Source organism: Pseudomonas sp. 22526 (assembly GCF_052044735.1).
GTDB lineage: Bacteria > Pseudomonadota > Gammaproteobacteria > Pseudomonadales > Pseudomonadaceae > Aquipseudomonas > Aquipseudomonas piscium.
In genome coordinates this window covers 169,418-284,760 of the sequence record NZ_JBQENK010000001.1, presented here as the reverse complement: position 1 = coordinate 284,760, position 115,343 = coordinate 169,418, and the positions used below count along the sequence as shown (strand labels likewise).

Below are 115,343 nucleotides of genomic sequence, written 5' to 3'. Positions count from 1 at the left end.
ATGGCATTCAACGCCACCACCAAACAACTGGCAGGCCTGAAGGCTGGGGATCAAGTAGCGTTTGAGTTTCGTGCCGAGGGAATGGCGGCCACCATCGTGTCGATCAAGCCCCTGAAGTAACAATGGCATGGCTGGCTGGTACGACCTTCACCAGCTGATACCGGACCAGCTATCCACCATTCATAGGCGCACAGGTCAGCGAAAGGCTGGCAGCCCTACGGTGTAATGAAGAGTTGATTGCTCCACCATCCTCCTGTTTGGCTCCTTTGGTTTGGAGGATGGTTTCAGGCGCCTGAGTTAGGCGCCTTTTTTTCGGTCAACAAGTATTCTTGGGATCCGTTTGCGATGACGTGTTCGTCACGCAGGCTCAGAGGACACCAGGCTATTGCTGATAAGCAAAGAGCAGTGAATGGATGAACTCCCGCCAATTCCGCAAGCGTGGGAACAACATGGGCACCCGCTGCCGGTAGGTCTGATACTCCTCGCCAAAACGTTCGGTCAAGGCCGACTCCTCCCGCTTCGCTAGACGGACATAAGCCAAGACGATCAGGGGAAACAACAATAACGTGATCACCGTCGGCCAGTGAATGACCTGACCGAAGACCGCTAGCATGATCCCGGTGTATTGCGGGTGGCGGACCACACCGTAGACACCCTCTGTCGCCAGCTTCCCCTCCAGACTTGTGCGGTAAACCTGAACCCAGCCCCGGATCAACAGAGCCAGGCCGACCACGATAAACACGCCGCCCAACATCATTTCCAGCATGGCCCCGGTAGCACCGTAGCCCAGCATTGTTGCCCAAAGATGGCCCGAGAATCCGGTCAGCGGGAGATCTATTCCCAGGAAACCAGTCAGCAGGTAAATAGTCAGTGGGAAGCCGTACATCTCGGCGTACAACGCGATGATAAAAGCTTGCACTAAACCTGCACCCATCCAGTCACGCCAACTGCGTGGGGCGACGAAACGATAGAGGACCCAGGATGCAATGAGCACCATGATCAGCACCCACCCCCAGTGCCCATAGTGCATGGAAAAGTCATTCATGATTAGGCTCCATCTCGATCAACAGCGGATCGGCATTCAGCGCCGATACCTGGAAGAAACATCGGAGCATCCGAGTAGCGATACGGCTAGTGCGCGCGATACCCCTACTCAGAAGTAATTGCCCCGTGTCTCTCTGTTTAAGAGGACACGGGATCAGCGATTAAACGAACTGTTATTGCACCTTGGTGCCGCCTTGAGCGGGTTCACTGCCCATGTGCTTGTTCATGTTGTCCATCATTGCATTGCAGTTCTTCATCATGGCGGACATCTCCTGCATCATGTCCATCATTGGCATTTTACCGCCGTCCATCATCGGCATATCCTTTCCCTTCATCATGTCAGAACCGTCCTTAGTAGTGTCCTTGGGCTGTTCGGCAAAACTCGTGGAAATAGTTCCAAGAGTCAGTATGGCGGCGAGTACGGCTGTGTAGGCAGTAGCGTTACGCATGATGGTTCTCCTGATCAACAACTTGGGTTTTCGACAAGCGCTGGGTCAGCAATGGCTGATCCGGAGCCTTCTGCTCGCAGGCAGTTTTACCGCCCATGCTTTTCATGCAGAACCCGATCATCAACAGACAGGGCAGAATAGAAAGCAGAGCAGGTAGAGTGACTACTGCAAACAGAGCACTCAGGTTAAAAAGCAAGGTGAAAACAATTGCAACGACAAGTCCTGCAATCAGCGGGTGATGTTGCAACATATTTTTTGCATATCGCGCTATGTTCTTGGTCATGGTCATGGTCATGGTCTATTTCTCTAAATTTTCAGGTATTTATCTACATACCTCAGTCACAAAACTAACGCTCAGACGTTTCTACTGGGCATGTAGAGCCAGCGGATGATTTATTCACGGTAATCACCTGATCCTTTTTCATCGACGACAGAAATATTAGTTACAGCCCCGCGCGACGCGCCTTAATGCTTTTTTGGCGGTGTCGCTGAAAAACAAACGAGCTGGTCCAGTGGTTAGGACAGGCTGGAATACTTGGGAGGAAAAGGGTCTGGAGCAACTGGCATACGACCGAGTGAAGTTGTATAGCAGTCGTATTGGGAAGATTTTAAGGTGTGCCATATTGAAATAAGAAACGTGACCGCTCCCGTCGAGGGAATGGAGCAACTTATCGAGCAAGTGACTTGGTTCGACATGTCTGGGCAGATATTCATTCTGCTGGATTCAGCAAGCATACTCTGCGCTGCCGGACAGTTAAGAGGGACAGTTGACGGCTCGGATTGAAACATCAAAGCTTGACCATGTGCTGCCGCTACGACGAACAGCAGCACCATGAGCAGCTTGATCAGGGTTTTATCCATATTTTGAGCCATCACAGCACATAGCTCCCTCAACTTTGAAGAGTACGCCTTGAGACAAGCTCAGAAGCGCTCCCGTACCACGCAACGACTCATGCCTGATTCCATCCTATTGATGAACTACCACATCTTGTAGATTAGGCGTTGGTTTGCAATTTCGCAGCGTGCTGCTCCATGCTTTTGGCTTGAATCTGATGAGCGGCCGAGCGTTCAAACGTGCGGTCTCCACCGCCTTCAGCCCACACCAGGGAGGACAGAAGGACCGAGCCGACCAAAAGCGCAGTTTTAAAAAGTTTCATGAGACATTCTCCTTAAGCGGGTAAATGTTCAACGACAACCTAGAATAGGGTTTACGTTTGGCTGTCGACATGAGCCCTACACAGTGCTCATGGTTTCACCCTAGACGACCCTCCCTGATGGGAGGCTGAAGCGAAAATTACATTTCTGTAAGCGTCTGGTGGGTGAGCTCATCCCCCCGCAAACTCCAGGTGCCATCCATGTGAGAACACCCCTATGAAACTCCTGTTAGCCGAAGACGAGCCGAGAATTGGTACCTATGTGCAGCAGGGGCTGAATGAGGCCGGATTCAATGTCGATCTGGTGATTACCGGTACCAACGCCCTTCAGCACGCCCTATGCGACGCTTATGACCTGCTGATACTGGACGTTACGATGCCCGGTCTGGATGGCTGGGAAGTACTGCGGGTGGTTCGCGCGGCCGGCAAGAATGTTCCCGTGCTCTTCCTGACCGCTCGCGACCGGGTCGAGGATCGAGTGAAGGGCCTGGAGCTTGGTGCAGACGATTACCTGATCAAGCCCTTTGCCTTTTCTGAGCTGCTGGCCAGGGTCCGGAGTCTCTTGCGCCGAGGTAGCAGTGCTCCGTCACAATCCCATATCAAGATTGCTGACCTTGAAATCGACTTGATGAAACGTAGGGCCCTTCGGGGAGGCAAGCGCATCGACCTTACGGCCAAAGAGTTTGCTCTTCTTGAGTTGCTGCTTCGCCGACGGGGTGAGGTGCTGCCCAAGTCGCTGATTGCATCGCAAGTCTGGGATATCAATTTCGACAGCGACACAAACGTCATCGAGGTCGCAATCAGGCGGCTTAGAGTAAAAATTGATGATGACTTCGACCTCAAATTGATCAGTACCGTGCGGGGAATGGGCTACATGCTCGACGCACCGGAGTCGACATGAAAAGCCTCTCCCTGACGACGCGTCTGAGCGTGATGTTCATGTTCGTTGTCATTGCGGTGTTGACGGTCGCCGGGCTCAGCTTCAACTATCTCTGCCAACAGCACTTCAATTCACTCGATCAGAATACGCTGCTCGAAAAACTGCAAACCAGCCAGAGCATTTTGAGCACGCTGCCTGGTATTGATGCTTTCGATGAGTTGAAGCCACAACTACAGGCATTGTTGGGGACGAATCAAGATCTCATCGCAAGCATTTCCGACGACAATGGAAAGGTGCTCTTTGCCCATCCGGCAGTGATGGACATTCCTGAACGGTTTCGCGACCTTGCAAACCGACAAGCTTGGGAGTGGCAGGATCAGGAGCAGATGTTTCGCGGCATGACCACGCAGGTAGCCATTGCAGGGCAAGAGAAACCCATAACGGTGATCATCGCACTCGATGTCACAGACAATATGTTCCTCTTCGAAACGCTCAAGTGGTGGCTCTGGATAGGGTTGTTGATCTGCACCGTCGTGTGCGCCGGCCTGGGCTGGGTCGTCGCTCACAGAGGCTTGCGCCCGTTGGAGCAGGTGACCAGGGCCGCGGCTTCAATTTCTGCTACCTCACTCAAAGAACGTATCCCAATGGCGTCGATTCCATCGGAGCTACGGCTGCTGGTTTCCTCATTCAACGGCATGCTGGCGAGACTGGACGATGCCTTCGGAAGGCTCTCCAACTATTCGGCCGACATTGCCCATGAGCTGCGTACACCGGTCAGCAACCTGATGACCCACACAGAGGTCGTTCTTTCGAAAAAAAGAAACGTCGAAGATTACGAGGAAAATCTGTACTCGAATTTGGAGGACTTTAAGCGCATGTCTCGAATGATCGATGACATGCTGTTCCTGGCCAAGGCGGACAACGGCCTGGTTGTTCCTAAGCGCGAGTGGATCGCCCTTGAGGGAGTGGTGGATACACTTCTTGAGTACTATTACCTGCTGGCGGATGAGCGCGGCATTGAACTCAAGCTGTCCGGTTCTGGGAGTATTCAAGGCGATGTCCTCATGGTGCACCGCGCTATTTCTAACCTCCTTTCCAATGCGCTGCGATATACCCCGCCGGGTAAAACCATCAGTGTGCAGGTCCGACAGAACAACGCCTCCACGATACTGACAGTGGAAAACCCTGGCGAGACCATCCCACCGGAGCACCTGGAAAGGCTATTCGACAGGTTCTACCGTGTTCATCCAACTCGACGCGAAGGTAGTCCGAGTAACGCCGGTTTAGGCTTGGCCATCATCCGCTCGATCATTGAAGCTCATCAAGGCAGGGTCTGGTGCACCTCTGCCAACGGCTGGACCGCCTTCCACTTGGAGTTCCCCGCGCTATGAGGGCACTCGAGGCAATTCCTCTCCGATGAGGATAACGGGGTGATGCATCAAGACGATTCGAAATGGGTGTCGCTGATGATCGCGGCTCAGAACGGCGATCAAAACAGCTATGCGCGCTTGCTGTGCGACCTGACGCCACTGTTACGGCGATTGGCACGGCAAGGGTGGCTGCAGGGTAGCGACGCTGACATCGAGGACGTGGTCCAGGAAACCCTGCTGACGATTCATTTGGCGCGACACACCTATGATCCAAACCGACCGTTTTTCCCGTGGTTGCTGACCCTCCTGCGGCGCCGCATTGCTGACGGTGTGAGGCGTCGCTCACGCACCAACCGGCGCGAAATGGTGAACAACGCGCTCGATGTAACTTTTATCGACTGCCCGGCGAATATCGAGTGCGAGCCTTCGGTGGATAGCGAGGTCCTCAGAGCGGCGATCAACCGGCTGACCCCCGGGCAGAGACAGGCGATCGAACTACTCAAGCAGAAGGAGATCCCCTTGAAAGAGGCGTCAGCCATGACAGGGGTGAGCGTTGCGGCGCTCAAGGTGGCGACGCACCGCGCTCTCCAAAGGCTGCGTACCCTTCTGGCCGTGAAGAAGTGACATGAATACCGATGAACTGATTGCCGCGCTGATTGCCGACCTCAAGCCGGTCCGGCGCCTGCTGCCACCTGCCTGGCGCCTCGTCGGCTGGCTAGCAATGTCGATCCCGGCAACAGCTCTGCTGGTTGCCACGATGCGGATTCGCCCCGATCTCGCCGTAAAACTCTCGGACCCGGTTTTTATGACCGAGCAGCTGGCGTCGTTGGCCACGGTGCTGATCGCCGGCTGGTCAGCACTCGTGGCGGGCGTTCCGGGCGAGGCGCGCTGGAAGATGTGGGCGCCTGTAGCGCCGCTGGCGTTGTGGATCGCAAGCCTGGGACATCAGTGCTGGGACGAGTGGGTACGCCTAGGCATCAACGGGATGGTGTTTCACCCCGACTTTATGTGCGTGCCCGCTATCGCAATGATTAGCGCGGTTCCGTCATTGTCCATGGTCTTGGCGATCCGGCGCGGCGCCCGTGTGCGCACCTCAACGGCCGTTTTGTGGGGCAGCTTGGCGGCGGCGGCGCTTGCCAATGTCGGGCTGCGAATGTTCCATACGGAAGACGCGGCATTGATGGTCATCGTTTGGCAATTTGGCAGTGTACTGCTGCTTATGGCGCTGGCCATGCTGCTTCGGAACTATCTGGTGCCAAAAAAATGGGGCACGCCTGGCCGTGGCTAGTCAGAGCTGCAGTGTCGTGTGATCTATTTGCACCGCATCGAGCGTAACCTTTTGCGAGCTGCAACGAAATATTAGGTGTCGGTCTCATGTCGAGACCGTTCATTCTTGGAGACTTCGCAATGGACAATCGTCTACTGGCCAGCACCGCGCTCTCCGCTGCAATGGGGTTGGTACTCTTGATGCCAGCTGCAGCAACCAACGCCCAGAGCATGAACGACATGTCGAACGCACCGCCTGTCGTGAAGGAAAACATGATGAAAATGAAGCAGCAGCACCTCGAAAAATGCTATGGGATCAATGCGGTTGCGAAAAACGACTGTGCGGAAGGCGTTCACTCCTGTGCCGGGCAGGCGACCCAGGCGCGCGAGACGAAGTCATTCGTACTGCTGCCAGCCGGTGTGTGCGGCAAGATTGCAGGCGGCAACCTGAAACCGGCCTGATGATCGGCGCCGCCATGAGCCTACTTCGAGCCAACTTACCCGACCCTATGCCGGCCACGGCAGGGGTTGGGTTGCGCTTTGCGCATCATCAGGCATTCGTCGATACGCGGCCATCAGTCGGTTGGCTGGAAGTGCACGCTGAGAATTACATGGGCGGTGGCACGCCGATGCGCTGTCTGGACATACTGCGCTGCGACTATCCCATCTCGATCCACGGCGTCGGCCTGTCGCTCGGCAGTGCCGAGGGACTTGACCCGGCGCATCTCGACCGACTCGCGCGCGTCATTGAACGTCTCGAACCGGACCTGGTTTCCGAGCACCTGTCGTGGAGCGTGGTCGGGCAAACGTATCTCGCCGATCTCTTACCGCTGCCGTTGACGGAGGAGGCGCTCGACGTCGTTTGCCGACACGTTGACCAGACGCAATCGCGGCTCAACCGGCAAATCCTCGTCGAAAATCCGTCCACCTACCTGCAATTCCGCCATTCGACGATTCCCGAATGGGAGTTTCTGGCGTGTGTCGCGGCGCGTACCGGTTGCCGGATTCTCTGCGACGTCAATAACATCTACGTGAGCGCACACAACCATGGCTGGGATGCGTCGACCTATCTGCGTGCCTTACCGCCGGCGGCGATCGGCGAGATTCATCTGGCAGGTCACTCGGTCACGACACTCGACTCGGGCATCACACTGCGCATCGACGACCACGGCTCACGCGTCGATCCCGCCGTATGGCGACTCTATTGCGAAGCATTGGCCTGTTTCGGTCCGGTCCCGACGCTGATCGAGTGGGATAACAACATACCGCCGCTGGACGTGCTGCTCGACGAGGCCGCGCAAGCCAGCCGCATCCTGCAGTCGCTCGGAAGAACCGGTCATGCCGTCCTTACATGAGCTGCAGGATGCCGTGCGGCGCAGCATCATCGAGCGCGATGACGTCGAGGCCATTACCCATATCGCCGCCAACGGGATCGCACCGCCGGATCGCCTGTCCATCTATCGAAACACCTTTAGACAAACCCTGATTCGGGCATTGCGGCTGTCGTACCCCGCAGTCGACCGGTTGGTCGGCGCTGATTTCTTCGGAGCCGCTGCTGCCGACTTCGTCGTCCAGCACCCGCCGCGCAGCAGCTATCTCGACGAATTCGGCGGCGATTTTGCCGCCTTTCTCGAACAGTTTGCACCTGCCGCATCGGTGCCTTACCTGGCCGACGTGGCACGGCTCGAATGGGCTGTCAGCTGCGCCCTGCATGCGCCCGATGCGGAACCTCTGTCCGTTGCGTCGCTGGGTTCGGTCGATGCGGCCGATTACGCGCAGATCTGTTTCACACCGCATCCGTCCGTCAGCCTGATTCATACGATGTTCCCCGCCGATGTGATTTGGTGCGCCGTACTCGAAGACAACGATGCAGTGCTTGCCGCTATCGATCTATCGAAGGACCCAGCCTGGCTGATTGTTCAACGTGGACCATCAGCCGTCGACATCGCGCGCCTAGATGAAGCGCTCTGGCGCTTCGTCAGCGCTTTGTGCGCAGGGTGCCCGCTGGGGGCTGCACTTGGCGAACACTCTGGCATCGATGCCACGGCAGCACTGGCCGATCTGCTCACGCAGCAGCGCTTTACCGGGTTCAGACTGGCTCTGCGCTCCGATCCGCCTTAACCGTCAGTGAGATTGCTATGAATAAACAGACCGTTTTTCGAGCACAAGGGCAACTCGCCGCCACGCTCGCGTACATCTTGAGCTGGCTGGAGCGCATCCCTTATGCATTCCTCGCGATCCCGCTGCGCCTGGCGATGGCCACCGTATTCTGGAACTCGGCAATGACTAAGCTCGCCAGCTGGGAGACGGCCGTTGCATTGTTCACCGACGAATACCGCTTGCCGATCTTGCCGCCGGAACTCGCGGCCTATATCGCCGTATCGATCGAACTAACAACCCCTGTACTGCTGGTGCTCGGTCTGGCGACACGGCCTGCAGCTGCGGTCATGCTCGGTATGACAATGATCATCGAGGTGTTTGTCTATCCCCAGGCATGGCCGACTCATATTCAGTGGACGGCCATGCTGCTGGTGCTCTTGGCGCGCGGCCCGGGGAAACTGTCGATCGACTGGCTGATTCGCCGACGCATGCTCGGTGACGGTTGACGCAATTTCGCCCGTCCTTGCAAAGCTGACCGACAGCACTGATCTTGCTCTGACTAAACGGTGATTACTCTGAATCCAGAAGCCTCATCGCCGGGCAGGGCTTCAAGATGCAGAGGGCAGGTTCGGCTGTTTGGTCCTGAGCTCCGCAAGTTGACTGAATAACACTGCGTTGTCTTGCAGGAGAAGCTGCTTTGCTGTAGCCAACTCGGTCAATTGGGTTTCAGTTTGGGTTAAGCGTTCCGCCAGCAGGCTTCGCTCCCGCTCGCTCACGGCCAGGTTCGTCCGTGTCTCAGCCAAACGCTGCTCGCCTTGGGCATAGCGGTTTTCCATTGCCTGATGCGCCTGATTCAAGTCGGTGAATTGAAGTAGGACGTGCTCGTGCGCAATCTGACTCTGCGCGAGCGTTGCTTGCGTCGTGAGCAGGGTGCCCTGTAGGTGATCGTGGTCCTGCACCAGGCGTTGTTCCTGCCCCTGCAGTTCTCCCAGGCGGGTTTGCTGAGCGAGCAGACGCTGCTGGAGCTCAGCCAGTTCATGCTCCAGGCGATGGCGGTGGTGTTCCGCGGCCTGGCGTTCGTCGGTACGTTGTTGAGCGGCCGACACCTGGTAATGCTCGAACTGTACCCGCGCTTGCTGCAACTGTTGGGTCAGTGAGGCCACTTCGGCGGCGCGGTCAGCCAGTCGCTGTTCGAGCCCGAGCTTTTCACTGCCCAGACCGGCCAGGACGATCTCCTGACGCTGCACGGTGTCAGCCAGTCCTTGGCTGCGGGTAGTGGCGGCGGCCAGTGCTTGGGTCTGCTGCTCCTGAACACTGAGTAACGCGCGGTGCTCGACAAACGCTTGCTGCAACTGCTCCTGCAGCACGGTGATTTCTGCCTGGTGAGCCTGCGCAGCCTGCTCGCATTGCGCGGCCGATTCAGCCTGAACTTTTTCATACACGCCCTTCAGGGCCAGCACCAGTTCGGCCGGAAGACCGAGTTCGGCCTGGGCCAGCGTGCCGGGGTGCGCGGCTTTCCAGCGTTTTAACAACGGGGCAATCGTGCTTTTGCTGCCGGTCCCGCCCAGGGCGACGCGAATGTTGTCGATCGTCGGGTTGTGGCCCTCGGCCACGAGCCGGGCTGCCGCTTGGGCGACATGTACATAAAGGACGCCGGAACGGGCCATGAACACCTCGGATTTTTTCGTAGCGTATTATGGATAACGTAATACATCGATTTAAGTACAGAATAGTTAAGCCCGCTGAGACCGCCAGTTAACCCACGATAAGCGCGGTTATCGTGAGTTAAGTCGTTACGATCGGGGAACGTGTCTATAATCTGCGGTACACATGGCCTAAATAGGCGCTTCGTGATGACAATAAGCAATAACGACCAAAACCTCCCTCAGGTACGGCACGAAGAACCGGCGGGACTTGCGCGTACCCACGGTACGCTTGCCACGCCCAAACAGTTGGCCGAGCAACACCAACGATTTCTCGCGGCGGCGACCACCGACAACACCCGTCGCACCTACCGCTCGGCCATTCGCCACTTTCTCGCCTGGGGCGGCGTGCTGCCGTGCGATGAAGCCGCAGTGATTCGCTACCTATTGTCTTTTGCGGAAGTATTGAACCCGCGTACCCTGGCCCTGCGCCTCACGGCGCTGTCGCAATGGCATCGCTATCAGGGTTTTCCTGACCCAACCGCCAGCGCCACCGTACGCAAGACCTTGCGTGGGATTGAGCGGGTGCACGGGCGGCCACGGCAAAAAGCCAAGGCCCTGCTGTTGGAGGATCTCGAGCTCATCGTGGCGCACCTGAACACGCTTGAAGGACTCGCCGCGCTGCGTGACAGCGCTTTGCTGCAGGTGGGTTATTTTGGCGCGTTCCGCCGCAGCGAGCTGGTCACGCTTGAGGTTCAATACTTGCAGTGGGAGCGGGAAGGACTGCGGATCACGCTCCCGCGTTCCAAAACCGATCAGGAGGGCGAGGGACTCGACAAAGCGATCCCGTTCGGCGACAGCATTTGCTGCCCAGCGAAGGCACTACGGTGCTGGTTGGATACCGCTCAGATCGAGCAGGGGCCACTTTTCCGGCGCATCAGCCGCTGGGGCCGCGTCGGCGAGATGGCGCTGCACGAGGGTAGCGTCAATACCATCCTGGCAGCGCGAGCCCAAGCCGCGGGACTGTCGTATGTGCCCGAGATGAGCAGCCACAGCCTGCGCCGTGGACTGGCCACCAGCGCCCATCGGGCCGGGGCGGACTTTCTGGAGATCAAGCGTCAGGGTGGCTGGCGGCACGACAGCACCGTCCACGGCTATATCGAAGAGGCGAGAGCCTTCGAGGAGAATGCGGCTGGCTCGTTACTGCGGCGCAAGTCATAGCTAGATACGGGATGACAGCGCTTTAGGCATTGGCTTAAGCCGCAAATATAATAAACAAAAATAACGTAATTACAGTCACTTACAGAACGAATGTCCTAAATTTCCTTTATCTCGGCACAACCCCTACCTGGCGACCGGCCAGGGTCATCACATCACTCACCCGGCCAAACACCCGCAGGCAACGAGAACGGTTGCCGCAGCCGCATTCCTCGGCAGAGTGCAGGCGCGCCAGGTCGCCGGTGCGGTAACGGATCAGCGGCTTGGCCCCGGGCACGAGCATCGTCAGGCACAGTTCGCCGACATCGCCCTCCATGCCGGGAACCGGAAGAATCTCCGCCAGATAGTTGGTCTCGGAGAAGTGCAGGTTGCCGTTGGCGCAGCCAGTGGCCACCGCATGGGCTTCCTGGGAGCCATACAGGCCATGGGTGCAATGGGCATTCCAGACCCTGGCGATATTGCTCAGCATCTGCGGCGTGCACAGTTCGCCCAGCACCATGATCTGGCCCACCGCGGTCTCGCGCGGGTCGATCCCCTGGCTCACATAGAGCCGGGCCAGGGCCAGGGCCACGGCGGGGGAGCAGATCAGCGAGCGGACACCGAGGTCGTTGATCAACTGGGCGGCCTTGACCAGGCCGACCCGAGGGCTTTCCGGCCACAGCCGCACATAGGGAATGCCCAGGTTGCGGCAGACCTCGCCATAGGTATCGCCGAACGCATACAGCTCCGACGGCCCCATGATCGCGGTGAGGGCATCGGTGGTGCCGAATGTCGACTGGTACAGGTCGGCGACGGCCTTCTGCACATAGGCACCGCTGGTCTCCACATCGATCGCCGCCCGCGGGCAGGGGGTTGGCAACCCGGTGGTGCCGGTCGTCTCGTAGTACACCGCGATCTGGTCGAAAGGCAGGCTGCAGACCGAGCGGCCCACGGCGCGCAGGTCTTCCTTGGTAGTGAAAGGTATGCCGTCCAGCGCCGGCAGCGCGCTGGGACCGCCCAGTTGCGAGCGCAGGTGCCTGGCATAGAACGTCGAGCGTTCCTGGACATAGTGCAAGACTTCCCGGGCCCGCAGTTGCCCCTTGGCCTCCAGTTCCTCTGGCGTGGTGCGTCCATCCAGGTAGGCGTCCACATCCTCCAGCCATTGCTGGTGCAGGTTGTCCTTGCTCATGGCTGGTTCCCCGCGTCCAGGCTGCTGGCGAACTCGCTGATGGTCTCGGTGAGCATGAGGCTCTCCAGGGGCACGCTGATGGACAGCAGGGACTCGAGTTCGATCTTGATCTTCATCGCCGACAGCGAGTCGCCGCCGAGGTCGAAGAAGTTGTCCTCGGGAAGTACCACCGGCTCCTCGAGGTGACTGGAGATCACCCGGATAACGGTGCGCAGGATGGTTTGCGGAGTCTTGCTATTGGAGTCTTTCATGTCATTCCTCAGGGTTTCGCGCAGGGCCAGTACATCCACCTTGCCGTTCTTCGACAGGGGCAATTGGGGCAGCTGCTGGACAGTCTTGGGCACCATGTAGGCGGGCAGGCGCAGGGTCAGGGCCTGGGTGATTGCAGGAGCCAGTTCGGGCTCGCCGACATAGACCAGGGCGATCTGCTTGGGATGCCCATCGGGGCCGGGCAGGGCTACGGCACAGGCTCGCGAGACACCCGGGCAGGACTCGGCCACGCTCTCGATTTCACCCAGTTCGATGCGCAGGCCATTGAGCTTGATCTGGTTGTCGATGCGTCCCAGGATCTCGATTTCGCCGTTGGGCAGGTAGCGTCCGAGGTCGCCGGTGCGGTACATGCGCCGCCCGCTGCGCGGGTGCTGGACGAAGGCCTTGCGGGTCAGTTCCGGCTGGCCGATGTAGCCACAGGCCAGGGAAATATCGCTTTCCACCAGCATTTCCCCGGGTACCCAATCCGGGCAATCGGTCCAGTCGTCCGCCACGATGTGATAGGCCGAGTTGCGCATGGGCGCGCCATAGATCACCGAACGCACCACTTGGCCTTCTTGCTCGTCGATCTCGTGCAGCACCGACCAGTTGGTGGTCTCGGTGGGACCTCCGCAGGAGTACAGCCGCGCATTGGGGTACAGCGCCCTGGCTCGCGGCAGCAAGGGCAGGGGGATCCAGTCGCCCGCCATGACGATGTTGGCCAGCGACTCCACCGCAGAGAAGCTGCGCGCGGTTTCCGCCACGCTGCACAGGAGGTCCATGATGGCCGGCACGCAGGCCCAGAAGGTCACCCCGTGGCGACGCTGCAGTCGCAGCCAGGTGTCGGGGTCCGGTCCTGCCGCCTGGGCTGGCACCACCACCGAGCCGCCGTGCAGCAGGGGGCCGAAGATATCGAAGACCGACATGTCGAAGTGCAGGGCGGCAGTGGCCAGGTGGCGAGTGGAGGCATCCAGGCCAAAGCGCTCGACGACGTCATAGACGTGGTTGACCACCGCGGCCTCGGGAATCTCGACTCCCTTGGGGTTGCCGGTGGAGCCGGAGGTGAAGATCACGTAGGGCGAGTAGTCCGCCGCCAGTGGCGCCAGGGCCAGGTCCGTATGCTGCCCGGCCCAGGCCCGCAGGTCCTCATCCGTCAGCACCAGCCGCCGCACCTGCTCCGGCAACGGGGTATCGACACCGGCGATCACGGTGTTCACCCCGGCCTGGGACAGCACCGAGCGGATACGCTCGGACGGCAGGTCGATATCCACCGGCACATACCCGACACCGGCCAGCAGGCAGCCGTAGACAGCCGCATAGTGGCCACTGCCCTTGGGCAGTACTATCCCGACAAAACGTTCACCGGGGCTGCAGGCTTGCTGGATCATCTCGCCGATCCGCGCCGCGGCCCGGCCGATTTCGCCCCAGCTGTAGCTGCCCTGGGCATCGAGCACTGCGGTTTCCCCGGCGCGTTCGGCGATCCGTGCCAGCAGCAGGTCACGCAGGTGAACCTCAGGCACTGGCGCCTGGGTCGCGTTTACCCCGTGGCGTACTTCGATCTGTGCGGCAGGTCGCAGGTCAAGCCAAGTGCGTTGCCAGATCTCCCTGTCGTCGGCCAGTTGCTGCAGCAGGGTGCAGAAGGCGCCGAACATCGATTCCACGACCTCAGGGCGAATGACCCCGGTGAGGTAGTCCCATTTGAAGTACAAGACGCCCTCGGACTCACGCAATTGCACATCCAGGGTGACCTGGGGCGTTTGCGAGACGCCGTAGACCTCTTGCCCAAGACGCGCCGCATCATGGCGTCCCGGGTGCCCGAGCAGGCTGGTGAGGACGATCGGCATCAGTGGCGCACCGCCACTGCGACGGGCCCGGGCCAGCTCGCGCAGCACCTCGACACCGTTGAACAGCCGATGGTCCAGTGCCTGCCAGATGGCGCCCTGCAGCTGCTGGCCGCGAGCCTCGAGGGTATCGGCGGCCGCGGTTTCGTAAGGCACCAGCAAGGTATTGGTAAAGTCGCCGACGACCTGGTCGATATCGGCGCTGACCGGCATCCGATCCGAGACCGGGAAGTTCAGGGTGAAGCGGTCTTCTTCGCTCCAGCAGCGCAGCACTTCGCACAAGGCCAGCGCGACCACCCCGGATGGCGAGATATTGCGCGCCTGGGCCTGGGCCTGGAGTCGCTCCCAGGCAGCGACGGCGAGGGTGCCCTCGTGTCTCTCGAAGCGTGACTGGCCGCTGAACTCGCCAGGCTCTAGCTGCGGCAAGCGCGGCGCCGCCGGCAGATGGTTGATCTTGTCCAGCCAGTATTCGCGGTCGGCCTGGTACTGGGCGCTCTTGAGCACCTTTTGCCGATAGGCGACGTAGTCGTGGAAGCTGGTCTTAAGCTCCGGCAGCTGTGGCTCATCCTCCAGGTAGAGATCGATCAGATCGGGGATGATCACCTGGAAGATCGACCAGGCATCGGCGATCAGCATGTCGATGCACAGATGCACCCGGCTGGTGCTGGCGCTGATGCGGCTGATGCGGAACTGGAACAGGGGCCATTGCGTGGTGCCGATTTCTTCGTTGGCCATGCGTTCGCGGACCCGGTCGATCTCCTGGTCGATCTGCGCCGCATCCAGGGCACTGAGATCGACGTACTCCACCGCCTGGGTGCCGTCGACATCGCCGATGCTCTGGCGTCCGCTGGCATCGATGGTCATGCGCAGCATCGGATGGCGCTCGACCAGCAGGCCCACGGCACGGGTGAAGCGCTCGCGGTCCAGGGCCTGCACTTCCCATTCGAAATAGCCCTGGCAGCCGACGCCGCCGTAGTCGTAGAACGAACCGCGACCGATCCACAGCGCCTGTTGGCTTTCGTTGAGTTCGAACGGCAGCAATTGCTGCTGTGCCGGCAAGTGCTCGAACTTCGGCAACTGGGTATTACGCGAGGCATTGGCCAGGCGGACCAGGTTGGCCAGTACCGGCTCCTCGAGGAACGCGCCCATTTGCACATGGATGCCATGCTTGCAGGCCAGCTCGCCGACCATGCGCAAGGCGCGCAGGGAATCGCCGCCGGCGTCGAAGAAACTCGACTCCAGCGTCGCCTCTTCACAGAGCGTCCAGGCCAGCCAGCAATCGCGCACCGCGTGGTCTGCCTGGGTCTCTGGGGCAAAGACTGTCTGGCCCGCATCGCGCGCGATAGGGCCGACCTGCAGCGCGCTGTAGTCGACCTTGCCGTTGCGCCCCAGGGGCAGGGTGCCGGTCACGATCTGGCCAGGCTGGGCGGCCGGGTGCAGGCGCGCGGCCAGGTGCTTGCGAACCTGGGTCACCACTTCCACGGCGTCCGGAGCCAGCTCGAGGAACAATGCCAGGGTCGCGCCCAGGTCGTTGCTCGAGCAGTTGGCCGCCGCCTTCACCACGCCCGGTACTTGCAGCGCGGTGATCTCCAGTTCAGTCAGATCGACCCGATGTCCGCGGATCTTCACCACCGAGTCGGTCCGCCCGAAGATTTCCACGGTGCCATCGGCAGCCATGCGCGCCCGATCGCCGGTGCTGTATTGCAATGGCGAAGTGGCGTCCAGGCTGTTGCCACGAAATGCCTTCTTGGTGTCCTCGGGGTTCACGTAGCCCACCGACAGGGTTTCGCCGGTGATGATCAGCTCACCGACACAACGGGCCGCAAGCTGCTGGCCATGGCGGTCGACCACGTACATCTGGGCGCCGGGTATCGCCCGTCCCACCGAGGGCAGCAAGGTGCGGCGCGGTGCGCACAGGTCCTCGATGGAAACCACCGCAGCCTCCGCGGAACCATAGACATTGATCACCCGGTAGCCGAGATCGGCCGGCGGCCATTGCTTGCAGCGTTCGCCGGCGATCAGCATGGTGCGCAGGCCGGTCCGGATCCCGGTGGCCCACAGTGCTTCGGCAATCGAAGTCATGGCCAGCGTATGGTTCATGTCGCCTTCGAGCAGCCAGCGTGCCAGCAGGTTGACGTCCTGCAGCACCGGCGGGGCAGGGATGCACACCGTGCCGCCGGCGCACAGTACCGGCAGCGGATCGACCTCGACCATCCCGTAGCCTGGCGAGGATAGCCAGGAGCCGCGGCTATGCTCGCCCAGCCCGGCCTGATCGATAATGGCGTCCAGGGTAGCGGCCATCCCGCGATAGGACAGGCATACCGCCTTGGGCCGTCCGGTACTGCCGGAAGTGCCGGCGATAAAGCAGGCCTCGTTGGTGGTGTCGACCCACTTGCCGTGTTCCCAATCGACGTGGGTAGGGCGTAGCTGCACCTTGTCGATGTCCAGCAGCGGATAGGCCACCAGTTCTCGCGCTCGCTCGGTGGTGCTGCCTGCGGTCAACACCGCATGCGGACTGCACTCTTCGATAAAGGCCCGGATGCGTTCGTCAGGATGCGCCGGGTCGATCAGCACGCAGGTGCCGCCCATGCGTTGCACGGCGATGATCGAGGCCAGGTGTTGCCAGCCGCGCTCCAGGAACAGCGCCAGGCGCGGGCTCGAGCGACGGGAAGTGACGCGTTCGCGTATGTGCTGGACCAGTGCCTCGGAGGCGTCCCAGAGTTCGGCGTAGGTCAGGCTGCGGTCGCTGTTGTCATCCACTATCGCCACAGCCGATGGCTTGCTCTGTACATGCCGGTAGATGCGCTCCACCAGGAACTGGCGCGGGCCGGCTGCGGCCGGGGCAGGGCAGGCGGGCTGGATAGCGGGAGCCGGCAGGGCCTTGGGATCGAGTACTCGGGCGCAAGCGAAGGCCAGCAGTTCAAGCAACTCCAGGCGCACGGCCCGGGTCATGCGATCGCTGCGCACCGACAGTTGGCAACGGCCGTCCTGCAGCAGTAGCCAGACTGGCGATTGCGCCTCTGGCAAGCTCTTGCCATCGCTGATCTCGATATCGGCGCGCAATTGCGTCTCGCCATCGGGCGCTTCGGCATGCTCGCGCAACTGCGCGATATAGGCCCGGGCGTCTTCTGCAAGGTTCAACGCCGTGCAATCGACGCCGAGCTGCGACGGCTTGCCGTCGTCATGGATGCCCAGGGTCAGCCGGCCTTCCGGGCTGAGCAGGGAGCCCAGGACCGCAGCGAGCGTAATCAGGTCGTTCATGCTGGCCGTGAGGCCAGGGGGCAGGGCGATGTCTTCCTGGTCCCTTGTGCTATCGACTGTTTGTCCGGCCGCCGGGCACGCGAACGCGTCCCACAGGCTGCGCTCGTTGCCTGACAGCGATTGTGGTTCGGGGGGTACTGATGTCATGTCATCCCTCATTTTGTTCATGCCTTCCCTGTTGTCACGCTGTGGTTTTGTTCTCGATCTGGTGAATGGCCCCGATCTGCTCCGCCAGTACCGAGGCCGCCTGAAGCACGGCTTCACGCTCCTGGTCGGCAAGTGTCGAGGCATCGACTGCGATGAAGCGTTTGCTGCCCTTGGCCGCGGTGTTCCAGGTGGCGACAGCCCGGCCACCGATAAGCACCACCGGCCGTCCGTTACCGACCGCGTCGTAGCCGCCGACACGCTCCAGCTCAAGGCAGTTGCGCTGTCTCGAACCGGGCGCATAGCCCATTACCAGGGGATCCCAGGCCGGCAGGAAGCGGATCTGCGCCGTCGCGGGGGCCTTGGCGCGTTCGAGGAACTGCTCAAGGCGCGCCAGCCCGGCCTGGCTGTGCCACATCTGGTTTCCGACCTGGCAGGCTGCGCAGGCTTGAAGCAGCCCGCGCGCGGTTTCCTTTGAAACCCCGAGCCACCAGGCCAGGTCATCGACCGTGACCGGTCCGTAGTGTTCGAGGTAGCGCCCGGCGATATCGCGCTGTAGCTGGTCGCGGTCCAGCGGCACGCCGTCGCCGGGTAGCAGCCCGTCGGGTGCGGCCGAGTACAGCCAGCGGTTGGACCATTGGTTGGCCGCCGGTATACGCACCAATGCGCCGTCATAGGCGGCAACCGAGGTCACTGCACGCGCCTGGGGTGCCGGCAGGTCGAGGGCGCTGCCGATGTCTTGCAGGCGTACCGAGACGCCATTGCTGAAGGCGACCAGCGCCGGCAGCAGGCGCCGGTAATCGTCCAGGCCAAGCCCTACGTCCCGCAGGCGCCATTCGTGGTTGGCCAGCGGCAGGCGGGTGGCGGCAAAGACCTTGGCCGCCAGCTCGCCGGGCAGCAGGAACTTGGAGCGCCGCATGCCCGGGATACGCAGCAGGTCGCTGAGGTTTTCCATGGCCAGTACGCTCTTGCGATCGAGGTTGCGATTGCGCGCCATGACCGCCAGCCAACTGGTAGGCCGGGCCGAATAGACGCCGACATAGGCCTGTGCAATCTGTGCCACCGTTGCATCCGCCAGGCGCTCGAAGTGTTCCGACACTATCCATTCCCGCAGGTGGGTGTCGGTGAGGCCATTGCAGGCAGTTCTCATGCTCATAAGGTTCTCGATAGCAGTTGTGCTGCGCGGTTCAGTCGCCGACGACGTCGAAGTTGCAGCTGCGAGCGGCCTCGAGCTGGTACATGTCGGACTTGGCCGGGACGAAGAACTTGCCGTCGTTGCCCTCGCGATGGCGCTCCCCAGGCACCGAGACCTGCAGTACCGGCTGCCCTGTGAGTCGTTCGTGGTCGCGCATCAGGCGGGTCATGGAAACCATGCGATCGAGCATCCGGCGCAGCATCTCCATACCTTCCTTGTCGCCCAGGACCTCGCCTTTCTTGTCGCCCACGAGCATGGCCGGGAAGCCGTAGCCGACCATGATCATGCGGTTCAGCAAGGCGCACTGGAGCATCTGGTTGTAGACCTCCACATGGCCCATGCGCCGGCCGGTCACCATGACCCCGGCCACCTTGTTGGTGAGGGTGCGATCGTGGCGCAGGAACCCGGTCCCGACCCGCTCCAGGAATGCCGACATCAAGGGGGTTGCGCCAAAGCCATGGACGGCACAGGCGAAGATCACGCCATCGCTGGCTTCCATGAGTTGCACCGCACGCGCGGCGTCATCCTTCTGCGCGCAGGGTTCGTTGCGAAAATTGCAATCGCCGCAGGCCCCGCAGGGGTCGATCTTGGCGCTGGCCAGTGAAAAGACCTCGAGGATGACATCCTGCTTCTCCAGGTACTCGGCCGCCCACTCCAGCGCCCTGGCATTGTTGCCATCCACCCGTTCCGAGCCATTGATGGCGACATACTTGATCTTGTCCGTCATGGTGCTTCTCTCTCCTTAGAGTTTGCGTATTTGCGGGCACGACGATCGCCGGACCGTCGTGCCATGCCTCTAGCGGTGCCAGAGACTGCTTCAGCCTGCCAGGTAGTCAGCGATCGGATACTTCACGCACAGCGCCTCGGCCTCCGCGCAGAATTGCTGGCGCAGCGCCGGGTCCAGGGTGAACTCGCTCTCGCCGATCGGAGTCACCTCGTCGAGGATCCGGCACAGCAGGTCGACGATCTGCCGGCATCCCTGCGCGTCGACATGACGCTGGGCGAGGGCGCCGGTACCGATGCGCAGGCCGCTGGTGACGAAGGACGAACGCGTTTCGCCGGGCACACGGTTCTTGTTGACGACGATTCCGCAGTGCTCCAGCGCGGTCTCGGCGATAGCGCCGGTCATCGCGGCACGCAAGCGAATCAGGATGGTGTGGTTTTCGCTGCGACCGCCCACCACCTCATAGTCCCGGGCCTGGAATTCGCTGGCCATCACATCGGCCGCGTCGCGGATGCGCTGCATCTCGGCATCGAATTCCGGGGTCATGGCGTAACCCAGTGCCGCGGCCTTGGCGGCCATCATGTTGACGGCCGGCGCGCCTTGCATCCTGGGGAACACCGCCAGTTCGAGCACCCGGGCGAAGGTCGCATCGCGGCCAGGGACTTTTTCATTGGCGTCACGGCCCGAGAGAATCAGGCCGCCACGGGGGCCGGCGAGCTGTTTGTGGGTGCAGGTGGTGGTGACGTGCGCGGCGTCGATCGGGCTCGGATGGCGCCCGGTCGCCACCAGGCCGGCGATATGCGAGATGTCGGCCATCAGGATGGCGCCGGCTTCATCGGCGATCTGCCGGAAGCGCTCGAAGTCCACGACCCTGGAGTAGGCCGTGGCGCCGCAGATGATCAGGCGCGGCCGATGCTCCAGGGCCAGCCTGCGGACTTCGTCGTAGTCGATCAGGCCTTCCTTGGTGGTGCCATAGCCGATGGCCTTGTAGTAAGTGCCCGAGAAGGTCACGGGGCTGCCATGGGTCAGGTGGCCGCCGTTGTCCAGGGCCATGCCCAGCAGCGTGTCGCCAGGTTCGAGCAGGGCGGCGAGCACCTGGTAGTTGGCGCTGGAGGCCGAGTGCGACTGGACACCGGCATATTGCGCACCGAACAGCTCCCGGGCCCGCTGGATCGCCAGGGACTCGACCAGGTCCACGTTCTCGCAGCCGGCGTGATAGCGGCGTCCGGGAACACCTTCGGCGGTGACATTGACCAGCGCGGAGGACGAAGCCGCCAGGGTGAGGGGCTTGACCGCGCAGCAAGAGGCGACCAGCGAGAGGGTGCGTTGCTGGCGAGCGACCTCGGCGTCGAGGATCTGCGCCAGCTGGGCATCATGTTGCTGAAGATCGGCCAGGCCACGCTTGAGCAGATCGGCCTGGGTGAGAAGCGGTTGATGATTGACTGTCATTACTTGCTATCCCTTCCTTTGGTGTTGTGTGCTGCGAACGACAGCACGGTTTCCTCGACCTCGTGCGCATGGGTACGCACGAAGTAATGCCCGCCACCTGCCAGGGTTGCGGCTTGGGTGACGTCGATGAACTGGCTCCATTGCTCCAGTACGGCTTCGGGCTCGGCGGTAGCCGGATCCTCATCGCCCAGCAGTACCAAGGCCGGTACGCCATGGGCCGGGTGCTGCGCCAGGTAGCGATAGGCCTCGCAGGCGATCAGATGGTCTCTTCGGCCGCGAGCCAGCATGCTCTCGACCTGGGTGTCGAGCAGTCCGGTGAAGGCTCCCAGGGAGCGCAGGTAATCGGTCCAGGTCTGGTCCGAAGTGGTTTCGGCGGCGCTAATCGCGGCATCCGCATCCAGCACCGGGCGCGAGGCTGCAACCACCAGTGACAGGCTCTCGTGGCTATCGGCCAGGCTCGAGGCAATGCACGCTGCGGTAGCCGCGCCGGCGCAGTGGCCGTAGATCACCAGGTGGGCGGCGCCGATCCCCTCGATTTCGGTGGCGAGGATGTCGAGCAGGGCACGGAAGTCCAAGGCGTCCTCGACCTCGAAGTCAGCGAAATCCACGCCGAAGACCTGCACCTCCTGGTTGCCTTGAAACAGGCTGCGGTAGGCCGTGGCGTCCCCGCCGCCGAAAGGAACGGCAATCACCGCGGTCGAACCCGCCGCTGCTTGCGCATCGCCAAAACAGACCAGGCGGGCGGCTTGTCGAGTGGCTTCGCTGAGGATGCGCCGGGCCAGGTCGGCTGCCGTCGGGTGCTCGAAAAGCGTCACGATCGGCAGGTTGCAGGACAGGCGCGACATCACGCGAATCGCGTCGAAGGAGTCGCCGCCGAGGTTGAAGAAATTGTCTGCATGGCCCACATGCGGCAGCTTGAGCACCTCGGCAAACGTGGCAGAGACGCGAGCCACTTCATCGGCCAGGGCTTGTTCATCGAACTGGATGTTTTCAGTCATTCCATTCACTCCTATCCATAAGTACATCAGCGAGTTCATTGAGCAGGTTGGTGGCTGCACTGGCGTCGCAAAACGGCCCCTCGATCTCCAGGAACAGTTGCGAAGCAGCTGTGCGGCGTATTTCGATGCCCACCGGGAAAGCTGCACTCATCACCTGCGAGGCCGGGATGCCGCGCCGGCCCGCGCCGTTGATGAACAGCTCGGACGCCCGGCAGCAGGCCAGCGCCTGGCGCGCTGCCGGACAGCAACGAGCACGGGCCTCAAGGCTGGTTTGCCCGGGGAGCAGTTGTGCTCCAGGGGCGGCGAAGGAGAGCGGGACAAGGCCCGTCATCATGCCGATGGCATCCTGCTGGTGAGCCGGGCGCCAGTTGTGCGACGAACACAGGGTGTCGCCCTCGGCGATGACATCGGCCCGCTGCAGGCCGGCCAGGAGTGTCGCCATGGGGGGCTTGTCGGCATTGATCGTGGCGATGTCCAGGGTGCGTTGCAGACTCATTCGCGGCCCTTGGGCGTTGAAGGCCAGGCGCCCGGTTTGCAGCAGGCGCACAGGCGTCATCGGTTGCACAACAGCTGCGAGCAGCCCGCCGTCATCCTGCGCGTGCAGGGCTTGGGCCTGGACATAATCCTCATAGAACCCGCGCCCTCGACCCATGTGCGCCAGGGCTGAGTCAAGGTCAGCGGATTGCGCTGCTTGCAGCAGGCGCGCCAGGACCTCGAGGCTATGTTCGTCGGCCAACCCATGATGGATCGAGAGAAGGCAGTGCCATCCGCTGCCAATGGCCAGGCTGCCAGCGGCAAACAGCGCAGTGCCGGACCTGACAGCCAGCTGGACTTTGCGCAGGGCCTCGGCAGCGCTGCTCCCGCGAACATCGAGCACTTCAAGATAACGGCCCAGCTCCTCGCCCCATCCAGCTATCACCATCTGACGCAAGAGTCCGAGATCCGGGGCGGCCCCGTCCTTGAGAGATATGAGGGTGGAAACTTCCTGGGCGACCCCGGTGTAGAAGCCCTGGGCGACCATGGCCTTGGCCTCGACACTGAGCCTGGCGTCGGCAAGCGCCTGCATCATGCCCAGCCGTTCGATTGACTCAGAGGCCGGGCCTTGAGCTGTTGTTTTTGACATGTCCGATCCTCGGCGCGCAGGCATCATCCGGCGGCGATTCCGATCCATTGAAGAACGCATTTGCGGGTGCCCGCACCCCTCCCGTCCAGCAGGAAGGCCATAGGGCGCGCACAGTTTTTTGTACGACAGCCTTAGTCGGTCATATCGTAAAAATGCGTCGGTCTTTTACTTGTCTCGAGCGGGCCGATCAGTTTCTACGGCGCGCGCAAAGGAGGGAGCCTGATGGGATGTCGGGCAGGGTTGCGAGGGGACTGCTTGTAGCATGTCGCTCATGGGCTGAGGTGCTGGAGGCGGGGGTTACAAGGGGGCCTGGCAGGTTCCGGACAACAATATCGGCAAACAAAAACATTAAGCCATTCCTTAGCTTTGGTAGGAAAAATGCCGCCTTTTGGGCGGTCTAAATAAAGCATCCTTTGACACGACCCCAGGTTAATCCTGGTGGAGCTAGGGTAAACCCCTGCGCGTCATAGGGGAAAACCTTAGTAGGTAATGTCGTAAGCGCAAGTAAGTTTTTTCCGATTTTTAAAAAAAATTATCGGACCGCTCCTGGCTGCGGTTCAGCCGTGGAAAACACTGTGAGCCGCCCATCAGCGCGGGAGTCGTGGAAGGGTCAAGGCCGGAGGTGCGCTGCGACCGAGTAACAGGCCGCAGCGCCAGGGGAGGGGAGAGACAGAGGGAAGTGGGGAGCTCAGCAGTGAATGTGTTCAGCCGCATGCATGGCCAGGTAGGCATCGAGCTTCTTGTCGTTCAAACCCAAGGTATTGAGAATTTGCGCCATGAAGCTGACAGGAGCGCTACCAGGCGCGGTGACCACACCCTGGTCGGCCACGGCATAGGGCACATCCTGGTAATAATCCGCTCCGCGGTAATGCACCTGCTTCAGGTTCTCAGCGGAGTTGGACGTATGCTGCACGTGATCCAGTACTCCAGCCTGGGCCAGCACGCGGGTGCCGTCACAGATGCCGGCAACCACGATGTTCCTGGCGTGGGCCGCCCGCACCAGCGCCTCGATTGCCGGTGCCTTGTCTGTTTTCCAGACAGGGCCTCCGGTCACGATCAGCAAGTCGACATCCTCCAGCGCGATGGCTTCGATGGCCAGGTTCGGGATGATGGTCATTCCTCCGGACGAGGTCACTTGCTTGCCACCGGGGGCCGCGAAACGAGTGTCGAAGCCATAGTAGGCTCGCCCCGTGGAGTTGATGAGGGCGGGTTCCCAGTCGGAGAAATTCTCGGTGAGAATAGTAACGGCACGTACCATTTGAGTGTCCTTCTCAAGTATCCATGATGATCGGCGGCATTTATCCAAGGTGGTTGCCCTGGCGGGTATTGCCATCGAGTGTAGGCGCTGGCGGCGCCGGTAAATGATGGGCTGAGTATCGGCAGGATGCATCTGGTTCGACAATGACAGTGGTCAAAGGGTGGTCAGGTTGAGGATTGAAATCGGCGAATAGAAAGCCTGGATCGATCGCAAGAAGCACAGTGGGTTAGGTGGCTCATGAACATTTCTAACATGGCACCTGATTTAACTTATGCGCGATGTCAGATGTTTCCTTTGTTCGTAGGGACTACAGGGCTAGTCGAGTGGAAGATGTTCATCGATATATGTTCATGGGGAGATGGCCAATCCCCCGCGCTGCGAATTTCCGTAGATGCAATGTAGGAGCTGCTATTACGAGGCAAGCCGGCTGGCCGACTAGAACAAATACTGTAACAGCGCCTCGCGCAAATCGAGGAGTTGTGGTTCCGAAGCCGAAATGCCACCATTAGCGCCATCTAGTGAAGATGGCTGCTGGGCATAGCGCTCTATCAGGAACAGGGAAGAATGGAATTTCACATCATAGGCAGGGAAGAAAAATTCCCGAGCGGCAAGCCCAGTACTGCTTACCTGAAATATGACCGCTGGAACGATCACAGCTTTGTCACGATGTTCTATGTCATCGTATACGACGAATTTGGTGCAGCTCACGACCTTGAGAATGTCAAGATCGGGTTTAAAGGGCAGGACACTGCCACAACCACACGTTCCAAACTTCCAGATTCTTTCCAAAGCCTTCCAGAGGGCTTTTTCTCACTCGGCACCAGTGTCGAGTACTATCATAAAATTGCGACATCATCCTCCGGCGATCTGCAGTTCAATTTCCTCCGGGCGATGAATGACATAGTTGCCAACCCTGAAATCCTCGAATCGATAAAAGACGAGCCAGTATTCTCAATCTCGTTATTGCGCGACGTCAGCTTGGGCAGCGTTAAAAATCAATTCGCGCGAGTGCTTCTGGGTGGTGCTGTCCGAACAAACTTTTCCTTTGCCTACTCGAAGCAGGCTGATAGCTCTACCGCCGGCATTGAGTTGAGCTTCGACGTAAATGTTGACTCAACGCCACTGACCAATGTTCATGCGCTAATAGGCCGAAATGGGATCGGAAAAACCACCATTTTGAATGGCATCACCAAAGCCATTCATGAGGGCCATACCGGTGGGGATGCCATCCATCAGGTTCAATTTTGGGGCCAGCAGCGGACGATTATTGCCCCGGATTTTTTTAGCAGTGTAGTGCTCGTCTCCTTCAGCGCATTTGACCCCTTTGATCCGCCTCCGGAGCAGCCTGACCCGGCTAAAGGCACCTGTTTTTTCTATGTAGGGTTAAAGTCTAAAGGTGAAGACGAATGGCATGAGTTGAAGCGCCGGGACGTCCTGAAGTCTGACTTCATCGACGGTATGAGAGGGTGCCTACGGGAACCGTCAAAGCGTAATCGTTGGCGACAGGCTGTCAAAACTCTACAGTCCGATGAAAACTTTGCAGGAATGGGATTCGACAGGCTTCTGTCCTTGAGTGGCGAAGAGTGGGTTTCGACGGCTAATGAAATTTTTTTGAATCTCAGCTCTGGCCATTCGATCGTGTTGCTGACAATTACAAAACTTGTCGAACGGGTCGAAGAAAAAACTCTCGTCCTGATGGATGAGCCCGAAAGTCATTTGCATCCGCCACTGTTATCGGCATTAATTCGGGCATTGAGTGAATTGCTCCTGGATCGAAACGGCGTAGCAATCGTGGCCACGCATTCTCCCGTAGTGCTCCAGGAAATCCCCGCGTCGTGTGTGTGGAAGATTCATCGTTCTCATTTGATTGCCTCGGCCCAGCGGCCAACAGTCGAGACTTTTGGAGAAAACGTCGGAATACTGACCCGCGAAGTTTTTGGCTTAGAGGTGGCATCCTCGGGCTTCCATACATTGCTTGCGGCTGAAGCCGCCGAAGGGCATAGCTTTGAAGCCATTCTTCGTAAATTTGGTGGGCGATTAGGGTTTGAGGCTCAGGCAATCCTCAGGGCGTTAATTGCTGAGCGTGATTCGAAGGGGGAGGCATGAAGCAACTCGCAGCTCCCAACTGCACCCCGGAAGAGGCCTATATGGCCTGCACCTCCGCAATCATCAATGACCAGCAGCGAGAGAGAATGAGGGGCATTCTTCCAAGTATCTGTACCATCGCTGCCGAGTTCATTAATAGAGCGTCTGTCGGATCCACCTGGCAAATGCCTTCTCTGAGGGTAGGTCAGGGGGAAGACCCTTTTGTGATCGACGATATTCGAAAGAGCGAACTGGTTAACCTGTATGAATATTACATGGTGCAGAGAGAGCCTGGTCGCGCGCTTTACGACTCTATCTTGGTGGCAGCAGGTGACCATTGTCCGACATGTGGAGGAATAGGGCAGCCTCGAACCCTGGATCATTATTTGCCAAAAGCCAACTACCCGAAGCTAGCCATCGTACCCCAAAACCTGATCCCAGCCTGCCGTGATTGCAATACTGACAAGCGCAATCCCCTGATTGACCACCCACATCAGCAACTGCTTCATCCGTACCTAGACAAGCGAGAATTTTTCGAGGAACGGTGGATCAGTGTTTCCGTGTCTCATACCGTCCCATGCGCGATCATGTACTTTGCCACGCCACCGGAGCACTGGACTGATGAAGACAAGGCACGGGCAACTAACCATTTCAACCTGTTCGGGATCGCCAAGCGCTACAGCGTCCAGGCGGGATCAGAACTTGGCTTTCTGATGGACATGTATGCGAGATATTTCAGCAGGCAGTCCCCTGAGGCATTCTCAGACTTCCTCCAATCAGTCGCCAATGCGGCTGACCTCCTGGTGAATGGATGGAAGAAGGTGCTCTACGAATCCTTGGCGAATGACCCTTGGTTTTGCAACGGCGAATGGGGAGACTCACTTTAGCTGGGTTCAGCTTTACAGGACGCGTCCATTTGGCAATAAACCAGTTTTGGAACCAAATGACTCGCCATAAACACAATGGCATATTATTTAACATAATATACATTATGCGAATCTATACATACAAGACTGGGGGGCTCTTGTTGATCAGATTTGAAGCCTGGCACTAAAGCTCTCGGAAGTAATTTCTTTTCATTTTGAGAACTAAAGTCTTCCCTCAGGTGTTTTGCAGCCTCGAAAGGAATTTACTTCTAGTATGCAAATCTCGGTGCCCAATCCTGATAGGGGTCTTCTCCAGAGATCTCGCGTGTCCGCCTTCTGTTTCCTTCGTGCTATATCATTTTTGTACTCAACCCAAAATCAGTTGGTCAGCCAAGACTCGACAGTGTTCGAGCCGTATTCAGTCTTCCACTGCTTGAGCGTTCTATGGTTCCCGCCCTTGGTTTCCACAACCTCACCACTGTGTGGTTTTTTATAGGTCTTCACTTGGCGCGGCTTACGGCTGACAGTTTTCGGCTCGCTATGGATAACGCTTGACGTGGGGCAGTTAGTTTGTATTGAGATGTCCACATTCCATGGAATGTGGACATCTCCCTGTCGGACCTTTTGAAAATGTCAAGCCCTTTCTGCGCAGATGGTCATGCAGGAAAACAATATTCATTCCCTTCAACTGTCCAGCCATAAGCCCCCCCCGGCTCGAGATCCTGGCCTTTGGTGATGTTGTCCCTACTAAGCATTGCGCTGCAACATACGCAGGCAGCCTGCCTCCTGACACCCGGAGCAGGCACTGAGTCAGTAATCCATCACAGGTTAGGGGTTGCTAACGCCAACATGGCAAGTAGCTCCTCCTCCATCTCCAGGATGGTCTGTTCCAGCGCAGTGACCCGGTCCTGAATCACCTCGCCAGGCAGCATCTGCGAACATGCCTGTTCCAACTCATCACATCGCTCGATTAGCACTTGCGCATTGACGACTTTAGCGCCCCCCTTAATCTTGTGCGCCATCCCACTCAGAAGTGAAATGTCGGGATCCTTGGCCATCATGCGCAAACTTCCGAGATCATCCCTGTTGCTTTGCATCAGATCGTTGAGAAGGCGCACCACCAGCTCCGGGTCTCCGCCGGTCAGATGCCGCAATCTGTCAATACCGAATGGCGCATCCTTCATCTCGGTCATCGCTTGTGCCGGTAGCTTGTCGGGATGGCCCCATAGGCGCTGATTCAGTTCGGCCAGACTGATCGGTTTGAACAGGCAATCATCCATTCCTGCAGCCCTGCAACGCTCACGCTCTTCCGGTTGGGCGTTGGCGGTAAAACCAAAGATCAGGCAGGGAGCCAACTGGCGTTCCTGCTCCTGCTGCCGGATGATTTTCGTCAACTCGTAACCACTCATCAATGGCATATTGCAGTCGGTGATTAACACATCGAAGCGATGGGCCTGCCAGAGGCGCAACCCCATGACCCCGTCCTCGGCTTCCCGGACCTTATGCCCGAGGAAACTTAGTTGTTTACTCAATAACAGCAGGTTTGCCGGATAATCATCCACCACGAGCACCCTGAGCGAGCGCGATGCTGAGGGCGGGAGGGCCTCATTGATTTCTGCTGGATTCGCGATGTCATCCAGCTGTATCAGGTTCAGCGTGACATTAATCGTCGTACCCTGCCCCTTAGTACTGTGCATGTCGAGTTTGCCCCCCATCATTTCGCACAAGGTGCGACTGATCACCAAGCCCAGTCCGGCACCTTGCCGAGCCGACTGAACACTACCTGCGGCCTGGGCAAACGGCTTGAACAGACGTTGCAGATCCTCGAGGGAGATTCCGATCCCCGTGTCCTCGACCCGCAGCCTGACATTCAGCTCTGCCGGATTATCGGACGATTCGCAGTGCAGGCTGATCAACACTTGCCCCTGCTCGGTGAACTTGATGGCATTGCTCAGCAGGTTCGACAGAACCTGCTTAAAACGCAGGGGATCGATCAGCACATCGCCCTGGATGCGAGGATTGATCTCCACGTTGATACACAATCCCTTCTGCCTGGCAATACCATCGAATACCCGCACAACCGCCTCGATCAACTCACGCAGATTGGCCCGCTCTGGGCTCAAGCTCATCTTGCCAGTCTCGATTCGGGCGATGTCGAGGATATCGCCAATCAGGTCGAGCAGGCCGTTGGCCGAGTTGAACGCAACCTCCAGCGCAAAACGGTCAAGCTGCCCCTGGTCGGCCTTCTTGAGCGCCATCTCCAGCATGCCGATTACCGCATTCATCGGCGTGCGGATTTCATGGCTCATGGTTGCCAGGAAAGTCGTCTTAGCCCTGCTCGCTTCTTCCGCCTGCTCCTTGGCGCTACGCAGTTCCTCCAGCAAGTACTTGCGCTCACTGATATCGATCCAGCCGCCGATGATCCCCTTGATCTCCTGCCTGGCATCTCGATAAGGCAGGATCCAATGGTGGATGCTGTGCAATTGCCCATTGGCTCCAATGTGGAACTGATTGTCCTGAATCAAGGCTTCACCCGACGCCATCACCCACTGGCAGTCGGACTTATAGGTTTCGACTTCTTCCGCATAGGTCAGCAGGCTGGCCGTGACCTGCCGGCCCAATACTGTCTCGCGGCTGACGCCGAACGCCTCCAGGTAACTGTTATTGCAGATCAGCAAACTCCCCTGACGGTCTCTGACATAGATCGGATGTGGCGTACCGTCGATCAGCGTATGCATGAACGCCAACTGGTCTTCCAGAGCCTGCTCGGTGCGCAGGCGTTGCCTGATCTCCCGACGCTGGTAAGTGATCCAGAATAGAAACGCCAGTAGCAGCAACGCCGCACCACCAATGATCTGCATAATCAGCGAACGATAATCCTGCCAGTAGTTATCGCTGATCACTGCGTTGGTGCGCCAACGGTTGGTCAAGCTCATCATCTCCTCTGGAGGAATGCTGAGAAGGGCCTTGTCCAGAATTGAATGCAACTCCTGCGCACTCTGGTCCGTAGCAAACGCAGTCGTAGCGGGCACCTCACCTACTGTTGACACCGCCCTCAGTTGGCCGCTGAAGAGACGGTTGGTGAAATAGTTAGAGCTGATCAGTGAATTGACAGCCGCATCGGCACGCCCCTGCGCCACCAGTTCCATGGCGTTCAAAGCATTGTCAACCTCGACCAATGTGATCGTCGGGTAGCGACTTTTGAAGTAGTCGGTCAAAGGGTGTTCGTGAATCAGTGCCAAGCGCTTGCCTGACATTTCCTCAATACTGCTCGGGCTCCCCGGACGTGTACTGCTGACCAGCACAAAGGAGTTGGCCAAATACGGCCGTGTGAATGTCAGAAGTCGCTCCCTGGGCTCGCTACGGCTTAATGCGCCGATCAGATCCGCCCTGCCCTGTTGAACATCCTCGATCATTTCCTGAACCGAGTCGGCTACTCGCGTTTCGAACTTCAAGCCCGTGCGCAAGCTGATTTGTTCCAGCAAGTCAGCTGTCACCCCACGGAATCGCTTGTCCGAGTCGAAAAAAGTTAATGGCGCATAGCTATTATTGATCACCACACGCACCACCGGATGTTCTTTGATCCAACGTTGCTCTGCGGGGCTCAGTTTCAATCTGGTATGGCTGAACAGGGTGCTGGTGCTACCCCCACTCCAGCGCCGCAGAATATTCAGCCGGTCGTTCTCCGAAATAACCTTGAGCCCGGAGTCGACCAGCCGCTGCAACGTTTGGTTTTCCTTGAGCATGGAAAAGGAGAAATGCTTCAGGTCCATTCTGGAGAAGCGTGAGAGTTGAACCGTATTCAGATAGTTTTTACTGATCAGATAGTCCGCACTGATGATATCCCCCAGATAGGCATCCGACTGGCCAAACGCGACAGCGGCGATTGCAATCTGAATCGACGGGTAAAGACGCAGATCAGCATGGGGATACAACGCTCTGACATCCTGTTGCGGCAGATAGTGATAGACCATTGCCAGCTTTCTTCCAGATAGGTCTTCCTTCTCCGGACTTGCATCGTCAACCCGGGTGACGATCACCGGTTGATCATCGGCATAGGGCTGGCTCAATATGATTCCGGGGGTGGCTGCTTCATAATTGTTGGAGCTGCCCAGTAGATCTATTTGCCCTTGGAGCAACGCCTGAACAGCCCCCTCCCGAGTGGCATAACGATAAACTTCGACCTCAACCCCCAGTAGCTTGGCTAGTATCCCCATATAGTCGGCAGTGATACCTTCGTACTCACCCTCACTGGTACTGATATCGAAGGGTGGATAGTCTGGAGAGGAGGTCCCTAACCTAAGCACCTTATTGAACCGAAGCCATTGCTGATCATCCGTACTCAGTTGCAGGTTCTGGCTGCTCAGCTCAGAACGGCCGAGCAAATTTAGCCGCTGCGGCGTCACCTCAGCAGCCCAGGCCAGAGGTAACAATTGCAAGCACAACAACAGTAGACACGCACCCCAGCGACCCAGCATAGAACCTCGCAGCAGAATAGAGATTGGACAGCTTGCATCGCGTAAAAACAACATCACTTTCGCTCAACGAATAGCGCTGACTTCCTGCACCTGCGCTCTCTACGCCATGAGTGAGCACTGACCAACAATAAGATAGACATCCTAAGTCAGTCTTGTAGCAGAATCACAACTTTTCAACAAAGCCGCCCACCTTCTCGGTATTGGAGATTTGGCCGTCGTTTCTTCGTAGGGGAAAAATGCTTGAATGGCGTCAGTGAAAACGCTTGGCGGTAAGGAAACTCTTCCCCCAATATTTGTTGCTCAGCGAATCGATACGAATAGTTTTCCCTGTTCGAGGAGCATGAATAAAACGATCGCCACCAATGTAGAGACCAACATGTTTCATACGGCTGCCGCCGTTGTGCCTGAAGAATACCGCATCCCCAGACTTGAGATCGCGTCGGGCAATCGTTCGGGCGTTTGATTGCAGCATTGACGTAGTCGTTCTGGGGATATGCACCCCTGCCTCGGTACGAAACAGGTAAACCAGCAGACCACTGCAATCAAACCCCTGGCTGACGGAGGTGCCCCCCCAACGGTAGGGGATGCCAATCAATTGATGGGCACGACCTATCATTTTGCCTATTCGCTTGGATGAATGAGCGGCCTTGGATTTTTGCTTTATTTGTATCGACTTTTCAGGTGCCTCATATTTTGGGCTGGCAAACGAACAACTTTCGCACCAAAAACCAAATATAACGATAAATATAAACTTCAACACGGCGAATACCAAAGAGCTCAAAAAAATAAGGCTCAATGGTATTTAGAGAAAGAGTGCTATCGAATGAGACTTGTCTTATTCGATAGCAAAATATGCTTTTGATGCGACGAGCGGAACTAGGGTTAGCTATTGATTGATAGATTTTATGCCCGATCGCCAGTTCACAGGAGTAGCCACCGAGTGTTTGGCATTCAATTGAAGTGAATCGAGCAAGCGCAGTACCTCGTCGAAATTACGCCCAGCACTCGTCAGGTGCTCGTCATCAATTTAATGACAACATCTATACAAAAATTAGTAGCTCCGGCGACCATAAACCTTGGGACTTATCTCAAGTTCCACCAGGCAGTCATCTCTTTTTTTGACGCTTATGAATGGTCCCCTCCCTCGCCCACATCAAAGATGTCTATTTTAAGAGTTATTCTGAGTCGATGTTTTTCTTTTTTATATCAGGGAATGGCGCTTTGCCAACTCCGCAAGTTCGATCACACTCTGGAGATTCAGCTTGTCGAGGATATTGGTTTTATGAGTGCTGATGGTCTTGTTACTAAGCATCAGCATCTCGCCGATGTCCTTGTTGCTCAACCCTCGAGCCAACTGCTGCAGAACTGACAACTCTCGATCAGAAAGACGACTGAGCAAATCGGCTTCCGTGGCCTCGGTATCTGCTGCGCGCACCGAGTTGAAGCTCAGACTGGGAAAGTAGTTATAGCCCTTCATGATCGCCCGTACTGCACTCGATAACTCATTGAGATCCTCGGCCTTGTACATGTAACCGGCGGCACCAGCCTGCATACAGCGATGGGAGAAAAAGCTCGGCGACTGAGAGGTTAACACCAGGATTTTCAAGGACTGCCGCATGGCATGCAGACGGCCAATGACCTCAAGTCCGTCAAGCTTCGGCAGACCGATATCAAGGATCAGAAGATCGGGTTCGAGTTCTCGGGTCATCTGTACGGCATCCACTCCATTCCCGGCCTCTCCCACCACCTCATAACCTTCGCGCTCCAGTAACACTTTTACCGCTAAACGGATAACTGGGTGATCGTCGACAATCAATGCCTTGTACATAAAGACTCCTGATCCTGTTTCCCTATTGGTAATGGCAAGCGCAGGCTTCGGGCGAAGCACGGCATGTTGTATATCGCTATGCCTTGATGACAACCCGTTTGTCGAGAGCATGACCGCGGAGCATCGACGCTGCGACGAGCAGCACTCATCATATCGGCCCCACGGAGGAGAATCTGTGCGTCTGTCCATATTTTGCTAACTGCTGCGGCGATGCCATTCATTTTTTTCAAAGAACCACGCCACCAGCTCTGCCCCGCTCATGGGGCGGGCATACAGATAACCTTGCCCCTGCGTGCAGCCCATTTGCGCCAAACGACGGCATTGTTCGATGCTTTCGATGCCTTCGGCGACTACCCGGATATTCAAGGCCTTGGCCAACGCTAGGGTGCTATCGATGACCGCCTGGCAACGGGGCTTGTACAGCATGCCCTGAACGAACTCCGCATCCAGTTTGATCTCATTGAAGGGCAATTGGCAAAGCCGCTGCTGCGACGAAAACCCCGTACCGAAATCGTCGATGGCTAGCCCGCAGCCCATCATGCGCAGGCGAATCAAGGTCTCTAATGCGACCACCGAGGTTTCCAGCAAACCACATTCAGTCAATTCGAATACCAGTCTGGAAGCAGGTAAGCGATGCAGGTGCAATGATGCCTGGATTCGAGCGCACAGGTCGTGGCTGGCCAATTGCGAAACATCCAGGTTGAACGCAAGTTCGAGGGGCAGCCCAAAGTCCTGGAACAGGCGTTGCAGAGTCAATCCCTGCTCCAGTAACCCGTAGAACAACTCATTCCACAGACCGCAACGCGCGATCACGGGCAGGAAGGTTGCTGGCAACTGGATGCTCAGTTCTGGCCGAACCCAACGCACCAGGACCTCAGCCCCCTCGACCACACCACTGTGCAAATGAAACTTGGGTTGGTAATAGGCCCGAAACTCGTTACGTGCCAATCCCTGTCGGACCTCGGTTTCGGTGGGTATATCTGGCACTCGCATGGTCGATGCCCCCTCCTCGGAACTCAGCCGAACACACTTTGCCAGGAGCGGCTGCAATAGCTCTAAACGCAAGGGCTTGCCGATATCGCCAAGCATCTCCAGGCCAAGCAAGGTCACCATCTCTTGCACGCCTCGGCGCAAGTCCAGCGCTAGCTCACTACAGATAATCACCGAACATATCAATCCTGCCTGCCCGGCAAGACGTAGGAACTCAAGTCCGTCCATACCCTTCATACGCAAATCGCATAACACCAGATCCGCGGCGCCACCGTCCTTGAGCATCGACAGCGCCTGCGCGCCGTCGGCGGCGGCACGTACATCATGATGCCCCAGGTAATTGAGCGTCTTCACCGCGACCGAACGCTGGAAGGCATGATCTTCGAGTACCAGAATCCGTAAGGCTGACATCAGTGCCCCCTTACGGCGCGCAAGCTGAAACAGAGCACGGTCGCGTCTGCCAACCCAAAGCTGCTCATTGCTGAGAGCCTCGCAGCCAGCCAGTCAATGCCCCCGCCCCGGCATATTGCCGAAAGATCGCCTGATAGCCATCAAAACGATTGGTGATTTCGCTGACCTGGTTACCGTAGTGATCGTTCTCCGCGGTCAATACATCCAGCAGGGTACGCTTGCCCAAGTGGTACCACTGTTCGTAAAACGCCAGGCGGATACGTTCCGACTCGACGGTCAAGTCACGATAGAGCTCGGCCCGCTCCAGCAAGGTACGAGCATCATGATCGGCCGTACGGATCCGGTATTCCAGATCCAGGCGTTGCTGCTCGGTCTCCTGCCGGCTAGCTTCGGCACGCTGCAGCGCCGCGCGCTCCGAGGCCCGTGACGAGCCACCGCGAAAGGCACCCCAGGTCACCGACAATGAAGTCTGCCAGGGCTGTTCCCGACCCAGAGCGTCATCGGCTGTGGTTTTGCTAATCACCCAGTTCAACTGCGGCAGCGAAGAAGAACGCACCACCTGCGCCTGCAGTTCAGCCGACTCAGTCTGCGCCTTGGCCTGATGGATAGTCGGATGATCCTCAGTCCTTCCCAGCAAGGCATCGAGATTGGCCAGACGAATATTCCATTCCTTGGTTCGCGGGATCATGAGCGGTCGTTCACCCACCAGCTTGCGCAGATTGATTTCCGCATCCCGCGCTCGCGTCTGAGCCGTGTCGCGGGCCGCCTGCGCCTGCAACAAGCGCGCTTTGGCCTGGGTCAGTTCGCTGGCCCGCCCTTTATCCACCGCAACGATACCGGCAAGCATCTTGACCAGTTCATCCATACGGTTGACGAATTGCTGGCTGATATCGATGATGATGCGCTGCTTACCTAACTCGACCATAGTGGTCGTCACGTCATAGGCCGAACTCTCCAGTTCTGCTTCGATGCCCGAACTGGCGGCCTTGGACAGGTACTTGCGGCTGTCGATGGTTTTGCTGATCCTACCCCAGTCATAGATAGGCGTGATCACATTCAGGTTGACGCCGCCACTTCCCCCGGACTCGTTCTCCGAGCCTGAACCGAACTGCGCTGCCTTGGACTGGGTGCCGATATCCACTTGCGGCCAACGCTGTCCCTTGGCTTCGTCAACATCGGCTTCGGCAGCCTCGTATTCGGCCTGTGCCCGTTGCACCTGTGGGCTGCGTTCAGCAGCAGCTTGTATCGCGCGAAAGAACATCTCTCTCAACTCCACTTCCGATGGTCCAGGAGCCAAGCCTTTTCTTGCCGCCAGACGTGGTGGCAGCGCTGCCGTGGCCAGGGCCGACACCCCCGGAACCTCTTCCCTGGAATCCACTACAAGCGGCGCAGCCTGCACCCGCTCCGGCTGAACACGCGGCGTCGCAACTGCCTGCGTTCGTCCGGCTTGAGCGTTACCGGCTTGCACCCTGGCAGGCACCGACGATGGCTGCGCCCTAGTGAATTGCAATTGTTCGTCATTCGCTGTCATAGGCTTACCGGCCTTTCTCGGCGTTCTTTTTGCCGCGACTGCGGTTGACGTGGCTGGAGCAAGGTTTTGCGCCGGCGCAACGTTGGGCGCGACCGAGGTAAAGACCAGAAGATCGGCCTGAGTAGGCATGGAATACAGATGAATCGAAAACAAAGCCGTTGCAGACCAGACGGCAGGCATCCGGAAAAAACGCGTAAAAGGTCCTGCTGCCAAGCGGCTTGACCGCGTGCAGTGCTGATGAATCTGAGTCATGGTTATCGTTCCCGGAAGGCCTCACGCGCCTTGAGCACGGGCTTGAGCAAGTAATCAAGAATGGTCTTTTCGCCGGTACGGATCTCCACCGAGGCGACCATTCCCGGAATGATCGGCAAGGCCTTTCCTGCGGCATTCAGTTCACTGCTGTCAGTCAATACCAGCACCCGGTAGTAAGTATCGTCGGGGCGACCGGCCGCAGCCTTCTGATCGTCTTTAAGGGTGTCCGGGCTGATGTGCTCGACAGTACCTTTTAGACCACCATAAATGGCGTAGTCATAGGCGGTGATCTTTACCGTCGCCGGCAAGCCCGGATGCAGAAACGCGACATCCGAGGGTCTGATCTTGCCCTCCACCAGCAGTTGCTCTTCGAGCGGCACGATTTCCAAAATGTGCTCGCCAGGCTGGATTACCCCACCGATGGTATTAACCCGCACGTTCTTCACCGTACCGCGCACCGGCGCGGTAATGGTGGTGCGATCCACCACGTCGGCACGTCCCACCAGATTTTCGCTGATCTGCGACAACTCCAGTTCCAGCTTGGTCAGTTCCGAGTTGGCATCGGCCTGGAACTTGTTGATGCGCTCAACGATCTGCGACTTGATCTCGTTAGCCTGGCGCTGAATGCGCAGTAACTCTACTTCGGACATCAGGCCCTTGGCGGCCAACGGCTCGGCCAGGCGAATTTCCCGGGTGGACAGTGCATAGCTGCGCTGCAATGCACTGACGCTCTCGTCCAGGGCGCGTTTACGGGCGGTGTAGGCTCGCGTTTCCTGAGCAATGACGGCCGGGTCCTGCTTGACTATCTCCTCGAACTCCAGCGGTTGCTGGTAAGCCTCAGAGCGCAAGCGGGTAATAGTGGCCTTGAGGCCTATCACCTTGGACAACGCCTCGCGATAGCTGGACTGAGCGCGCGTCGGGTCGATCTTGAGCAGGACTTCGCCCTTCTCCACCACGGCACCTTCGCGTACGTTCATTTCGGCGAGGATGCCGCCCTCCAGACTCTGAATCACCTGCTCGCGGCTCAGGGAAATAACCTTCGCCTCTCCTTGAGTGATTTCCTCCACCCGGGCGAATGCAGCCCAAAGCAGACCGCCCACCAGCACTGCGGCGATAAGGTAAAGAACCAGTTTCGAGCCTGGGGTCGTCTGGGTGAGTAACGACTCTTGCACATCATTCATGAAGGCTGCATCTCCTGGCTCCAGGGCCGAGGAAGCTTCGCGGCGTAACAACTTGCTGATCACTGTCCTGTCTCTCTATGCGCGGTAACGGACTTGGCATTCGCCGGGGCTGATACCGAGTGTGTCTTGTGCCCTTCTTCGGCAGTTCCCAGTGTGGAAACCGGACGCGGCGGACCGACCTTGACCTTCTGCGGGCGTGCCGCCGGCTGCACCTGGGTGGCATTGGCATCCGGATTGCCCGATAGGCTCGCGAGGATTTTCTCCTTGGGGCCATCGGCGACCACCTTGCCGTCATCCACCACCACGATGCGTTCGACCAAGGCCAGCAACGACGGTCGATGGGTCACCACCACCACAGCTTGCCCCTCGGTGGCGCGTTTCAGATGTTCGAGAAACAACGCTTCGCTCTGCGTGTCCATCGCACTGGTTGGCTCGTCGAGCAGCAGCAGCTTGGGGCGTGCGAGCAGGCTACGCGCCAAGGAAACCAATTGCCGCTGACCGCCGGACAAGCCCTCGCCCATCTCGCCGATCGGCAAGTTGATGCCCTTAGGGTGCCTGGCCGCCACCCGGTCCAGACCGGTCAAGCGCAGCACTCGCAGGAACTCGTCTGCGGTCGATTCGGGCCGGCCGATCATCACATTCTCTCGCAGCGAACCGTAGAACAGCCGGGCATCCTGCCCCACGTAACCGACAGCCTTGCGCCAGTCGGCCGGATCGATCTGATTGACATCCAGACCGTCGGTGAACATCTGGCCTTTGACCGGCGAATACAAACGCGCCATCACCCGCAAGAGGGTCGATTTGCCACTGCCGATACGCCCGAGAATGGCCACCCGCTCACCGGCCCGAATTGACAGGTTGATGTCCTGTAGGACCGGTGGATTGGGTTGCATGGGCGGTGCTGGATAGGCAAAGGCCACGCCCTTGAGGGTGAGCTGCCCGGACAGCGACGGCTTGGCCAGGTACTCGCGATCCGCGTCACGGTCCACCGGCATGTCCATAAGTTTGTTCAACGACTGCAAGGCCGCCTTGGCCTGCTGGAAACGCACCGCCAGGCCGATCACCTGGCCCAGCGGCGCGGTGGCGCGACCGGCGAGCATTACCGTGGCGATCAACGCGCCCATGGTCAGGTCGCCGGCATCGATCAGGTACACTCCGATAATGATCAGCGCCACGGTCTGCAGTTGCTGCAGGAAGGCCACTACCCCAGTGGCGATGCTGGAGAGCTGGCGCGACTTCATCGAAGTCGCCGCCGACAGCGCACTGAAGGTCTCCCAGCGGCGCTGCATGTAAGCTTCGCCACCGATCGCCTTGAGGGTTTCCAAGCCCTCTACCGACTCGACCAGCACCCCCTGCTTGAGCGACGACTCACGCAGGTTCTCTTTCATGGTCCGCGCCAACGGCCACTGAATGATCACACTGATCAGCAGGATCAGAGGAATCAACAGCAAAGGGATCCAGCCCAAGGGCCCACCAATGACAAAAATCACTCCGACGAACATCAGCACGAACGGCAAGTCCGAGATCGCAGCCAGAGTCGCGGAGGTGGCGAAGTCACGCACCGACTCGAACTCACGCAGCTGGTTGGCGAACGAGCCCGAGGAAGCCGGCTTGTGCTCCATCTGGATCGACAGCGCCTGGCGGAACAACATCGTGCCGAGCACCAGATCGGCTTTCTTACCAGCGACATCGAGCAAATGGGCACGTACATAACGGGCCACAGCCTCGAACACCATCGCCACGGCGACGCCGATGCCCAACGACCACAGCGTGACAAACGCCTGGTTGGGCACTACACGGTCGTACACGTTCATGGTGAAAAAGATGCTAGCCAATGCCAGCACGTTGATCAGCACGGCACCAATGGCCGCACTGCGGTAATACCGGCGATAGCGCCACAGGGTGCTCAGCAGCCAGTGACCGGCCGCTTGTGGGGCCTGCTCACCGGCGCGGGTGTCGACCTTGGCTCGCGGCTTCACCAGCACGGCAAAACCGGTGTACATCTGATCCATGTCAAGCTGGCTGACTTCGACCGCTTCGCTGCCCACCTCAGGCAGCACAATCTGATAGATGAAGCTGCGCTTGTCTTCTGCCTGCGGATCACGTCGGCGCCCCAGTAGAATGCAACCACCCTGCTCCTTGCGCAGCAGCACCATGGGCATCAACTGGGTCGGTAGCAGTTGGGCTTGGCGTTCGATCAAGCCGGCAGACAGACCGGCATTCGACAGCGCCGCCAGCGCCAGTGAAGGCGACAACAGCCCGCCCTTGGGCAGGCCTGCGGTCAAGGCTTCCGGGGTTTTGCCAAAGCCATAGTGGTCGCATATCCAGGACACGCTTTGCAACAGCGTGTCCTGAATACGGGTTGGCGGCGCAGGCACAGCCTGATCCTCCATGCTTGAGCTGACAGGCATGTCAGTAGCCATCGCAAGGGTCCTGGGTCGAGGTCGGAGCCGCCTGACGGCGAGTCGACAGAGTTGAGGGCTTCCAAGCGTCACTTTGTGAGCCTGGCTATCGCCTGACCAATACGGTCGGCGACCTTGAAGCTGATAAGAGGATTCTGACTCTTAGCCTCTATCGACAGAACAAGACTTGTCCCAAAAGCCACAGGCCACGTGTTGCACGGACCGGTATTCGCCACAGTTTTTGTAGTCGCTGCCGAAGGTTACACAGGATGGCGAAGCTCTCGTATTTAAGATCGACGCGGTTTATCCGGCAGAACATTGCACGTAGTTTTACGACGACTGCACCCGAACACAAACCGCCCCGGGCGCAGACTTTGCCAGTGGATACAAATAGGGTGTAGACAAACTCAGTGACGAGCCGTCACTAGCCTGGCCTTCAGGCTGCGGCTGTAGGTTTCCCACTCCTTGCGGATCACGTCATAGGGCAAGTACAAGCTGAGCCGCTCGCTGGACTTCAGATCGCCGAATGCTGGAGCCCCGCCGAACAGCATACCCACGGTAATGCCAAGCACTGCGCCATCACGACCGTACACCGGGCCGCCCGACATGCCTTGCACTATCGGTCCGTCGTGTACCGCGTAGGCTGTCGGATCGCTGCTGTTGCTCAACCTGACCCGCATGCTCTTGGCTATGCCCTCGCCCTTGAGATCCATCAATATCGGGCTGAACCCCACCGCCGTGACCGGCTCTCCGAGAACAGAATCACGCCAGAGTGGGACCGGCCCCTCGGCCGGGTGCCGAATAAACACCATGTCGCAACCGGAACTGCAGTGGTAGGCCACATCCGGTAGCAACGGAATGTGCCCTACAGTCACCGCGTAATCCTGGTTCCACTGCACGGCACTACCCTGAAATAAATAAGGTAACGGAAAACCCGAATTGACCGTGAAATGACCACGCCAGGCATCATCGCCGCAAAGCGGACGAGGAATGCCGTTGCACCCCACCAACAGCAGCGGCGCGAATACCCAGACCAGGTGTGTTTTCATCGATGCGGCTTCCATGACGAGCGTTGAGCAGTGGTGACAACGGGAGCTTACGCCTCTCAATGTCCGACCGTTCCAACCAGCTTAGAACCTGCATGAAAATATGAAGCGACTTTACGTAGAAAGTCGGCAGCGGCGATGGATGAAAATCGTCCGACCGAAAGCAAAAAAAAGCCCCGTCGGTCCACGCTCGACGGGGCAATGGGGAAATATCCCCCCTAGAGAGGGCTATTGGCTGCGACGACTCAAGTCAACGCGCAGCACGACTCTGCGGTTCGGCGCATAACAGGGGATCTGCTCGGTCCGACTACCGTAACAACTGTGTACCAGCGGCTCGCGGCTGCCGGCACTGGTGGCGTTGATGATCGACTCGGGCAAGCCGTTGTCGATCAATAACTGACGGACCGTGGTCGCCCGCTGCAGACCCAGCAACTGGTTCTCGGCCTCATGGCCGATCGGATCAGTATGCCCCACCACCTGGACCTGACGGATCTGCGCGTCATCGCGTTGCAACTCCTTGAGCCACTGCGCGATGGCACGGTGCCCGGCGGCGGAAATATCCCCATAAGCTGCTTTGCCGAAGGCGAACAGCACGTCGCTGGACAAGGTGTAATCCTTGTAGAGTGCATCGTCGTCCAGGTAGTCGTAGTGACGACAGGCTTCCACCGTCTCTGCCCGTGACAGCGCGTGAACCTGGGCGCGGGTCTCGCGCAGTTCGCGCTCCGCCTCGTCACGTTTCACCGGCAACGGAAAGGTGGTGCCGTCCTCGCGCACGCGCAGGTAGTAGGTTTTGCCTCCCAGCAGCGAGGCCTGGTACAGATCCGTGCTTTTGCCCAAGTAACGCGGTGCGTCATCCAGATAGGCCCCCAGGGTATGGGTGCCGGGAGCCAGACAAAAACGTGTGTAACCACCCGGCAGCAGACCGGTATGGAACTGCCGGTCGACATAGATATGCGCCGCCCCCACCCGCTGGGTGCCGCCGGTCGTGCGGTAATACACCACCTGCACCTGGTCGACGCCCACCGGCGGCAACTCCTGGTAACGGTGGTCGAAGACCTTCCCGGGTATTTCCCCGGTCTTGGGCTGTTGCGCCAGCAACGGCGGGCAGCAGAACAGAGTCGCCGCGAATATCACGACGACCCTCTTATCAATTGTTTTGAACATCATCATGGATTCGCTATGGCGGCCGGTCATCCGAGCCGGCACGAACTGAATGGATCAGGGGGCGACGGCCTACCCTGGTGGCTGAACGGCCATCGGTGATGTCCCGAGTACAGAAGCCTTGCGATATTTTCAGAGCATTGAGAGCAGATCGACATAAGAACCGTCTCAAAAACTCAGCAAGCCGGGTGATAACCGTCAGACAAGGCGACACAGGGTCTGTAACCACGCACTGCAAACACCCTAACTCACGAGGATAAAAAACCGCCTCCCTTCCAAGCGAAAGGCGGCGGTTATTTATGCCGCGGTTATGTCGGATCAGAGTTGCTCAGGAGTCTCGACCCGTACTACCACCCGGCGGTTCGGCGCGTTGCACTGCACTTGCTCGCTTTTACTGCCGTAGCAGTCCTCGGTCACCGGCTCATGACTACCGGCGCTGGTGGCGCTGACCACCGAAGCTGGCAGGCCGCCGTCGAGTAGTAGGCGGCGCACGGTTTGTGCACGCTTGAGGCCCAGGACCTGATTGCTCGCCTCGCTGCCGAACGGGTCGGTGTGACCTATCACCTGGATACGCTTGGGCTGGGCATTGTCACTGTTCAACTGGGAGATCAACTCACGAACAGCGGCATAACCACCGGAGGTGATGTCCTGATAACCCGACTTGCCGAAGGCGAATAGCACGTCACCGGACAAGGTGTAGTCCTTGTAAGTAGCGCCCTGCTGGTAACGACAGGATTCCACTGCCGATGCCCGAGACAACGCATGGACCTGCATTCGGCTACCCGCAAGCTCGCGCTCAGCATCCATCCGCGAGACAACCTGCGGAGCGCCGTTGCTGCCGCTGTCGGAACGCAAGAAGTAGGTCTTGCCACCGAGAAACTCCGCCCGGTACATATCGGTGCTTTTGCCCTGATACTGCGGTGCGTCGTTCAGATAGGCCCCCAGAGTATGGTCACCCGGCGCCACACAGAAGGCCGTGAAACCACCAGGCAGCAAACCGGTGTGGAACTCACGATCCACGTAGACATGGGCCGAACCGTTGGCCTGCCCCGGCTGACCGGTGCGGTAGTACACCACTTGGGCCTGACCGCTGGAGACAGCCGCCACCGGCTGGTAGGTCGAAGCAAAAGCTTTTTCTACAGGAGCAGCCTGCACCGTCAGCGGCAGGCCGCAGAAGAGCACCGCGCCACAGAGCGCGGCAGTGATTGTGTTGTTTCGTTTGAACATGGTCATGACTCCACCACGAGCGCCGTTCGACCGGCACTCGGGTATTAAATGAATGGAGAGTTAGGCTGATGAGTTGGTAACCCGAAAGGACGGAGTAATGGCTCTGTCCCGCTTGGTTTACACCAGGTTGGTATGCACCCCGTCCTGCACCAACAACTCGGCACCCAGCGCGGAATGCTGGTACACCTCGTAGGTCACGCCTGCCACAGTCACTTGGCCCTGAGAGGCCCAACTGCCTGGATCGGTATCGCCGATCAGGCTGGATAGGTCGACCACATCACCGGCATCGCCGTTGACCATCATCTGCACCTTGTCTGAGTTGTGGAACAGATTGGTTTCGCCGTGATTGAGCACATCTTCCAGGGACAGCTTGAGGGTGTTATCGCCGGTGCCGGTGAGGTCGATGACTTCGATGGAGGTGAGCTTTGCACCCAGACCGGTTACATCCAATACTTGGTCAGCACCGACCAAAACTAGGGTATCAAGCCCTGCGCCGGCATGAATGGCACCATCCCCACTTTCCAGGCCGGCAGCGTTTTCCAGGGAAAAGATATCGTCTCCAACTGAGCCGTAATAAGCGCCGAACTCATCACCCCCTACCTGATGTTCAGTTGGCGTGTCGTGCCAAACAAAGCCATCGGGCCGCTCAAACTCAAAGTTGTCCATGAACCCCCACTCAGTGGTATGAGCGACAACCTTACCGATCAGAGTTCCTGGGGGGGCCTCATAAGACACCTCATACCCATTTGGATCACCTGGGAAGTTCAACGTTTTGAGTAGATTTCCATCGGTATCGTAAAAGCTATACGAGGCAGCGTTATGCACGTAGTCCGTGGTAAAACTCATCGAGGTACATGGATCATTTGGCGACACTTCTAGTGTGTCGTTTCCACTATAGCCAAAGTACAAGCGTAACCCGGAACCAAAGCCTGGAATTGGACTGGCACCATAGTCACCAATAAAAGTCTGCCCAACCAGAACCTTGACTTGCATGGTATCCAAAACAAGCGTTTCACCTACCCGATACACCGTCCTGTCCGTTGTATCTGTAAAGTCTTCGGTGGTTTTTCCCACAGAAATTGCAATGTACTGAGATGCATTGCCTGCCGAATCCACCAGCGCAGCACTAACACTGAACTCATCAAGAGGTTGTAAGGAAACAGGAACGTCAATCAGTACCTCACCTGCAGCAATATCAGCCTCGGTCAACCGGTAGTCCGCCCGCTGATCGCCGATCATCAGGTTCACCGAGTCACCAACAGACAATTGCGAACCATCGAATACAACCTGAACCGAATCGCTGAAGACCTCGATTTCACTCGGCGCATCCGGTGCCACCGTATCCATCGTCACAGCTTGGCTAGCAGTATTGGCATTACCCGCCAAATCCACGACTCGCGTCTGAATTTCCCAGTCACCGCGATGGCTGTTCTGATCAACAAAACTCCAGATCCCATCTCCATTCAACAGCGCATCCAGCCAAGTGCTACCACCATCGGTAGACACTTGCACTTTTTCACCCGCCGCCAAGGCAGCGCTCAGGTTGCCTTGAATCAATCGCCCCGCCGTACCGTCGTTGGTGACGAAGTCACTGCTGTCGGTGCCGCTGTCTTTGCCCATGCCGGTGACCACAGCCATTGCCTCGGGTGCGGCAGTGTCGACAATCACCGTATGCGGATCGGACTCCTCGCTCTGGTTACCCGCCTCGTCCTCAGCGATGATGGTGAACTTATGCTCACCATCGTTCAGAGGCGGGCTCGGCGTGAAGCTCCAGTTGCCGTCACCATCCACCGGTACACTACCGATCAGTTCGCCTCCGTCGTAGATGTGCACGGTGTCGCCTGGCTCAAGACCACCACCGGTCAGGGTCGGGGTGCTGTCATCGGTATGACCACCATTTTCGACCGGTCCCTGAATGGTGCCCACATCATCCGTAACATCGCCAATCGCCGGCTTGCTTGGCGCTGCTGTGTCGATGACCAGGTTGAACTCGGCGGTCGGTGCGCTTTCACCCGTCGCGGCAGTGACCACAGTTGCGGTGAAGTTATGGCTGCCGTCGGGCAGAGCTGGGTTCGGCGTGAAGCTCCAGCTACCATCAGCGTTTACCGGGGCGCTGCCCAATAGGGCACCGTCCAGATAAATGTTGACACTGGCACCTACGGTGGCCTGACCATGCAAGGTCGGGGTGCTGTCGTCAGTCACGCTGCCGCTGGCCAGATCACCCTGGTTGACGCCTTCGTTGTCCGAGACGTGAGTGATGCTGATCGTTACCGCACTGGTATCGACGGTGAAGTCGATCGGTGAGCTTTCTGGGCTTTGGTTACCAGCGGCATCCACCACTACGGTACTGAAGCTATGCTCGCCATCGACAAGGGCCGGGGCTGGCGTAAAGCTCCAGTTACCGTCGGCGTCCACTGGTACACGACCGATTTCCACGCCATTGTCAAAGATGATCAGGGTGGTGTTCGGCTCAGCTGTACCGGTAAAAGTCGGGGTGCTGTCGTCAGTGGTGTCACCGTCGTTGATCACACCAGTGATCGGACCTACATCATCGCTCAGCTCACGCACTTCCGCCGCTGCTGGCGCCGTGGTGTCCACAGTGATTGGATAGCCACCGGTCGAAGGACTGGTGTTACCTGCCAGGTTGGTGGCGTCTGCGGTAATGGTGTGAGGGCCATCGGCCAGGTCAGTGTCAAAGGTATATTCCCAACGTCCGTCCGACCCCACCAGTGCAGTACCGACGGCAGTACCGTCAACATAGACAGTTACGGTTGCGCCCGCTTCTGCCGTACCTACGATGGTAGGACGGGTGTCATCGGTCACGCCACCAGGCATGACGTTACCCTGCACGTCACCGACATCATCGGTTACACCAATGATTGCCGGTGCCGGTGGTGTGCCACCTGCAATCAGATCGAAGTCAAAGCCATCGGACGGTTCACTGACGTTACCTGCCGCATCCACGGCTTCCACCGTAAGATTATGTCCACCGTTAGCCAGTGGCAGGGTTGGTTCGAACGTCCAGTTACCATCTGCGTCGACGGGTGCGCGACCGATTTCTACACCATTGTCGTAGATGATCACAGTGCTGTTCGGCTCCGCCTGACCACGAATGGTCGGTTGGGCGTCATCGGTGATAGCACCAGGGGCAAGGTTACCCTGCTGGTCACCCTGATCATCGAACACGGAGTCGATAGTCGGCTTGCTGGGTGCACCGGTATCGACGATCACGGTGTGTGGGTCGGACTCTTCGCTGCGGTTGCCCGCTTCGTCTTCGGCGATGATGGTGAACTCGTGCTCACCGTCATTCAGCGGCGGGCTCGGCGTGAAGCTCCAGTTACCGTCAGCATCCACTGGCACGGTCCCGATCAACTCACCATTGTCGTAGATTTCTACCGTGTCACCCGGTTCAAGACCACTGCCGCCAAGCGTTGGAGTGGTGTCATCGGTGATACCACCGTTTTCGACCGAGCCTTGGGTCGCGCCCACGTCATCGGTAACCTCACCGATGGCCGGCTTACTCGGAGCTACGGTGTCGATAACCAGGTTGAAGTCGGCGGTTGGTGCACTTTCGCCGGTCGCGGCAGTGACCACGGTTGCGGTGAAGTTATAGTTGCCATCGGCCAAGGCTGGGTTCGGTGTGAAGCTCCAGCTACCATCCGCGTTTACCGGAGCGCTGCCCAACAAGACACCGTCCAGATAAATGTTGACGCTGGCACCTGCAGTGGCCTGACCTTGCAAGGTCGGAGTGTTGTCGTCGGTCACGCTGCCGCTGGCCAGATCGCCCTGGTTAACGCCTTCGTTGTCGGACACATGCGTGATACTGATAGCCACCGCACCGGTGTCAACAATGAAGTCGATCGGTGCGCTTTCTGGGCTTTGGTTACCCGCGGCATCCACCACCACAGTGCTGAAGCTGTGCTCGCCATCGGGCAGGCCCGGGGCTGGAGTGAAGCTCCAGTTACCGTCAGCGTCCACGGGTACACGGCCGATTTCCACGCCGTTGTCGAAAATGATGAGGGTGGTGTTTGGCTCGGCAGTACCGGTAAAAGTCGGGGTGCTGTCGTCAGTGGTATCACCGTCGTTGATCACACCCGTGATCGGACCAACATCGTCGGTCAGCTCACGCACTACCGCCGCTTCCGGCGCCATTGTGTCTACGATGATCGGGTAGTTACCGGTCGACGGACTGACATTACCTGCCGCATCAGTTGCCGTTGCGGTGATATTGTGCGAGCCATCGGCGAGATCGGACTCAGGCGTGAAACTCCAATTACCGCTGGCGTCAGCCACGGCGGTGCCCAACAGCACGCCGTTGGCATAGATGGACACGGTCGAACCGGCCTGGGCCGTCCCGTTGATGGTCGGCTTGCTGTCGTCGGTTACACCGCCGGGTGAAACGTTACCCTGAACGTCGCCGACATCGTCAGTCACACCGATGATCGCCGGAGCAGTGGGTGCGCCACCTGCGGCTAGGTCGAAATCAAAACCATCGGATGGTTCGCTGACATTACCCGCAGCATCTACAGCTTCAACAGTCAGGTTATGGCCACCGTTGGCCAGTGGCAATTCAGGCTCGAATGTCCAGTTGCCGTCTGCATCGACCGGCGCACGACCGATTTCCACGCCGTTGTCATAGATGATTACGGTGCTGCCAGGCTCGGCCTTGCCACTGATAGTAGGTCGGGCATCATCGGTGGTATCGCCAGGAGTGAGATTACCCTGTTGGTCACCCTGGTTGTCGAATACGGACTCGATAGTTGGCTTGGTCGGAGCACTGGTATCAACGATGATCACATGCGGATCGGATGGTTCACTTTCATTGCCTGCAGGGTCCTTGATCACCACCACGACTTCGTGGCTGCCATCCTCCAGCGGGGTTTCAGGGGTGAATGACCAATTGCCGTCTTCATCGACGATGGTTTCACCGATTGGCTTACCGTCGATGATCACCACTACGGTGTCGCCCGGCTCCAAGCCACCACCGGTGAAGGTTGGTTTGCTGTCATCGGTAAGGCCGCCGTTGTCGATCGGGCCGGTGATGAGACCGACATCGTCGATAACCTCACCGATCACACCTTTTTCCGGTGCGACGGTGTCAACGATGATGGTGTGGGGATCAGACGGCAAACCGGCGTTGCCGGCGGCATCGACGGCCACGGTGGTGAAGACATACTCGCCATCGGCCAAGGCCGGATTGGGCGTGAACGACCAGGAACCATCAGCATTGACAGTAGTTTCACCAATTTTCTCACCATTGGCGTAGACATCGATACGCGAGCCGGCTTCGCCGGTCCCGGTCAGTGTCGGAGTATTGTCATCCGTATGGCCGCCATTGGGAATCGAGCCCTGAACTGCGCCGACATCATCCACTACATCACCAATCGTGGATTTGCCCGGCGCAGTGGTGTCGATGATGAAGTCGAATTCGTCGGAGGGTTCGCTGATGTTACCGCTCGGGTCTTTCTCGACCACAATAATGCTATGCGGTCCTTCAGGCAGTGGATTGGTCGGGGTGAACTCCCAGTTACCGTCTTTATCGACAATGACTTGGCCAATCGGCTTGCCATTGTCTTCGATGATGATGGTGTTGCCTGGTGTACCGGTACCGGTGAAGGTCGGGGTCTTGTCGTCCGTCACACCACCCTTGTCGATCGCCCCCTGGATGCTGCCGACATCGTCGTGGGCACCACCGATGGAAGGAGTCGCGGGAGCAACGGGAACCACACCATTATCACCTCCGCCACCGTTGCCACTATTCTTGTCTTGGTTCTTGCCAATAGCGTACGCCGCACCGGCCAGAGCGAGTGCTCCAAGACCAAGCAGCGCCGGCAGAAAGTTGACCCCTGCCGCAGCTACCAAACCGTTGCCGAAACCCAAGAGCTGGTCCGCCCCCAGCACCTGGGCCGAGGAGTCGCCATCCTTCAGGAAAGCGGCTTCGTGATCCTGCTCGGCGTCGGAAGAGATGTATTCGTAGTAGGCGCCGTCTTCAGCCATACCGACCAGTTGACCGTCACTACCGTAGAAGTCCTCGATGATCAGTTGTGGCTGATCCAGCTCGGTCCCTTCCAGACTCAGATGCAGGTCTTTACCGACCCGCTTGATGGTGACGTTTTCCGGCGCTACACCTTTGTCGCCTTCGGCGAGAATGTAACTGCCGCCACGGACCGCCTTGATCCGTACCGGTTCACCCTGCTTCGTGGTACGAAGCTCCAATGCCTGGGTAATTGTCTTGCCGTCCACTACGGCGATATTCACTGCACTTGGGTTCACGTGCTTTGCCTTTATTAGTCAGGTTGCTCATCACACCGGAATGCCCGGTACGCCTTTCAATCAACCAGGGCATTCCGCTATTCATGGAAGTCCTTGGGATATAAGAATTCTCTTGAAGACACCTGTTCGGAGATATGAGACCTGTCCCAAAACGGTCGACCATCGAGCACCTGGAACATATGCAGATAGCAAAGGTTGGTGAGCGTGTGCCGTGCAGTGTCGTGCCTTTCTGCATAGGAACGAGCCCGAGATGGTGGCGTACCAGGCAGCCTTCGACCTGAATTTCCAGCAAGATGACTCCCACAGGAAGCGGTGTTGGTTTGTTTGGGCGCATTGCCTGCTGTCGCTGATGCAGGACGATTGAGACAGGTCCTATCGCTTGACGCTTCGACGCTCCGCAGACTGCTCCCTGATCAGTCAGCGATCACGTGCCCTCCACCTCTGACCACAGGCGATGGCACGGCATCTTTTGCATGACTGGGTATCTGTATATTGCAATCTAGGAATATCGATGACACTGCAGAACGCTTTATTGTGCCTGGCCTTGAACATCTACCATGAGTCTCGCGGCGAGCCCCTTGAAGGGCAGATCGCCGTAGCCATGGTGACAATGAACCGTGCCAGCTGGGAAACGCCCAATGTGTGCAAGGTGGTCTATCAAGAGAAACAGTTCTCCTGGACCCATCAAGTGCAGAGTCCGGCCCCGAAAGAGCCTAACGCCTGGGCCAATGCCCGTCGGGTAGCCCGCACAGTAATCGAGAAGCAGCACGTTGATGTAACCCGGGGAGCAACGCACTTTCATGCCAGGACCGTCCGCCCGCAGTGGCGAAACTCACTGAAGAAGACCACCGCAATTGGCCGTCATGTTTTTTATGCCCAGAAGTAAGCCACTCACAACGAGTCAGTTTCGTGCCCCTGTGCACCAGCAGCCTTCCTGGCGCAAAGAGCGCCTTCGAGGCGCAGCACATCCTCGTCGAGCATAGAAGGGAGCCCGGAAGCCGAAGATTTTTCCTCGATTGCCTTGGCCATCCCAGCAACTTCAGGCATGCCAACACTCAGCGCAGCACCAACAATACGGTGCGCTACTCGCGCGACCTGACGCCAATCAGCCACATCCATGGCCTGACGAAGCACGACCAAATCAACTTCGACACTGATAAGAAATGCCTCATGTAAGCTGGCATCATCAAGCGTATCTGACAGCCGATTATTCCCATCGACGCCACCACCTAGAGACTCATGCCCGATATCGCACCACATCTCGATGGTCGCCTGCAGCTCGTTCAACCTGAGAGGTTTGGAAAGAACGCCATCGATACCAGCCTCCAGGCAGGCCGCAAGATGTTCCGGACCGCCCATGGCCGAAATGGCGATGATCGGTACATGCCGACCACTGCCGAGCTCTTGCTGGCGAATCCTGGATGCCACGGTGTAGCCATCGATGTCTGGTAAATTGCAATCGAGCAGCAGGATATCAAACGCCGTTTCGTCAATACCCTCGAGTGCCGCCTGCCCGCTCTCGACCAGAACCGCCGTATAACCCAAAGTACTCAGCTGACGCTCAATGACAAAACGATTTTGCGGATGATCCTCCACCACCAGCACGGACAATAGCGTGTGTTGGTGGTGGTCTTGCTGCAGCCCCACCGGACTATGTCCGTGCGTATCTGCAGCACTATCAACCTTGGCCACCACGGCGTTACCTGTGTTCTGTCGACTGAGCGCTACCGGAATCCGCACATCAATTACTGTCCCCTGACCAGGCTCGCTTTGCAGGTGAATGTCTCCCTGCATCAACTCAACCAAATCCTTGCAAATCGTCAGCCCTAACCCAGTCCCACCGAACTTGCGCGTAGTTGATTCGTCAGCCTGGGAAAATGCGCGGAACAGCCTCCCCTGCTGACGCTTGGGAATGCCGATCCCACTGTCCGACACACGAAGGGACAGCAGGCCCTGCGTCGAATCCTGCTGGTTCACAACAAGATCAATACGGACCTCAACCTGCCCCTTCGCGGTGAACTTGACGGCATTGGAGATCAGGTTATTCAGCACCTGGAGAATACGATGCGTGTCGATGATCGGCCAAACACCTTCCTCCAGTCGCAGATTAAGCATCAGCGGCAAACCTTTTTCCTGGGCGCGGATTTCAGCCATGCTGACAGCCTCCCGAGCGAGGGAAGCGATGTCGGTGGCCTTGCAGTTCAGCACGAGCTTATTGGCCTCCATCTTGGAGAAATCCAGAACATCGTCGAGCAAATTTAGCAAGCTGTTCGCCCCGGACGCAGCTACCTTCGCCAGGCGTGCCTCTTCAGGCGCGAGCCTGGACCGCTCCAGTAACTCGACAGAGGACAGAATGGCGTTCATGGGGGTGCGAATTTCATGACTCATTACCGCCAGAAACATCGCTTTGTCGCGCTCGCTGCGTTCCGCGCGCCGACGAGCCTTCACAGCTCGATAGACCAGCACCCCGAACAGCATGAACAAACTCACTGCCGCTAGCGCTTGCCACTTGTAGTAGTGCAGCACGATTGGCCAGGACGGTAGACCGTAATCTGTGGGCTCCACCCAACGTTCCATCATCTGATCGGTCTCGAGGGCAGTCAAAGAACCAATGGATTTGTCAATGATGGATAGCAGCAGAGGTTCATCTATATGCACCCCCATGCTAAGCACCGCCGGCATGTCAACGATGGTTCCTGCAATATGCAAAGCACCGAGGTAACGTCGCTGAATGATCGGCAGCAAGGCAGTATCCACATCAATCGCCGCCTCCGCCTCTCCCATCGCCACCAGATCAAGTGCTTGGGAGGGGGTGACAACGGTCAGAAGCTGAATGCCAGGGAAGCGTTGACGAAGATTGCGCTCATATGCCCCGTCGCCTTTGACCGCAACTTTTTTCCCGGCCAGTTGCCGAGGGTCGAACACCGTCGGTGAATTGGCCCGAGTGACAATCAGCGTCGAGCCTACGAAGTACGGTTTGCTGTAAGCAATTTTCTTGCGCAATACCGTCGAGGAAAGCAGCTCGGAAACCGCCGGCAGAAGCTCGACCCGCCCCTCCTCCAGGGCTTGTCTGGCATCGCTCCAACTGGTGCCGGGTACCCAGCGAAACTGCAAGCCCGATACTCGTGAAATCGCCTTCAGGTATTCGGCGCTCAGCCCTTTGTAGACACCGTCCTCAACATACTCCAAGGGGCGCCAGTCAGCACCAACCGCAACATTGATCACAGGGTGCGAAGCGATCCATTGCCGCTCCTGCTCGGTGAACAAACCAGCGTCCTGAGCCCATACCGAAGAGCAGGCGTAGCCGATACAGCAGAGCAGAGTCAGCAATACCTTGCACAGCAAAATCAAACAGGGCTCAACTCGCCACGGATCTTGTACAGCTCGGAATCGCAACGTATCCCTAGTTTGCGGAAGGCCGATTGTTTCTGGCCGCTGATGGTCTTGCGACTGCGGGTGAACTTGAACGCAATCTGAGACACCGACATTCCGTCCAGACAGCATCGCAATACCTCCTGTTCCTTGGGGGAGAGTAGCGGGTTGCTGACAAGCGCAGAATCAGAGTCGACACGGGTTGAGCTACCGACTTCATCGTCCGCTTGCCGGGCTGGTACATGCCCCAGCTCCAGCGCAATCGTCTGGGCCAGATAGATACGCTCGCAGGCCACCGTCCGAATGGCTGCGATCAAGTCATCGACTTTTTGTGACTTGCCGACAAAACCACAAGCCCCCGCACGTAGAGCCAGCGAAATAGTCGCGGGACTTTCAGCGGAAGAAGACACTAAAATTCGAACGTCTGGATGACGTATGCGCAACAACCGAATCAGGTTTAGACCATCCAGTTCATCCTGCTGCAGAGAGTAGTCCAGTACCAGCACATCCACCGGATCGTGGCGCAGACCGGTCAATAACTCACGACTACCGGTATACATAGCGCTCAGCTTAAGATCCCTCTCCTGCCCTACTCGGGCACCGAATCCTTTCAGGATAAGCGCATGGTCATCCAGTATGGCAACACGCAATGGTGACAAATTCGACCATTTCATCTCCGACCCTCCCGGCAGCAGCAAACGAACGACAACTGTCGTCATGGCGCGGTCGATCCATTGGAGAGTGGTCAATTCCAGTAGACTCCTCCCCAACCGAACCTCAGCGGTATGCGAGCCAGTATCAAGACCTAGGGGAACGAAGTGACTAGGAAGTTTCCGAGCAAGCGCTCAGAAACAGATTATTCTGAGCATCCTGCACGCCACCATGAGCGCAGTACACGCAATTAGGCTGTGATGAAGCCTGGTTTATCGAGAAAACCAAACCTTCTCGAGCGTTAAAGAAACTCAGGTCCGGTGGCGAGAAAGATTCTTGAACAGGTCCATATCATTTTTCAAACCCAGCTTCCGGTAGGCCGCCAGCTTCTGGGCGCTGATGGTTTTGACACTGCGTCCGAATCTGTACGCAATTTGGGTAACGGTCAGCCCACTGATGCATAGCCGCAGAACGTCTCGCTCTCGCGAAGACAGAACAGCGTTGGTGAGCAGCGCTGCTTCAACATCGCTCGATTCGGCTGCAATGGTAGTAGTCGATTGCGCTTGGGGTTGGTTCTCCGCAAGACCGCTACAGCAGTACAGCCCACCAGCTGCCAAGGCGCGAACAGCCTCCACATATGCCTTGAGTGGTTGAGTCTTACAAACGACTCCACGGACTCCCAATGTGAACAGCAATGTCGCCACGACTGTATTGGGAGCGGGCATTAACGCCAGTAGCTTAAGCTGCGGAAGCTCTTTTTTCAGGGTTTTGATGAGACCTATTCCATCGCTTTGTTCAAGCGTGTGATCCATCAATAGCAGATCGATCTCCCCCTGATGTGCGGCGCGCAAGGCATGATTAGAGCTGCGATAAGAGCCCGTCACCACCATGCCTGATTGACTGGCGAGATGCCTGCATAGGCCATAACGCACAACCTCCTGCTCATCCAGCACTCCGACCCTGATTGCGTTCAACATGACGTAGTTCCCTCTCCTGATAACCGACCTGTCCTTTGGTAAGGAGCAGGATAGGTACTTGGAGATGCGATAGAAACGGTTCAGATCATTTTCAAGACAACTCTCAAAAGACGCCTTCAAATAACCTTGGATTGCCGTATGACTTGTATTCCAGATAGGCCGAGTTTAATGACTTCGAGCCCGACCTCTTCTAGGACCTGTCTCAAATTATCCAGATATGACAGACGGTTTGGCGTCCCCCTGAAGCCAGACTGGTTACCAAGCCCTTTCTCTCTCAATCGAAGATGTGGTCCGCTGGCGAATGGAAACGCACCTGTCATTAAGCCTGGGAAATTTCCTGAGCGGATCAAGACCATTCCGAGTGACACACCATCAGCGACGAACGAACATGAGTCGGCATGAAGAGTCCCAGGCAACCGACTCTTCACAAACTTAAGCTTAGTGACGCGAGACAGGGGCAAATGATGGCCAATATAAAGTTGAGAATTCTATTGGTCGGGAAGTATCCCTCCCGATTACTGATGTCTGAACAGGTGCTCAATCGACTTGGTTATTACCGGATCGCCTCAACGACTTCCGCGACGGAGGCTGTTTGCCTGGCACGTTGCGTACCTACACCGTTCGATGTTCTTATCGTCGACCACGATATTATCCAACCCTCAGGGCTCCACCTGATCGAGCGCTGCCACCAGCAGGGTCTGGCCGCACATTTTATCCTGAGCGGCAACCCGCCTCAGGCTCTGCGAATACGCGCAAAGGAACTCTGCCCGGCACTATTGGGAAGCTTGTCCGCACCCACGTTGATCCGCCCGTTACTGTCGCAAATCGACAAGACTCTGGCTTCGTACAATGTTGAATCCAGTCGTCCACTGTTTGACATGAGCTATTGAGGGGTACGTAACTTGCGGGGAATGACTGCGCCAGAAATACCCGTCACCTTAAAAAACACCGGCTCCAACATCACCTCAAAATGACAGCGCCCCCAGTCCGTGGGACAGCCGCTGAAGGAGAGTTGTGGAGGCTCTACTCACGAAAGAGCCTCATCACTGACCTGGCCCTTGTAGGAGCAAGCTTGCTCGCTATGAGCGTCAACGGTAACGTGCCGTACCAGCGAATAATCAATGAGCTCACAAAACTGGCGACCCAACTAGTTGCCAATCCAATTCTTCAGAACGACTTCGAGGAGATCGACTTACTCAGCAGCACTATCGAGAAGCCAGATAGTCAGGTTGCTAGCCTGCAAAACGCTACGCCAGTCGAAACAGCTGTACTGTCCATCCATCAGCAGCGCATCCATGGCCAAGTCACTGTTGCTTTTAACTTCATTGCCCTATAAACGACCCGACGAGAAAACAGATCAGACACCACAGACAAGTACAGTCAGCTTTCATAAGTACAGATAGGTGCCCTAAACTCTATCAGGCTCACTGGTGCTTCAGTAAATGCAGTGAGACAAAACGGGTTTATCCCCGCATTTCCAAGACCTCCGCAGGGATCTAATCTGAGCGCCCCTCGAGACGCAGTAATCTATCCATTCGATACACTATTCCCTCTACCCTGTGCTGCTTTTGGGGCTTGGCGTAGCACGTAATTCAGGGGGACAGGCCATGAAACAATACACCCAGCCGCGCATCCACATCCACGACAGAAAGTTGCTTTTCAGTCATTTTATTGACCGCTTGAATTCTGAGCTCTTCGGGGAAGCGCTCGCCTTTCACAACACTTCATTAATTCACCTACTTTTAAGGCCTTGATGTCCCAAGAAACTAAAGCAATCACTTTGAGACAAATCCTAAATACAAAAGAGAAACCAACATTAGCCTAAACACCATAACCATTGATGGTTTATTGATGATACCTTGGGCCAACTCTAGACAGGATCACCTACAATACTTTATGCCAATCTCGGAGTTAGAACCTTTTTGGACCTCACCTCATAAATAACAGCATAGCCAAAGAAGGATTATTTGGTGCATCACATCAAGGATGGACCCCAATGGAAGTAATCATCGTGAGGGAGCCAGATGACTGGGGAGCATTTAGAAAACCACTCTCCACAACAGGGGCATGAAGTTCTCGACATTGTGGGTACGTTGCAAGCTTTTATTAGAATGGCTGCTCCGCTCAAGGTTGATATGGTGCTGGAGGGGGAAACTGGTACTGGCAAAGATACCTTGGCACGACGTATCCACCAGCTTTCCTGTCGCGAGGGCCCGCTCATTGCGCTGAACTGCGCGGCGGTTCCGGAACAACTGGCTGAGAGCGAGCTGTTCGGGGTCATGGCTGGTGCTTACACCGGTGCTTCGAAGTCGCGAGCGGGCTACATTGAAGCGTCCAACCATGGCACCCTTTATCTTGATGAGATCGACAGCATGCCCCTACTGCTCCAGGCCAAACTGCTACGAGTCCTGGAAATGCGAGGTATAGAACGTCTCGGTTCTACACGCTTCATCCCCCTGGATCTACGAGTCATTGTCGCTACCCAGACGCCGCTGGAAAAACTGGTGGAAGAGGGTAAGTTTCGTCGCGATCTGTTCTTTCGCCTGAACGTGATCAAGATCCAGCTGCCGACCCTGAGTTCAAATTTGCAGCACATCCTGCCACTGTTTCAGCAATTCGCACGCGAATCCGCCAAGCGTCATCAAATGCCCATTCCAGAGTTTGCTCCTCATCTGCTCAAGTCCCTGCTTGGCCATCGTTGGCCGGGTAACATTCGCGAACTCAAGTGTGCCGCAGAGCGCTTCGTACTTGGTATGCCGGTCTTACAGAGCGCCGAGGAGCTCACCGACAGAGAAGGCGCAATGCCACTAAAGAGTCATCTGCGCTTGTTCGAGAAAACCTTGATCCAGGATTGTCTGGCGCGTCACGCCAAGTGCATTGATTCGGTGATAGGTGAACTGGGTATCCCGCGCCGTACTTTGTACCACCGAATGAAAAGACTGAGCATTGAGCCTCCTGAGCTTTAGAGTCGTGCGTGTTCCCTTTTTTAAACTGGCAGGCTCCAGTTCCGCACACTTTTTACCCTCCATGGAACCACTTCCGAGAATCGACCACTCATTGTTTGAGTACCAAATTGGATACTCAAACAATCTTTAATTATAAGGAGTAATAACCATGGCTATGGGTGCTTCCCTTGCCGCTTCAATGGCGGCGCAACAGCAGATGGATCAGACTTCAGCTGCAACCACTACGATGAATGCCCAAGCTCAGTCCCAAAAGATGATGACTGATACCATCAACGGTATCGCCAGCGCCTATCAGGACTCTGCCACCAAAGCGCAGAACGCCGCTCAGCAGACCGGTAAATCGATCAACTACTAGTGGGGATGGCCCTCTTGATCATGATCGAGAGGGTCATGATTTACATCGTCAATTAGGAGCAGACCTATGCTTTCTTCTTCGATTTATCAACCCGGGGCAAACTCGCCTCAGGGAAATTTCAGTACGTTCTACATGACTGGTTCCCAAAGCAACTCCGACAGCATCGCCAGACAGATTGCCTCACTACTGAGTGAAGCCCTGTTCGAGAAGACTGGCAGTGGTGCCAATATCCGTGACACGAATAATCCCTTGCTGGGCATGATCGCCGACCATATGGACAAGAACCCCAACCAGTTCGGTAAACCCCACGACGCTAATGGCAAGGTCCGCAACTGGCGTGACGAACTGGGGGAAGACAATTACCTGAACAACGACGAGAAAGAAGCTTTCACCAAGGGGTTGGAAAGTCTGCTCGAGGAGTTTCTCGGCACAGGTCCCCAAGGCGTCGGTAGTGTGAATGGTAGCAACAACAACGGCTGGAACGGCACGGGTAACAGCAGCGGTACTCAGGAGCTTCTGTCCTCGCTGTTGGGCAACCTAGGCGAGGAAAAACTCGACAAGCTGCTCAAGCCGAGCGGCAGCGGAATGTCCTTCTCCAACGACGACAAGGACGTCCTCAAGGAAGTCGCACGCTTTATGGACATGCACCCTGAAGAGTTTGGCAAACCCGACGACGCCAACGGCAAGGTCCTCAGCTGGCGCGATGAACTGGGTGAGGACAACTATCTCGACAGCGACGAGAGCAAGCAGTTCCAGAAAGCAATCGACATGATCAAGGGTGAAGTCAAGGGCAGCGCCCAAGGCAACTCCCTGGGCGGACTGTTCCCCAACGCCGAGCAGAACTTCCTCAATGGTGGCGCAGGCAACACTCTGAAAACCGATGCCAGTATCGCGGCAGGCAATCTGCTGTCGGTGCTGATGCAACAAAGCACCATCAGCTATCGCGTCTGAATGTAAACCTTCGTCCTGGCAGGAGTATGAGATGGCGATTACAGAGGTAAAAGCTAACCACTCGGGTCTACCCGGTTCCGAAGGACTGCCGGTCAGGCCGCCTGCCGAGTCGGACATTACTTGGTTTAACGTGCAGATGCAGCAGGTCGCGGCCCGTCCAGCCCACAACGAGGTTCCGGCATCGCCGATATCCCAAGCTTCAACAGTCTTGCAGAAACACTCCGAGCGTGCCGCTCGCGACCTGCAACGGGCGGCTCGCTCGGTAGATGCGCAACAGGCCTTGCAGGCTAACCGCTCATTATCTTCGTTCTACCTGGAAAGCTTGCTCAGCGCCAAACTGGTGAGCAAGGCTGCCCAGAGCGTAGAAAAACTCACCAGTCTTCAATAGGGTAAACCTATGCAGCTCAAGGTGCTCAGGTCGCTTGTTATGGCCTTGACGATCCTGTTATCGGCGGGCTGTAGCGACCACATGGAACTGTATCGCGACTTGTCCGAGCAGGACGCCAACGAAGTGCTGGCCGAGCTGGCCAGTAAGCACATCGAAGTGCAGAAACGACAGGACAAGAACGGGGTAGCGGTGCTAGTGGCGACACCGGACATTTCTCGTGCGGTGCGGGCGCTGGAAGCCGTGGGCTTGCCCCATCGTTCACGGTCGAGCCTGGGCGAAGTGTTTCGCAAGAATGGGGTGATCTCCTCGCCCCTGGAGGAGCGCGCACGTTACCTCTATGCGTTGTCTCAGGAGCTAGAGCAAACCCTGTCGCAAATTGACGGCGTGGTGGTGGCCCGGGTGCACGTGGTTCTGCCCGAGCGCATTGCGCCGGGCGAACCAGTACAGCCGGCTTCGGCCGCAGTGTTCATCAAGCACCGCGCCGAGCTGGATCCGGATACCGTGCTACCGCGCATCCGGCGCATGGTAGCCAGTAGCATTCCCGGCATCAGCGGCGCTGATGACAAGAAACTCGCCGTGGTCTTTGTCTCGGCCCAGGATTATCAGGAAACAACGGAACAGGTGAAAATAGGCCCTTTCAGCACAACCCGCGAGCGCCTGTACTTCTGGAAGTGGCTGGCGGCTGTGTGTGCAGTGGCCTTGGTGTTGCTGGTGGGTGGCCTGCTGGCGATCAATCCGGTGTGGCGCCAACGCCTGCTCAAAGTCGTCGGCAACTCTCGGCCTGTACCGTCCGACCCCTCATGAGCCGGCTAACGGTCTCTGACGAGCAGGCCCTAGACTGGGTACGCTGGTGGGTGCAGGGGGCGCGGCAGGCAGATGCCAGTTGGCGTCTGGGTGAGGCGGGAGTTAGTTCTGAACTGCGGGTTTGCCTACAGCGTCATGGTGATCCCTGGCTCGACCAACTGCTGGGCATGACCTCGGCCTGGCCACCACCGCCCAACACCAATCTGTTGTCCTTGCTGGCCATGGACGAGGCGTGCTGGTCGCGGGGGCTGATTCTCGCGGTGGCGGTCTGTGCCGGTAGCCCGCCGCTGGCTCTGCCCGGGCTCGACCCGGCGGACCTGATCTGGTGCCGGCGCTTGGGCAAGAGCCTTCAACCGGGCTTCTGGCTGCCGGACCAATGGCACGAGGGCAGCCCTTTCACCCGGGGGCTACGCCTGTTGCGAGCCTGGGTTGGCGACTCGGTTTGGCAGCGCCTGCGCCTGCACTTTGCCCGCGACGCCATCGAAGAAGCAGAACGCGTGACCTTCGAGGGCCTGCCGGCCCCGCGCCTGGCTGCGTTGTGGCAGGCGATCTTGGTACTCCATCACTTTTCCCAACAAGGAATGTCCCATGTTGACTCGTCGCAACCTGACCCTGAGTCATCCCCAGTTGCTGTCTGATGGCCCCGTGCTGCGCCGTGAAACTCTGGAGAACAGTCTGTTAGCCGAACAGTTGCTTGAAGCTGCTCAGGCCGAAGCCGAAGCCTTGCTGGTCAGCGCCCGGCAAGAGGCTGAGCGTATGGGGGAAGAGGTCCAAGCCCAGGCGCGGGTCGAAGTCTGGTGCCAGGCTGATGCACTGCTCGATGACTGGCAGCAGCAACGACAGCAGATGTGGGTACACATCATTGCCACCGCCGAGACTCTGGTGGGCCAGGCCTTGCAGAAGCTGTTGGGGGAGCAGCCCGACAAAGCACGGATCCGTGCAATGCTGCACCACCTGATGGCCACCCAGACACAGGAGCAGGTGGGCGTGCTGCATACCCACCCGGACTGGCTGGAAACGACCGCGTTGCAGTTGCAGCAGGCTCAAGCATGCTGGACCCTGCGCGCAGACCCACAATTGGCTCCCGACAGTTTGCTACTGCGCACCGAGCTGGGCGACTTCAGCTTCAGTTGGAGTTGCCTGGCCGAGGCGCTATGGTCGCAGCCGGACAGCGTGGCGCATTGATCGGCGAAAGCTATGGAACCAGCTTCGGGCAAGCGCCACTCAGTGGACAGTTCCCGTACTTGGAGTATCACCATGTTTTCTTCTGAGGCACTACGCCGCCGTCTCGACAATAACTTCGAACACGCCCAAAAAGGACTCGACGCCGCCGCTCTGGGCATGGATATGGAAGCTTTCTCTCTGGACGACATGCATGCCTTCAACTCGGCAATCCGTCAGTCATCTACCGCCAGCTGGGCGGCGAACCAGGAAATTGTGGTCAAACACAACCTGGCCAAGGCAATCATCAATGAAATCCGTTGAGCTGACAGCCACTGTGCAACGCTGGCTGGACTGTGGCGACAGCGAGCTCAAGCTACTTATCGATCTGCAGCTGGTGCACCTGCAACGGCGCACCGCTGGGGTACTGTGCATCGCCATGCTGAGTCTTGTCTGGAGTGGCGATGACCTCGACCTGGAAGCTGCATTGCGCCTGTCAGGCCCCAGCCGCGGGTGCTTCAGCGGCGCGCTGGCGCTGGACCCGATGGAGCGCCGATTGTGCCTTATGCACTACCTGAAGTTCGACAGCGTGACTTCGGTCATCAGCGCCCTCGAAGTCTTGATCAATCAGCGGGACGTGTGGGAAGCACTGCTTGAAGACAATGCTGCTTCGGCCCGCCTCCAGAATCGTCCTTTGCCATTGGGAAAACCTTATGTTTAAGCGACTGTGCCGGTTTTCCCTGCTGATGGTGCTGCCCTGGCCGACATGGGCAGCAGTGCCCGAAGAATGGCGTCAGTCGGCCTACGCTTATGATGCCACGCAAACCCCTCTGGAGACTGTTCTCAAGGACTTCACCAACGCCCATGGCGTGGGGCTGAGCCTGAGCGACGTCAGCGGTGTGGTGAACGCCAAACTGCGGGCGGCTAACGCTCAAGAGTTTCTCGAACGGCTGGCTTTGGAACACCGATTCCAATGGTTCTTTTACAACGACAAACTGTACGTCAGTCCGCAGTCGGCGCAGGTCTCGCAGCGCTTGGACGTCTCGGCCGATGCGGTGCAGGATCTAAAACAGGCGCTGACTGACGTCGGGTTGTTGGACAGGCGCTTCGGCTGGGGCGAACTACCCGATGAGGGCGTGGTACTGGTCAGAGGGCCCGCGCGCTATATCGAGTTGATCCGAAGTTTCAGCAGCAAGAAGGACAAACCCGATGAGAAGCAAGAGGTGATGATTTTTCCACTGCGCTACGCGTCGGTAGCCGACCGTGAGATCAATTACCGAGAGCAGAGCATGACCATCCCCGGGGTGGCAACGCTTCTTAAGGGAATGCTGGACAACCGCACGCGCCCGCCGCCCCAGGACCTCAAGGCCAATGTAGAAGCCCTGCAAAGTATGGCCGACAAAGCCCAAACTAGAATTATCAACCTGGCCAGCGAGCGGAGCGCCAGCCGCAGCGAGGTCAAGCCCGAGGTCAAGCAGCAGGGTCGGGTCGCGGCCGACGTGCGCAACAATGCAGTGTTGATTTATGACAATCAGGACAAGCGTGTGATGTATCAGCAGTTGGTGGAACAGCTGGATCTATCGAGCAACTTGGTGGAAATCGACGCGATCATTTTCGATATTGACCGTAGCGAGTTGTCGAACCTCGAATCACGCTGGTCGGCCCAGGCAGGCAGTTTCAGTTTTGGCAGCTCATTGCTCAGCAGCGGCTCATCGACGCTGTTCATTCACGATTTCGGTCGTTTTTTCGCCGAGATCCAGGCTCTTGAAGGGCAAGGTATGGCCTCAGTGATCGCTCGGCCATCGGTGCTGACACTGGAGAACCAGCCAGCGGTGATCGACTTCAGCCGCACCCAATACATCACCGTCGCTGGCGAGCGGGTTGCCAATATCCAGCCGGTCACCGCTGGCACCAGCCTTCAGGTTATCCCGCGAACGATCTCCGGGACGCAGCACATCAGCTTCCATTTGATCGTCGACATTGAGGACGGCCAGCTTGAACAAGCCATTGACCAACAGACCCCGACAGTCAAACGCAGCACCGTCAGTACCCAGGCGGTGATCAGTGAAAACCGCTCATTGATGATTGGCGGTTTTCATGTCGACCAGAGCGGCGATCAGAAAAACCAGGTGCCAATTTTGGGCCAGTTGCCGCTGATCGGGTCGCTTTTTTCCTCAACCAAACGAGAGGTGTCGCGGCGCGAACGGCTGTTCATTCTCACTCCCCGGCTGATCGGGGATCACCTTGATCCGGTGCGCTATGTTGCAAACAACAACCGCGCGAAACTGGAGGATGCTCTGACTTCCAGCCGACAGCCGGGAGAAAATGCATCGGCTCTGCGGGCGAGCATCGGTAAGGTGTTCGCTGAATTGGCGCGGGGGCAAACTCCAAATATTGTTTACCGGGTTTCAGCCGGAGCAGCTCTGCACGACCTGTGTAAAATCGGCAATTCATTCGTGCTGGATCACAAGCGAATGCAGTGGTTTGGTGGGGAGGATTTCGCGGTGGTGGCTGGCGTGGTCAAAAACGTAAATGTCAAACCGCAACGCTTCAGCCCGGTATTCTGTTCAGGGCCACAGACATTGGCTGTGACGGTTGTCTCTGACTTCCTATTGCAACCTGGTGAATCAACTGAGGTTTTCGTGGCAGTGCAACCGACCGCGGCTCCGGTGCGAGTTTCAAGGCTACCTGTGCATTAGTGAAAAGTATAAGAAAAGATTCAATAACTCGAAATCAAATATTTGAAAGCAACCTTGCCTAAAACAAAGTAGCCTCGCTACAGAGCGAGATTGCGCGTAGAGTCCGACAAGGGGTGAGGAGATGAGATTACATCATGTCAGTATTATGCTGATAAGTTTACTTCTATTAAGTGCTTGCACTGCATTCCCTAGAACTTCCTGTGATTCAGTTTTTTGTCAGAAACTTATCGCCAACAATAACGGCCAAGTGAATATCTGGTGGTCTCCGGCACTGCGTGTCGGCGCTGGTGAATACAGTCCGGTACCCTCTCGATGACTAAAATGCTTTTACAAAGCAAGGATCAGCAGGATTTCATAGCCCTGGTTGATGAAAAGCAAGCCAGCACTTGGCAATGGGCCCCAGGCATCGAGTTCGTCTGCCGCGAGGAAAGCTTGGGCTGGGGGCTTGCCCTGTATATTTATCGTCAGACGCAGCGGCCCAATCTGTTTTTCGAGACACTTAAACGGCGTTTCGAGAACGTCGAGTCCTATGACGACTGCTTTATCTGTCTCGACAGCCAACTCACTTTCGTGATTTGGCACGAGCTGACCGGAGACCATCGGCGCGAACAAGTATACATATTAGTCCGCCAGCTTTTGGCCTTGGCAGGCCTTAAGCATTGATTTCAGAGCATTCATTCTGAGTGGAACTGTTCGTGATTATCTTTCCACTCATATTACGAATACGTTTCTGCTTGATGAGTAAAACCAGAGTACTGCTCTCTAAATAATAACTCGATTACGTCAATATTGGTGCTGCGAAATGCGCAGCCGACCGGTTATGCATGGAGTACAAAGGAAGAAGATGGTTTGAGCAACATAGATCAGAGCCGTGAGGCCATGATTATCACAGGCTGACAGGTAGACCACTTCTAAAACAGCATGCGTGAAAGGAGGAAGGATGCAGGCAGTACGACTTCTATTCGGAAGGTTCGGCGGAAAAGTACAGGTTGACGGTAAAACACAGCTTATACCTCCTAACTCTGTCGTTGTTGCGCACAGCAGCATCGTGCCTTACAGTTCGAGCAGCGATCTGCAGTTTTTCGACTTTTATCCTGCCGATTTCCAACAATTGTATGCCGACGTTTTGGAACTACTCGGTGCAACACACGACACACTGTTCTTGCGCGAGCCCATTAGAACGGTGAAAGCGCAAGATGAAGTGATCACCGTCCTTGAGCTACTTGTCAAGGGAACACCGGTTGCTCTCCTACGCTTTGCCTACATCTATTGCCTGGGGGTCGATAGGAGTTACTTCTCAGCGTTATTTCAGCAAATCATGAGCGGCAATGAATCCTTCTTCGACTTTATTGAAGCAAACGCGTTAAACCAATGGTCAGTCGCCCGCTACGCACTCGAGTTCAATATGCCATTATACAAATTCAACCTGCTGTTCCTGGAAAAATACGGCAGATCTGCAAAACGGTGGCTGCTCGAACGGCGACTAACTCATGCCCGGGAGCTATTGATGACCACTTCCATGCGCGTGCTCGATATTGCTCTCGAATGTGGTTTCTCCAACCATGGACATTTCAATGAAAGCTTTCGCAAGCGCTACCTTTGCAATCCCACCCAATTCCGCCTGCGTATACATGCTTCTCACTCAAACTAGTATCAGTGCGTGATAAGTTTAAGTTTGCTGAAGCCCTGAGCGAAATTTCGGACTCTAGTAGGTCGTCTTGCATTTGATATTTTTTTGATCAGGTAACTTTACTCCAGCTGTCGATAATGCAAAAAGTACAAATCATTCGGGACAAAAATTAGTTGCCATCGATCAGGCATGGCGACGAAAATCAAAACCTAGCAGCTATCAACGAAACTCTTGAGCTTTTACCAAAAAAGAGGAACCGACATGCTTACTCCAAGTCATTCTTTGCCAAATTTACATGCCGCCAATCCTGAAAATGGATTATCAGGTGCGAGTAATGGAGCAGCAGACAAAAGTAGCTCGCTTGACTCTAACATATTTTCATATAATCCATCTGCAGCGATGCTGGCGAAGGTGGACAATGTATTAAAAACACTACAAGAACCGACTTATGAATTAGATGGTAGCGCACTTGAGTTGTTAAGCTTGACACTTGTCAAAGATAAAGATTGGCCAGATGACACATCCCTCAGCTGGAAACATTATGCTAACACAAGGCCATGTATAAGTTTTAGTCCAAGCGAGGGGATGAACCGGGTAAACTATGAAGCATTATCCGAGCCGCATAAAGCACAGAGCATTGAGATGCACCGTGACGGCAAATATAATTACTCAGCAACAAAAAATGGAGAAGCATGGGAAGCATCAGGTGACGATGCCTTCTTTAAAATCATGTTGGCCATTAAGTCAGATGTTGCTGTAGACACTATTAGCGACAAACAAGTCACTGAGTTTCGAAGAGAATTGTCGAAAACCATTCTTGATCAGCGCGTCATGCTAAGCATGCAGTGGCGAAATGGACTACAAGATCGCATAAAATCGGATGGTGTATTCGCTGTCGTAAGCACACCGAACAAAGTAAATAGTCCCCCCATCCGTTTGGAATGCAATCCTAAGTGGGTCAACCTAGAGACCAGGCCAGCTTGTAAATACTCCCCAGTTATCGTAACTGAATTACCAAACAAAGATACCATCAGCAGCTTGCAATCGGTACTCCATAATAGAGTTGATACATGCAGAGAACTTGCTATGGATCGGGATATGCCAGGAGACGGAAGTTGGTTCTCATTTATTAGACCCCTTCAGTCATACGAACCACACTTGGACAATGGCACTGTTCCTGCTCTTGTCATAAGTGGGGGGAGTGCCAATAAGCTAGCTGCGGATCTAAGCAAAGATTATAGTTTGGCGTGGCATCCAAAAAACATGAAGCGAGAGTCTGATGCTCGTGCCGAACCTGTCTATCTACTTGTCCATAAGCTGGATTATCCGACCTACAAATCGACGATGAAAGAGGCGTTTGAGCAGTATCCTAATCTGCACCTTGTGGGCTGGGATGGCGGAAAGCTGACTGGTTTTGGCGCTGCAAGAGCATCGGCATTAGCCTTTGCCGATACACTGCCGTATCGCCCTGAACGAATAATGTTGATTGATCAGGATGTGGTAAAGACGGAGCAGACAAGACACACTAATCCAGCGATACGGAGTAAAGTGGAAAGTCTACACCAAACGACAAAGCAGCCAATTGTTGGCTACGGTGTCGGTTACCCGACCCGACAATCAGCCCCTTTACCTTTCAGGGAAACACTCGCGCCTAACCCGTCTGACTTAAACGGGCCGGCAGAGCAGTTTGTTTCAATTCAGGCCCCATTTCGCAAACAAGGGAATGATGGCATCTACCCCCCCTACATGGTGGCAGGTGGTGAAGATATGCTGATGAGTAAGAAGCTGGGCTTGAGCAAAGAGAACCGTAACATGGTTTTACCAGAAGAGCGAATAATAAAAAAAGAACTGAAAGGGGCGGCAGATATACCGAATACTTACTGGAACGAAGGGCGCACTCAGACTCTTAAAGCTCTCTTTGAAGCGGAAAAGAATACCTTGGTGCAGTTCGAAGATCAAGAAATGAGCCTAGATGGGCTGATGTCGAAATTTAAAGAAAACGGATGGATTGCTTCACATCCAAGTGTCGAATCTTACAATGTTGCAGCATGTGTTATTGAACGTATTATTTTGCGCCTGAACAAAGAGCTGACTAAGACGGAACTGCAGAAGTAACCAACATTCTCTACCCTCGGCCACCGAGCCTAAACTCGAATGTACCAGTATGGCAATAAAAAGAAAACTCATCTAGACTCTTCCCCGATGACCCTGGGGCAATTTCAGTTGCTCAGAGACTCGTAAGAGTATTTTGATAGAGCCATGGTGGAGACTATTCTGGAAAGTCTGGATTAATTATATTTATGGAAGGTGCATATGATCAGATCAACAATGGGCTCCAGCGTCCAGCCCTTGGATAGGATGACTCTTGGCAATGCCGAGGCGGTGACCGTAGCCAATGAAGTTCGATCGACCGTCGATGTAGCTATTTCGAAAGTCGAAGGCAAGACCGGTATTGTCATCGCTCACTTGAAACCCTTACAGGGTGTGGCGAAAGAGCACAATTGTATTATTGGAATTCGCCCGGTCGAAACAGTCGCCACTGGCCTGATCGAAGATGGGCATCCGACCAAAGACTTTCATATTAAGGGTAAAAGCGCCAATTGGGGGCCGCAAGCGGGGATGATCTGCGTTGATCAGGCCTTCAGTAAACTTGAAAACTGCATGAAGTCTGATCCTGGGCGAGTCGAAAAATTTAGCGGACAAACCAACCAATGCATCAAGGACGGCTATGCCGTTGCCGTACCGCTGGCTATTACGCGAGAGCGCATGGGCATGTTATTTGCGGACAATAAAATCATGGACATGCAACTTGAAAATAAGCAGGGCGTAATCAAGTTCAATGCGAAAGGGCCCAGCGGTGAAGTGTACGAATTCGAAGCCAAACGCCAACCAGAACTGACTAAAGATACGTATGTAATTACTCATGGAGGCAACCCGCTCAAGGTCCTGGCGAAAGAAAAGGGGGGCAAGGCGTTGACCGCCGACTATGACCTGCATCTTATCGGTCCGCATATGAGTGATCTTGGGCAACAAGACAATCTTCCTGTTCCAGATGTTGCACACAGTGTGTTCAAAGCTCGCATCGATGGCTACAGTGCTCAGACAAAGGATCAACTGCCCTCAGCGTTTCGCGATGACTATGAAAATAACGAGAGTTTTTATAGAAAGCAGGATCTTGAAATCGGCAATGCCACGGCTCGGATAAGCAACATGATTACAGTGATCAACAAGGCTTTGGTCGGTGATGGTGAGCGAGTGGTACACCACGGGGCGGACTCGGGTAGTCCGGCGACTGATGTTAGTGCCAACTACCCGGCCACGTTTGTATTGCCGACCAAACTCGGGAGATTTGATGAAGTCTGCGTGATCGAAAACCACCAGGAAATGGCCGACTTTATTCAGCAGGCTAAGAACAATGGCTACCACATCCCATTGAATCCACTATGGGAACCGGATATCACCAGCATCAGGCGTGCCGACTTCAGCAACGCCCAGGCGCTGTTGAATCGCAGCTGGACACTCGCCCACAGGTTCAATGAAGATGAAAACTAATTGACTGCACCTAGCATAACAAGCAGCTCAATAATTGTTGAGGCGGTCTTTAATCCAAGCCCTGCACGCCCCCCCCCTGAAATATCCGTTGCCATAAAAGCCAAGAGACGTGAATGGCAACGGTATGAACCCCTCGACGCAGCCTGGGATTTGATTGCCGACACTTTTACTGAAATCCGCCGCAGTGGGCTCCCATACGCTGATGATCATTTGATGCTCAACGGCGTATTCTGGGCGTTGTGCTCAGGCGGGCAGAGATGAGGCTTACATCCCAAGCCCACGTGATCGTCCCAGCAAACGCTCCCGATGGTTGTTGGCCGACGAGGGGGGATGATGCCGGCGTCTTGCGCCGCGACTGCACCCGTTCAAATGCAGTCAGTGATCCCTCTGCCAAGAATGAAGCGCAAACCCAAGTCGGTATTGCCCAGTGTTTGACCGCCCTCCCCCCAACACTGACTGTGTAACATCATGCACATCTGTTCGTATGGTTGAAAGAGAACCGCCGCATTACTACGCGTGTCAACAAGCTTGGCGACGATGGTCTTACTGCCTTGCGCAACAGAACCTAACACCCAGAACTAGCGTTGCTATGCAAAATGCCAGGAAGAAACGGTGCCCAGCAGGCTGGGCACACAATAGCTGAGGCTTACTGACACAGACCTTAGGCGGCGGTCACGTCAGCTCTTCGTACAGTGGCAAGCCGAACAGCAAAACGTCAGCGCGCTCCTCCCCGAAACGCGCAATGTTCGGAAGACGCGCCCAGAGAACCGCCCCAATGGACTGGACGATATGCTGGCTGGGCACGTTGCTGGCCATGATCCAGGCCACCAGGGTTTCCAGGCCGAACTGGCGCCCAAGGATCACAGTAGCGTGCCCCAGGCGTATGCCGATGCCTCTACCGTAGCAGTCGGCGCGCACGTAGATAGCCGTCTCACCGGTATTGCGGCAGGCCATGGTGCCCCAACTGAAGCGGTTGATTGACAGCCATCCGACCACCTCACCACCACGTTCGAGCACGTACACCGGCAAGCCATCACGCTTATACAGATTGATGTAGAAGGTCACCTCTTCCAAGGTCATCGGCCGGGTCACAGGCGAGTTGGCCCCGGTGCCAGCGGTCTCATTGAAGATCTCCATCATTGCCGGCAGGTCGGCGTCACAAGATTCGCGCATACCGCGCGGCAAGTTCTGAGGTAAGGCACGACGGACAATTCGTTTCATGCGCCGGCCCTCTTTCCGTGGACGCTCATCTTCAGTTGACTACGAGCCCGGGCCAAGCGTGAACGCACAGTGCCAATGGGCACCCCCAATTGCTGCGCGGCTTCCCGGTAACTGATGTCGGAATCAACCACCAGGTCGATCACCGCACGCATGTCCACCGACAAACCTTCGATAGCTTCCTGGGTGCGACTGAGCAGAGTTTGATGCTCGCTGAGCTGGCTCGGGTCACGCCCATGCTCCATGCTTTCGACCTCCGACTCCTCCAACACCAAGCACCGTGGCCGTCTGTAGAGACTCTTGAAGTAATTTCTGATCAGGTTGGTGGCAATGCCGAACAGCCAGGTTTCTGGTTTTGAGGCACCGATAAACTTGTGCTGGTTACACCAGGCTTCTAGATAAGTCATTTGCATTAAGTCATCGATATCGGCCTGATTGAATACGCGCCTACTGATAAAACACCGCAACTTCTTTTCGCTGCTACGAGCCAGACTTCCTAGATCCAGCTTGATGGCACCCATGACTGTCGCGCCCGACTGAACAGTGCTCAATTCCATGTTTACTCCCTCAACACTTATGTAATACCAAAGTGGCGAGAGAGAGAGAGCGCAGCATGCGTGCCAATCCTGACAAAAAATTAAGCCATTGATTTATAAAGATTCATCTTTTCAAGAAATGCATTTTTTGCCATTTGTTGCACTTTCGAAAAAAAGGCTGTGCCAGTTCTTGCACAGCATTCTCGGTCTGCCATCGGCCATGGAACCAGAGGCGCCAAAACGCCACTCAGAGAGTATCTGTAATGGGGTGGATAGTGCGCTAGATGAAAATCAATAACTACAATGATGTCCTGCCTCTGGATCCACTACCTCGCCCGATGTTAGGTGCGGAAAGCGCCTCGACCAGGATGAAAAACCCGCTGATCGACTCCATGGAAGAGGTGGCGCTAAAGTTCAGCGAAAGCATCGAACGTCACAGCAAGAGCCTGGATCAACGCAGCATCAAAGACGCCAGTCGCGGCCAGAGGCTGGAGAGGATCGAGAAGCTCGCCGAGTTGTATCGCTTACTTGATCCTACCGACCAGCCAAGCTTGGAACAGCAAGCGCGACGCATGCAGAGGCATCTGCAACAACAGCCATCATTGCAGGCGGCGATGACCTTGGCCGACCAAGACCCGGCGCGTGCCGACATCCTGCTACAACAGACCTTACACCTATCCCAGAGCGAGGGCCGGAAAACCGACGCTGACACCACCCAGCAACTGATCGACGAGTTGCGCCAGGTACACGGTGATAAGGTTCAGGCCGGCTTCAACACCGCCAGCGCCATAGCCCTGTTCAGCCGCGACCCGCGGCAACGCGCGGCGATGCGCCAGCTGTACTACAAAACCATCGTCGGCCAGGAGCCCCTGAGCAGCGTGCTGGAAGCGTTACTTGAGCGCTTCAGCGACGAGCAGCTCACCCGCGGACTGCGTACCCTGCAACGGGCCTTGGCGGACGATATCGCCGCCCTCTCCCCCTCGCTATCCTGCGGTGTACTCGGTTCGATGCTAAGCAGCCTGGGTTCATGCGGGCAACTTAACAACCTCCTAAAAACCTGCCAGACGCTAATTGGGCGCCTGAGACTGCAAGATCACCAGGATAGTATGACGCCCTTGATTATGAGCAAGCGGGTGTTGCGCTTCTGTGCCAACGGCTTCTTCGCCCGCGACCTGACCCTGCTCGCCGAAGATACCGTGGGCAACACGCCGTGCCTGCACCCACTGTTTCTAAACGGCCTGTATCCGCTATTGCAGAACTTGCCGCTTGTGCTTTGGAAAGACCTCAAGACTCGGCAGAACGGCCTGCGTTTGTTGCAGAACCTGATGGATGAAATGGCCCGTCAGGAACGCCAGACACTCGGGTTGGCAGACCCGGGCCTAAACCGCCGATGAAAGGCCTGATCCACAGCCTCAATCGATTGGCCATCACAGTGATGCGTCGCACTGAGATCGTCGGCGCGATGATGGTTATGGCCATCGTCTTCGTGATGATCCTGCCGCTGCCCACCACCTTGGTAGATGTGCTGATCGCCCTGAACATCTGCATTTCCACGCTGCTGATCGTACTTGCCATGCACCTTCCGGGGCCGCTGGCGTTCTCCACTTTTCCGGCGGTGTTACTGCTGACCACCATGTTCCGTCTGTCGCTGTCAATCGCCACCACACGGCTGATCCTCCTGCAACATGATGCCGGGCATATAGTCGAGGCCTTTGGCAGCTTTGTGGTCGGTGGCAACCTCGCGGTCGGCCTGGTCCTCTTTCTGATCCTCACTGTCGTTAACTTCCTGGTTATCACCAAGGGCTCGGAACGGGTGGCCGAAGTGGCCGCGCGCTTCACTCTGGACGCCATGCCCGGCAAGCAGATGTCTATTGATAGTGACCTGCGGGCCAACCTGATCAACGTCCGCGAGGCGCGCCAGCGCCGTGAGCAGTTGACCAAGGAAAGCCAGTTGTTCGGGGCCATGGACGGAGCCATGAAATTTGTCAAGGGTGACGCCATCGCTGGACTGGTGATCGTATTTATCAACCTGATCGGCGGCTTTTCCATCGGCGTACTGCAGAATGACATGGAGGCGGCCGACGCTATGCTCCTATATTCGGTGCTTACCATTGGTGACGGGCTGATCGCGCAGATCCCGGCGCTGCTGATCTCGCTGACCGCAGGCATGATAATCACCCGGGTCGCCCCCGACAGCCAGGCAGACGAAGCCAGCATTGGCCACGAGATTGCAGAGCAACTGACCAGCCAACCAAAGGCCTGGGTGTTCTCATCCATCGGCATGCTCGGCTTCGCCGCAATTCCCGGAATGCCCACACTTGTGTTCATCAGCATCAGCATGATCTGTCTGTTCTGCGGGCTGATTCAATTGTGGCGGATCCGCCAGAAGCAATTGTTGCGCGACGACGTTGCTGCCGCTCGCAGCAGCGCACCCGAGCTCAACGGCCATGAGGATATCCGCCGCTTCAACCCGTCCCGTGCCTACCTGCTGCGGTTCCATTCCGAGCACAAGGGCAGCATGGCCCTTGAGCAGTTGTTACATGGCATCCGTCAACGGCGTAACACCCTGGTCCATCAGTTCGGCCTGACCCTTCCGCCCTTCGAACTGGAATTCAGCGAGCATTGCGCACCGGATGAGTTCTGCTTCTGTGTTTACGAAGTACCACTGGTCCGCGCCACTTTCAGTGCAACACGCATGGCGGTGCACATGCGCCAGGCCGGCGACGTGCACGATGGCGAACTCGGTCGCCCCGAGCGCGAGGAAAGCCAGTGGGTATGGTTTGAGGCCGGGCATTCAATATTGAGTTCGGGCCTTGCGAACGCAGTCAGCGCCGAGGAATTGATCTTCGAACGCATGATCCGAGCCTTCCAGGCGTCCGGCCCGCAGTTCATCGGACTGCAGGAAAGCAAGGCAATCCTCGGCTGGCTGGAAAGCGAGCAGCCCGAGCTGGCTCAGGAATTGCTGCGCATCCTGCCACTGGCGCGTTTTGCAGCAGTGTTGCAACGGTTATCGGCGGAGCTGGTATCGCTGCGTTCGGTGAGACCGATCGCCGAAACCCTGATCGAGCGGAGCCAGCACGAGCGCGACCTGAATGTCCTCACCGACTACGTGCGCATCACCCTCAAGGCACAAATCTGCCATCAGCACGCCGAACAGGGAGTGCTGAACGCCTGGCTGGTCACTCCGGAAACCGAAGTGCTGTTACGTGATGCCCTGCGCCAAAGCCAGAATGAAACCTACTTCGCGCTCAATCCGGAAGTCAGCAACACCCTGCTGGAACAGCTGCACGACGCCTTCCCCTTGCGGGCCAAACCGGCACCGGTGCTGTTGGTGGCCCAAGACCTGCGCAGCCCGCTTCACAGTCTGCTCAACAATGAATTCAACCATGTTCCGGTGCTGTCCTTCGCCGAGTTGTTGTCGTCGGTGCAAGTGCAAGTTCTGGGGCGAATCGATTTGGAAGAGGTAGGTCACGCTGGCATGATGGAGCCCATTGATGAAACCCCAGATGATGTATGAACTGCGCGTGCTTACTGGCCTGCACCGGGGGGCGGCGTTGCCATTGACCGGTGGCGAGTGGAGCATCGGCTCCTCCAGCGGAGCCGACCTGGCGCTATACGACCCCGGCATCAAGGACCGCCACTGTCTGCTGCAACTGGTGGATGACACTTGGTCTCTGGCCCGCCAGGAAGGGCCTGTGATCGACAGCGAGGGACACAAGGTCGATGCTATCGCCTCTCTGCAACCTGGTACGCCCTTCGCCCTTAGCGGCGTATGGCTGTCGGTGGTCAGCGCCAATACCGAATGGCCAGAGGATGAAGATGAACAGCCGCAACCGGAGGAGACCGAATCGATAGGGCAAGAGCTGAGTGCACGGTGCGACGAAGCTCAGTTGAAGCAGGTGATCGCGCAATCACGCTCGCTGCTAGCCCCAATCCTATTACTCAGTGCTGCGGGGCTGTTTCTCAGTGCGGTGTTCCTGGGTCTGAACCCCGAGGAGCCGGTGCCGCCGCCCCCGACTACGCCGAGCCGCATCCAGCTCAAGGACGCCGCCGCCGTCTATAAGGTGCTGGAGCGTATGCTCAAGGAGCGTGAGCTGCAAGCGCGGATTAGTATCGCCGACGAAAAGGGCAAAATCTTCCTGAAGGGGCGCTTCGACGAAGACGATCTATTGCAATCCACCGAGCGCATGCTGCTGCGGTTCGAGCAACAGTACAAAAGCCCACTGCAGGTGCTCAGCGATCTGCCGGAGGCCACACCACTGCTGCCTTTCAGCATCATACAGATCAGCAACGCACGACTGCCCAACGTGCTTACCAGCGACGGCCGTCGCCTGTTCCTTGGCGATGAAGTCCTGGGGGTACGCCTGGTGGATATCAGCGACCATCAATTAGTGTTCGAAGGTGATCGGCGCATCGAGGTGAGCTGGTGATGCAAAGCGCCCTCGATCGCCTGGAACAGTGGCGAGAGCAACAGCACTCTCGTCTGGACGCTTACACCCCAGTGCATATCCATGGGCGCATTGTCGGGGTTAACGGCATTCTCCTGCAAAGCCGCATGCCTAAAGCTCGGATCGGTGATCTGTGCCATATCCTGCGAGCCGACAGCAGCGAAGTCATGGCCGAGATCGTCGGTTTCGACCGCCAGAACACTCTGCTGGCCGCCTTGGGGCCATTGGATGGCATCGCTATCGGCGCTCGGGTTACGCCCTTATTCCAGCCCCACAGCTTGCTGGTCAGCGAAGAATTGCTAGGAACAGTGCTTGACGGTTTTGGTCGCGCCCTCAGTGGTAAAGGGCCGGAAGCCTTCGCACCAGCATGTGTCCAAGGCGCCTTGCCGGTGATTTGCGACGCTCCAATGGCCACCGACCGCCAGCGTATTGAGGCACCACTGGTCACGGGGCTGCGTTCCATCGACGGCTTACTGACCCTCGGCGAAGGCCAGCGTGTGGGTATCTTTGCCGGTGCCGGATGCGGTAAGACTACCCTGCTTGCTGAACTGGCGCGCAACACTCCATGCCAGGCCATTGTCTTCGGTTTGATCGGTGAACGGGGCCGCGAGCTGCGGGAGTTTCTTGACCATGAACTGGACGACGAACTGCGCAGCCGCACGGTGCTGGTCTGTGCGACCTCGGACCGCAGTAGCATGGAGCGGGCCCGTGCAGCTTTTACCGCCACGGCGATTGCCGAGGGCTTTCGCCAGCAGGGAAGATCGACGCTGCTAATCATTGATTCCCTGACCCGCTTCGCCCGGGCCCAGCGCGAAATCGGCCTGGCCAGTGGCGAGCCGGCCGGACGAGGTGGGTTACCACCTTCAGTATACAGTCTGCTACCACGCCTGGTGGAGCGCGCCGGCCGCACCAACTACGGCGTAATCACCGCACTGTACTCGGTGCTGATCGAACAGGACTCGATGAACGACCCGGTGGCCGACGAAGTGCGATCGCTGCTGGACGGCCACATCGTGCTCTCGCGCCGTCTCGCTGAGCGCGGCCATTACCCGGCGGTGGACATCCTCGCCAGCCTCAGCCGGACCATGAGCAACGTGATTGGAACCGAACAGCTACAAGGTGCCACACAGTTACGCCGACTGATGGCGGCTTACCAACAAGTAGAGATGCTTCTCAAGCTTGGTGAGTATCAGCCGGGCAACGACCCTCTGACCGATTGCGCCGTGAACTCACGGGCACGGATTGATGCTTTTTTGCAGCAATCGTTACGTGACCCAGTGTCGCTCGACGAAACCCTGGACCATCTCTTACAGGTAACCGCCAATGTCCCATTCTGATGCCGACTCACTGGTTCCGGCCAACGATCCATTACTCAGTGAACTGCCTCCAGCCCTAGAGTTACTGGCCCCGATCCGCCGGCATCGCCTGACTATCGCCGAACGGGCCTGGCAACGTCAGCATGCGGTGCTCAAGGCGTTGCGCACCCGCCTGGCGCAGATGGCCGGCGAGTTGCAGCAGCTACGCGAGAGCCATCACAGGACACGCTTGGAACAAGGTGTATTGCACGCCAACCGCCGCCTTTCGCTCAGTGAAATGAACAAATGGCTGGCCAGCGAGCAACAGGCGCTACGCCATATCGAGCGCTTCGAACAGAGCTACAAGACGTTGCACGCAGAGTACTGCCGTCAACAGAACTGGACCGATGACAGCCAGAAGCAACTTCGTCGTCGCCAGCGCGACATGGAAAAGCTCGACTACTTGCGCGACCTGTCGCGGGGCGTCTCATGACCCCGGGCGCAACTCGGCACAAAGCACCGCTCCCACCGCCGGAACTCGCTAGGGTACGTCAGGAGTCGCAGACCAGCGCCTGGCTGGTTCGCCACGAGTGTCCCAGGGACTTGAGTGATGAAACTCGCGATGAAAGCGACTACTTCGAACAGTTGCTAGCGCCTCTCGATACCCTTGGGCAAACCAACGTGGCGAATTTCAGCGGCGAAGGCTTCAGTAATTCGCACTCGCAGGGCCAGGAACAACCGGGGATTGTGTTGCTTCCAAGTCCTCAGACCAGCGTCATGTGGGAAGCCGTGCTAGCTAGCTTGGAAGAACAGTTTAGAGCTCTGGATAAAGACCCGGTGGAAGCCCAGATAGAACTACCAAACCTCGGGCAGATTGCGGTTCGCATAGTGCAACGCGGCGACGCGCTGGAAGTTGCTCTGCGCTTCAATCAGGACGACGCTTGGCAGCACTGCACAGCCCATCAGTTGACTAGCACCGCCTGGTTGAGCCAGCAATTGGGGTGCCCAGTACGCCTGACCCTGTTACACGAGGTGCACTAACATGGCCGTGCAAGCCCTGCGTCTGCGTATTCTGCCCACGGCTGAAGCAAAGGTTCGTGAACGCCTGGGTGCTGGCGTATACCTGCGGCTCGCGCGACCGCAAGCAGTCACTCTCAGACTACGTCTGGCCCCGACCACTTTCACTCAAGCGCCGGCCACCACGCTGGAAACTTCATGCGGCCTGCTATGGTTGGACGACGCCCAGGTTTTGCTGAGCCGGCTGTCCGAATGCCCGGCGATCCTCGCCGAGCCGTTGACGGAAAACGAAGACAATACCTGGTACTGGCCTCTGTATAACCGCCACTTGGCTCCAGAGCTGCAGGCCCTGATCAGTCCCTTACGCGTGGTCAACGCGCAACCTGGCCTTGGCCTCGACTGCCTGCTGGAATTGCACAATGACCAAGAGCAGTACAGCGTCAGCCGCTTACGCCTTGCAGCAGACACCCTGTTGCATCTTTTGGAACAGGGCCCTTGGCACCCCCTCACCAATCGCCTCGACTGGCCGTTGCGCCTAGCGCTGGTGCTGGGCCACTGCCCGCTGAGCGTCGAGCAGTTGGAGTCGTTACGCCTAGGTGATGTATTGCTGATCGATCAAGCGCTGTTTAGCGCCGCTGGCCAAGGCTATCTGGACGTCGGCGCGTGCAGGCTGCATCTGCAACAGGCCACAGCGGATGCGCTGCGGTTCACCCTCACCGAACTGGAAGATCTGCCCATGAATGCCTCTTTTGATCATCTCACCCTCAGTGACAGTGATCACCTTGCCCAGACAGAGCTGCCGTCCCTTCCTTCCAGTGTCGATGATTTACCCACTGATTCCCCTTCCCCGGAGCGTTTCGACGACCTGCCCTTGGCCCTGACACTGCGCGCCGGCACCCTGAGCCTGAGTCTCGGCCAGTTGCGCCGCCTGACAGTGGGGTCGGTGCTTAGCTTCAGCGGCTGCATTCCGGGGCAGGCCATGCTCTGCCAAGGCGAACGCATCCTGGCGCTGGGTGATCTGGTTAACATCGACGGTCGTCTAGGCCTGCAGATCACTCGCCTGGATGCTCGACAGTGAACTTGCAAGGCGTCGACCCGCTCACTCTCGCACTGTTTCTTGGGGCGCTGTCGCTGGTGCCCCTGCTGATGATGATCTGCACCGCATTTCTGAAGATATCCATGGTGTTACTGATTACACGCAACGCCATCGGCGTGCAGCAGGCGCCACCGAATATGGCGCTTTACGGCATCGCCCTGGCCGCCACACTGTTCATTATGGCACCGGTGTTCAGCGACATGAGCCAGCGCTTCAAGCAATTGCCCCAGCACATGAATGACTTCACCGCCCTGCAAAATGGCGCCGCCCAGGTGGTGGAGCCATTGCGGTTATTCATGGCGCGCAACGTGGACCCAGACATTCATACTCATCTTCTGGAAAACACTCAGCGTATGTGGCCCCCGGAAATGTCGGCCCAAGCCAGCCGTGACGACTTGCTGTTGATCGTGCCAGCCTTCGTGCTCTCGGAATTGCAGGCAGGGTTCCAGATCGGCTTTTTGATCTACGTGCCCTTTATCGTTATCGACCTGATCGTTTCCAACATCCTGCTGGCCTTGGGCATGCAGATGGTGGCGCCCATGACCATTTCCTTGCCGCTGAAGATCCTCCTGTTCGTGCTGGTGGATGGCTGGACCCGCCTGCTGGATGGGCTGTTCTACAGCTATCTGTGAGGTCACCGTGGATACCTTGACACTGTTCAAACACGCAATGTTACTGGTGGTGGTGCTGTCCGCTCCACCGCTACTTGTCGCGGTGATCGTCGGTGTGCTGACCTCCCTGCTTCAAGCGGTGATGCAGTTGCAAGACCAGACGCTGCCGTTCGCCATCAAGCTAGTGGCGGTGGGCATTTCCTTGGCACTTACCGGACGCTGGATCGGTATCGAGTTGATCCAGTTGACCAACCTGGCTTTCAGCATGATCGCGCAGACGAGGGCATGAGATGTTCCATGCCATCTTCGTCGAGCTGTCCGAATCCATCATCGCCCTGACCATCGGTATGGCGCGTCTCTACCCTTGCCTGTTCCTGATCCCGGCTTTCGCCTTTCGGGAGATCAAGGGCATGTTGCGTCACTCTATTGTCCTGGTCCTGGCCTTGATGCCAATGCCGGGGATCCGCGCCAGCCTCGCCGGCCGTGACCTGGGTTGGCTCGACCTGGGTGGATTGGTGCTTAAGGAAAGCTTGATCGGCCTGCTTCTGGGGCTTCTGATGGCCATGCCGTTCTGGATGTTCGAGTCCGTTGGCTGCCTGTTCGACAACCAGCGCGGTGCGCTGATTGGAGGACAGATCAACCCGGCCTTGGGAGACAACACCTCGGAGTTGGGGCACATGTTCAAGCAGATCCTGATCCTGCTGCTAATTCTCGGCGGCGGCTATGCAAGCCTGACCCAGGTAGTCTGGGATAGTTACGCCATCTGGCCAGCTAGCCAGTGGCTGCCGATACCTACTGCCGATGGCCTGGACCTGTACCTCACGCTGCTGGCCAGCACCTTTCGATTCATGGTGCTGTATGCCGCGCCGTTGGTGGGACTTTTGTTGCTGATCGAATTCGGCATGGCGGTTCTCAGCCTGTACAGCCCGCAGTTGCAGGTCTCCACACTGGCTATGCCGGCCAAGAGTCTGGTGGGGCTGGGATTTTTGTTGCTGTATCTGCCGATGCTGTGCTGGCTGGGCAACAACCAGCTGGGGCAACTCGCCGATCTTAAACACGTTCTGCCTCTGCTGTTGCAACCGGTGAACAGCTCCTGATGTCCCGCCGTGTTCTCTGCCCTCTACTCGATCGATTCAAGGCCCGCCCATGAGCGAAAAAAACCAAGAACCAACGCAGAAAAAGCTCGCCGACGCGCGTAAAAAAGGCCAGGTCGGACAGAGTCAGGATGTGCCCAAACTGCTGATTTTCGCCGCGCTGCTGGAACTGATCCTTGGCCTAGCCGAAGGCGGTATCGACAAGCTCAAGGCGCTGATGAGCTTGCCCCTGCGACAGCTGGGCAGACCCTTCGATGCTGGGCTTGGTGAAGTATTGACCAAGGCCGGAGGGGAACTGCTGCTGTTCATGTTCCCGGTGCTGGGCATCGCCGTGGCGATGCGCCTAATCGGCGGTTGGGGGCAGTTTGGTTTGTTGTTTGCCCCAGAGGTGCTGAAACTAGACCTAGAGCGGATAAACCCGCTGAATCAGTTCAAGCAAATGTTTTCCTCGCGCCAACTGTTCAATCTGTTCAATAGCGTATGCAAGGCAGTGCTTATTTCTGCGGCGTTATATTTGGTGCTGCCACCAGCCCTAGACGATCTGATCGGCCTGGCCAGCACCGACCTGGACAATTACTTGCGCGGAATGATCGCCCTCTTCACCCGCTTGGCGCGCATCTGCCTAGGAATGCTGTTGGTGCTGGCGATCATCGACTTCGCTTTACAGAAATACTTCTTCATCAAGGGCCAACGCATGAGCCATGAGGATGTGCGCAAAGAGTTCAAGCAAATGGAGGGCGACCCACACATGAAGTCCCATCGTAAATCGCTGGCCCGGGAATTGACCCAGCAACCAGACAGCGCCACCTCCGCCCGGGCACCGGTGGAAGATGCCGATCTGCTACTGGTCAACCCGACCCATTACGCGGTGGCGCTGTTCTACCGACCACAACTCACCCCGCTGCCACGAGTCATCTGTAAAGGTCACGAGGCCGGGGCCCAGGAACTGATCGACCGCGCACGTAAGAGCGGCGTGCCGGTGATCCGTTTCGTTTGGCTGACGCGGACTCTGTACCGCAGCCAGGTCGGGCACTTTATCCCGCGCGAGACTCTGCAAGCAGTGGCTCAGGTCTATCGCTTGTTGAGGGAACTGGATGTGCATGCCCACCCGGAGATGATCGAGATGCCCAGTACACGGTACTGAATTCGGCGTTGGACGAACCCAACCGTGTGGCCTGCCAATCAGGGTAAAGGAGTCTTGAGCCTCCAGGAGAGCTGGTCCTTGTTGATGATCAGAGCGCAACCTCTAGATACCCTGCTGGCGGTCCAGCTGGATGTAAACGGGGGATCGGACTTCCAGGGTTTGAAAGCATCGGTCGTGGGCAATTGCTGCACAGCTCGAGCCAGTCTGGCCAGAGCTATCAGGTCCAGCACAGCCAAACGGGGGTTTTAGGGAGCATTACGTTCAGACAATCTGGTTTCTCGACTGTGACCTCGGTCTACTGGTTTATGAACTTCCCAGTGCAATACTACTTGGCTTGGGTGACTTGCTAGTAGCACTGGAGTTGTTACTTGGCATTCATGTTGACCTCAGGGATCGATTTTTCCTCGTCCAGAACCATGCTCACAGCGTTGAGTTCTAAATCGTTTGAATGAGGGAGGGGGGGGGTAAATATAAAACAACTCGAGTTTGGATGCTCTGATAGAGGTCGACTGAAGTGCAAAAAATTAAGTTAGTTTGGCTGTATTGCATTTCTAGACCTGTGAGCAAGCTGCTCACAGGAGGTATTAGGTGCCGTTTCCGATGTTAGTAGCTACAGAGCGCTTATACACGCCATAGTGAAGTAGTAGTGCGCTCATGTTGTAAAGGCTGGTGGAAAGACGCCCCATTCATAGGGCTTGACATGTTCAAACCAACGGCAGTCTTGTCCTTCATGTTGCTACCGAAATCAACTAGGTTATTATTCTGACCTAGATCTTTAACCATATTGTTAGGTCCCGTCATGTCTGATTTGGGGGTGAAAATGGAGCTCAAGGCATTACCAACTATTGGGAGAATGGTCGTAGCAAGCATAGTAAGCAAAGAAAGCATAGGTAATCTCTCTAGATTCATCGTTGAGGCAGCGAATTCTGTCTCACTTCTGTTAAGTGGCGAGGCGAGGGGATTAGTTCCACAAAACTCAATACGCAGATGTAAAAACTTCCACCTTGGCAACCGCAAAAAAACACCACCTTTTCGCAAAAAAAGACATGGTAATCCCTCTGAAAGAAGTGCTCGTCGGAAGTAGAATTTTCTCCTAACCGGATCAAGGAAATATGGACGCATCGCTGATGGTTCGGTTGCGCGAACTGGAGGACGAGAACCGGCGCCTCAAAAAAATTTACACCGAAGAGCGCCTCAAAGCCGAAATCATCCAGGAAGCCATGGCAAAAAAGCGGTGAAGCCGTCGCGGCGACGAGAGATCGCGCAGGAAGCGGTTCGTTCAGATCGGCGCAGATTTACGCTGGCGGCGCACGCGTTCGGTCGGCGCCGGATTGCCAGCAGCGCTCATCTGCTGGCTCAGAGTCTCCGCCCGCGCCTGCGCCGCTGCAGCCTGCTCGCGGGCATTGGCCAGTGCCTCCTGGACGACCTGCAGCTGCAGCTGCAGGCTGTGCGCATGTTCGTGGCTGGCGACGCCAGCCTCGCGCGCCTGTTGCAGTTGGCTAAGCAGCGCCTCCGTCTGAGTCTGCGCCGTGGCGCGTTGTTCACGTGTTTCCGCCAGGGCCGCCTGAGCGGTTTGCAACGCGCATTGCGCGGCGTGTGATTGTCCGTTGGCTTCCTTGAGCTGGGCGCTCAGGGCTTTACCCTCCTCACGGGCGCGATCGATCTCGCGATAGGCCCGGTCCTCAACATCGCGGGTGTAGCGCTGCTGAGCCTCACGCGTCTGTTCGGCTAGCTGGCGGCTGTCCTGCAGTTGCTGGCGGGCCTCCACTAGCTGCTGGCGCGCTTCATCGCGCTGACCGAGCAATTCCTCGCGCTGCTCCCGCAAGTCGTCGATCTGCCATTGGCGCTGAGCCAACAGTTGCTCCAGATCGGCCAGGCGGGTCTCGACCACCTGCCGTGCGACCAGCGCTTCGGCGGTCTGCTTACGGGCACGTGACGCGTCCTGACGGACCTGATCCTCAACGATCGTCAATTGCTCGCGCTCGCCCGCCAGGACCTGGCGCTGACTCTCCAAGGATTGCTCGACCACGCCCTCAGCTAGGGTGGTCGCCTTCTGCCATACCGCGACAAAGGCCTGCGCCACTTCCGCCGGCAGTCCGGGTAGGCGCGTTTCACCGCGCAAGCGCCCGGCCAGTTGCTCCCACCATTGGTCGAGCAAGGCACCGACCCGCGCCGGACTGCCGCGACCCAGTTCGAGGCGCACCCGTTCCACCGTCGGCCGCTCGCCACGGGCCAGCACCGCGTCTGCCGCGGCAAACACGTCGTTTTCCGGTACGCCTACCGCCATGTCCAGCCCTCCGCTATATTAGGTCTGATAATGAAAGATTATCCGACCTTATTTGGCCGATATTGGAATTATAATACGTTGAATGTAATAGATATTACAGATCAGTTGCCACTGGTCGACGAAATACCCCTGGATCCACATGCCCTGGCCCTTAACGCCCAAGAGGCTGCAGCGGCGTTTATCGCTGCCGGCACCGCCGCCAACACTGTGCGCAGCTACCGCAGCGCCCTCGCCTACTGGTCGGCCTGGCTGCAACTGCGCTACGGCCAGACACTGGGTGATGCTGCATTGCCGCCGACCGTGGCGGTGCAGTTCGTCGTCGACCACCTGGCCCGTCCACTGGCGGACGGCAACTGGACCCACCTGCTGCCGCCGTCGGTCGACGCTGCGCTGGTGGCGGCACGGGTCAAGGCCAAGCCCGGGCCATTGGCGTACAACACCGTCAGCCACCGCCTGGCGGTGCTCGGCAAATGGCATCGGCTCAACGGCTGGGATAGTCCGACCGAAGCTCCAGCACTGAAGACCCTGCTGCGTGACGCGCGCAAAGCGCAATCGCGCCAAGGAATAACCGTGCGCAAGAAGACCGCGGTGGTGGTCGAGCCGCTGCAAGCACTGCTGGCCACCTGTAGCGACGGCGTGCGGGGCGTACGTGACCGCGCCCTGCTCCTACTGGCCTGGAGTGGCGGCGGTCGACGGCGTTCTGAGGTGGTAGGGTTGCAGATCGGCGATGTACGGAGACTGGATGCCGACACCTGGTTGTACGCCTTGGGGGCGACCAAGACCGACACCGGCGGCATACGCCGCGAGAAGCCGCTACGCGGGCCGGCGGCCCAGGCACTAACCGCCTGGCTGACAGTCGCGCCCGCCGACGAAGGACCGCTGTTCCGGCGGCTGCACAAGGGTGGCAAGGTGGGCGCCACGGGACTTTCGGCTGACCAGGTCGCACGCATCGTTCAGCGGCGGGCCCAGCTCGCAGGTCTTGAGGGGGATTGGGCAGCGCACAGCTTGAGGTCAGGCTTTGTCACCGAGGCCGGTCGCCAGGGCGTGCCACTGGGCGAGGTCATGGCCATGACCGAGCACCGCAGCGTCACCACGGTAATGGGATATTTTCAGGCCGGCGCGCTGCTGAGCAGCCGAGCGACCGACTTGCTGCCCAGCTCAACGGTACCTGCAACTTTAGGTGAGCCAAGTAACGAAAACCGCGAGAAAAGCCCGCAAGTTGTAGAGACCGGCTCCACCGACACGCCGCGAGTTAATTAATCAGCGCCAATGGGTAGCAAGAGACCCTCTCGGGCGCACTGAACTGCATTGGGACTGACCCTGAGTCAGTCACTCCCCCTCTTGGCACTTCTCAAGATCAAGCGAGAACTTTTGTTGAAGCGCTTCGAAAAAGCACATAATCAGAACGCCGCGATTCTTGGATCACCAGATCGTATCCCGCCCCATAAAAACGCTTTCGGCGAGACCAGGCTTTAAGCCCGGCAGCACGGGCGCTCACCCGAAGCTTCAGGCCCCCTCTCGAGTCTAACCACCCCTCTCCTGAGTTACCCTCGGGTGTCTGATAGAAGATCCGTGCGCACACCCTTTCACTCACCGGCAATAAACGATTCGAGTTCGCCCGTCACCTGAGCGAATACACCATCGAGACTATGCGCCTCGTCACGGAGCAGGTAGGCGTACGTAAGAAGGGTTAATGGATGAACGCCCAAGGCCGAGGCAAGCACCTCCACCTTGTCCAGGGTCGGGCTTTTGAGTCCGCGTTCCAATGTACTGAGGTACGTCCGACTGCTAACAGTTGAGAAATCTTCTTGGGTCAAGTCTTTGTCTTTCCTGAGGCGTTTTAGGGCAACCCCGAACGCTTGATTCAGCTCCATTTTGCACTGCTCGCAAAAGGAACTATGGAGCAATAGCGAACACTTTAGAGCTACAATCTATAGTGTTCATTTTCTGCGAGAGTGGGTGAGATGTTCAGAACGACTCGAGAAGCGGAAATACTCAGGCCAGCCTTTGTCGGCGAGGACATGCGCCTATGGTCCTACGTCGAGCATGGCCTGCAATTGCCCTGGTTTTATGTACGCCTGGTGCACCATGAATGTGGTGCGCAAATGAGCCGAATGCTGATGCTGTCCAACGTAGAGATGCTGAAAAACGTCCTGAACCAGCAAACCCCATCATCATGGGTGGACGACATTCAGTTCGTCAGCCCAGGACACTTCAACAAAGCTGGGCGGTGGCTAATGGAACCCTTAGTGGAATTGATCGAGGTAGGGGCAGAGCAGCCAAAATCCCACATATTCAGGGTCATAGGGGACCGCTATTACACCGATGGTCAGCCGGATAGCGCACCAGAGACAATGACTCGCACCATCTATTTGGCGGAGAACAGAGATAACTATAGCTAGCGGCACCTGGCAGGCGTGTCGTGTACTTACATTACCCGCCCAAACGACTACGACAAGAGGCTGAAGCTGATGTACGCGAAAAATAAATCCGAAGTTTTTCGTACGCTGGGCCACTACTTCCTAGAGTGCTGGAAACTCTATTGGGCACCTTTGACTTGGCTGTTTAGACAGCTTCTGAACAAGTCTAAGCAGAAAAAAGTACGTCATTGATTATTTGAATGTTCGTGACTCATCCAGACGCTGAGCTTTGCGGTAGGCTGTAGTTCGGAGATAGCACCAGGCAGTGGGCAATCATCGAGCAGGAACTGTCGATACCTTAGCTGTACGTCCTCATTACCCAGATCGACCATTACTACGACTGTCAACGGATATTGTTGGTGTCGTACGTTGAACATTTTGCAAAACTGACGGATGAGTTACCGGAGAATGCCAGCGTCACAAGTGCAATGAGTATCCTGCCCAACCGGGAGGGTAGTTGAAATATGATTACCCGGCCGAGACAAGCGGCGATACATACCCTCCAGTTTTACGATGATTACCAAACCAGAATCGCAGAAATATAGATGGATCAGGCTCATAAGCCCAGAAAGACACCGTTTCCCAAGCGTGAAAGTTAATTTGATCTCCGACCCGCAATCTCGCACGGCACCTCCTGGCAGCTTGACCAGATAACCAAGCGGGACACACATGATAAAATGTTAAATCAGAAGTCAATTGCTCATTATCTCCGATGACACTGATGATCTCTGCACCTAAAATGAGCAAGGGCGTATTCCCCGCCAGCCCAACTGAAAACCGGTCTTGATCTTCATTGCTTCGTATGCACATAGATTCGATACCGCTCCAAATTGCATAGAAATGTGTTATCCAAAGAGTCATTATATGGCGTGACGTAAGTGGCCGAGCATACCAATTTGTCGCAACGAAGTTGATTGCCCCCTTTTCACCAAAGCTGTAGCGTAACGCTGTACACCATACTAAAAAGGCTGAGGACACTGCGCACGCACTTTGGCAATCCAAGGCGTGTCTACCATAGGTGGACAAACCCACTAGATACTTATAACACGTGGCATGCGGTTTTACATAAGAACGGTAGAGATAGCGGCGCACCCATCGATATAGAGCAAAAATTTGCGGGACACTCAAATCAAGTGCAGAAGTTTCGTGAGGGCTGTACGTAGCCGTGATAGTTCTACGGGGAGGGATGGGGGACATTATTATTGAGTTTGGAGCGGGAAATCCCCCTAATGCAGAAATCGCTAAATTAAGGCTAACATTTATTAACTGCTCCGCTCCACTACCCTCCCCACTCTTTACCCATGCAGCATCATATAATGAAGTTGCACAATTGACTAAGGGGTCTTGCAGCCTTCTTGCCGCACCGAGCCACTTCTCGATTCGCAAACCCAACTCTGCATACTTGCACCACTGATCCGTGGTCACACAGCTCAAGCGAACAGTATCGGCAGAGCTGAATAAAAAGTGATTACAGGGCGTCCTAGTGCTGAACACATCCTGCGAATGATTAAAAAGCATCCCTCGCTCAATGAGATCGCTGCAATGTGTGCACACCTCAAGAGGCTCATTATGCCAAGGACACCGCCTTATCATATGGAGGAAAAAGAAAACTGAGTGATAACCTACGGCTAAACATTTTGAGCAATGCCGGATGCAGACCTGCAAAGTACGTGGCTCGCACTCAGCCAGATTATCGATGAAAGCCCGCTTGATTGCAGGATATGGAATAGACAGCGCCGATGCCATCTTCGAATCATCTACATCACGAGCCATCCAGTACTGAATTGCGTGGTTGGATTGCTGGTTCCTTGCAAATTCGCTGACTATTTTTTTGGGCGATGCCAGGTTCAATGCGCTCGCCTTTAACAGAACCGCCCACGAGGACTCGAAGGGAACGTGATTAAAGCGACCATATGTGATTCTCATATACGGTTCACTTTGGAGCCTGCCGCATAAACGATACATATCCTACAATTAGGCTTGCATCTACAGCCTTCCTCACAATTTCATCTGTAATTTTAAACTCTGAACAGTCCATATGACGAGATCTCATCAAGATATCCTCTATCACACGAAACATATGCTCAAGTGGTAATTCGCCGGGGCCGTCCTCCCCAGCAACATTTATCAGTTCAGTCCAGATCAACCTGCTATATTTAGAGATCCGAAATCCTGCAGCGAAAGCTTTTGGCAAAAAGAAGTTGGTGTAGGTGCACCCAGAATCTAATGGAAACTCTTTGTTTGCATCATACTCATTAAGCATGGAATCAAAATCGACCTCCGACACACATCCTTCAAACCGAATTGGCTCACACAAAAAACGGGCAACTAAATTAGTGGCCCCTAGCCCAAATAAGAAATGCCTATTTTCAAGAATCTCTTCTTGGCCAAACCCCAATGTTGTCATGCTGATACCACGTTGCTCCAATCGATTGTGAATTACCAATAACTCATTCCAGCCCTCTGTCGACAACAGTTGATTCTCGTCAACAATAAATACAAAGTGGCCGCCGCCCCGGAACTCTACCTCCGCCCGCACATGGATAATAAATCTTTCCATTAAAGCGCCGTACGACTCTTTTGGAGCCTTATACAAACCTACCGTTGACACTAAATCCCGAATCAGGCGAGCCGACTTATTACCATCCGCCGTATGATACAAAATATATTTCTTCGGAAACTCTATCGTTAGCAAGTCTCTAACGGTTTCCGCACACCTGGTTTTACCCATTCTTGGCTTTGCATACAAAAACGTACCCGTATGCCTCGAGAACACCCTTTCGCGAAGAATAGAATAGACCTTGGCAATCATTGGTGTAATTAAGGTGTAGTGAGTACTTACAACCGGATGATTTTCTAGGTGAGCCTCCCTATCAATGTTGTCCTCAATAGTGGTCATGACTTCAACCTCTTTTGCTTGAGCAGTTTGTTTAGATCAGGAGCTTTTTTACCAATGATTAATGAGTTCGAAAACTCCAGCGGCTTCCCTTCGAGAGGTTCTATGGATTGAGTGCGAGAGTCGGAAACTACCAACGGCATTCCCCCTTCACTCGCTACGCGCTTCGCCTCGCTTGCCACATTGGCGGGGATATTAGTAACTTTCTGACTCTTCGACGTGCTTAGAAATGCAAGGTAGACTAAAACTGGATCTTGCTCCGTACTGACCTGCAGCGTTCTGTCTGTCATCTTTGAGTTGATGGCTTTGCGGGTTCGCATATCATGCTTGGTGTCAGCCCACTTACCCAGTGCAATCAAATTGCCAAGCAAAAAGCCCTTCATCGTGTACGCCGTCACGAACCTTAAGTCGTTTTCATCAATATGCAGAACAATTTTTTCCCCAATCAAGGGCCACGCATCATGCAGATAATTTGAGGTATAATGGACCCTGAGAAACTGGACATACGGGTGACGGCCGCTTTTTCTGCTGCCACGAATAGTAACGACTTTCTTTAACTGCAATATCGTCACTCCTCTGTTACTATCATTAGGTAGTCTTCTTACCATGAAATGCTGCTGATCCTTCTCCAGCTTTTGCCTGATAAAGTCTAACGGCGACAAGAAAAATAAGCCCTCACTGATTCTTGCGTTGTGCTGTGCGATCTCGACATCTAGAAGATGTAGCAGGTGTTCTGCAAGAACCGGTATTTGCGTGGCAGCCTTTTCGCAATCGTCAGCACGGCCATTGCTCGGACTGTGGCCGGTTGTACTTAAGAGCCGGCAGAATACATTATTAGAGAAAAGACCGAACAAATGTTCCACATATGGTCGTCTTTCAAAGTGCCCTGTAGGGCCAAGGGTCCAAAAGTACCCTAGATCCTTTCTGGCGGCGTTCGTAACTTTTTCAGATAAGTGCGCCAGCGCTCCGTCGAATTTAACGACTGTAAACAAGGCACCTTTACACTCCTCAATAACCTCGTTAGGTAGCCCGCTGCCTTCGGGATATATCAGTCCTTTAATAATCGGCTCGGGCTTAGGCTGCCCTATGATGGAGTAGCGCATAACATCAACCACATCAGTGGATGAGACTTCACTTCTGAAAATGCACTTATAAGCTAACACTGCTTCGGAAGCACAGTCGCACATAAGAACAACCCATATCCGGCTGATTCTTACGTTGACATAAGTCCCATTCGGCGCCTTCATCTGAATTGCGGAATGGCAGTCAAATTTATAACCATCAATCTCAACAGCGTCGTATGGTTCGGTATAAATCAGTACAGGCCTCAGCCCTCTTCCGACTGCCATGTGAGCTTTTGCATCGCGCTCCCCTTCGTTGCGTACGACGCGACTGAAGCTGCCATCTCTAACACTTCGAATGTATTTACATACCGAATGCTGCCCCAAACACTTGGTGTTGAACGGCCACTCATCTTCTTTAACGTCAAATTCCTTAAGCAGGTTAAGAAAAATCCTATGCAATGTCTTTGGCCTGATTCCGTACTCGTTTTCGGACTTGGGGTCTCGATACGAAAGAATTTTTCTATCGAAACGCTTCTGTAATTCCGGATACTTTTCAAAAACCAAACCTAGTGTTCCTGCATACCCTCCTTGAGCCTCAGGCAGCTTAGGTCCTACCAACTTGGTTCTGCTGTACTCCTTTATGTGCAGGTACGGCAATAGCGCGCGACATCCCCACCAAACTCCATCCGGGGCCAATTGCATGCATCGTGTAGCATAGTAATTTATACAATGCCTATCTATCCCCGTTACTGAGGTGATATCTTTGACAGGCACGCCCTCACAGTAAAGTTTCATTGCTAAAAACTTTGTCTGATATTGTTCTTGTTCAGGCTCTGTCAGCACCATCGATTCGGGCTTCGGCCAATCATGAAAGGTGCCTAGCGCTACCGCTCTTTTATTTAAAATCCCAGTCCAATTGTTGAGATCATGGTTCTCGTTGGTCATGATCGGCACCTCCAGGGCGTATAGAGCCCAAACGAGGCTTTGCTCACTAAATCAATGTCTATCAGTCCCGCGATGAAATGACGTACTAAAACACCACATATTACCGGTGGAGCGATAAGCGGGGCATGTGTAAGCACCGCTTGGACATCTCCAGCTTCGAGCGATACCTCGATGGTACGCACGACATTCGAGGCTGCCGCATAGTCAAACTCTCTGATTGCTGCAGCAAATGCCAACGCTTTCATGACCTTGATGGCTAAAGGGCCCTGTGCCCGGATCTGCTTACATGGGACGTAGGTAGTGTTGCTCTCCTCGTTGTGTACCGCTTCATCCCGATCCGAGAATGCCACCTCATATGAAGTCCCTGATTGTTTTTTTACTGAAAAGTCAAAATTGTCACTTCCTTCAGGCAATCCGAATGTCATCACTTCGAAGTTGATTTCAAGGAACACCAACCAGTAGATCAATGCTAAGTCGGAGGACAAGACAATGTCTTGGTTCAGTTTGACACTATATACACACCAGAGATTGCTGATACTGTGGCCGCGCGCCCTCACCTCGCCAAGAAGTCGCTGCCTGTACTCTTGTTTTAGAGAGTGGCCGTCCGCGCTCATGTATTTGTCTCCGCCTGCCTTCCACACTAAATATACCGCATCCAAAGCATCACACTATATCGATTAATTATATTTCGACACCAAAGAGTCACTGCGAAGAAATAATGCAAAATATGCATCTGCACTACTCATCATTTTTTGACCTTGAATTTACGCTTACGAGTTAAGTATCAAATCAATACAGGCCGCCAAGTGAATGGCATACGCATACGTGTCATGTATTCTTCATCCTTATCCTATCAGCGCAAAACTGTACCTCCGCGATAACAGCTTGATAAATCAGACTTCAACTCGACCAGAGACGCATTAGCCTTAATGGCACAAGTTATCTACAAGAGGAAGAGCGCATTAACTGCAGCTTATCTGCCTCAACACTCCCCAGAGCAGATAAATCGGGTAAATAAGCACCCAGTCCTTAATCAATCTAACACCCGAGCAGTTCAGGCTCACCGAATGATGATCCGCAGCCCCGTGGAAAATTTAGTTCTAATGTTCCCATTGGAAAAATTTCAGTTCTCGCATCGAAACAAATTCGTTATCGAGAGCTCATATGTAATGATGATTCAAAGTGCTAGATACTTGTATTTAATAATTTTTTCATGTGGGAAAGTGTAAGTGACTTAGTTCTGAGCGCTACTAACTCCTGCCGGCGTTTTCGCGACGGCCTATTGGGGTTGTCTACTTCTTAAGTCCTGTACCTGGGCCTTAAGTCCTGTACCTGGGCCACTCTGCTGCAGCTCGCGTCTGGACCTCAACAATGTAATCCAGGAAAAACGGATCCTGAGTCCTTTGCTCCTATCCAGAACCCCACCGGCACTGGACTCGTACGGATACCGGCTGTTGGTGAGCACCTCGCGGTATCTCTCGAAATTCGTAACGTCTGCAAAAGATCGAGCCGGCGAATACCAAACTCAAGAAGCTGCTGGCCGAGGCCCACCTGCACATCGAAGCACTGAAGGTGGGCTTTGGGTAACCCCAGGCCAAGCGTGAGACGGTCGCCAGGATGGTCAAGTAGTTTACCGACAGAGCTCTCTGTATTGATTCACGTTGGAAACTGCAGAGTCTAGTGTTGTTATTTTGTATTTAAAGTAGCGGATTTTATTTGCCTGAGCTGGTCCAACATTGCCGAAATATTCTTCCCAAGCGTTACTCTTAGTTAGTAAGTCAGAGAGCATGGTGCTTAGGTCGTTTGCCGTCCAAACTGTCTTGTAGCCTTTAATCTCGCCAGGAGCTGGACTGTTATGCTCGACATAATTAACCACCATGTATTTTTTCTCGTAGGCCATAAATACCGTATACACTGTCCCGACTGACTGCTTGAACCAAGGGATAACGACAAAGTGATGAACCTTTGGTTCCGGACTATCCGTACTAAAGTGCCAAACAGCTGTCTGCGAGTGCTCACCACGAAATAAAAGTGCCTGTTCGATTTGGTACTTCATGCTCCCATTATTTGTAATTTCATCATTTCCAACGTCATCTTGCACCTTCCCATAAACAGCGCAGCCCATTTGAACTGACACAGAAGGACAATCATTCAACTCCATGAGTGTTTTGTTATTGTTTATAGCCCTAATCAGATCTTCCCCTGTCATGTCTCTTGGCTCCTGCCCAGATATTTAACGCGTATTTGGAAATAATTAAGATCACTGTCCTTGGTGAGAATAGCTTCGATTCACCCTTTATCAAAGGTCGCCAGTACCATGCCCAGGCTGGGCCCTACGCCCTGCCCCGACAATAAGCAATAAAAACCCTTGTGCCTTGCAGGCACAGGCACAGGCACAGGCAAACGTACGGATATGAGAAGGCTCAAACCGCCCAGGCATGAAATCGCGGCGTTTCGCGTAGCCCCCCCCTGCATGACGCATGAAAGGGAGGGTCGACCATGAGAAATATCCGCCCTGCCCTCTGGTCCGCCTAGTTCAAGGCGCCGCATGTGGGCGTAGGCAAAAGCTGCGCGTTAGTGATCGTGCAGCTGGATCCGCTCGGAGAGCAAATCGACGAAGGAGACTACCTTTGGCGAAAGATGACGTCTCGTTGGGTAGAGCGCATGCACCGGGATCTCCGCCGAGCACCAGTCGACGAGCAAGGGCAGCAAGCGCTTATGGCGCAGGTCATCGGCGCAGAAGAGCTGGGGTAGCCATGCGATCCCCACGCCCGCGAGGGCGGCCTCGCGAACGATCTCCATATCATTGACCGTCAGTCGTGGGGTAATGCGGACCTCGACACGTTTGCCCCCCGACTCCAGGGGCCAGACGTGCGGTGCGGCTCCGCCGCCGAACGCGACGCATGCGTGGCTCGTCAGTTCGGCAGGCGTCTTCGGGACGCCATGGCGTTTGCAGTACTCGGGTGCCGCGACGAGCATGAACTTCGCTTTTCCGAGATTGCGCGCAACAAGGGTCGAATCGACAAGCTCTCCCGCTCGAATGGCCAAATCAAAGCGTTCCTCCACGAGATCGACACGACGATCGGAGCACACCATCTCGACGGCCACGTCCGGATGACGAACCAAGTACTCGGCGACGATCGGTCCGAGCGTGCTGGACGACATAGGAGCCGCGACCCGCAGCACGCCGCGCGGCGCCCCACGCATTCCCGCCACGGCACTCTCGGCCTCCTCGATGTCGCTCATGGCCGGGGAGACACGTTCGAAGAGCAGACGGCCCGCCTCGGTGAGGCCCAGTTTACGCGTCGTGCGCTGGATGAGCCGCTCACCGACCCGTTCCTCCAGGTCGGAGATCTTCCGGCTCACTGTGGACTTCGGCAGGTTCAAACGTCGCGCTGCTTCACTCAGGCTCCCCGCCTGAATGACCCGTACGAAAATCAAGAGCTGGTTGAGATCGGTCGTTCTATTCATGGAACAATGTTGCCAAAAAACCATGGCTTGTGCAAAGAAATGACGAAACATATTGTGGACGTGAAGAGTCGGCAACCACCAGACAGGAAGCGAACCATGCATAAGAATGTCTACACCGCAGAAAACGCCGCGATGCTGTTGATCGATCATCAGACGGGGACGATATCTTGGACGCGATCGCACGACGTCGAGCAAGTCAAGAAGAACGCCGTGCAGCTCGCGAAGATCGCCAAGGGTGTCGGCATGCCCCTGGTACTGACCTCAAGCATGGAGGAGAACATCCAGGGCCCGCTGATTCCCGAGCTAGAGGAAGTCGCACCGGACGCCTTCGCCAAGCGGGTCAAGCGCGCGGGAATCGTGAACGCGATGCACGACCCGAACTACAGCAACACGGTCAAGGCCACAGAAAGAAAGAAGGTCATCGTCGCCGGCATCACAACCGAGATCTGCGTCGTCTTTCCGGTGCTCCAACTGCTTGACGAGGGGTATCACGTTCAGGTTGTGACGGACGCGTCTGCTTCTTTCACAAAGGCAGGGGACACCGCCGCGCTGCGGCGTATGGAGCAGGCCGGAGCCGTGATCACATCGACGGCACAGGTCGTGTCGGAGCTGGCCATCGATTGGACCACCCCGCGAGGACAGGCGCTCGCCCAGTTGCTCGGCCTCGGGCTGGTGTGACAACACTTTCGGCCCCGAACACCAGGGACGACAAACAATCCGCTCAGCCGCCGTGATGTGCTTCGTCTCGGCGGCACCGCACTGGCCGAAGCCTGCAAAGAGTCCCTACAAGCAAGAACAAACACCATGACGACAAGCGTCAAGCCCCCCTGCTCTATCCAGACACAATCAGCGTCCGCGCGATATCGCTCACCGTACGCATAGGGTGAGCAACGGCCCGATTACGCACCTCGTGAGTCCCTCTGAGCAGGGCGGGCTCGTCAAGCTATTCGTATTCCTTGACCTCTTCGATAAAACAGTCGAGTTCCATACCATGACTTTCAGAACCATCGTTGTTCTAGGTGCCACTGGGCAACAGGGCGGTGCCGTGATCCGCTCGTTAAGGGCGGAAGGCCATTGGCGCATTCGCGCGCTTTCGAGAAAGCCGAGCTCCAACGTGGCGCAGCAATTGGCCGCGAACGGCATCAAGGTCGTTGCGGCCGACATGGACGACTATGCCTCACTGCGAAGCGCCTTTGCCGGCGCCCATGGAGTTTTTTCCGTTCAAGGTTCAGAACAAGGCACGGAGCTCGAAACTCGCCGGGGCATTGCCGTGGCGGATGCTGCGCTAGCCGCAGGGGTAGAACACTTCATCTATGCATCGGTGGGAGGAGCCGATCGGCGCTCGGGCGTAGCGCATTTTGAAAGCAAGTGGCTTATCGAGGAACATATCCGCAACATTGGCCTACCCGCCAGCATCGTTCGTCCAGCGTTCTTCATGGAGAACTTTAGTAAGCCTGCACTACGAACCGTGCTATTGGCGCTGTTGCGCAGCTATGTGCCCAAAACGAAGCCACTCCAAATGATTGCAACGGCCGACATTGGCGATTGGGTTGCGCAAGCCGTCACCCAGCCGGGATCGTTTCTTGGTAAGTCCGAGGAAATCGCCGGCGTCGAGCTGACCCGCGCGCAGATCGTCGCCGCCCTCAAGAGCCACGGCTGGGCGGCCGGGCTACCCTTCCCACTGCCCAGGTTGCTATTACGTTCATTGCCCCATGACGTTCGGAAGATGTTTGAGTGGTTTGGGGAGGCCGGCTACCTCGCCAACATACCGGCACTGCTGGCGCGCCAGCCCGACGTGCGTACCTTCGACAAATGGCTCGTTGAACAACGTGGAATGCCGTCGGACACATAACCATCTAGCGTTGTTCGACCTGCGACTGCTGACCCCGTCGGCGCGCCTCCTGTGCATGTTGTTCGCGACTGACTTCCTTTAGAGCGACTCGCGAGGGCGTCGTAGTCGCAAGCCGGGATCGGCATCAAAGTGGCGCCCATCATTTTCGTAGTGATGGACGCCACTTTCGAGTCTGGGTCATGAATGTTTCTGCTCTTCTTTCTGAATCACGCCCCGGCCTCAGATCGACCTGAGCGCGTAGCTATGCTTGCCCTCAGCGCGAAGTTGATGCCCTATACGGCGGATCTCGGCCTCGCCCCGTCGCAGCGCCTCGACGCTGGTATGCACGGAGTAGTGGCCGAGCACGAGTTCGTGAGGGTGCTGCTTGGCCGAGCCGAGCACGAACTGTGTGTCACCCTCCGCGACTAGTTCGATGGCCGTCTCGCCGCGCTCGAAGATCGCGACCTCTCCACGTGTGATGCGAGATGACGCATGCAGCGCACCATCCATCAACGATACCCACGCGACGTCATGCCCCAATGGCGGGAGGAACGTCCAACGTTCGCCGTCTTTCAGCGTGACCAGGAGGTACGTCATTGGCGGCGCAACGATGGGGCTCGAAAGACCGTTATACGAGCCGAGGATCACCCGCACCGGGCCAACGTGGGGCACATCTTCGGGCATCACGTAGTGGCTCATGCTGGGCGCATTTTCAAGATCGGGTGGGAGCGCCACCCAGAGTTGGAAGCCTCTCGCGGGCGCCGAGTCCACGGTACCGGTATGCCAAACACCGCCCCCTGCCTGCATCCATTCCACGCCGCCGGCGGGCAGCACGCCCACGCTGCCCGTCGTCTCGGCGTATTGGACCGAGCCATCAAGAAGGACTGTTACCGTGGCAATACCTGAGTGCGGGTGCCAGCCAAGTTCAAGAGACGGGGCGTGACCGCCCTCAAAATCGAAGAGGTCGAGGAATACGAACGGCTTGATGAGCCCACCCAAGTCAGAGGGGCTCACGAGCCGCGTAATCGGACCGCTGCTTATCCCGCGCGCCCGGTGAACGATGTCGCGTGGACGCTGATTGTGCCCGAGGTGGGGCTGGGTGTTTTCGCGTTCTGTCGTGCTTGTCGTCATGGTATTCGTCCTTTCCACGCCATCAGGATGGGGGTGTGGTGTTTCAGGTCGGTTTCCTGCGCCCAACCCCCGTCTTCCATGAGCAACGACACGGTAGCGACGCCGGAATGGAAGTGCCAAAGGAAGCCGTGTTGCCGCGGACTAAGGGTTTGGTTAGCTGGCCAATTTGCGTTGGGATGTCATCTTGCTGCGATCCACCATTCTCCACCGTTGGATCAGGCCGGCATGTTGACCTTGGCCCAGTCAGCAAAACTGGTGAGTTGCCCACCGACAAGCGCATCTGCGCGCGCCCTCTTGGTGTCCGCGTCAGGGCCGAAGTAGCTGTAGTCCTCGAAGTAGCTCATCATTTCGCAGACCTCTTCCGCGCCGGGATAGAACGTATCGTAGACCTCGCCTGGCACCTGGTTCACCGCCACGTTGTGGCCCTGTGCGTTCAGAATATCCGCGAACTCTTGCCAACTGTAAGCGTCGGGGCAGAGCGACAGGATTTGCCCCTGACCGGCTGTCTCCGGGTGCTCAAAGACCTGCCTGACCAATTTTCCCAGTTCCAGGATGTCGCCGGCATGGACGTTTTTGTTGGTGATATCCATCGGAACCGCCCAGGCCTTTTGGTCCCCGTTTCCGGTGGGTTGCGGCGCCATCTGGGCAAGAAAATTCTGAAAGAAGAACGGCGCTTCGACGAAGCTGTAGTAGGGAAAGCCCGCGTCAGCGATCACAACGTTGGCCAGAGCTTTGTTGGTGAAATGCGAAACCTCATACCTACCGCCTGAAATGTCGAGAGCGTTGGGCAGCGTCGACCAAACAACATGAGAAATACCGGCGGATTTTGCGGCGTTGACCACATTCCTGACCTGGTCGTACTCGCTCGCCCCGGTTGCAGGGTCCCAGAAATTGGTGACCAGGAACACGCCATAAGCCCCGTTGAGCGCCGATGCCAACGTATCCGCTGCGTTCAGATCTGCGGCAACCACCTCGACCCCACGAGCGGCGAGCGCCTTGGCCTGGTCCGAGCTGGCATCGCGACTGATTGCCCGGACAATGTAACCACCCTGGTCGAGCAGCGCGTTCACCACCCCCTGCCCCTGCCGACCCGTTGCGCCAAACACAACAATGGTTTTATCCGACATGATTATTCTCCTGCATTTTCTGCTGATGGCTATTGATACTAAGGAGACAAGGAGCGCCGCTCTGTGTGAGCGACGTCCTTGGCGGTTGTCATACGCTCAGTCGCGGCGTAGGAAGTAGAGCGCTCATGCAGTCGCGCATCGGCGGGATCACCAGCGTATCCAGTAGATTTTCGACACGCAGGCCCCAAAGTCCTCGAGGGTTATGTCAGTGGTCTCAACGAAGCCACGCGGCCAGAGTGAATCGGCTTAATTCATGTGTTTATCAAACCACTCGATCATCTGCGCCGGATGTTCGGAGAAGTAGTTGTAGCCGTCCCAGCGCCGGGTGCTGCCTTCGATCCAGAACAGCTTCTTGTCAGCGACGGGGATGTTGTCGAAGATCGCCTGCACGTCGGCGGGCTTGGTCAGCGCGTCGTCGCGCACCTGAAGGATGAAGGCAGGCGCCTGCCAGTTCTTGGCGTATTCCAGCGGCGACACCTGATCGATCGTGAAGCTGGTGATCAGTTGTACCTCCCGGTCAACGGCGTCGAACTGTTCCGCGATCCCCATCGCCTCGAGGTTGCGCTCGACCATGGCGCGCATTGAGATAGGTTGCAGGGCGACCAAGGCGTGTACGCTCGCGAAAAGCTCGGGGTACCGAGTTTTCGCGACGAAGGTGGCATTGGCGCCCATGCAGCGGCTGAGTAGGCCCAATCTCATGCCACGGGTGTCGGGGCGGGACTTGATGTAGTGCAGCGAACCGGCCACGTCACGAGATTCGAAGAGGCCCCAGGTGAAGATATCGCCGTTGGCGCCGCCGCTGTGACCGTGGTTGCGCGCGTCGTAGGTCAGCACGTTATAGCCGGCCTCATGCAGGTGCTGGTACTCCCGCATGTAGTTGACCTCGATGTCGTTGCCGGGCACGAACTGCCACTGGGGTAGGTGCGAGGGGAAGCCATAGCGGTTCATAGGCATCGGGTGGTTGGCGATGACCAGTTTGTCCGAGCCTGGACAGGGTATCCACCATGCCTCCAGCGGGGTGCCGTCCAGCGACGGGAAGGTGACATCCTCATACGCCATCCCGTATTCGTCCGGCGTGTGCAGAATCGGTGCACGGACCGGGCTGCTGAGGCCTCTGGCCAGACCATTGATCAGTTGCGGAATATCCGCCATGACAGTTTCTCCTTCTCTTTCGGTTTGTGGTGTCTTCTCACATCCAAAAGATATGTCCCAGCCTGCTGTTGTACAAGCCATGGAAAATTGGTATCACCGTTCCATGGGCGGAACGAATGATTGGCTCTTGTTCCTGGTGTGGATCAGTCAGGCGGAGAGCCTGAGTGAAGCGGCGCGACATCTGAACCTGCCGAAGTCCACAGTGAGTTGGAGGATCTCTGACTTGGAGGAGTAGATCGGTGTGCTTCGATCGTCGTGTCGATCTCGTGGAGGAGCGTTTCGACGTGGCCATTCGAGCGGGAGCTCTCGTTGATTCGCCCCAATCTCAAAAAAGCCGAAAGACCCGCTTAGGGTGCCGGTGTCAGGAAGACACCTTGGCTGGATGCATAGAGGCGCCGGGCTGTATCGCACGCAGTTCGGCCACTGCCCTGAGCAACTGGACACGATTATTGCTCAACTCCAACTGAGCTTTGAGGATCCGAGTGAACTGCCCCCCCCAGCGCACCACCGCCTCAAACCATGACGAAAGCTGACATTTTCAGCGAGACCGTTAACAACTAGCTCGTCAAGCTCGAACTCTTTGGCCACTCTCTCCACAGAAAAATCCAGGCCTTTACCAGCTTGTCAATAGCGCAGTTGAGCGACTGTGCGGGAGGCAGCGCGGTAGTAGGCTTTCATGGCGTCACATTACGCGAATGCCCGATCTGTTCAGATTATTGATAAAGGCAGGTCAGGCCGATTTATAAGCCGCATGTCAGATAACTGAAAGGATTCGAACATGAAAAAGTCCATAACTGCTCTGGCCGTATCCGCGACGCTCGCTTTCACCGCAACTGTCGCGAACGCTTCCGTGCATCCGACCACCATCAAGGCTCCCCAGACCGTCAATCAGGTGACAGCTTCTATTGACACGCCTTTCGGAACCCATCGAACAGCTGGCGAAATCCAGATGGCCAGCCTGGCCAGAAGTTGCTCCGATGATCGATATTCCTGGTGGGAATACAGTGGCTGGGAAATCGTCGGCTGTCTCGTAAGCGGCCAGTGGTAATTATCCAGACGGGCCTGGTGCGTGACTTGCTTGGTGAGCGCGCACCAGAGCCTGTTGTAGGCTCTCCAAGATCAGTCCAAATTGAGTGACCATCACCGTTGAATCTGGCCCAAAAGCTCCACACTCTTATCACTCTCTAGAGAGCCCTAGAATGACTCCTCAAACCCACTCCAGACTCCACCTCCACAAGCGGTCAAAATCAGCACAAGAGTGTCTGTAATTGCAGCCTTATCACCCGCACAAATATAGGAGGTGTAGCATTCGAAGAATTGATTCAACAGACTGACGCATCGTTGATCCTGGTTGATGCCAACAACCATATGTTTACTATTACTGACCCACCCCTGAGCAACCAAGTTGAGGAGCGAAGACACATCACCTACCATTGAGCACAAGATGATATGGGCCTTTAGTGACTCCGGTTCCTGGTGAAAGTCGATTAGTTTTGTAGTCAACGAAAACCTCAATTTTCGACTCAGCCGCTCCACACCCGGGGCACCGCCAATATGATCTTCGAGAATACTATTGACGCGATGCCTGATAGAAAGCGACAGCTCCTCCCCCTTCAAAATCATGGTCTCAGAGAGAGCCCTTAAAATAGCTGCATATCGAGTTGTCTGGGCATTTTTCATGATCTGATCAAGAAAGGAAATCGATAGTATATTCAGCTCGACAGGTACCCCTTGGATCACTTCGAACTGGCGTCGCCAACGAATATGCTCATTGACGACAAAAGCATATACATCGACATCAGAATAATTGCGCGCACGATGATTGGCGTATGATCCACCTAAAAGAACTGACACGAAGCGCTCGTCATCAGTGACAAAAGAGAGCACATCCTTAATGGTTTCAAGCCGCAATATACCCCGAACCGCCTGGGGCCCAATACCAGCCATGGTTCGATCCAGAAAATCTTCGAAAGATAAACCGTCCATCAACAAACCTCAATCAGGAACACTAAAGCAGCACCGCCATACTCAATGCGTCCACATACTCTCCATCTCGATAGGCGAATTTTTTGTGTATGCCTTCCTGCGTAAAACCATATTTTTTATAGAGTTCTATAGCAGGTTCGTTATCGATGAAAACGGTCAGCTCCAGTCGCGTTATGTTCATCCACTTTGAAGCAGTCGTAGTTAGCTCTTTTAATATTGCGCTCCCAATACCCTGACGATGATGGCGGTCGGCGACCCCCATCCAGAAATCAGCCACATGCTGCCTACGCCCTTGGAATCGATAGAGCATCGCACACCCTACGACCATACCATCCTGTTCAGCGACCAAGGACAACCCGGAAGAGGCTCGGTTCTCAACAAGCCTCTTGGCATCATTTGCTGATTGATATGGCATCCGAAGTGTCCAATAACGAAACAACGGTTGCTCGAATATCTCAGCCAAAGCGGGCCAATCGCTGTCAGCCATCGCTCGAACAATAAAACTCATGCTATCAGCTCCTCTTTCAGACCTAATCGGCTGCTCCACAGTCGCGCGTATTCTCCCGCTTGGGCGAGTAACTCAATGTGAGTACCAACTTCGACCACTTGCCCACCAGACATGACAATTATCTGCTCTGCATCCACGACGGCCTCCAGCTTATGCGTAATTACGACTCTTGTAAGAGCGGCGAAATCGATCTTCAAGCGTGAGAAAAAAAGCCTCTCATTCACCGTATCCAGTGCAGATGTCGCCTCATCAAAGACCATAATCCTGGAGCTTCTAAGGTAGGCCCTGGCGATTGCAATTCGCTGCCTCTCTCCACCAGACAATTGGTGACCTCGTCCTCCGACATTCGACTCATCGCCTTGAGGAGGTCTCATCAGAAGCGCGGAGACATAAGCCGCCTCCATTGCTGAACGAACCTCTGACGCGGGTCTGTCAATATTACCCACCGACACATTGAAAAAAACACTTTCATCAAACAAGATAGTATTTTGAGGTACCCAAGTGATCACCCTCCTCAAAGACTCAGCTGAAAAATCCGAAATATTCAAACCGTTCACCAGAACTTTACCGCAGGAAGGTTCATAAAAACGCATCAATAGTCGTGAGATAGTTGTTTTTCCAGAGCCACTCGCCCCCACGATTGCAGTGAGTGATCCCCCCCGAATTGTAAAGCTGACATCACTCAGAACTGGTTGATGGTTTGAGTGTGTAAAGGATACATTGCAGAACTCCAGAGAGGGTGGAGATAAATCCCGGAGCTCTATATCCGGCAAAGGCTGCGGTTCCCCTAGAGGCTTCAGGTACTTCAATACTCTTGAAAAAAGCACCTCACCTTGTTTTATCTCTTTATACGCAAGATTCAAGCTTTCCATGGGTTGAACAACTGAAGCCAAATAAAAGATCAATAAAACCAAATCTCCCGCTGTCACATCGCCGGTCTTCACTTGGGTAAAGGCAATGCCCAGCACGACCGATAGTGCTACTACAATCACAGAAACCTGAATCGCATTATAAAACAGACGCTCCCTTGAAAACACCGCCCATAATTTTTCCGCACCCGCCATTTGCTCATCAACACCTTTGATGACATCATTTTCTATACTGAAGGCTTTGACTGTTTCTATATTTAACAATGCATCAGTCATTTTGGATCCAGCACTGGTACGGTATTTCAATGCATCTCTCTGCAGAGCCTGCAATTTCTTTGTCGATCGAAAAAATAATATGGCGTATACCGTAAACGCTAAAAGCATGATTAAAAAATAAGCGAATCCATAAATCAGAAGAAATACGCTGAGCATCACCAAAAACTGAAATACTACGGGTATAAGAATCATAGTATAGTTGCTGAGCATCATTCGAAAGCCGATCAACCCATTGGATAACTCTTCGTGAACCGGTCCCGCCTTGACCGAAGAGTAAGTATCCAACGTCGATCTCATGATAGCCCTCAATACGTTATCGATGAGTGCTCGCTGAATGCCCTGTTCCACTCGAACATAGAGTGCGGCCTTGTACTCTTTGAGGATTTTTTCAACCCAAAGTACGCCAATGTAGGCACTTACTAGCGCTGCGGCTGCTTGGTGGCTGCCATCACTTGTCGTATCACTCAAGTGATCAACTGAAAACTTGAGCAACAAAGGTCCGCACACGCCTAAGAGAGCCCCTATGGCTACCAACATCAGCAGGCAAAAAAAACCAGACTTCACAGTAGGTACAAGAAGCCTTTTAAGAATACCAAACACATGAGTGAACTCACGAACTATTGAATTTTCGACGATACTCACCCTGGCACCTCAGCTCATCTGGTCGAAAACAGACTGTCATAGTGAAGTTGACGAGCAACTTTATTGCCATCTGCAGCAGCACCAATAGCCTGAAACAACTGACCCGTAGCGTCACCACAAACATATAAACCTGGGCATGAAGTTCGGCCAAACCGATCCAGTTGAATATATCCAGCCGGGTCCAACTCGCAGCCCAAGTCGCTCGCCAAGCTCAAGCGGGGAATAATCCCAGACCTTAGAAACATCACATCGACATGGCGCGCCTCACCCGCCACCAAAAAAACCGTAACCCCTCCTTGTGGCGCCGCAATCAACTGGGAGACACTCGAGGTTTCGATAACGACGCCGGCCAGTTTCAAATGCGCCAGTTGTTGAACAGTGAGCACACTTTCCGCTGGTTGATAGAGAATGACATTCTTTGACCAAGACGTAGCTTTGATGGCGTCTTCATAACCCGCCTGCCCGACTCCATAAACGGCGACTATGCGCCCCTGATACTCATAGGCACCACAATATAAACAGTTAAATACGGAGCGCCCCCATAACTCCTCAAGGCCTGGTAATGCAGGCAATACATCTCGAACACCGGTAGCCAGAATCAAGTAACGGCTCTTTATTTTCACCCCTTCAGCAGTTACTAGAAAAAATAAATCTTCTTGAAGGACGACACTACTGATGGAGTCTCTCAAGATCGGTACATGGTATGAGTCCAACTCCCGTTCAAAATCACAAGCAGCCGCATGTGCACTTTTCCCATCTATCCCCAGATAGGAATACACGCCGTTCGAAAGTCTATTTCTTTGGTATCCAGCGTCCACCACCTTGACGGCCATCGCGCTTCTGCTCAGAGATAGCGCGGCAGAACAGCCCGCGAAGCCCCCCCCCACAACCACAACATCGAACATCTCACTCATTACCCACGCTCTCTGCACATTGGCCAATAGCCACAGCAATCGGATTACATTCCGCCATTTTACTTTCCACATACTGGGACGTTAAAACAACGCCGCGCCTCAAATGAGAAAGCAACTGATGATCTGTTAGTAGTAAATACAGGGTATTACTCAAGCAGGAGACGGAATCTATGACTAGACAATTTTCGCTATTTATCAAGGTATCCCTATAGTAAGGAAGGCTTAAAAAGTCCTTCGAGACAATAGGGATGACGGAGAAACACATCATTTCTCGCGGTCGACGGGACAAGTGACTGTCTACTTGAAAAGATTCTTCAATGCAAATACCTACATCACATACATCCAGGACTTCATGTAAAAGTGAGACTGACAGTGGGGGAAGAAAAAAAATACGCGTCGCCGCACTCCGCAGTGTTCGAGTTAAGGTATAGATCCCCTTAAGCTCCTCAAGCTCCCCAGCTAATATCATGATCACGGAAAAATCAACTTCAGACGAAACCTTGTCAACCTCTTCAACGACCTCTTTAATTCTTTTAGACTGCGAAGCTTTCCCATACAAACAAACTACTTGCTTGTCGATAGAAAAATCCAGTGCAGCTGGTGAATTGATTAAATCCCAATTAAACCACGGTGCCTCCTCGCTCACCAAGCTACGCAGTGAAATAACGAGCTGATCTAACGTCCTTCCGGGCACTGCATGATGTTTTAAAAATTGAGCCCCTCCCCCATAGTGCTTTATATTTTCGTGGCTCGTCCCAAAACTCATCAATCTTTCAGTAACTGCGCTATTGTTTGGCGCAATAATCGCGCTGGCGTTTTGCAGATCTCGGGCTACCATATGCTTCAGGCTCGAATGATTAGCCAGGCGATTTATATCGGATCCAGCATGCAATAAAACATAAGGTATGCCACTTACCGTAGAGATATAAGATGCCACAGCCCCATAAGGAAACAAATACCATCCTACGATCAACGAATAGTCCCGATCCTGCAACAGCGCCAGGGACTTACCTGCTAATCGCTCGAAAAACAAAGGAGAGTATGGAACATGAAAAAAACCCGTGAGAGGCTCAATATCGATAAAATTCAAGCCGGCGCGACCTTGGTCGTTTACCCCCACTTGCCGGTATCCGGCTGCCACCTCTTGCCTATTGGAGAGTAAGTCCACTTGATAACCGGCTGTTACCAACTCCAACGCGACTTCGTAGGTATTGATACTGACGCCACCTTGCACAGGAGGTGCCTTACCTATTACGAGTATCCTTTTCTGTGGCATATGACTTTCCTTCAAGAGCAACGTCGGCAGTCTGTATACCTGACGAGTTTGTGAATAATGCTCTCCTTCCAGACGCCACACTTGAACCGCTCGAAGTTATATTTTTCCGGAGCAACCTGAGCTAAAAACTCGATACAGATCGTCGACATCAAGGACGCCATCAAGACTGCTCCTGGGCCAAATGCTGCCCGAGGCGGAATCTCAGTTGCCAGGGTGGCAGTTACAAAGCCTTCATAGTCAGGTATATGAGCCCTGTTGAATCTGGCCTGACAGATATAGCAAGGTGACTTATAGGGAACGCTGATAGGCCCTACCCAATTTCCACCCATCGCTATATAAGGCACATCATTCACCAGCGATGCTTCCCCCACCCAGGTATGAAGTTGCAAACGAGGCTGGTCCCCACACAACACCACAAGATCGAAATCTTTCAGCTGCTCCAAGGCGCAATGAAGACTGTCAATATGAGACTCGATCACCGTGACATCTACCAATGGCTCATAGTCTTCCAGCGTTCTCTTCATGACGACTACTTTCGGCTTCCCTTGGTCAGAGTCCTTGTAGAGAATTTGCCTGGGCAGATTGTCTGCAGCCACACAATCACCATCGATCAACGTAAAGTTCAATACGCCTGATGATGCAAGGAGCTGTGTCAACATAGAGCCCAGGCCGCCCATCCCGATAACACAGACACGCGCCTGACGCAGCCTCAGAAACATATCCACCCGGCTGCTATCGGCTTGTTCCAAAGAACAAAAATGCTCCAGCAACCATTTGTATCTGACCCTATCCCGCTCCGACAAAATCGACACATCGGTAGCATGAGTTACTTTAATGATTTTTTTTGTACAGAGTTTTTTCAACGCCTCGTGAAACGTACTCAACGCCTGCGCATTGTTGTTAAAACCAGCTTCAGCATCGTGTAACTTGATGCCCCCTGCCATCACCCAAACAAGAATCTGATACTCCGCTTGACCCGCCTCATCATCTATTACTTCATAGCTCCCGCCCGATGAGTGGTAGCAAACAATCCTCCGGAGTGATGATTTTAAAATCCATCGGTCATTCTTTGAAATATTGAACAACCCCGTTTCGTCTTGATCATCATCTAAGCGGATATTCATGCTCTGGACTCCTTGTTCCGATTGGGAATATCCCTGTACCACCGTAACATTGTCGCATGGCCCAAAACCCGACCGACCTCCTCCATGCTTTGCCTCAGCAACCCGAGGTTCCCCTTCATCTCCAACTTTAACTCTCTAGGTGTTTTGTTCCTTGTGGCCCGCTGCACGTTGACACCGGGCAAATGGCAAACAACACCACCGAGATACGTTTTACAGAAAAAAAGATAGTCACTGGTAAATAGCAAGAAACAGTGCCAATAACTGTCGATCAGACGCTGCTCTTCGAAGAGATATACCGTGCTGGAATGTTCATCTAATCTGGAGCAAAGCCACAACCATTTTTTCAGGTCGACGAACAATTCTGCTGACTCAATGACCGACAGCGATTCGACGGTCGCAAAATAATGGACAAGACTAGGGTTTTCATATTCAAGCGCGGATTCCAGCGTATATACAATGCTCGTCATATTCATGACACCCTTAGTGTCGATCGCATTGACTTTAAGTTAGGCCACTGTGTCCAGCGGCCTGACTTTGTTAACTATTTACGTTTCGGTCTTCGCTGCAGCAACAAGCCGAAAGAGACAGATCAGATTCCCAACGTTCCTCTGTGGCCTTTAACAAGCGTTCAATCAACTCCTTCTGCATATCCTCCGCGTTAGGCATAGGGCTCACTTCTCGCTTCGAAAGCGAATACAATTTCGCAGCAGTGCTCATAAGAACTCCTCATAGATCATAAAGTTTATCGCCATCTGAATTTCAGATACGCGCGTTCCTTCAGCGAACAAGCAGACATAAGTGAAGACAACATCCCCTATAAACGTCCTTATTTAACTCATCCCCTGTTAGAGCAATGACGTGCAGCTTAATCCTGACCAACCACTCAGGATCAAAATTGATCATCTAGCGACTTTGCAACGCTTTAATGACGCTTCAGAGAAGAGAAAATGACATGATTAATGCTGGCACAGTGGAATCTCTACAGCAGTCGGGCTTTGACATAGAGCCTTCAGTAGGGGCGGCCAAGCTATCATGTTCAAGGGCTCTGACCGCTCGTAGCCAATAGCCAACGCCTTACATCTCACACAGCCAAATGCGCACATACTTTTTACTGATGTTTGATAGCTTAAGGCCATCCAGCGGCATGCCCCATAAGCAGAGCCGCTGTAGACAAGACACGGAGGTCTGGCAGTCATCATTCATCGAAGGCTGTTTCCATCAGGGACAAGGATCTGAAGCCGGCGACCACCTAATCCTCCATGACCAAAGATTCGCGCTTGCCACTTGATGGCCCGCAGTGTGCGACTTGTGCAGTACGTACTGGTGCTCTCCCAAACGCCCTGTTTCACGATGAACAGCGCTTGGGAAAACCGCCCAGCACAATGGATTCCGGAAACCATTCAATAAACGGGGCGGACTCCGAAAAGCCAGACGAGTAGGAACTTATATATGGAGATATATCGTATGTCGGCTCAAGAAAACTTTGTTGGCGGATGGACTCCTTATCACGAACTGACTCCAAAGGATCGGGAAGTATTCAAAGAGGCCCTGGCCGGGTTCGTGGGTGTGCACTACACCCCTGAGAAAGTTTCGACCCAGGTCGTCAACGGCACCAACTATCGTTATCTGTCGAAAGCCACGGTGCCTGGCTCGTCGGATAGCTGGCAAGCGGTAGTGGAAATCTACGCGCCTATCAAAGGCAAGCCGCACATCACCCAGATCCACCGGATCTAAGCAGGGATCAAACCCGTCGGGTCGCGCACAGGTTGCGCGGCCCGATGGTTCATCACAACGCCCTCCTTCCTGGCCCTCCTCCTCAGCAATAACCGCCCCACCCCTCCTCCTTGTGCAGTTGCTCCAGCCAGCCAAGCCCCCCGCTTTTGCGCAATCCTCTGGAATACTTGCCTGATCCTCTGAGCTTGCCGGGTATCGGATAGGAAAGCCTTTCCCCCTGGGCTAGAGTTCGGTCACTAGGAGCCAGCCGCCATGACCCAAGCCCGCGCCGGCCAGGCATCGCCCCTGGCACAACCCCTCGATATCTCCTCGTATTTTCTCGTTTCCTCATCGGGCCTTCCGGCCGACTCCGAAGTGCTCACGGCCAGCCCCGTGCGCGGCGTACCCGCCCCTTTACCAGCGTTTCTTGAGCAAGGATGCGCCTCGTAGCGCCTCCCTGAAGAAAAAACAAAGACACACCAACCGATGATCAGCAGGTGAGCCATGGAACTACGAATCAACCAAAAGGCCTATCAGGTCGATGCCGACGCCGACACGCCGTTGCTGTGGGTGATCCGCGATGACCTGGGCCTGACCGGCACCAAGTACGGTTGCGGCCTGGCCCAGTGCGGCGCTTGTTCCGTGCTGGTGGATGGCAACCTGGTGCGCGCCTGCGTCACCCCGGTGGCTGGGGTGGTCGGCCGCGAGGTCACCACCATCGAGGCGATCGAAACTGATGAAGTGGGCAAGCGCGTGGTGGCTGCCTGGGTCGAGCATCAGGTGGCCCAGTGTGGCTACTGCCAGTCCGGCCAGGTCATGGCAGCCACCGCGCTGCTCAAGCACACCGCCGCGCCCAGTGATGCGCAGATCGAGGCGGCGATGGTCAACCTGTGCCGCTGCGGCACCTACAACGCCATCCGTACTGCGGTGCATGATCTTGCCGCACAGCCTGCCAAGAAGGAAAGCGCCTGATGAACAAGCCCATCGACTCCGCTAAAGAACTTCTGAGCCTGGCGCTGGACGAGCCGGTCAACCTGTCCCGCCGACGCTTTCTGACCGGTACCGCCGTGGGGGCGCTGGTGCTCGGTTTCGGCCTGCCGCTCGGCTCGGCCAGGGTCCTGGCCGCCACAGCGACCGCCGCGGAACGCGGGACCCAGGTCCCGGCGTTTCTCGAGATTCGCCCGGACGGCAGCGTGCGCCTGCTCAGCCCCTTTATGGAAGGCGGACAAGGCACCCACACCGCCATGGCCCAGATCGTCGGTGAAGAGCTGGATGCCGATCCCGCCACCTTCGTGGTCGAGAGCGCGCCACCCGGCGAAGCCTATGTGGTGATGGAGAATGGCCTGCGTATCACCGGCGGCAGCATGTCGGTACGCATGAGTTACCCGACCATGCGCCGCCTGGGCGCCCTCGCCCGCGCCATGCTGCTGCAAGCCGGTGCCGAACAACTGGGCGTCCCGGTGGCCGAGCTGTCCACCGAGCCTGGCCGAGTGCTGCATGCCGCTTCCGGTCGCTCCCTGGGCTACGGTGAGCTGGCCGGTCGCGCCCTGGATATGCCGGTGCCCGACCCGGCCAGCATCACCCTGCGCGACCCGAGCCAGTTCCGCTGGATCGGCAAGCCGGTGCGGCGTGTCGATGCCTACGAGAAATCCACCGGCAAGGCGCTGTACAGCATCGATCTGAAGGTCGACGGCATGCTCCACGCCGCCGTGCAGCACGCGCCGCGCCTGGGCATGACTGTGGGCAATCTGCGCAACGAGGAGCAGGTCAAGGCCATGAAAGGTGTGCACTCCGTTCACCAGTTGCCCGGCGCGGTGGCGGTGGTCGCCGAACGCTGGTGGCACGCCAAGCGTGCGGTAGAAGCCATCCAGGTCGACTGGCTGGAAGCATCCGCCGATTCGAAGGTACGGGCGATGCCCGCCGATTTTTCCAGCGATGGCTTCCGCGATTTTCTCGCCGCCCAGCAAGGCCCAGCCCGCGACGACGAGAACGAAGGCGACGTGGCCGCCGCCCTGGCCAGTGCCAAGACCCAGGTCGAGGCCACCTACCACAACCAGTACCTCAACCACGCCCAGCTGGAGCCGCCTTCGGCCCTGGCGCGCTTCAACCCCGACGGCTCGCTCGAGGTCTGGCTGCCCAACCAGGCGCCGGACATGTTCCGCGACGACATCGCCAGGCGCACCGGTCTTTCTGCCTCGCAGATCACCCTGCACTCGCCGCTGCTGGGCGGTTTTTTCGGCCGGCATTTCCTCTATGACTCGGCCAATCCCTACCCACAGGCCATCGCCCTGGCCAAGGCCGTCGGCCGGCCGGTCAAGGTGATCTGGAGCCGTGAGGAAGAGTTCGTGCGCGATGTGCTGCGCCCGGTCGCCGTGGTCAAGTTCCGTGCCGCGCTGGACGCCGAAGGCCTGCCGGTGGCGATCGAGGCGGTGAGCGCCACCGAAGGCCCCACCGAAGCCATCGCCGGCAAGCAGGGCGAGAAAATCGACCCTACGGCCGTCGAAGGGCTGTCGGGCAAGTCCTACGCGATTGCCAACAAACGCATCGCGCAGATCTACGTCAAGGGCCCGGCCATGCTCGGCTACTGGCGTTCGGTGGGCAATTCGCTCAACGACTTCTTCTACGAAGCCTTCCTCGACGAGCTGGCGGACAAAGGTGGCCGCGACCCCTACGAACTACGCCAGCACCTGCTGCGCGACAACCCGCGCCTGACCACCCTGCTGCAGGCGGTGGGCGAACTGTCCGGCGGCTGGAAGCGCGGCCCGTTCACCGCCGAGGACGGCAGCCGACGCGCCCGCGGCGTGGCCATGGCCTCGCCGTTCGGCTCGCACACGGCGGTGATCGCCGAGGTGTCGATCGAGCGCGGCCAGGTCAAGGTCCATGACATCTGGCAGGCCATCGACCCAGGCAGCATCGTCAACCCGGCGATAGTCGAGGCCCAGGTCAATGGCGCCGTGGCCCTGGGGTTGTCCCAGACATTGCTGGAGGAAGCGATCTACCTGGACGGCAAGCCACGGGCGCGCAACTACGACCTGTACCCGATCCTGCCGCTTTCACGCATGGCGCGGGTGCATGTGCGGATAGTCGAGAGTGGCGAAAAGATGGGCGGTATCGGCGAGCCACCGCTCCCCGCAGTGGCGCCGGCGGTGGCCAACGCGGTGGCGTGGCTGACCGGCCAGCGCATCCGTAGCCTGCCATTGAGCCGATACACCTTCAGCTAACCGACAAGGACTGCCCATGAATAACAGCCGATTCGCAAGAACCGCAGGCTGGCTGGCCTTGCCGTGCCTGGTCGCGGCAGGCCTGCTGGCCTGGTATGTGACCCGCCAGCCTGCCTCGCCCTTTGAACAGGAACAGGCCGCAGCGGCCAGCTTCGACCCCGCACTGGTGAGCCGCGGCGAGTACGTCGCCCGGGTCAGCGACTGCGTGGCCTGCCACAGCCTGCCGGGCAAGGCGCCCTTCGCCGGCGGCCTGGAAATGGCCACGCCGCTGGGGGCCATCCACGCCACCAACGTCACCCCCGACCGGGATGTCGGCATCGGCGCCTACAGCCTGGCCGACTTCGACCGCGCCGTGCGCCATGGCGTCGCGCCGGGCGGCCGGCGGCTCTACCCGGCCATGCCCTACCCGTCCTACGTCAAGCTCAGCGACGATGACATGCGCGCGCTGTACGCGTTCTTCATGAAAGGCGTGCAGCCGGCCAGCCAGCCCAACGTCCCCAGCGACATCCCCTGGCCGCTCAATATGCGCTGGCCCATCGCGCTGTGGAACGGCCTGTTCGCCCCGAGCACGCCCTACGCGGCCAAACCCGCCGAGGACGCGCTGTGGAACCGCGGCGCCTACATCGTCCAGGGGCCGGGCCACTGCGGCAGCTGCCACACCCCGCGCGGCCTGGCGTTCAACGAGAAGGCCCTGGACGAGTCCGGCGCGCCGTTCCTCGCCGGCGCCCTGCTCGATGGCTGGTACGCGCCAAGCCTGCGCCAGGACCCCAACACCGGCCTGGGACGCTGGAGCGAGCCGGAGATCGTGCAGTTCCTCAAGACCGGCCGCAACAAACATGCGGTGGTCTACGGCTCGATGACCGAAGCCTTCAACAACTCCACCCAGTTCATGGCCGACGAGGACCTGGCCGCGATCGCCCGCTACCTCAAGTCGCTGCCCGGCGACCCGCAGCGCGATGGCACGCCCTGGCAGTACCAGGCGGTGTCCGCCACCACCCGCCTGGACAGCCCCGGAGCCCATACCTACGTGACCCGCTGCGCTTCCTGCCATGGCCTCGACGGCCAGGGCCAGGCCGAATGGATGCCGCCCCTGGCCGGCGCCACCTCGGCGCTGGCCAAGGAAAACGCGTCGGCGATCAACATCACCCTCAACGGCTCGCAGCGCATCGTCAGCGCCGGCGTGCCGGATGCCTACCGCATGCCGGCCTTTCGCGAGCAGCTGTCGGACCGGGAAATCGCCGAGGTCCTGACCTTCGTGCGCGGCACCTGGGGCAACCAGGGTAGCGCGGTCGATGCGCAAGCGGTCGGCAAGCTGCGCGGGCATACCGACCCGGCCAGCAGCAGCCCAATCGTCCTGCACATGCGTTGAAAAGAAGGGCTGCTGGCGATCCCCTCCTCCAGGATCGGGTTTGCCGGCAGCCCCTCCCATGAACAACGGAGGTCCCCATGGAAAGCATCGATCTACTGGTCCTGAGCACCGCCCATGACTGGCTCCAGGCCGGTCAACGGGTGCTGCTCGCCACCGTGGCCCGCACCTGGGGCTCCTCGCCCCGCCCCGTGGGCTCGATGATGGCCCTGCGCGGCGATGGTCGGGTGGTGGGCAGCGTCTCGGGAGGTTGCATCGAGGACGATCTGATCCACCGCTACACCAGCGCCTACGGTGGCAACTCCTTGCCGGACGGGCCGCCGCAGGTGGTGCGTTATGGCATCAGCGCCGACGAAGCCCACCGCTTCGGCCTGCCCTGTGGCGGCACGCTGGAACTGATCCTCGAATTCACCCCATCCAGGCACGCCCTCGAACGGCTGCTGGCCCAGCTCAACGCCGGCCACCTGGTGCGCCGCAGCCTGGACCTGGGCAGTGGCCAGGTGACCCTGGCCAGCAGCTCTGCGCCGGAGCAGTTCGTCTTCGATGGCCAACAGATGGTCAACACCCTGGGCCCCGGCTACCGCCTGCTGCTGATCGGGGCTGGCGCGCTGGCCGAGTACCTGGCGACCATGGCGCTGTTCAACGGTTTCCGGGTCGCGGTCTGCGACCCCCGCCCCGAATACATCGGCGGCTGGAGCATCGCAGGCGTGGAGCAGTTGGTCGGCATGCCGGACGATGTGGTCCGGGCCTTCGCCCCGGATCTGCGCAGTTGCATTGTCGCCGTCAGTCATGACCCCAAGCTCGACGACCTGGCCCTGCTCGAGGCACTGCACAGCCCGGCCTTCTACATCGGCGCGATCGGTTCGCGGCGCAACAGCCAGCTGCGCCGCGAAC

At 56.5% G+C, this 115,343-nt stretch carries 98 protein-coding genes and 3 pseudogenes (2 of these 101 running past the window's edge); 51 read left to right on the top strand and 50 right to left on the bottom strand.

Going from position 1 to position 115,343, the window contains the following annotated elements; genetic code table 11:
- On the top strand, nucleotides 1-120 hold the final stretch of the coding sequence (locus ACTJKT_RS01270) for a copper-binding protein (RefSeq protein WP_440785874.1). 243 nt of this gene lie to the left of the window's left edge; the window shows 120 of its 363 coding nt (coding positions 244-363); its start codon lies off the left edge, out of view; its stop codon occupies nucleotides 118-120.
- 262 nt (nucleotides 121-382) lie between these two features.
- Here ACTJKT_RS01270 and ACTJKT_RS01265 read toward each other — a convergent pair whose 3' ends face one another.
- From ACTJKT_RS01265 to ACTJKT_RS01245, 5 genes are all read right to left on the bottom strand, one after another.
- Nucleotides 383-1,045, bottom strand: a complete 663-nt coding sequence (locus ACTJKT_RS01265; protein WP_440785873.1) for a methyltransferase family protein — start codon at nucleotides 1,043-1,045, stop codon at nucleotides 383-385.
- A gap of 172 nt (nucleotides 1,046-1,217) precedes the next feature.
- Entirely contained in the window at nucleotides 1,218-1,493 is a 276-nt protein-coding gene (locus ACTJKT_RS01260; RefSeq protein ID WP_440785872.1) for a hypothetical protein, read from the bottom strand.
- Nucleotides 1,486-1,788: a hypothetical protein gene (locus tag ACTJKT_RS01255; protein WP_440785871.1), complete on the bottom strand. Its 303-nt coding sequence runs from the start codon at nucleotides 1,786-1,788 to the stop codon at nucleotides 1,486-1,488. The genes ACTJKT_RS01260 and ACTJKT_RS01255 overlap by 8 nt, the downstream gene beginning before the upstream one ends.
- 221 nt (nucleotides 1,789-2,009) lie before the next feature.
- Nucleotides 2,010-2,354, bottom strand: a complete 345-nt coding sequence (locus ACTJKT_RS01250; protein ID WP_440785870.1) for a hypothetical protein — start codon at nucleotides 2,352-2,354, stop codon at nucleotides 2,010-2,012.
- Between the two features lie 134 nt (nucleotides 2,355-2,488).
- On the bottom strand, nucleotides 2,489-2,650 hold the full coding sequence (locus ACTJKT_RS01245; protein ID WP_440785869.1) for a co-regulatory protein PtrA N-terminal domain-containing protein: 162 nt from the start codon (nucleotides 2,648-2,650) through the stop codon (nucleotides 2,489-2,491).
- 214 nt (nucleotides 2,651-2,864) lie between these two features.
- Here ACTJKT_RS01245 and ACTJKT_RS01240 point away from each other — a divergent pair, with 214 nt between their 5' ends.
- The 8 genes from ACTJKT_RS01240 to ACTJKT_RS01205 all read left to right on the top strand — a co-directional run bounded on the left by ACTJKT_RS01240 (nucleotide 2,865) and on the right by ACTJKT_RS01205 (nucleotide 8,769).
- Nucleotides 2,865-3,548 carry a heavy metal response regulator transcription factor gene (locus tag ACTJKT_RS01240; protein WP_440785868.1) on the top strand — a complete coding sequence of 228 codons (684 nt, stop codon included), beginning with the start codon at nucleotides 2,865-2,867 and terminating at the stop codon, nucleotides 3,546-3,548.
- Nucleotides 3,545-4,918 (top strand): heavy metal sensor histidine kinase, encoded by a 1,374-nt coding sequence (locus ACTJKT_RS01235; protein ID WP_440785867.1) that lies wholly within the window; start codon nucleotides 3,545-3,547, stop codon nucleotides 4,916-4,918. Before ACTJKT_RS01240 ends, ACTJKT_RS01235 begins: the two co-directional genes overlap by 4 nt.
- 42 nt (nucleotides 4,919-4,960) lie before the next feature.
- Nucleotides 4,961-5,521 (top strand): sigma-70 family RNA polymerase sigma factor, encoded by a 561-nt coding sequence (locus tag ACTJKT_RS01230; RefSeq protein WP_440785866.1) that lies wholly within the window; start codon nucleotides 4,961-4,963, stop codon nucleotides 5,519-5,521.
- 1 nt (nucleotide 5,522) lies between these two features.
- A complete protein-coding gene (locus ACTJKT_RS01225) occupies nucleotides 5,523-6,185 on the top strand; it encodes an NrsF family protein (RefSeq protein WP_440785865.1) in 663 nt (220 codons plus the stop codon).
- A 119-nt stretch (nucleotides 6,186-6,304) separates the two neighbouring features.
- Entirely contained in the window at nucleotides 6,305-6,625 is a 321-nt protein-coding gene (locus ACTJKT_RS01220) for a BufA1 family periplasmic bufferin-type metallophore (protein WP_440785864.1), read from the top strand.
- Nucleotides 6,625-7,518, top strand: coding sequence for an MNIO family bufferin maturase (bufB, locus tag ACTJKT_RS01215; RefSeq protein WP_440785863.1), 894 nt, complete (start codon nucleotides 6,625-6,627; stop codon nucleotides 7,516-7,518). The genes ACTJKT_RS01220 and bufB overlap by 1 nt, the downstream gene beginning before the upstream one ends.
- Nucleotides 7,502-8,284, top strand: a complete 783-nt coding sequence (locus tag ACTJKT_RS01210; protein WP_440785862.1) for an HvfC/BufC family peptide modification chaperone — start codon at nucleotides 7,502-7,504, stop codon at nucleotides 8,282-8,284. The genes bufB and ACTJKT_RS01210 overlap by 17 nt, the downstream gene beginning before the upstream one ends.
- Nucleotides 8,285-8,301: 17 nt before the next feature.
- Nucleotides 8,302-8,769 (top strand): DoxX family protein, encoded by a 468-nt coding sequence (locus ACTJKT_RS01205; RefSeq protein WP_440785861.1) that lies wholly within the window; start codon nucleotides 8,302-8,304, stop codon nucleotides 8,767-8,769.
- 102 nt (nucleotides 8,770-8,871) lie between these two features.
- On the opposite strand, the gene ACTJKT_RS01200 is transcribed toward ACTJKT_RS01205, so the two are convergent.
- Nucleotides 8,872-9,930, bottom strand: coding sequence for a DNA-binding protein (locus ACTJKT_RS01200; protein WP_440785860.1), 1,059 nt, complete (start codon nucleotides 9,928-9,930; stop codon nucleotides 8,872-8,874).
- Between the two features lie 186 nt (nucleotides 9,931-10,116).
- On the opposite strand from ACTJKT_RS01200, the gene ACTJKT_RS01195 reads away from it, so the two are divergent.
- A complete protein-coding gene (locus ACTJKT_RS01195) occupies nucleotides 10,117-11,127 on the top strand; it encodes a site-specific integrase (RefSeq protein WP_440785859.1) in 1,011 nt (336 codons plus the stop codon).
- Nucleotides 11,128-11,233: 106 nt separating this feature from the next.
- On the opposite strand, the gene ACTJKT_RS01190 is transcribed toward ACTJKT_RS01195, so the two are convergent.
- From ACTJKT_RS01190 to ACTJKT_RS01155, 8 genes are all read right to left on the bottom strand, one after another.
- Nucleotides 11,234-12,292 (bottom strand): phenylacetate--CoA ligase family protein, encoded by a 1,059-nt coding sequence (locus ACTJKT_RS01190; RefSeq protein ID WP_440785858.1) that lies wholly within the window; start codon nucleotides 12,290-12,292, stop codon nucleotides 11,234-11,236.
- Nucleotides 12,289-17,790 (bottom strand): amino acid adenylation domain-containing protein, encoded by a 5,502-nt coding sequence (locus tag ACTJKT_RS01185; RefSeq protein WP_440785857.1) that lies wholly within the window; start codon nucleotides 17,788-17,790, stop codon nucleotides 12,289-12,291. Before ACTJKT_RS01185 ends, ACTJKT_RS01190 begins: the two co-directional genes overlap by 4 nt.
- Nucleotides 17,791-17,824: 34 nt before the next feature.
- Nucleotides 17,825-18,943 carry a DNA glycosylase AlkZ-like family protein gene (locus ACTJKT_RS01180; RefSeq protein WP_440785856.1) on the bottom strand — a complete coding sequence of 373 codons (1,119 nt, stop codon included), beginning with the start codon at nucleotides 18,941-18,943 and terminating at the stop codon, nucleotides 17,825-17,827.
- Between the two features lie 31 nt (nucleotides 18,944-18,974).
- On the bottom strand, nucleotides 18,975-19,709 hold the full coding sequence (locus ACTJKT_RS01175; protein ID WP_097303531.1) for a flavodoxin family protein: 735 nt from the start codon (nucleotides 19,707-19,709) through the stop codon (nucleotides 18,975-18,977).
- Between the two features lie 90 nt (nucleotides 19,710-19,799).
- Complete coding sequence (glyA, locus tag ACTJKT_RS01170; RefSeq protein WP_440785855.1) at nucleotides 19,800-21,155, bottom strand: serine hydroxymethyltransferase; 1,356 nt, start codon at nucleotides 21,153-21,155, stop codon at nucleotides 19,800-19,802.
- Nucleotides 21,155-22,153, bottom strand: coding sequence for an alpha/beta fold hydrolase (locus tag ACTJKT_RS01165; RefSeq protein ID WP_440785854.1), 999 nt, complete (start codon nucleotides 22,151-22,153; stop codon nucleotides 21,155-21,157). Before ACTJKT_RS01165 ends, glyA begins: the two co-directional genes overlap by 1 nt.
- Nucleotides 22,146-23,276, bottom strand: a complete 1,131-nt coding sequence (locus tag ACTJKT_RS01160; RefSeq protein ID WP_440785853.1) for a hypothetical protein — start codon at nucleotides 23,274-23,276, stop codon at nucleotides 22,146-22,148. Before ACTJKT_RS01160 ends, ACTJKT_RS01165 begins: the two co-directional genes overlap by 8 nt.
- Nucleotides 23,277-23,964: 688 nt before the next feature.
- Nucleotides 23,965-24,534 carry a type 1 glutamine amidotransferase family protein gene (locus tag ACTJKT_RS01155; RefSeq protein WP_440785852.1) on the bottom strand — a complete coding sequence of 190 codons (570 nt, stop codon included), beginning with the start codon at nucleotides 24,532-24,534 and terminating at the stop codon, nucleotides 23,965-23,967.
- A 564-nt stretch (nucleotides 24,535-25,098) separates the two neighbouring features.
- Here ACTJKT_RS01155 and ACTJKT_RS01150 point away from each other — a divergent pair.
- Both ACTJKT_RS01150 and ACTJKT_RS01145 read left to right on the top strand, forming a co-directional pair.
- Nucleotides 25,099-26,640: an AAA family ATPase gene (locus ACTJKT_RS01150; protein WP_440785851.1), complete on the top strand. Its 1,542-nt coding sequence runs from the start codon at nucleotides 25,099-25,101 to the stop codon at nucleotides 26,638-26,640.
- Nucleotides 26,637-27,506: an HNH endonuclease gene (locus ACTJKT_RS01145; protein ID WP_440785850.1), complete on the top strand. Its 870-nt coding sequence runs from the start codon at nucleotides 26,637-26,639 to the stop codon at nucleotides 27,504-27,506. The genes ACTJKT_RS01150 and ACTJKT_RS01145 overlap by 4 nt, the downstream gene beginning before the upstream one ends.
- 357 nt (nucleotides 27,507-27,863) lie before the next feature.
- On the opposite strand, the pseudogene ACTJKT_RS01140 reads toward ACTJKT_RS01145, so the two are convergent.
- From ACTJKT_RS01140 to ACTJKT_RS01080, 13 genes and pseudogenes are all read right to left on the bottom strand, one after another.
- Nucleotides 27,864-28,022, bottom strand: a pseudogene (locus ACTJKT_RS01140) (histone-like nucleoid-structuring protein, MvaT/MvaU family); the annotation flags it as partial.
- Nucleotides 28,023-28,306: 284 nt separating this feature from the next.
- The gene (locus tag ACTJKT_RS01135) at nucleotides 28,307-31,963 is read right to left on the bottom strand and encodes a transporter substrate-binding domain-containing protein (protein WP_440786058.1); all 3,657 of its coding nucleotides are present in this window, start codon (nucleotides 31,961-31,963) and stop codon (nucleotides 28,307-28,309) included.
- A 250-nt stretch (nucleotides 31,964-32,213) separates the two neighbouring features.
- The gene (locus tag ACTJKT_RS01130; protein ID WP_440786057.1) at nucleotides 32,214-32,633 is read right to left on the bottom strand and encodes a C40 family peptidase; all 420 of its coding nucleotides are present in this window, start codon (nucleotides 32,631-32,633) and stop codon (nucleotides 32,214-32,216) included.
- Between the two features lie 216 nt (nucleotides 32,634-32,849).
- A pseudogene (locus ACTJKT_RS01125) lies at nucleotides 32,850-32,969 on the bottom strand (hypothetical protein); the annotation flags it as partial.
- A gap of 195 nt (nucleotides 32,970-33,164) precedes the next feature.
- Nucleotides 33,165-33,791, bottom strand: coding sequence for a response regulator (locus ACTJKT_RS01120; protein WP_440785849.1), 627 nt, complete (start codon nucleotides 33,789-33,791; stop codon nucleotides 33,165-33,167).
- Between the two features lie 195 nt (nucleotides 33,792-33,986).
- Entirely contained in the window at nucleotides 33,987-35,192 is a 1,206-nt protein-coding gene (locus ACTJKT_RS01115) for an EAL domain-containing response regulator (protein ID WP_440785848.1), read from the bottom strand.
- A gap of 64 nt (nucleotides 35,193-35,256) precedes the next feature.
- Entirely contained in the window at nucleotides 35,257-36,975 is a 1,719-nt protein-coding gene (locus tag ACTJKT_RS01110) for a TolC family protein (protein WP_440785847.1), read from the bottom strand.
- A 2-nt stretch (nucleotides 36,976-36,977) separates the two neighbouring features.
- Entirely contained in the window at nucleotides 36,978-38,219 is a 1,242-nt protein-coding gene (locus ACTJKT_RS01105) for an HlyD family type I secretion periplasmic adaptor subunit (protein WP_440785846.1), read from the bottom strand.
- Entirely contained in the window at nucleotides 38,216-40,549 is a 2,334-nt protein-coding gene (locus ACTJKT_RS01100; protein WP_440786056.1) for a type I secretion system permease/ATPase, read from the bottom strand. The genes ACTJKT_RS01105 and ACTJKT_RS01100 overlap by 4 nt, the downstream gene beginning before the upstream one ends.
- A gap of 416 nt (nucleotides 40,550-40,965) precedes the next feature.
- Nucleotides 40,966-41,607 (bottom strand): trypsin-like peptidase domain-containing protein, encoded by a 642-nt coding sequence (locus tag ACTJKT_RS01095; protein ID WP_440785845.1) that lies wholly within the window; start codon nucleotides 41,605-41,607, stop codon nucleotides 40,966-40,968.
- 225 nt (nucleotides 41,608-41,832) lie between these two features.
- Nucleotides 41,833-42,738, bottom strand: a complete 906-nt coding sequence (locus tag ACTJKT_RS01090) for an OmpA family protein (RefSeq protein WP_440785844.1) — start codon at nucleotides 42,736-42,738, stop codon at nucleotides 41,833-41,835.
- 345 nt (nucleotides 42,739-43,083) lie between these two features.
- Nucleotides 43,084-43,992 carry an OmpA family protein gene (locus tag ACTJKT_RS01085; protein ID WP_440785843.1) on the bottom strand — a complete coding sequence of 303 codons (909 nt, stop codon included), beginning with the start codon at nucleotides 43,990-43,992 and terminating at the stop codon, nucleotides 43,084-43,086.
- Nucleotides 43,993-44,109: 117 nt separating this feature from the next.
- Complete coding sequence (locus ACTJKT_RS01080; protein WP_440785842.1) at nucleotides 44,110-50,265, bottom strand: Ig-like domain-containing protein; 6,156 nt, start codon at nucleotides 50,263-50,265, stop codon at nucleotides 44,110-44,112.
- 511 nt (nucleotides 50,266-50,776) lie between these two features.
- On the opposite strand from ACTJKT_RS01080, the gene ACTJKT_RS01075 reads away from it, so the two are divergent.
- Nucleotides 50,777-51,151 (top strand): cell wall hydrolase, encoded by a 375-nt coding sequence (locus tag ACTJKT_RS01075; protein ID WP_440785841.1) that lies wholly within the window; start codon nucleotides 50,777-50,779, stop codon nucleotides 51,149-51,151.
- A gap of 5 nt (nucleotides 51,152-51,156) precedes the next feature.
- Here ACTJKT_RS01075 and ACTJKT_RS01070 read toward each other — a convergent pair whose 3' ends face one another.
- The 3 genes from ACTJKT_RS01070 to ACTJKT_RS01060 all read right to left on the bottom strand — a co-directional run bounded on the left by ACTJKT_RS01070 (nucleotide 51,157) and on the right by ACTJKT_RS01060 (nucleotide 55,265).
- Nucleotides 51,157-53,532 (bottom strand): ATP-binding protein, encoded by a 2,376-nt coding sequence (locus ACTJKT_RS01070; protein ID WP_440785840.1) that lies wholly within the window; start codon nucleotides 53,530-53,532, stop codon nucleotides 51,157-51,159.
- 80 nt (nucleotides 53,533-53,612) lie between these two features.
- Nucleotides 53,613-54,386 carry a response regulator gene (locus tag ACTJKT_RS01065; protein WP_440785839.1) on the bottom strand — a complete coding sequence of 258 codons (774 nt, stop codon included), beginning with the start codon at nucleotides 54,384-54,386 and terminating at the stop codon, nucleotides 53,613-53,615.
- A 213-nt stretch (nucleotides 54,387-54,599) separates the two neighbouring features.
- Nucleotides 54,600-55,265, bottom strand: coding sequence for a LuxR C-terminal-related transcriptional regulator (locus ACTJKT_RS01060; protein WP_440785838.1), 666 nt, complete (start codon nucleotides 55,263-55,265; stop codon nucleotides 54,600-54,602).
- A gap of 521 nt (nucleotides 55,266-55,786) precedes the next feature.
- Here ACTJKT_RS01060 and ACTJKT_RS01055 point away from each other — a divergent pair.
- Nucleotides 55,787-56,155, top strand: coding sequence for a hypothetical protein (locus ACTJKT_RS01055; RefSeq protein WP_440785837.1), 369 nt, complete (start codon nucleotides 55,787-55,789; stop codon nucleotides 56,153-56,155).
- Between the two features lie 191 nt (nucleotides 56,156-56,346).
- Entirely contained in the window at nucleotides 56,347-56,601 is a 255-nt protein-coding gene (locus tag ACTJKT_RS01050; RefSeq protein ID WP_440785836.1) for a hypothetical protein, read from the top strand.
- Between the two features lie 256 nt (nucleotides 56,602-56,857).
- Here ACTJKT_RS01050 and ACTJKT_RS01045 read toward each other — a convergent pair whose 3' ends face one another.
- On the bottom strand, nucleotides 56,858-56,983 hold the full coding sequence (locus ACTJKT_RS01045; RefSeq protein WP_440785835.1) for a hypothetical protein: 126 nt from the start codon (nucleotides 56,981-56,983) through the stop codon (nucleotides 56,858-56,860).
- 306 nt (nucleotides 56,984-57,289) lie between these two features.
- Between ACTJKT_RS01045 and ACTJKT_RS01040 the strand changes: the two genes are divergently transcribed.
- The 14 genes from ACTJKT_RS01040 to ACTJKT_RS00975 all read left to right on the top strand — a co-directional run bounded on the left by ACTJKT_RS01040 (nucleotide 57,290) and on the right by ACTJKT_RS00975 (nucleotide 69,771).
- Nucleotides 57,290-58,231 carry a sigma 54-interacting transcriptional regulator gene (locus ACTJKT_RS01040; protein WP_440785834.1) on the top strand — a complete coding sequence of 314 codons (942 nt, stop codon included), beginning with the start codon at nucleotides 57,290-57,292 and terminating at the stop codon, nucleotides 58,229-58,231.
- Nucleotides 58,232-58,379: 148 nt separating this feature from the next.
- Entirely contained in the window at nucleotides 58,380-58,586 is a 207-nt protein-coding gene (locus ACTJKT_RS01035; protein ID WP_440785833.1) for an ATP-dependent helicase HrpA, read from the top strand.
- Between the two features lie 132 nt (nucleotides 58,587-58,718).
- Entirely contained in the window at nucleotides 58,719-59,537 is an 819-nt protein-coding gene (locus tag ACTJKT_RS01030) for a DNA-binding protein (RefSeq protein ID WP_440785832.1), read from the top strand.
- 31 nt (nucleotides 59,538-59,568) lie between these two features.
- Complete coding sequence (gene sctI / locus ACTJKT_RS01025; protein ID WP_440785831.1) at nucleotides 59,569-59,925, top strand: type III secretion system inner rod subunit SctI; 357 nt, start codon at nucleotides 59,569-59,571, stop codon at nucleotides 59,923-59,925.
- 9 nt (nucleotides 59,926-59,934) lie between these two features.
- Nucleotides 59,935-60,729 (top strand): type III secretion system inner membrane ring lipoprotein SctJ, encoded by a 795-nt coding sequence (gene sctJ / locus ACTJKT_RS01020; RefSeq protein ID WP_440785830.1) that lies wholly within the window; start codon nucleotides 59,935-59,937, stop codon nucleotides 60,727-60,729.
- Between the two features lie 167 nt (nucleotides 60,730-60,896).
- Nucleotides 60,897-61,367: a hypothetical protein gene (locus tag ACTJKT_RS01015; RefSeq protein ID WP_440785829.1), complete on the top strand. Its 471-nt coding sequence runs from the start codon at nucleotides 60,897-60,899 to the stop codon at nucleotides 61,365-61,367.
- Nucleotides 61,318-61,914 (top strand): type III secretion system stator protein SctL, encoded by a 597-nt coding sequence (gene sctL / locus ACTJKT_RS01010; protein ID WP_440785828.1) that lies wholly within the window; start codon nucleotides 61,318-61,320, stop codon nucleotides 61,912-61,914. The genes ACTJKT_RS01015 and sctL overlap by 50 nt, the downstream gene beginning before the upstream one ends.
- A gap of 72 nt (nucleotides 61,915-61,986) precedes the next feature.
- On the top strand, nucleotides 61,987-62,214 hold the full coding sequence (locus ACTJKT_RS01005; RefSeq protein ID WP_440785827.1) for a serine kinase: 228 nt from the start codon (nucleotides 61,987-61,989) through the stop codon (nucleotides 62,212-62,214).
- Entirely contained in the window at nucleotides 62,201-62,611 is a 411-nt protein-coding gene (locus tag ACTJKT_RS01000) for a type III secretion system chaperone (protein WP_440785826.1), read from the top strand. The genes ACTJKT_RS01005 and ACTJKT_RS01000 overlap by 14 nt, the downstream gene beginning before the upstream one ends.
- Nucleotides 62,604-64,589 (top strand): type III secretion system outer membrane ring subunit SctC, encoded by a 1,986-nt coding sequence (gene sctC / locus ACTJKT_RS00995; RefSeq protein WP_440785825.1) that lies wholly within the window; start codon nucleotides 62,604-62,606, stop codon nucleotides 64,587-64,589. The genes ACTJKT_RS01000 and sctC overlap by 8 nt, the downstream gene beginning before the upstream one ends.
- 312 nt (nucleotides 64,590-64,901) lie before the next feature.
- A complete protein-coding gene (locus tag ACTJKT_RS00990) occupies nucleotides 64,902-65,252 on the top strand; it encodes a negative regulator of hrp expression HrpV (RefSeq protein ID WP_440785824.1) in 351 nt (116 codons plus the stop codon).
- A gap of 277 nt (nucleotides 65,253-65,529) precedes the next feature.
- Nucleotides 65,530-66,240: a helix-turn-helix transcriptional regulator gene (locus ACTJKT_RS00985; RefSeq protein WP_440785823.1), complete on the top strand. Its 711-nt coding sequence runs from the start codon at nucleotides 65,530-65,532 to the stop codon at nucleotides 66,238-66,240.
- A 240-nt stretch (nucleotides 66,241-66,480) separates the two neighbouring features.
- On the top strand, nucleotides 66,481-68,334 hold the full coding sequence (locus tag ACTJKT_RS00980) for a hypothetical protein (protein ID WP_440785822.1): 1,854 nt from the start codon (nucleotides 66,481-66,483) through the stop codon (nucleotides 68,332-68,334).
- Between the two features lie 198 nt (nucleotides 68,335-68,532).
- A complete protein-coding gene (locus ACTJKT_RS00975) occupies nucleotides 68,533-69,771 on the top strand; it encodes an anthrax toxin-like adenylyl cyclase domain-containing protein (protein ID WP_440785821.1) in 1,239 nt (412 codons plus the stop codon).
- 672 nt (nucleotides 69,772-70,443) lie between these two features.
- Here ACTJKT_RS00975 and ACTJKT_RS00970 read toward each other — a convergent pair.
- Together ACTJKT_RS00970 and ACTJKT_RS00965 are read right to left on the bottom strand one after the other, a co-directional pair.
- Entirely contained in the window at nucleotides 70,444-70,992 is a 549-nt protein-coding gene (locus tag ACTJKT_RS00970; RefSeq protein ID WP_440785820.1) for an N-acetyltransferase family protein, read from the bottom strand.
- On the bottom strand, nucleotides 70,989-71,546 hold the full coding sequence (locus ACTJKT_RS00965; RefSeq protein ID WP_440785819.1) for an RNA polymerase sigma factor: 558 nt from the start codon (nucleotides 71,544-71,546) through the stop codon (nucleotides 70,989-70,991). Before ACTJKT_RS00965 ends, ACTJKT_RS00970 begins: the two co-directional genes overlap by 4 nt.
- Nucleotides 71,547-71,809: 263 nt before the next feature.
- Between ACTJKT_RS00965 and sctW the strand changes: the two genes are divergently transcribed.
- From sctW to ACTJKT_RS00905, 12 genes and pseudogenes are all read left to right on the top strand, one after another.
- Nucleotides 71,810-72,919 carry a type III secretion system gatekeeper subunit SctW gene (sctW, locus tag ACTJKT_RS00960; RefSeq protein WP_440785818.1) on the top strand — a complete coding sequence of 370 codons (1,110 nt, stop codon included), beginning with the start codon at nucleotides 71,810-71,812 and terminating at the stop codon, nucleotides 72,917-72,919.
- Entirely contained in the window at nucleotides 72,916-75,042 is a 2,127-nt protein-coding gene (gene sctV, locus ACTJKT_RS00955) for a type III secretion system export apparatus subunit SctV (protein ID WP_440785817.1), read from the top strand. The genes sctW and sctV overlap by 4 nt, the downstream gene beginning before the upstream one ends.
- Nucleotides 75,020-75,955 (top strand): FHA domain-containing protein, encoded by a 936-nt coding sequence (locus ACTJKT_RS00950; RefSeq protein ID WP_440785816.1) that lies wholly within the window; start codon nucleotides 75,020-75,022, stop codon nucleotides 75,953-75,955. Before sctV ends, ACTJKT_RS00950 begins: the two co-directional genes overlap by 23 nt.
- Entirely contained in the window at nucleotides 75,955-77,310 is a 1,356-nt protein-coding gene (locus ACTJKT_RS00945) for a FliI/YscN family ATPase (protein ID WP_440785815.1), read from the top strand. The genes ACTJKT_RS00950 and ACTJKT_RS00945 overlap by 1 nt, the downstream gene beginning before the upstream one ends.
- Nucleotides 77,297-77,761, top strand: a complete 465-nt coding sequence (locus tag ACTJKT_RS00940; RefSeq protein ID WP_440785814.1) for a type III secretion protein — start codon at nucleotides 77,297-77,299, stop codon at nucleotides 77,759-77,761. The genes ACTJKT_RS00945 and ACTJKT_RS00940 overlap by 14 nt, the downstream gene beginning before the upstream one ends.
- 110 nt (nucleotides 77,762-77,871) lie before the next feature.
- Entirely contained in the window at nucleotides 77,872-78,309 is a 438-nt protein-coding gene (locus tag ACTJKT_RS00935; protein WP_440785813.1) for a type III secretion system HrpP C-terminal domain-containing protein, read from the top strand.
- A 1-nt stretch (nucleotide 78,310) separates the two neighbouring features.
- On the top strand, nucleotides 78,311-79,363 hold the full coding sequence (sctQ, locus tag ACTJKT_RS00930; protein ID WP_440785812.1) for a type III secretion system cytoplasmic ring protein SctQ: 1,053 nt from the start codon (nucleotides 78,311-78,313) through the stop codon (nucleotides 79,361-79,363).
- Nucleotides 79,360-80,013: a type III secretion system export apparatus subunit SctR gene (gene sctR / locus ACTJKT_RS00925; protein WP_440785811.1), complete on the top strand. Its 654-nt coding sequence runs from the start codon at nucleotides 79,360-79,362 to the stop codon at nucleotides 80,011-80,013. The genes sctQ and sctR overlap by 4 nt, the downstream gene beginning before the upstream one ends.
- A 7-nt stretch (nucleotides 80,014-80,020) precedes the next feature.
- Nucleotides 80,021-80,281: a type III secretion system export apparatus subunit SctS gene (gene sctS, locus ACTJKT_RS00920; protein WP_440785810.1), complete on the top strand. Its 261-nt coding sequence runs from the start codon at nucleotides 80,021-80,023 to the stop codon at nucleotides 80,279-80,281.
- Nucleotide 80,282: 1 nt separating this feature from the next.
- A complete protein-coding gene (gene sctT, locus ACTJKT_RS00915) occupies nucleotides 80,283-81,089 on the top strand; it encodes a type III secretion system export apparatus subunit SctT (RefSeq protein ID WP_440785809.1) in 807 nt (268 codons plus the stop codon).
- A 49-nt stretch (nucleotides 81,090-81,138) separates the two neighbouring features.
- Nucleotides 81,139-82,230, top strand: coding sequence for a type III secretion system export apparatus subunit SctU (gene sctU, locus ACTJKT_RS00910; RefSeq protein ID WP_440785808.1), 1,092 nt, complete (start codon nucleotides 81,139-81,141; stop codon nucleotides 82,228-82,230).
- Nucleotides 82,231-83,336: 1,106 nt separating this feature from the next.
- Nucleotides 83,337-83,548 (top strand): annotated as a pseudogene (locus ACTJKT_RS00905) (IS3 family transposase); the annotation flags it as partial.
- On the opposite strand, the gene ACTJKT_RS00900 reads toward ACTJKT_RS00905, so the two are convergent.
- Nucleotides 83,510-84,517 carry a DNA-binding protein gene (locus ACTJKT_RS00900; protein ID WP_440785807.1) on the bottom strand — a complete coding sequence of 336 codons (1,008 nt, stop codon included), beginning with the start codon at nucleotides 84,515-84,517 and terminating at the stop codon, nucleotides 83,510-83,512. The pseudogene ACTJKT_RS00905 and the gene ACTJKT_RS00900 overlap by 39 nt on opposite strands.
- Before the next feature lie 78 nt (nucleotides 84,518-84,595).
- On the opposite strand from ACTJKT_RS00900, the gene ACTJKT_RS00895 reads away from it, so the two are divergent.
- Nucleotides 84,596-85,777: a site-specific integrase gene (locus tag ACTJKT_RS00895; protein WP_440785806.1), complete on the top strand. Its 1,182-nt coding sequence runs from the start codon at nucleotides 84,596-84,598 to the stop codon at nucleotides 85,775-85,777.
- 326 nt (nucleotides 85,778-86,103) lie between these two features.
- Here the strand turns inward: ACTJKT_RS00895 and ACTJKT_RS00890 are convergent, their stop codons facing one another.
- Nucleotides 86,104-86,391, bottom strand: coding sequence for a helix-turn-helix domain-containing protein (locus ACTJKT_RS00890; RefSeq protein WP_151264137.1), 288 nt, complete (start codon nucleotides 86,389-86,391; stop codon nucleotides 86,104-86,106).
- 90 nt (nucleotides 86,392-86,481) lie between these two features.
- Here ACTJKT_RS00890 and ACTJKT_RS00885 point away from each other — a divergent pair, with 90 nt between their 5' ends.
- Entirely contained in the window at nucleotides 86,482-86,919 is a 438-nt protein-coding gene (locus ACTJKT_RS00885; protein WP_440785805.1) for a hypothetical protein, read from the top strand.
- A gap of 1,951 nt (nucleotides 86,920-88,870) precedes the next feature.
- Here the strand turns inward: ACTJKT_RS00885 and ACTJKT_RS00880 are convergent.
- The 5 genes from ACTJKT_RS00880 to ACTJKT_RS00860 all read right to left on the bottom strand — a co-directional run bounded on the left by ACTJKT_RS00880 (nucleotide 88,871) and on the right by ACTJKT_RS00860 (nucleotide 95,313).
- Nucleotides 88,871-89,836 (bottom strand): ATP-binding protein, encoded by a 966-nt coding sequence (locus ACTJKT_RS00880; protein WP_440785804.1) that lies wholly within the window; start codon nucleotides 89,834-89,836, stop codon nucleotides 88,871-88,873.
- A complete protein-coding gene (locus ACTJKT_RS00875; RefSeq protein WP_440785803.1) occupies nucleotides 89,833-91,842 on the bottom strand; it encodes a hypothetical protein in 2,010 nt (669 codons plus the stop codon). The genes ACTJKT_RS00880 and ACTJKT_RS00875 overlap by 4 nt, the downstream gene beginning before the upstream one ends.
- On the bottom strand, nucleotides 91,839-92,456 hold the full coding sequence (locus ACTJKT_RS00870) for a hypothetical protein (RefSeq protein ID WP_440785802.1): 618 nt from the start codon (nucleotides 92,454-92,456) through the stop codon (nucleotides 91,839-91,841). Before ACTJKT_RS00870 ends, ACTJKT_RS00875 begins: the two co-directional genes overlap by 4 nt.
- A 1,016-nt stretch (nucleotides 92,457-93,472) precedes the next feature.
- Nucleotides 93,473-94,051, bottom strand: coding sequence for a hypothetical protein (locus ACTJKT_RS00865; protein ID WP_124324373.1), 579 nt, complete (start codon nucleotides 94,049-94,051; stop codon nucleotides 93,473-93,475).
- Between the two features lie 365 nt (nucleotides 94,052-94,416).
- Nucleotides 94,417-95,313 (bottom strand): LysR family transcriptional regulator, encoded by an 897-nt coding sequence (locus ACTJKT_RS00860; RefSeq protein WP_440785801.1) that lies wholly within the window; start codon nucleotides 95,311-95,313, stop codon nucleotides 94,417-94,419.
- A gap of 96 nt (nucleotides 95,314-95,409) precedes the next feature.
- Between ACTJKT_RS00860 and ACTJKT_RS00855 the strand changes: the two genes are divergently transcribed.
- Together ACTJKT_RS00855 and ACTJKT_RS00850 are read left to right on the top strand one after the other, a co-directional pair.
- Nucleotides 95,410-95,991, top strand: a complete 582-nt coding sequence (locus tag ACTJKT_RS00855) for an isochorismatase family protein (RefSeq protein ID WP_440785800.1) — start codon at nucleotides 95,410-95,412, stop codon at nucleotides 95,989-95,991.
- A 313-nt stretch (nucleotides 95,992-96,304) separates the two neighbouring features.
- Nucleotides 96,305-97,165, top strand: a complete 861-nt coding sequence (locus ACTJKT_RS00850) for an NmrA/HSCARG family protein (RefSeq protein ID WP_440785799.1) — start codon at nucleotides 96,305-96,307, stop codon at nucleotides 97,163-97,165.
- A gap of 219 nt (nucleotides 97,166-97,384) precedes the next feature.
- Here ACTJKT_RS00850 and ACTJKT_RS00845 read toward each other — a convergent pair whose 3' ends face one another.
- The 3 genes from ACTJKT_RS00845 to ACTJKT_RS00835 form a co-directional block, all read right to left on the bottom strand.
- Nucleotides 97,385-98,275: a pirin family protein gene (locus ACTJKT_RS00845; RefSeq protein WP_440785798.1), complete on the bottom strand. Its 891-nt coding sequence runs from the start codon at nucleotides 98,273-98,275 to the stop codon at nucleotides 97,385-97,387.
- 215 nt (nucleotides 98,276-98,490) lie between these two features.
- Nucleotides 98,491-99,402, bottom strand: a complete 912-nt coding sequence (locus ACTJKT_RS00840) for an NmrA/HSCARG family protein (RefSeq protein WP_440785797.1) — start codon at nucleotides 99,400-99,402, stop codon at nucleotides 98,491-98,493.
- A gap of 246 nt (nucleotides 99,403-99,648) precedes the next feature.
- A complete protein-coding gene (locus ACTJKT_RS00835) occupies nucleotides 99,649-100,554 on the bottom strand; it encodes an alpha/beta hydrolase family protein (protein WP_440785796.1) in 906 nt (301 codons plus the stop codon).
- 778 nt (nucleotides 100,555-101,332) lie between these two features.
- Between ACTJKT_RS00835 and ACTJKT_RS00830 the strand changes: the two genes are divergently transcribed.
- Nucleotides 101,333-101,602 (top strand): hypothetical protein, encoded by a 270-nt coding sequence (locus tag ACTJKT_RS00830; protein WP_440785795.1) that lies wholly within the window; start codon nucleotides 101,333-101,335, stop codon nucleotides 101,600-101,602.
- 146 nt (nucleotides 101,603-101,748) lie between these two features.
- Here the strand turns inward: ACTJKT_RS00830 and ACTJKT_RS00825 are convergent, their stop codons facing one another.
- From ACTJKT_RS00825 to ACTJKT_RS00795, 7 genes are read right to left on the bottom strand one after another with little or no spacing between them, the layout of a single operon-like run.
- Nucleotides 101,749-102,540 (bottom strand): hypothetical protein, encoded by a 792-nt coding sequence (locus ACTJKT_RS00825; protein ID WP_440785794.1) that lies wholly within the window; start codon nucleotides 102,538-102,540, stop codon nucleotides 101,749-101,751.
- A gap of 22 nt (nucleotides 102,541-102,562) precedes the next feature.
- A complete protein-coding gene (locus tag ACTJKT_RS00820) occupies nucleotides 102,563-103,048 on the bottom strand; it encodes a GNAT family N-acetyltransferase (protein ID WP_440785793.1) in 486 nt (161 codons plus the stop codon).
- Nucleotides 103,045-104,835, bottom strand: coding sequence for an ATP-binding cassette domain-containing protein (locus ACTJKT_RS00815; RefSeq protein ID WP_440785792.1), 1,791 nt, complete (start codon nucleotides 104,833-104,835; stop codon nucleotides 103,045-103,047). Before ACTJKT_RS00815 ends, ACTJKT_RS00820 begins: the two co-directional genes overlap by 4 nt.
- 14 nt (nucleotides 104,836-104,849) lie before the next feature.
- The gene (locus ACTJKT_RS00810; RefSeq protein WP_440785791.1) at nucleotides 104,850-105,749 is read right to left on the bottom strand and encodes an NAD(P)/FAD-dependent oxidoreductase; all 900 of its coding nucleotides are present in this window, start codon (nucleotides 105,747-105,749) and stop codon (nucleotides 104,850-104,852) included.
- Complete coding sequence (locus ACTJKT_RS00805) at nucleotides 105,742-107,025, bottom strand: glycosyltransferase (RefSeq protein WP_440785790.1); 1,284 nt, start codon at nucleotides 107,023-107,025, stop codon at nucleotides 105,742-105,744. The genes ACTJKT_RS00810 and ACTJKT_RS00805 overlap by 8 nt, the downstream gene beginning before the upstream one ends.
- A gap of 11 nt (nucleotides 107,026-107,036) precedes the next feature.
- Complete coding sequence (locus ACTJKT_RS00800) at nucleotides 107,037-108,149, bottom strand: HesA/MoeB/ThiF family protein (protein WP_440785789.1); 1,113 nt, start codon at nucleotides 108,147-108,149, stop codon at nucleotides 107,037-107,039.
- Nucleotides 108,146-108,616 (bottom strand): hypothetical protein, encoded by a 471-nt coding sequence (locus ACTJKT_RS00795; protein WP_440785788.1) that lies wholly within the window; start codon nucleotides 108,614-108,616, stop codon nucleotides 108,146-108,148. Before ACTJKT_RS00795 ends, ACTJKT_RS00800 begins: the two co-directional genes overlap by 4 nt.
- A gap of 997 nt (nucleotides 108,617-109,613) precedes the next feature.
- Between ACTJKT_RS00795 and ACTJKT_RS00790 the strand changes: the two genes are divergently transcribed.
- The 5 genes from ACTJKT_RS00790 to ACTJKT_RS00770 all read left to right on the top strand — a co-directional run.
- Nucleotides 109,614-109,883, top strand: coding sequence for a hypothetical protein (locus ACTJKT_RS00790; RefSeq protein WP_007925627.1), 270 nt, complete (start codon nucleotides 109,614-109,616; stop codon nucleotides 109,881-109,883).
- Nucleotides 109,884-110,366: 483 nt separating this feature from the next.
- Nucleotides 110,367-110,834 carry a (2Fe-2S)-binding protein gene (locus ACTJKT_RS00785; protein ID WP_440785787.1) on the top strand — a complete coding sequence of 156 codons (468 nt, stop codon included), beginning with the start codon at nucleotides 110,367-110,369 and terminating at the stop codon, nucleotides 110,832-110,834.
- Nucleotides 110,834-113,083: a molybdopterin cofactor-binding domain-containing protein gene (locus ACTJKT_RS00780; protein WP_440785786.1), complete on the top strand. Its 2,250-nt coding sequence runs from the start codon at nucleotides 110,834-110,836 to the stop codon at nucleotides 113,081-113,083. Before ACTJKT_RS00785 ends, ACTJKT_RS00780 begins: the two co-directional genes overlap by 1 nt.
- 16 nt (nucleotides 113,084-113,099) lie before the next feature.
- Nucleotides 113,100-114,452, top strand: coding sequence for a c-type cytochrome (locus ACTJKT_RS00775; protein WP_440785785.1), 1,353 nt, complete (start codon nucleotides 113,100-113,102; stop codon nucleotides 114,450-114,452).
- Nucleotides 114,453-114,529: 77 nt separating this feature from the next.
- On the top strand, nucleotides 114,530-115,343 hold the 5' portion of the coding sequence (locus ACTJKT_RS00770) for an XdhC family protein (RefSeq protein ID WP_440785784.1). Its footprint extends 215 nt past the window's final position; 814 of the gene's 1,029 nt are visible here — the first part of the coding sequence; its start codon is at nucleotides 114,530-114,532; its stop codon lies beyond the right edge, outside the window.

Excerpts from the sequence above, each read along its gene's own strand:
- ACTJKT_RS01230 (WP_440785866.1), top strand. The coding sequence starts at position 4,961 with ATGCATCAAGACGATTCGAAATGGGTGTCGCTGATGATCGCGGCTCAG.
- ACTJKT_RS00835 (WP_440785796.1), bottom strand. The coding sequence starts at position 100,554 with ATGGCGGATATTCCGCAACTGATCAATGGTCTGGCCAGAGGCCTCAGC.
- ACTJKT_RS01155 (WP_440785852.1), bottom strand. The coding sequence starts at position 24,534 with ATGGTACGTGCCGTTACTATTCTCACCGAGAATTTCTCCGACTGGGAA.
- ACTJKT_RS01115 (WP_440785848.1), bottom strand. The coding sequence starts at position 35,192 with ATGTCAGCCTTACGGATTCTGGTACTCGAAGATCATGCCTTCCAGCGT.
- ACTJKT_RS01085 (WP_440785843.1), bottom strand. The coding sequence starts at position 43,992 with ATGTTCAAACGAAACAACACAATCACTGCCGCGCTCTGTGGCGCGGTG.
- sctV (WP_440785817.1), top strand. The coding sequence starts at position 72,916 with ATGAAAGGCCTGATCCACAGCCTCAATCGATTGGCCATCACAGTGATG.
- ACTJKT_RS00860 (WP_440785801.1), bottom strand. The coding sequence starts at position 95,313 with ATGAATAGAACGACCGATCTCAACCAGCTCTTGATTTTCGTACGGGTC.
- ACTJKT_RS00990 (WP_440785824.1), top strand. The coding sequence starts at position 64,902 with ATGACTAAAATGCTTTTACAAAGCAAGGATCAGCAGGATTTCATAGCC.
- ACTJKT_RS00780 (WP_440785786.1), top strand. The coding sequence starts at position 110,834 with ATGAACAAGCCCATCGACTCCGCTAAAGAACTTCTGAGCCTGGCGCTG.
- sctW (WP_440785818.1), top strand. The coding sequence starts at position 71,810 with ATGAAAATCAATAACTACAATGATGTCCTGCCTCTGGATCCACTACCT.
- ACTJKT_RS00985 (WP_440785823.1), top strand. The coding sequence starts at position 65,530 with ATGCAGGCAGTACGACTTCTATTCGGAAGGTTCGGCGGAAAAGTACAG.
- ACTJKT_RS00900 (WP_440785807.1), bottom strand. The coding sequence starts at position 84,517 with ATGGCGGTAGGCGTACCGGAAAACGACGTGTTTGCCGCGGCAGACGCG.
- ACTJKT_RS00975 (WP_440785821.1), top strand. The coding sequence starts at position 68,533 with ATGATCAGATCAACAATGGGCTCCAGCGTCCAGCCCTTGGATAGGATG.
- ACTJKT_RS01110 (WP_440785847.1), bottom strand. The coding sequence starts at position 36,975 with ATGACTCAGATTCATCAGCACTGCACGCGGTCAAGCCGCTTGGCAGCA.
- sctU (WP_440785808.1), top strand. The coding sequence starts at position 81,139 with ATGAGCGAAAAAAACCAAGAACCAACGCAGAAAAAGCTCGCCGACGCG.
- ACTJKT_RS01225 (WP_440785865.1), top strand. The coding sequence starts at position 5,523 with ATGAATACCGATGAACTGATTGCCGCGCTGATTGCCGACCTCAAGCCG.
- ACTJKT_RS01120 (WP_440785849.1), bottom strand. The coding sequence starts at position 33,791 with ATGTACAAGGCATTGATTGTCGACGATCACCCAGTTATCCGTTTAGCG.
- sctI (WP_440785831.1), top strand. The coding sequence starts at position 59,569 with ATGGCGATTACAGAGGTAAAAGCTAACCACTCGGGTCTACCCGGTTCC.
- ACTJKT_RS00970 (WP_440785820.1), bottom strand. The coding sequence starts at position 70,992 with ATGAAACGAATTGTCCGTCGTGCCTTACCTCAGAACTTGCCGCGCGGT.
- ACTJKT_RS00790 (WP_007925627.1), top strand. The coding sequence starts at position 109,614 with ATGTCGGCTCAAGAAAACTTTGTTGGCGGATGGACTCCTTATCACGAA.
- ACTJKT_RS01145 (WP_440785850.1), top strand. The coding sequence starts at position 26,637 with ATGAAGCAACTCGCAGCTCCCAACTGCACCCCGGAAGAGGCCTATATG.
- ACTJKT_RS00965 (WP_440785819.1), bottom strand. The coding sequence starts at position 71,546 with ATGGAATTGAGCACTGTTCAGTCGGGCGCGACAGTCATGGGTGCCATC.
- ACTJKT_RS01000 (WP_440785826.1), top strand. The coding sequence starts at position 62,201 with ATGAAATCCGTTGAGCTGACAGCCACTGTGCAACGCTGGCTGGACTGT.
- ACTJKT_RS00875 (WP_440785803.1), bottom strand. The coding sequence starts at position 91,842 with ATGACCAACGAGAACCATGATCTCAACAATTGGACTGGGATTTTAAAT.
- sctQ (WP_440785812.1), top strand. The coding sequence starts at position 78,311 with ATGGCCGTGCAAGCCCTGCGTCTGCGTATTCTGCCCACGGCTGAAGCA.
- ACTJKT_RS01175 (WP_097303531.1), bottom strand. The coding sequence starts at position 19,709 with ATGACGGACAAGATCAAGTATGTCGCCATCAATGGCTCGGAACGGGTG.
- ACTJKT_RS01060 (WP_440785838.1), bottom strand. The coding sequence starts at position 55,265 with ATGTTGAACGCAATCAGGGTCGGAGTGCTGGATGAGCAGGAGGTTGTG.
- ACTJKT_RS00795 (WP_440785788.1), bottom strand. The coding sequence starts at position 108,616 with ATGACGAGCATTGTATATACGCTGGAATCCGCGCTTGAATATGAAAAC.
- sctL (WP_440785828.1), top strand. The coding sequence starts at position 61,318 with ATGTTGACTCGTCGCAACCTGACCCTGAGTCATCCCCAGTTGCTGTCT.
- ACTJKT_RS01040 (WP_440785834.1), top strand. The coding sequence starts at position 57,290 with ATGACTGGGGAGCATTTAGAAAACCACTCTCCACAACAGGGGCATGAA.
- ACTJKT_RS00775 (WP_440785785.1), top strand. The coding sequence starts at position 113,100 with ATGAATAACAGCCGATTCGCAAGAACCGCAGGCTGGCTGGCCTTGCCG.
- ACTJKT_RS01245 (WP_440785869.1), bottom strand. The coding sequence starts at position 2,650 with ATGAAACTTTTTAAAACTGCGCTTTTGGTCGGCTCGGTCCTTCTGTCC.
- ACTJKT_RS01265 (WP_440785873.1), bottom strand. The coding sequence starts at position 1,045 with ATGAATGACTTTTCCATGCACTATGGGCACTGGGGGTGGGTGCTGATC.
- ACTJKT_RS01250 (WP_440785870.1), bottom strand. The coding sequence starts at position 2,354 with ATGGATAAAACCCTGATCAAGCTGCTCATGGTGCTGCTGTTCGTCGTA.
- ACTJKT_RS01030 (WP_440785832.1), top strand. The coding sequence starts at position 58,719 with ATGACTGGTTCCCAAAGCAACTCCGACAGCATCGCCAGACAGATTGCC.
- ACTJKT_RS00810 (WP_440785791.1), bottom strand. The coding sequence starts at position 105,749 with ATGAGTGAGATGTTCGATGTTGTGGTTGTGGGGGGGGGCTTCGCGGGC.
- ACTJKT_RS00825 (WP_440785794.1), bottom strand. The coding sequence starts at position 102,540 with ATGGACGGTTTATCTTTCGAAGATTTTCTGGATCGAACCATGGCTGGT.
- ACTJKT_RS00840 (WP_440785797.1), bottom strand. The coding sequence starts at position 99,402 with ATGTCGGATAAAACCATTGTTGTGTTTGGCGCAACGGGTCGGCAGGGG.
- ACTJKT_RS00890 (WP_151264137.1), bottom strand. The coding sequence starts at position 86,391 with ATGGAGCTGAATCAAGCGTTCGGGGTTGCCCTAAAACGCCTCAGGAAA.
- ACTJKT_RS01150 (WP_440785851.1), top strand. The coding sequence starts at position 25,099 with ATGGAATTTCACATCATAGGCAGGGAAGAAAAATTCCCGAGCGGCAAG.
- ACTJKT_RS01160 (WP_440785853.1), bottom strand. The coding sequence starts at position 23,276 with ATGTCAAAAACAACAGCTCAAGGCCCGGCCTCTGAGTCAATCGAACGG.
- ACTJKT_RS01055 (WP_440785837.1), top strand. The coding sequence starts at position 55,787 with ATGTCTGAACAGGTGCTCAATCGACTTGGTTATTACCGGATCGCCTCA.
- ACTJKT_RS01165 (WP_440785854.1), bottom strand. The coding sequence starts at position 22,153 with ATGACTGAAAACATCCAGTTCGATGAACAAGCCCTGGCCGATGAAGTG.
- ACTJKT_RS00885 (WP_440785805.1), top strand. The coding sequence starts at position 86,482 with ATGTTCAGAACGACTCGAGAAGCGGAAATACTCAGGCCAGCCTTTGTC.
- sctT (WP_440785809.1), top strand. The coding sequence starts at position 80,283 with ATGTTCCATGCCATCTTCGTCGAGCTGTCCGAATCCATCATCGCCCTG.
- ACTJKT_RS00950 (WP_440785816.1), top strand. The coding sequence starts at position 75,020 with ATGAAACCCCAGATGATGTATGAACTGCGCGTGCTTACTGGCCTGCAC.
- ACTJKT_RS00850 (WP_440785799.1), top strand. The coding sequence starts at position 96,305 with ATGACTTTCAGAACCATCGTTGTTCTAGGTGCCACTGGGCAACAGGGC.
- ACTJKT_RS00785 (WP_440785787.1), top strand. The coding sequence starts at position 110,367 with ATGGAACTACGAATCAACCAAAAGGCCTATCAGGTCGATGCCGACGCC.
- ACTJKT_RS01195 (WP_440785859.1), top strand. The coding sequence starts at position 10,117 with ATGACAATAAGCAATAACGACCAAAACCTCCCTCAGGTACGGCACGAA.
- ACTJKT_RS00870 (WP_440785802.1), bottom strand. The coding sequence starts at position 92,456 with ATGAGCGCGGACGGCCACTCTCTAAAACAAGAGTACAGGCAGCGACTT.
- ACTJKT_RS01185 (WP_440785857.1), bottom strand. The coding sequence starts at position 17,790 with ATGACATCAGTACCCCCCGAACCACAATCGCTGTCAGGCAACGAGCGC.
- ACTJKT_RS00830 (WP_440785795.1), top strand. The coding sequence starts at position 101,333 with ATGAAAAAGTCCATAACTGCTCTGGCCGTATCCGCGACGCTCGCTTTC.
- ACTJKT_RS01240 (WP_440785868.1), top strand. The coding sequence starts at position 2,865 with ATGAAACTCCTGTTAGCCGAAGACGAGCCGAGAATTGGTACCTATGTG.
- ACTJKT_RS01035 (WP_440785833.1), top strand. The coding sequence starts at position 58,380 with ATGGCTATGGGTGCTTCCCTTGCCGCTTCAATGGCGGCGCAACAGCAG.
- ACTJKT_RS01095 (WP_440785845.1), bottom strand. The coding sequence starts at position 41,607 with ATGAAAACACACCTGGTCTGGGTATTCGCGCCGCTGCTGTTGGTGGGG.
- ACTJKT_RS01205 (WP_440785861.1), top strand. The coding sequence starts at position 8,302 with ATGAATAAACAGACCGTTTTTCGAGCACAAGGGCAACTCGCCGCCACG.
- ACTJKT_RS00845 (WP_440785798.1), bottom strand. The coding sequence starts at position 98,275 with ATGACGACAAGCACGACAGAACGCGAAAACACCCAGCCCCACCTCGGG.
- ACTJKT_RS00945 (WP_440785815.1), top strand. The coding sequence starts at position 75,955 with ATGCAAAGCGCCCTCGATCGCCTGGAACAGTGGCGAGAGCAACAGCAC.
- sctC (WP_440785825.1), top strand. The coding sequence starts at position 62,604 with ATGTTTAAGCGACTGTGCCGGTTTTCCCTGCTGATGGTGCTGCCCTGG.
- ACTJKT_RS01100 (WP_440786056.1), bottom strand. The coding sequence starts at position 40,549 with ATGGAGGATCAGGCTGTGCCTGCGCCGCCAACCCGTATTCAGGACACG.
- ACTJKT_RS00820 (WP_440785793.1), bottom strand. The coding sequence starts at position 103,048 with ATGAGTTTTATTGTTCGAGCGATGGCTGACAGCGATTGGCCCGCTTTG.
- ACTJKT_RS01255 (WP_440785871.1), bottom strand. The coding sequence starts at position 1,788 with ATGACCATGACCATGACCAAGAACATAGCGCGATATGCAAAAAATATG.
- ACTJKT_RS01190 (WP_440785858.1), bottom strand. The coding sequence starts at position 12,292 with ATGAGCAAGGACAACCTGCACCAGCAATGGCTGGAGGATGTGGACGCC.
- ACTJKT_RS01180 (WP_440785856.1), bottom strand. The coding sequence starts at position 18,943 with ATGAGCATGAGAACTGCCTGCAATGGCCTCACCGACACCCACCTGCGG.
- ACTJKT_RS01200 (WP_440785860.1), bottom strand. The coding sequence starts at position 9,930 with ATGGCCCGTTCCGGCGTCCTTTATGTACATGTCGCCCAAGCGGCAGCC.
- ACTJKT_RS00880 (WP_440785804.1), bottom strand. The coding sequence starts at position 89,836 with ATGACCACTATTGAGGACAACATTGATAGGGAGGCTCACCTAGAAAAT.
- ACTJKT_RS00865 (WP_124324373.1), bottom strand. The coding sequence starts at position 94,051 with ATGACAGGGGAAGATCTGATTAGGGCTATAAACAATAACAAAACACTC.
- ACTJKT_RS01015 (WP_440785829.1), top strand. The coding sequence starts at position 60,897 with ATGACCTCGGCCTGGCCACCACCGCCCAACACCAATCTGTTGTCCTTG.
- ACTJKT_RS01220 (WP_440785864.1), top strand. The coding sequence starts at position 6,305 with ATGGACAATCGTCTACTGGCCAGCACCGCGCTCTCCGCTGCAATGGGG.
- ACTJKT_RS00940 (WP_440785814.1), top strand. The coding sequence starts at position 77,297 with ATGTCCCATTCTGATGCCGACTCACTGGTTCCGGCCAACGATCCATTA.
- ACTJKT_RS01235 (WP_440785867.1), top strand. The coding sequence starts at position 3,545 with ATGAAAAGCCTCTCCCTGACGACGCGTCTGAGCGTGATGTTCATGTTC.
- ACTJKT_RS01050 (WP_440785836.1), top strand. The coding sequence starts at position 56,347 with ATGAGCGTCAACGGTAACGTGCCGTACCAGCGAATAATCAATGAGCTC.
- ACTJKT_RS01260 (WP_440785872.1), bottom strand. The coding sequence starts at position 1,493 with ATGCGTAACGCTACTGCCTACACAGCCGTACTCGCCGCCATACTGACT.
- ACTJKT_RS01210 (WP_440785862.1), top strand. The coding sequence starts at position 7,502 with ATGCCGTCCTTACATGAGCTGCAGGATGCCGTGCGGCGCAGCATCATC.
- sctJ (WP_440785830.1), top strand. The coding sequence starts at position 59,935 with ATGCAGCTCAAGGTGCTCAGGTCGCTTGTTATGGCCTTGACGATCCTG.
- ACTJKT_RS00980 (WP_440785822.1), top strand. The coding sequence starts at position 66,481 with ATGCTTACTCCAAGTCATTCTTTGCCAAATTTACATGCCGCCAATCCT.
- ACTJKT_RS00855 (WP_440785800.1), top strand. The coding sequence starts at position 95,410 with ATGCATAAGAATGTCTACACCGCAGAAAACGCCGCGATGCTGTTGATC.
- ACTJKT_RS00805 (WP_440785790.1), bottom strand. The coding sequence starts at position 107,025 with ATGCCACAGAAAAGGATACTCGTAATAGGTAAGGCACCTCCTGTGCAA.
- ACTJKT_RS01075 (WP_440785841.1), top strand. The coding sequence starts at position 50,777 with ATGACACTGCAGAACGCTTTATTGTGCCTGGCCTTGAACATCTACCAT.
- ACTJKT_RS01005 (WP_440785827.1), top strand. The coding sequence starts at position 61,987 with ATGTTTTCTTCTGAGGCACTACGCCGCCGTCTCGACAATAACTTCGAA.
- ACTJKT_RS01135 (WP_440786058.1), bottom strand. The coding sequence starts at position 31,963 with ATGCTGGGTCGCTGGGGTGCGTGTCTACTGTTGTTGTGCTTGCAATTG.
- glyA (WP_440785855.1), bottom strand. The coding sequence starts at position 21,155 with ATGACAGTCAATCATCAACCGCTTCTCACCCAGGCCGATCTGCTCAAG.
- ACTJKT_RS00800 (WP_440785789.1), bottom strand. The coding sequence starts at position 108,149 with ATGAATATCCGCTTAGATGATGATCAAGACGAAACGGGGTTGTTCAAT.
- bufB (WP_440785863.1), top strand. The coding sequence starts at position 6,625 with ATGATCGGCGCCGCCATGAGCCTACTTCGAGCCAACTTACCCGACCCT.